The organism is Pseudoalteromonas neustonica (genome assembly GCF_001653135.1).
Taxonomy (GTDB): Bacteria; Pseudomonadota; Gammaproteobacteria; order Enterobacterales; family Alteromonadaceae; genus Pseudoalteromonas; species Pseudoalteromonas neustonica.
On the sequence record NZ_BDDS01000011.1, the window covers coordinates 1 to 93,601 of the forward strand.

At 40.6% G+C, this 93,601-nt stretch carries 77 protein-coding genes, 1 tRNA gene, 1 other RNA gene and 1 pseudogene; 57 read left to right on the top strand and 23 right to left on the bottom strand.

Annotation, left to right across the window (positions count from 1 at the left end):
- Together A7967_RS14975 and efpL are read left to right on the top strand one after the other, a co-directional pair.
- The coding region (locus tag A7967_RS14975) for an Ig-like domain-containing protein (protein WP_157756416.1) at positions 1 to 3,521 on the top strand (3,521 nt) is incomplete at its 5' end.
- A 148-nt stretch (positions 3,522 to 3,669) separates the two neighbouring features.
- A complete protein-coding gene (gene efpL / locus A7967_RS14980; protein ID WP_054206052.1) occupies positions 3,670 to 4,242 on the top strand; it encodes an elongation factor P-like protein EfpL in 573 nt (190 codons plus the stop codon).
- A gap of 695 nt (positions 4,243 to 4,937) precedes the next feature.
- On the opposite strand, the gene A7967_RS14990 is transcribed toward efpL, so the two are convergent.
- Positions 4,938 to 7,175: an EAL domain-containing protein gene (locus A7967_RS14990; RefSeq protein ID WP_054206050.1), complete on the bottom strand. Its 2,238-nt coding sequence runs from the start codon at positions 7,173 to 7,175 to the stop codon at positions 4,938 to 4,940.
- 52 nt (positions 7,176 to 7,227) lie between these two features.
- Positions 7,228 to 9,948 carry an insulinase family protein gene (locus A7967_RS14995; RefSeq protein WP_054206049.1) on the bottom strand — a complete coding sequence of 907 codons (2,721 nt, stop codon included), beginning with the start codon at positions 9,946 to 9,948 and terminating at the stop codon, positions 7,228 to 7,230.
- A gap of 181 nt (positions 9,949 to 10,129) precedes the next feature.
- On the opposite strand from A7967_RS14995, the gene sixA reads away from it, so the two are divergent.
- The 4 genes from sixA to A7967_RS15015 all read left to right on the top strand — a co-directional run bounded on the left by sixA (position 10,130) and on the right by A7967_RS15015 (position 12,371).
- Positions 10,130 to 10,606 (top strand): phosphohistidine phosphatase SixA, encoded by a 477-nt coding sequence (gene sixA / locus A7967_RS15000; protein WP_054206048.1) that lies wholly within the window; start codon positions 10,130 to 10,132, stop codon positions 10,604 to 10,606.
- Between the two features lie 211 nt (positions 10,607 to 10,817).
- On the top strand, positions 10,818 to 11,168 hold the full coding sequence (locus tag A7967_RS15005) for a RidA family protein (RefSeq protein ID WP_054206047.1): 351 nt from the start codon (positions 10,818 to 10,820) through the stop codon (positions 11,166 to 11,168).
- Positions 11,152 to 11,622, top strand: coding sequence for an ASCH domain-containing protein (locus A7967_RS15010; RefSeq protein ID WP_064435831.1), 471 nt, complete (start codon positions 11,152 to 11,154; stop codon positions 11,620 to 11,622). The genes A7967_RS15005 and A7967_RS15010 overlap by 17 nt, the downstream gene beginning before the upstream one ends.
- 11 nt (positions 11,623 to 11,633) lie before the next feature.
- Positions 11,634 to 12,371, top strand: a complete 738-nt coding sequence (locus tag A7967_RS15015) for a glucose 1-dehydrogenase (protein ID WP_054206045.1) — start codon at positions 11,634 to 11,636, stop codon at positions 12,369 to 12,371.
- 4 nt (positions 12,372 to 12,375) lie between these two features.
- On the opposite strand, the gene A7967_RS15020 is transcribed toward A7967_RS15015, so the two are convergent.
- A complete protein-coding gene (locus tag A7967_RS15020) occupies positions 12,376 to 13,299 on the bottom strand; it encodes an AEC family transporter (protein ID WP_054206044.1) in 924 nt (307 codons plus the stop codon).
- Between the two features lie 26 nt (positions 13,300 to 13,325).
- A complete protein-coding gene (smrB, locus tag A7967_RS15025; RefSeq protein WP_054206043.1) occupies positions 13,326 to 13,883 on the bottom strand; it encodes an endonuclease SmrB in 558 nt (185 codons plus the stop codon).
- 128 nt (positions 13,884 to 14,011) lie between these two features.
- Here smrB and prmB point away from each other — a divergent pair, with 128 nt between their 5' ends.
- From prmB to A7967_RS15065, 8 genes are all read left to right on the top strand, one after another.
- Entirely contained in the window at positions 14,012 to 14,947 is a 936-nt protein-coding gene (gene prmB, locus A7967_RS15030; RefSeq protein ID WP_054206042.1) for a 50S ribosomal protein L3 N(5)-glutamine methyltransferase, read from the top strand.
- 65 nt (positions 14,948 to 15,012) lie between these two features.
- Positions 15,013 to 16,110 carry a chorismate synthase gene (aroC, locus tag A7967_RS15035; protein ID WP_054206041.1) on the top strand — a complete coding sequence of 366 codons (1,098 nt, stop codon included), beginning with the start codon at positions 15,013 to 15,015 and terminating at the stop codon, positions 16,108 to 16,110.
- A gap of 131 nt (positions 16,111 to 16,241) precedes the next feature.
- Entirely contained in the window at positions 16,242 to 16,646 is a 405-nt protein-coding gene (locus tag A7967_RS15040; RefSeq protein ID WP_054206040.1) for a DUF4112 domain-containing protein, read from the top strand.
- 84 nt (positions 16,647 to 16,730) lie between these two features.
- The gene (locus A7967_RS15045; RefSeq protein ID WP_054206039.1) at positions 16,731 to 17,378 is read left to right on the top strand and encodes a glutathione S-transferase family protein; all 648 of its coding nucleotides are present in this window, start codon (positions 16,731 to 16,733) and stop codon (positions 17,376 to 17,378) included.
- Positions 17,379 to 17,489: 111 nt separating this feature from the next.
- Positions 17,490 to 18,044 carry an elongation factor P hydroxylase gene (locus A7967_RS15050; RefSeq protein WP_054206038.1) on the top strand — a complete coding sequence of 185 codons (555 nt, stop codon included), beginning with the start codon at positions 17,490 to 17,492 and terminating at the stop codon, positions 18,042 to 18,044.
- Entirely contained in the window at positions 18,034 to 19,155 is a 1,122-nt protein-coding gene (locus A7967_RS15055; RefSeq protein ID WP_054206037.1) for an ATP-NAD kinase family protein, read from the top strand. The genes A7967_RS15050 and A7967_RS15055 overlap by 11 nt, the downstream gene beginning before the upstream one ends.
- A gap of 35 nt (positions 19,156 to 19,190) precedes the next feature.
- A complete protein-coding gene (locus A7967_RS15060) occupies positions 19,191 to 19,466 on the top strand; it encodes a YfcL family protein (protein WP_054206036.1) in 276 nt (91 codons plus the stop codon).
- A gap of 160 nt (positions 19,467 to 19,626) precedes the next feature.
- Positions 19,627 to 21,186, top strand: coding sequence for an AbgT family transporter (locus A7967_RS15065; RefSeq protein ID WP_054455213.1), 1,560 nt, complete (start codon positions 19,627 to 19,629; stop codon positions 21,184 to 21,186).
- 540 nt (positions 21,187 to 21,726) lie between these two features.
- On the opposite strand, the gene A7967_RS15070 is transcribed toward A7967_RS15065, so the two are convergent.
- From A7967_RS15070 to A7967_RS15085, 4 genes are all read right to left on the bottom strand, one after another.
- A complete protein-coding gene (locus A7967_RS15070) occupies positions 21,727 to 23,559 on the bottom strand; it encodes a DEAD/DEAH box helicase (protein ID WP_054206034.1) in 1,833 nt (610 codons plus the stop codon).
- Positions 23,560 to 23,719: 160 nt separating this feature from the next.
- Entirely contained in the window at positions 23,720 to 23,983 is a 264-nt protein-coding gene (locus A7967_RS15075) for a GrxA family glutaredoxin (RefSeq protein WP_054206033.1), read from the bottom strand.
- A 169-nt stretch (positions 23,984 to 24,152) separates the two neighbouring features.
- Entirely contained in the window at positions 24,153 to 26,237 is a 2,085-nt protein-coding gene (locus A7967_RS15080) for a TonB-dependent receptor plug domain-containing protein (protein WP_211842133.1), read from the bottom strand.
- A gap of 127 nt (positions 26,238 to 26,364) precedes the next feature.
- Positions 26,365 to 26,859 (bottom strand): TlpA family protein disulfide reductase, encoded by a 495-nt coding sequence (locus A7967_RS15085; RefSeq protein ID WP_064435832.1) that lies wholly within the window; start codon positions 26,857 to 26,859, stop codon positions 26,365 to 26,367.
- Between the two features lie 280 nt (positions 26,860 to 27,139).
- Here A7967_RS15085 and A7967_RS15090 point away from each other — a divergent pair, with 280 nt between their 5' ends.
- Positions 27,140 to 27,586: an Hsp20 family protein gene (locus tag A7967_RS15090; protein ID WP_054206031.1), complete on the top strand. Its 447-nt coding sequence runs from the start codon at positions 27,140 to 27,142 to the stop codon at positions 27,584 to 27,586.
- A gap of 118 nt (positions 27,587 to 27,704) precedes the next feature.
- On the opposite strand, the gene A7967_RS15095 is transcribed toward A7967_RS15090, so the two are convergent.
- The 4 genes from A7967_RS15095 to A7967_RS15110 all read right to left on the bottom strand — a co-directional run bounded on the left by A7967_RS15095 (position 27,705) and on the right by A7967_RS15110 (position 32,404).
- A complete protein-coding gene (locus A7967_RS15095; RefSeq protein WP_064435833.1) occupies positions 27,705 to 28,244 on the bottom strand; it encodes a hypothetical protein in 540 nt (179 codons plus the stop codon).
- The gene (locus tag A7967_RS15100; protein WP_064435834.1) at positions 28,241 to 29,434 is read right to left on the bottom strand and encodes a peptidylprolyl isomerase; all 1,194 of its coding nucleotides are present in this window, start codon (positions 29,432 to 29,434) and stop codon (positions 28,241 to 28,243) included. Before A7967_RS15100 ends, A7967_RS15095 begins: the two co-directional genes overlap by 4 nt.
- Positions 29,431 to 30,444 carry a phospholipase gene (locus tag A7967_RS15105; RefSeq protein ID WP_054455203.1) on the bottom strand — a complete coding sequence of 338 codons (1,014 nt, stop codon included), beginning with the start codon at positions 30,442 to 30,444 and terminating at the stop codon, positions 29,431 to 29,433. Before A7967_RS15105 ends, A7967_RS15100 begins: the two co-directional genes overlap by 4 nt.
- 406 nt (positions 30,445 to 30,850) lie before the next feature.
- Complete coding sequence (locus A7967_RS15110) at positions 30,851 to 32,404, bottom strand: cryptochrome/photolyase family protein (protein ID WP_064435835.1); 1,554 nt, start codon at positions 32,402 to 32,404, stop codon at positions 30,851 to 30,853.
- A 382-nt stretch (positions 32,405 to 32,786) separates the two neighbouring features.
- Here A7967_RS15110 and A7967_RS15115 point away from each other — a divergent pair, with 382 nt between their 5' ends.
- The 19 genes from A7967_RS15115 (at position 32,787) to A7967_RS15205 (ending at position 53,460) form a co-directional block, all read left to right on the top strand.
- Positions 32,787 to 33,479, top strand: coding sequence for a hypothetical protein (locus A7967_RS15115; protein ID WP_152960629.1), 693 nt, complete (start codon positions 32,787 to 32,789; stop codon positions 33,477 to 33,479).
- Positions 33,480 to 33,755: 276 nt separating this feature from the next.
- Positions 33,756 to 33,832 (top strand) — tRNA-Met (locus tag A7967_RS15120).
- A gap of 268 nt (positions 33,833 to 34,100) precedes the next feature.
- On the top strand, positions 34,101 to 34,556 hold the full coding sequence (gene rimP / locus A7967_RS15125; RefSeq protein ID WP_054206025.1) for a ribosome maturation factor RimP: 456 nt from the start codon (positions 34,101 to 34,103) through the stop codon (positions 34,554 to 34,556).
- 38 nt (positions 34,557 to 34,594) lie between these two features.
- Complete coding sequence (gene nusA, locus A7967_RS15130) at positions 34,595 to 36,094, top strand: transcription termination factor NusA (protein ID WP_054206024.1); 1,500 nt, start codon at positions 34,595 to 34,597, stop codon at positions 36,092 to 36,094.
- A 25-nt stretch (positions 36,095 to 36,119) separates the two neighbouring features.
- A complete protein-coding gene (gene infB / locus A7967_RS15135; protein ID WP_054206023.1) occupies positions 36,120 to 38,777 on the top strand; it encodes a translation initiation factor IF-2 in 2,658 nt (885 codons plus the stop codon).
- A 110-nt stretch (positions 38,778 to 38,887) separates the two neighbouring features.
- Entirely contained in the window at positions 38,888 to 39,349 is a 462-nt protein-coding gene (rbfA, locus tag A7967_RS15140; RefSeq protein WP_054206022.1) for a 30S ribosome-binding factor RbfA, read from the top strand.
- Positions 39,333 to 40,292: a tRNA pseudouridine(55) synthase TruB gene (truB, locus tag A7967_RS15145; protein ID WP_064435836.1), complete on the top strand. Its 960-nt coding sequence runs from the start codon at positions 39,333 to 39,335 to the stop codon at positions 40,290 to 40,292. Before rbfA ends, truB begins: the two co-directional genes overlap by 17 nt.
- Positions 40,293 to 40,444: 152 nt before the next feature.
- Positions 40,445 to 40,714, top strand: coding sequence for a 30S ribosomal protein S15 (gene rpsO, locus A7967_RS15150; RefSeq protein ID WP_016707659.1), 270 nt, complete (start codon positions 40,445 to 40,447; stop codon positions 40,712 to 40,714).
- Between the two features lie 354 nt (positions 40,715 to 41,068).
- Positions 41,069 to 43,195 (top strand): polyribonucleotide nucleotidyltransferase, encoded by a 2,127-nt coding sequence (gene pnp / locus A7967_RS15155; RefSeq protein WP_054206020.1) that lies wholly within the window; start codon positions 41,069 to 41,071, stop codon positions 43,193 to 43,195.
- 139 nt (positions 43,196 to 43,334) lie between these two features.
- Positions 43,335 to 44,213 carry a lipoprotein NlpI gene (nlpI, locus tag A7967_RS15160; RefSeq protein WP_054206019.1) on the top strand — a complete coding sequence of 293 codons (879 nt, stop codon included), beginning with the start codon at positions 43,335 to 43,337 and terminating at the stop codon, positions 44,211 to 44,213.
- A gap of 52 nt (positions 44,214 to 44,265) precedes the next feature.
- A complete protein-coding gene (locus A7967_RS15165; protein ID WP_152960628.1) occupies positions 44,266 to 45,375 on the top strand; it encodes a hypothetical protein in 1,110 nt (369 codons plus the stop codon).
- Between the two features lie 246 nt (positions 45,376 to 45,621).
- Complete coding sequence (locus A7967_RS15170) at positions 45,622 to 48,414, top strand: monovalent cation/H+ antiporter subunit A (protein ID WP_054206017.1); 2,793 nt, start codon at positions 45,622 to 45,624, stop codon at positions 48,412 to 48,414.
- Entirely contained in the window at positions 48,414 to 48,761 is a 348-nt protein-coding gene (locus A7967_RS15175) for a Na+/H+ antiporter subunit C (protein ID WP_054206016.1), read from the top strand. Before A7967_RS15170 ends, A7967_RS15175 begins: the two co-directional genes overlap by 1 nt.
- A complete protein-coding gene (locus A7967_RS15180) occupies positions 48,758 to 50,275 on the top strand; it encodes a monovalent cation/H+ antiporter subunit D (protein WP_054206015.1) in 1,518 nt (505 codons plus the stop codon). The genes A7967_RS15175 and A7967_RS15180 overlap by 4 nt, the downstream gene beginning before the upstream one ends.
- Positions 50,275 to 50,811, top strand: coding sequence for a Na+/H+ antiporter subunit E (locus A7967_RS15185; protein WP_054206014.1), 537 nt, complete (start codon positions 50,275 to 50,277; stop codon positions 50,809 to 50,811). The genes A7967_RS15180 and A7967_RS15185 overlap by 1 nt, the downstream gene beginning before the upstream one ends.
- On the top strand, positions 50,805 to 51,074 hold the full coding sequence (locus A7967_RS15190) for a K+/H+ antiporter subunit F (RefSeq protein WP_016707651.1): 270 nt from the start codon (positions 50,805 to 50,807) through the stop codon (positions 51,072 to 51,074). Before A7967_RS15185 ends, A7967_RS15190 begins: the two co-directional genes overlap by 7 nt.
- A 9-nt stretch (positions 51,075 to 51,083) precedes the next feature.
- The gene (locus tag A7967_RS15195; protein WP_054206013.1) at positions 51,084 to 51,416 is read left to right on the top strand and encodes a Na+/H+ antiporter subunit G; all 333 of its coding nucleotides are present in this window, start codon (positions 51,084 to 51,086) and stop codon (positions 51,414 to 51,416) included.
- A 113-nt stretch (positions 51,417 to 51,529) separates the two neighbouring features.
- The gene (locus tag A7967_RS23025) at positions 51,530 to 52,153 is read left to right on the top strand and encodes a hypothetical protein (RefSeq protein WP_054206012.1); all 624 of its coding nucleotides are present in this window, start codon (positions 51,530 to 51,532) and stop codon (positions 52,151 to 52,153) included.
- A gap of 278 nt (positions 52,154 to 52,431) precedes the next feature.
- Positions 52,432 to 53,460, top strand: coding sequence for a DUF2804 domain-containing protein (locus A7967_RS15205; RefSeq protein WP_054206011.1), 1,029 nt, complete (start codon positions 52,432 to 52,434; stop codon positions 53,458 to 53,460).
- Positions 53,461 to 53,694: 234 nt separating this feature from the next.
- Here A7967_RS15205 and dapD read toward each other — a convergent pair whose 3' ends face one another.
- The 3 genes from dapD to map form a co-directional block, all read right to left on the bottom strand.
- Positions 53,695 to 54,522, bottom strand: a complete 828-nt coding sequence (dapD, locus tag A7967_RS15210; RefSeq protein WP_054206010.1) for a 2,3,4,5-tetrahydropyridine-2,6-dicarboxylate N-succinyltransferase — start codon at positions 54,520 to 54,522, stop codon at positions 53,695 to 53,697.
- 9 nt (positions 54,523 to 54,531) lie between these two features.
- The gene (gene glnD / locus A7967_RS15215; RefSeq protein ID WP_054206009.1) at positions 54,532 to 57,147 is read right to left on the bottom strand and encodes a [protein-PII] uridylyltransferase; all 2,616 of its coding nucleotides are present in this window, start codon (positions 57,145 to 57,147) and stop codon (positions 54,532 to 54,534) included.
- 70 nt (positions 57,148 to 57,217) lie between these two features.
- Positions 57,218 to 58,003, bottom strand: coding sequence for a type I methionyl aminopeptidase (gene map / locus A7967_RS15220; RefSeq protein WP_054206008.1), 786 nt, complete (start codon positions 58,001 to 58,003; stop codon positions 57,218 to 57,220).
- A gap of 273 nt (positions 58,004 to 58,276) precedes the next feature.
- On the opposite strand from map, the gene rpsB reads away from it, so the two are divergent.
- From rpsB to lpxA, 13 genes are all read left to right on the top strand, one after another.
- Complete coding sequence (gene rpsB, locus A7967_RS15225; RefSeq protein WP_054206007.1) at positions 58,277 to 59,005, top strand: 30S ribosomal protein S2; 729 nt, start codon at positions 58,277 to 58,279, stop codon at positions 59,003 to 59,005.
- A 103-nt stretch (positions 59,006 to 59,108) separates the two neighbouring features.
- Positions 59,109 to 59,960 carry a translation elongation factor Ts gene (tsf, locus tag A7967_RS15230; RefSeq protein ID WP_054206006.1) on the top strand — a complete coding sequence of 284 codons (852 nt, stop codon included), beginning with the start codon at positions 59,109 to 59,111 and terminating at the stop codon, positions 59,958 to 59,960.
- A 156-nt stretch (positions 59,961 to 60,116) separates the two neighbouring features.
- The gene (gene pyrH, locus A7967_RS15235) at positions 60,117 to 60,866 is read left to right on the top strand and encodes a UMP kinase (protein WP_016707641.1); all 750 of its coding nucleotides are present in this window, start codon (positions 60,117 to 60,119) and stop codon (positions 60,864 to 60,866) included.
- Between the two features lie 50 nt (positions 60,867 to 60,916).
- The gene (gene frr, locus A7967_RS15240; protein ID WP_211842138.1) at positions 60,917 to 61,438 is read left to right on the top strand and encodes a ribosome recycling factor; all 522 of its coding nucleotides are present in this window, start codon (positions 60,917 to 60,919) and stop codon (positions 61,436 to 61,438) included.
- A gap of 81 nt (positions 61,439 to 61,519) precedes the next feature.
- A complete protein-coding gene (gene uppS, locus A7967_RS15245; protein WP_054206004.1) occupies positions 61,520 to 62,299 on the top strand; it encodes an undecaprenyl pyrophosphate synthase in 780 nt (259 codons plus the stop codon).
- A gap of 16 nt (positions 62,300 to 62,315) precedes the next feature.
- Entirely contained in the window at positions 62,316 to 63,182 is an 867-nt protein-coding gene (locus tag A7967_RS15250; protein ID WP_054206003.1) for a phosphatidate cytidylyltransferase, read from the top strand.
- A complete protein-coding gene (ispC, locus tag A7967_RS15255; RefSeq protein ID WP_054206002.1) occupies positions 63,179 to 64,384 on the top strand; it encodes a 1-deoxy-D-xylulose-5-phosphate reductoisomerase in 1,206 nt (401 codons plus the stop codon). The genes A7967_RS15250 and ispC overlap by 4 nt, the downstream gene beginning before the upstream one ends.
- Before the next feature lies 1 nt (position 64,385).
- Entirely contained in the window at positions 64,386 to 65,738 is a 1,353-nt protein-coding gene (gene rseP / locus A7967_RS15260) for a sigma E protease regulator RseP (RefSeq protein ID WP_054206001.1), read from the top strand.
- Positions 65,739 to 65,842: 104 nt separating this feature from the next.
- Positions 65,843 to 68,314, top strand: a complete 2,472-nt coding sequence (gene bamA / locus A7967_RS15265) for an outer membrane protein assembly factor BamA (RefSeq protein WP_054206054.1) — start codon at positions 65,843 to 65,845, stop codon at positions 68,312 to 68,314.
- 11 nt (positions 68,315 to 68,325) lie between these two features.
- Positions 68,326 to 68,844, top strand: a complete 519-nt coding sequence (locus tag A7967_RS15270; RefSeq protein WP_054206000.1) for an OmpH/Skp family outer membrane protein — start codon at positions 68,326 to 68,328, stop codon at positions 68,842 to 68,844.
- Between the two features lie 9 nt (positions 68,845 to 68,853).
- Positions 68,854 to 69,891: a UDP-3-O-(3-hydroxymyristoyl)glucosamine N-acyltransferase gene (lpxD, locus tag A7967_RS15275; RefSeq protein ID WP_054205999.1), complete on the top strand. Its 1,038-nt coding sequence runs from the start codon at positions 68,854 to 68,856 to the stop codon at positions 69,889 to 69,891.
- Between the two features lie 13 nt (positions 69,892 to 69,904).
- Positions 69,905 to 70,357 (top strand): 3-hydroxyacyl-ACP dehydratase FabZ, encoded by a 453-nt coding sequence (gene fabZ, locus A7967_RS15280; RefSeq protein WP_054205998.1) that lies wholly within the window; start codon positions 69,905 to 69,907, stop codon positions 70,355 to 70,357.
- A gap of 2 nt (positions 70,358 to 70,359) precedes the next feature.
- Entirely contained in the window at positions 70,360 to 71,130 is a 771-nt protein-coding gene (gene lpxA / locus A7967_RS15285; RefSeq protein ID WP_054205997.1) for an acyl-ACP--UDP-N-acetylglucosamine O-acyltransferase, read from the top strand.
- A 101-nt stretch (positions 71,131 to 71,231) separates the two neighbouring features.
- Here lpxA and cydC read toward each other — a convergent pair whose 3' ends face one another.
- From cydC to A7967_RS15310, 5 genes are read right to left on the bottom strand one after another with little or no spacing between them, the layout of a single operon-like run.
- Positions 71,232 to 72,965: a thiol reductant ABC exporter subunit CydC gene (cydC, locus tag A7967_RS15290; RefSeq protein ID WP_054205996.1), complete on the bottom strand. Its 1,734-nt coding sequence runs from the start codon at positions 72,963 to 72,965 to the stop codon at positions 71,232 to 71,234.
- Positions 72,958 to 74,742, bottom strand: a complete 1,785-nt coding sequence (gene cydD / locus A7967_RS15295; RefSeq protein ID WP_054205995.1) for a thiol reductant ABC exporter subunit CydD — start codon at positions 74,740 to 74,742, stop codon at positions 72,958 to 72,960. The genes cydC and cydD overlap by 8 nt, the downstream gene beginning before the upstream one ends.
- Positions 74,732 to 74,884 (bottom strand): cytochrome bd-I oxidase subunit CydX, encoded by a 153-nt coding sequence (gene cydX, locus A7967_RS15300; RefSeq protein WP_054205994.1) that lies wholly within the window; start codon positions 74,882 to 74,884, stop codon positions 74,732 to 74,734. Before cydX ends, cydD begins: the two co-directional genes overlap by 11 nt.
- A gap of 13 nt (positions 74,885 to 74,897) precedes the next feature.
- Positions 74,898 to 76,037: a cytochrome d ubiquinol oxidase subunit II gene (cydB, locus tag A7967_RS15305; RefSeq protein WP_054205993.1), complete on the bottom strand. Its 1,140-nt coding sequence runs from the start codon at positions 76,035 to 76,037 to the stop codon at positions 74,898 to 74,900.
- Positions 76,037 to 77,635, bottom strand: coding sequence for a cytochrome ubiquinol oxidase subunit I (locus A7967_RS15310; RefSeq protein ID WP_054205992.1), 1,599 nt, complete (start codon positions 77,633 to 77,635; stop codon positions 76,037 to 76,039). The genes cydB and A7967_RS15310 overlap by 1 nt, the downstream gene beginning before the upstream one ends.
- 301 nt (positions 77,636 to 77,936) lie before the next feature.
- Between A7967_RS15310 and lpxB the strand changes: the two genes are divergently transcribed.
- The 6 genes from lpxB to A7967_RS15340 all read left to right on the top strand — a co-directional run bounded on the left by lpxB (position 77,937) and on the right by A7967_RS15340 (position 85,925).
- Positions 77,937 to 79,094 carry a lipid-A-disaccharide synthase gene (lpxB, locus tag A7967_RS15315; RefSeq protein ID WP_054205991.1) on the top strand — a complete coding sequence of 386 codons (1,158 nt, stop codon included), beginning with the start codon at positions 77,937 to 77,939 and terminating at the stop codon, positions 79,092 to 79,094.
- Positions 79,084 to 79,680, top strand: a complete 597-nt coding sequence (rnhB, locus tag A7967_RS15320; protein WP_054205990.1) for a ribonuclease HII — start codon at positions 79,084 to 79,086, stop codon at positions 79,678 to 79,680. Before lpxB ends, rnhB begins: the two co-directional genes overlap by 11 nt.
- Positions 79,680 to 83,171: a DNA polymerase III subunit alpha gene (gene dnaE, locus A7967_RS15325; RefSeq protein WP_054205989.1), complete on the top strand. Its 3,492-nt coding sequence runs from the start codon at positions 79,680 to 79,682 to the stop codon at positions 83,169 to 83,171. Before rnhB ends, dnaE begins: the two co-directional genes overlap by 1 nt.
- Before the next feature lie 16 nt (positions 83,172 to 83,187).
- A complete protein-coding gene (gene accA / locus A7967_RS15330) occupies positions 83,188 to 84,144 on the top strand; it encodes an acetyl-CoA carboxylase carboxyl transferase subunit alpha (protein ID WP_054205988.1) in 957 nt (318 codons plus the stop codon).
- Positions 84,145 to 84,279: 135 nt separating this feature from the next.
- Positions 84,280 to 85,590, top strand: coding sequence for a tRNA lysidine(34) synthetase TilS (gene tilS / locus A7967_RS15335; protein WP_064435837.1), 1,311 nt, complete (start codon positions 84,280 to 84,282; stop codon positions 85,588 to 85,590).
- Entirely contained in the window at positions 85,587 to 85,925 is a 339-nt protein-coding gene (locus A7967_RS15340; RefSeq protein WP_054206053.1) for a hypothetical protein, read from the top strand. Before tilS ends, A7967_RS15340 begins: the two co-directional genes overlap by 4 nt.
- 40 nt (positions 85,926 to 85,965) lie before the next feature.
- Here the strand turns inward: A7967_RS15340 and A7967_RS15345 are convergent, their stop codons facing one another.
- Positions 85,966 to 86,862 carry a GGDEF domain-containing protein gene (locus A7967_RS15345; RefSeq protein ID WP_054205986.1) on the bottom strand — a complete coding sequence of 299 codons (897 nt, stop codon included), beginning with the start codon at positions 86,860 to 86,862 and terminating at the stop codon, positions 85,966 to 85,968.
- 143 nt (positions 86,863 to 87,005) lie between these two features.
- Between A7967_RS15345 and A7967_RS15350 the strand changes: the two genes are divergently transcribed.
- Positions 87,006 to 88,982: a monovalent cation:proton antiporter family protein gene (locus A7967_RS15350; RefSeq protein WP_054205985.1), complete on the top strand. Its 1,977-nt coding sequence runs from the start codon at positions 87,006 to 87,008 to the stop codon at positions 88,980 to 88,982.
- A 110-nt stretch (positions 88,983 to 89,092) separates the two neighbouring features.
- Here A7967_RS15350 and A7967_RS15355 read toward each other — a convergent pair whose 3' ends face one another.
- Entirely contained in the window at positions 89,093 to 90,238 is a 1,146-nt protein-coding gene (locus tag A7967_RS15355) for a patatin-like phospholipase family protein (protein WP_054205984.1), read from the bottom strand.
- 176 nt (positions 90,239 to 90,414) lie between these two features.
- On the opposite strand from A7967_RS15355, the gene A7967_RS15360 reads away from it, so the two are divergent.
- Both A7967_RS15360 and ffs read left to right on the top strand, forming a co-directional pair.
- Positions 90,415 to 91,287: a DUF3014 domain-containing protein gene (locus A7967_RS15360; protein ID WP_054205983.1), complete on the top strand. Its 873-nt coding sequence runs from the start codon at positions 90,415 to 90,417 to the stop codon at positions 91,285 to 91,287.
- A 140-nt stretch (positions 91,288 to 91,427) separates the two neighbouring features.
- An RNA gene (ffs, locus tag A7967_RS15365) (signal recognition particle sRNA small type) lies at positions 91,428 to 91,524 on the top strand.
- A gap of 185 nt (positions 91,525 to 91,709) precedes the next feature.
- Here the strand turns inward: ffs and A7967_RS15370 are convergent.
- Positions 91,710 to 92,680 (bottom strand): annotated as a pseudogene (locus A7967_RS15370) (integron integrase).
- Positions 92,681 to 92,985: 305 nt separating this feature from the next.
- Here A7967_RS15370 and A7967_RS15375 point away from each other — a divergent pair.
- Positions 92,986 to 93,601 (top strand): tyrosine-type recombinase/integrase (locus A7967_RS15375; RefSeq protein ID WP_064435838.1); only part of this gene is annotated, 616 nt, incomplete at its 3' end.

Genomic DNA, 93,601 nt, shown 5'->3' on the forward strand with positions numbered 1-93,601 from the left:
GTATCAGTGGGATACCCGCAACGCAAGTGAACGAGGATGAAGCGTATAGCTTTACACCAAGCGCACAAGACATGGACGGTGATACGCTGAGCTTTAGCATCACGAACAAGCCAAGTTGGGCAAACTTCGATGCAGCGACAGGTCAGCTTAGTGGCACTCCAACAAATGATGATGTAGGCACGCAAGCAGGCATTGTGATCAGCGTCAGTGATGCGCAGTTAAGTGCTAGCTTAGTATCGTTTTCAATTACGGTTAATGACACAAATGAAGCGCCAGTTGCGCAAAGTATTTCGCTGAGTTTACTTGAAGATAACGCAATTTCGTTTTCACCAACGATAACAGATGCTGATGGGGATGTATTAACATTAGTTATTATGTCACAGCCGCAGTTTGGTACATTAAGTCAGCAAGGAACGTCGTTTACTTACACGCCAAACCTGAACTACTTTGGTGCTGATGGCTTTACGTATTTAGCAAGTGATGGCGCAGAACAATCTGCAGCCGCTACAGCGAGCTTAAATGTAACCTCGGTGAATGACCTTCCTGTGGCAAATCCTGATGTATTCTCGTTTGATGAAAACGAGCAGAACATTTACACGCTTGATGTGCTGGCAAACGACACGGACGCTGATGAGCAGCAATTAAATATAATAGGAGCAAATGCAAGCGTAGGGTCTGTCACTATTGAAAATGGATTGGTTGTTTATAATGCGCAAGCAAGTACGCAGGGTACTATTCAAATTAATTATTTGATTGAAGACCCTGATAAAGCGCGTAGTAAATCAACGGCTAAGTTAACAATAAATCAACTGGACATAGGTTTGCCAACTATTGAAACACCGGCCGATGTTAATGTTAATGCGAAGGGGTTATTTACTAAAGTGAACTTAGGGGTTCCGCTTGCATCTGACAGTCAAGGTAATCGAATCGGGGTATCATTGGTAAGCCCAAATATACTCTTTGCTCCAGGTAGCCATTTAGTGTATTGGAAAGCAGTTGATGGTAATGGACTTGAGGCAATCGCGACACAAAACATTAATATTAATCCACTGATTTCTTTGAGCAAAGATAGTCAAGTTGCTGAAGATCAGACACACATGTTTAGTGTATTCTTAAATGGTGAATCACCTGTATATCCAGTAACTATACCGTATACAGTTTTAGGAACTGCTGATAGTTCAGATCACAATTTAACATCAGGTGAATTAATCATTGAAAGTGGTGTTCAAGGGCGAGTTAACTTCACTGTATTTGCTGACTCAGAGCTTGAAGGCAATGAAACAATTACAATTTCACTGGCTGATACGCTGAACCTAGGCGCGAGATCAACAGCCACGATTACTATTGTTGAAGATAACGTAGCACCAACAATTACAACATCTGTTCATCAAGGTGGGCAAGGTAGATCGTTGGTGACTATCGGTGAGGAACTTGTCACCATTACAGGGCTTGTCGAGGATGTGAATCCAAACGATAACGTTAGCTTGAGTTGGCTATCTATTGATAATGAGCTTATCAATACCAGTACGAATGAGAGTGAATTTACTTTCTCAACACAGTCTCTTACTGCGGGTGTTTACAAAGTATCAGTAACGGCAGAAGATGATGGTGAACCTCGTTTATCAACAACCAAAGAAGTCTATGTTGAGGTTATTGAGGCTCTTGCAACATTAACAGAGCAAGACTCCGATGGAGATTTAATTCCAGACGATCAAGAAGGTTACAGCGATAGCGATAATGACGGTATTCCTGATTACCTTGATGCCATCAGTGAATGTAATGTTATGCAAGAGCAAGCCAAAGATAGTGATGAGTTCTTGGTTGAAGGTGAACCTGGCGTTTGCATCAGAAAAGGGATCACGGTCTCACAAAATGCAACCGGTGGTGTACAATTGCTCGATAGTGAATTGCCAGCAGATAATGATGCGGTAAATATTGGCGGGTTATTTGACTTTATCGCCTCAGGTTTACCTAATGCAGGCGATACTTACAGTATTGTGCTGCCACAAAGAAACCCAATTTCGCAAAACTCGGTTTATAGAAAGCTAAAAGAAGGCGAGTGGGTTGATTTTGTAACAACAGGCGAGAACCAAATACTCTCGGCGGCAGGCGAGCCAGGTTATTGTCCACCACCACGCAGTAATGAATGGACCACAGGGCTAATTGAAGGGTCATGGTGTGTACAACTACAAATTGTTGATGGCGGCCCAAATGATGATGATGGAAAAGCAAACCGCTCTATTGTTGACCCAGGTGGCGTAGCAGTTGTTCGCTCCACAAACCAATTACCGCAAGCTAATCCAGATGAGGTAACGATCGGTGCAGGTGAATCTATTACAATTGATGTATTAAAAAATGATACAGATTTGGATGGTGATTCACTGTCACTTACTGGTGTAACCGTTGATTTTGGCGAAGTGAGTATTGTTGAAAATCAGTTGCTTTATACTCCGCCTGCAGCGTTTGTTGGTGTTGCAACGATTGAGTACAGTATCAGTGATGGACAAGGTGGTACATCAAATAGCACCGCTAAAGTGAACCTTGTAACTAATAATGCACCAACTGCAGTGTTTGATACGGCATCAACAAACGATCAAGTATCAATAGAAATTGACGTACTTCGTAACGATACAGATATAGATGGCGATGAGTTATTTATTGTAAACGCAAAAGCCATGCAAGGAAGTACAGCAATTAATGTAAACGGTACATTGCAGTACACACCAAAAGTTGGCTTTGAAGGAGTGGATACAATTGATTACACTATTAAAGATAGTAAAGGAGCTAAATCAGCGGCGCAAGTTGAAGTCACTGTTAAAGCAGTTAAGTCAGTTGCCATTAGTAATAAATCATCAGGAGGCAGTATGGGAGGCTTAGGGTTATTATTGATTTCAGTGCTTGTTATTAGCCGTAGAAAGTCACTACTACCAGGTTTTGCAATTATTACCACAAGTTGTTTGTTGAGTACTAGTGCAATGGCTGATACATGGTCGATAGAGGGGACCTTAGGACAAGCTAAAGCAAAAAGTGCATTAGCTAAACCAGATAACGACGTAAATTTAATATCAGTGGATGATACAGATACAAGCTGGTCGCTGGGTGTTTATTATGATCTGACTAAAAATTGGCAGGTTGGTTTAAGATACATTGATTTAGGGCAAGGACGTGTTGAGCTAACGGCAGATACAACTAACCCCGATGGTGTTCACATCGACTATTCACGCTACGTACCAGTTCTTCCTAAAGGGATTGCTACTGAGATTGGCTATCGTTTTGAGCCAGTAGAGTCATTAAGTGCAACGTTATTTTTAGGTGCATACCGCCATCAGTATGAAATACAAAGCGGTATTACTGGAGGTGCGATGTTAGAGCATAAAGAGCATGACACTAAGCCGTACGCAGGTGCTGCATTAGGTTATTCGGTATATAAAAATACCGAGCTACTACTTAAATACACCTATTATAAAGTGACAAAAAATGATGTTGGTGAGTTATCTGCAGGTGTAAAAGTACGCTTTTAAGATTGACTAAACTATAATCAGCGCCGCCATTAGGCGGCGTTTGATTGTTTAATTGCACAAAAACTATCGTTAAGTTGCTTTGTTTCTATTGAAGAATACCCAGTTCGTGGTATGTTCCTGTGGATTTATAAATTATAGGAATACACTAATGCCTAAGGCGAGTGAAGTTAAAAAAGGTACTGCTATAGAGTTTAATAGCCGCGTGCTAGTTGTTAAAGATATTGTTAGATCTGTACCGCAAGGCCGTGCTGGCGGTAGTTTGTATCGTATGCGTTTATACGATGTAGTCACGGGCAGTAAAGTTGATGAAACATTCAAAGATAGCGATATGCTTAAATTGGCAGATTTAATTCGCCGTGAGTCAATGTTCTCTTACATCGATGGTGAAGAGTATGTATTCATGGATAACGAAGATTATACGCCATACAACTTGAATAAAGAGGCTATCAGCGAAGAAATTTTATTCGTGAACGAAGAAACGCAAGGTGTTCACGTTATAGTCATTGATGGCGCACCTGTGGGCTTAGATTTACCATCAAGTGTTGAATTAGTGGTTGAAGAGACTGACCCATCAATTAAAGGTGCATCTGCGAGCGCACGTTCAAAGCCAGCACGTCTATCAACGGGTTTGATCATTCAAGTGCCAGAGCATATTTCTACGGGTGACCGCATTCGTATTAATACCGCAGAACAAAAATTTATGGGCCGTGCTGAAAAGTAAATCAGACATACCAACGTTATTAAAGTGAGAGAGTCAAACCTCACCACTTTAATGAAATAGGTATAGCGTAGTAATTTAAAACCAGCTTTGGCTGGTTTTTTTTCGCCATCATTTTTAGGGCGTGTTGATCTTTCGTGATTAATTTTGCAGCAGACTGTGTGGTATTTAGGCAAGGCAGAGCCTATGTCGTGTGGTTGTTCCCCATAAATAGGCGATAACGTAGTATAAATGCCAAACATGCGCTGCCCAAAGGGTTCTTTCTAGGGGCGATTAACTCTTTGTTGCCTACACGGATGTAGGTAAGGGGCGTGAGCAGGACGCGGAAGCTTTGCTCGGTTTTTACTTAGCCCGCTAGGTTACAAACCTCGCGCCGCGATTAAATCGCCCCTAGATTGAACAAATTTCAATCCACAAAGGTCAACACGCCCTAGCATAACACTTTAAATTTATTTGAGCTTTGGTTAAACTGCCCGCCTGATTTTTGACCTGAATGGTGTTGTTGGTTTGCTTTATTTTTTAATCAGTATTGTGTTTGTTGTTATTATGTATTTAGAAGTGATTAAAAAAGGCATGCCAGTAAAGCGTTGGATAGTCCTTGCAGGGCTGTTAGGCCCTGTAGCGTGGTGTTTATTTAATTTACATTATCGACGTGCTCTTTTACGGTGTAACGGGAGGCAAGCGTGTATTTGGCTGCCTTAAGCTTGATGAACAAGGCTCAGTGCGGATTCACTTTGTTGCTTTTCTAAAAAAACAGTAAACTCAGCTTTAGAGAGCGGCTTAGAGTAATAGTAGCCTTGCATGGTTTCGCAGTTTAACTCTTTTAAAATAGTGATTTGGTCTGCTTGCTCAACGCCTTCAGCAACCACATGGAGATCAAGGTTATGAGCAATCGTTACAATTGAGTCAACCATGTTGCGGCCACGCTCTGTTTTCATGTCGTCTATAAATGCTTTGTCTACTTTTAATGTGTTTAACGGAAATTGTTTTAAATACGCCAGTGATGAATAACCAGTTCCAAAGTCATCCATAGCTAAATGAATTCCCCGTGCGCTAAGTGAGCGCATAATTGAAATGGCATCTTGCGGGTCATCCATTACCGTACCTTCAGTAATTTCGAGCTCTAAAAAGTATGAGGGGAGCTCATTCTTTTGCAATATAACGTCAATGCGGGTGGTTAAATCGGGTAAACTAAATTGCTTAGCTGAGAGGTTAACGGCAACACGACCGTTGAATAAACCAGCATCTAACCATTCTTTTACATCTCTGCATGACTTGTTTAATACTACTTCACCAATCTCAATTATTTGTCCTGTTTCTTCTGCTATTGGAATAAATACACCAGGACTAATTATCCCTTTTTTAGGGGTGATAAAGCGCACTAATGCTTCCATCCCAGTGAACTTTCCAGTACGAATGTTCATTTTTGGTTGATAATACACTTCAAAATGATCTTCTTTTAAACCAAAACGCATAAGGTTTTCGATTTGTAAGCGTTTAACTGCTTGACGATTCATCGTGTCATTAAAAAACAGGTAGCTATTGCCCTTCTTTTTTGCGTGATACATGGCTGTATCGGCATTTTTAAGCAGCAGTTCAGGGGTATTACCGTCTTCAGGAAATAATACAATACCAACACTTGAAGTGATCACGAGTTCATGACCAGCCATTTTAAATGGAGTGGCTATGGCTGCTAAAAATTGTTTTGCCATGCGGGTAATCGTGTGGATATCGTTTGTACCAGACATAACTAAAGCGAATTCATCGCCGCCTAAGCGATAAAAAACATCTTTTTCTCGTGTTAGTTTATTTAAGCGCATTGCTAATTTTGCTAATAAACTGTCGCCAAGTTGATGGCCTAATGAGTCATTAATTTTTTTAAAATCATCTAAATCAAACACAAGTAAAGCATGGTGCTCATTTTGTCTGGCTAACTTTTTTAAGTTAGTAAAAAATAAGTTTCGATTGGGCAGGCCGGTTGTCCGATCGCGGTTTGATAAGTTATGCAATTGTGATTCGGCTTTTTTACGCTCTGTAAGATCAGAGTAAACGATTACGTAATTACATATTTGATTTTGTTCGTTTTTTATTTCATCAATTGAAATTTCAATCGGTAATAATTTGCGCTCGCTATTGCGTAGTTTTACTTCTTGCTGCCAGTGATCTGTTTGTTTTACGGTATTTTTTATTTCATCTATATAGCTTTGTTCGTAGCCATGCAAAGTAAAAGGTTTGTTTAGGTAGTTATCGCGATTTCCCCCAAATTGACTTAAAAAGCTAGGGTTTAAATCAACTAAATTAAAATCTTTGTCATAAATTGCGAGCGCATCAGTAAGCGACTCAACACATTTTGCAAATAAGTTAAGACGTGCTTCTGTGGATTTCAGTTGGGTGATATCACGCACAGTACCAGTCATGCGCAATGGATTTAGGTTGCCATCTTTTTCGATGATCTTTCCTCTATCAAGCACCCAATGCCAACGGTCTAAGCTATCTTTTATACGGTAGCTGGCTTCAAAAAATGCACTTTGTTCAGCAAAGTGCTGCTTTAATAACAGAGCGACATTTGCAACATCATTTGGGTGAATAAGAGTTTTATTAGGAGGGAAATCACTGGTGGCGTTTTTATCCATCATGTATTTATCATTTATTCTCAACACTGAGCCAGATTTTATATTCCAATCCCACAAAGTGTCTCCACTGCCTTCTACAGTGCTTTTTAAACGATGTTCTGACAACCGCAGTTGCTTTCGGGAACGGCGCAGTCTATATATGGTAAATAGCAGGTACGGTAAAACCAGCGCAACAAAGGCGCTTGGTAAATAGACCATTAAGGTTTGTTGATCAAGAGATTGCTCAGCATAGCTTTGTGGGCTATAGCTGAGAATAAATATGATGAACAGTAATGTTTTAAGTATTATTTTTTTTATTATCATTATGCACTTCTTTATTTAGCACTTGATAATTTAAATGAAGCGCCATGAAGTGTCAAAGAGAATGAGAATAAACAGCCTCTTTTGTCTGTTTTTTCATTTTGGGTACACTCAATAGTTCATATCTTGGTCTATTATCATCAAATGTTGAACGAATATAGATGATCATTTGCGCTAAAGTCAGTTCTTTTAGGGCGTTGAGTAATTTTTTCTGCATATGGAAATGGTGATCTTGGTTTCCAATAGCAAGCCAAAGCCGTTGTGATCTAAGACGTAAGTTCTTATCTTTTTCCGCTATGTGAGTTGTTAGCCCGTGCTTTTGCTGCTGCCACTGCTGTTCATCTAATTGGCTCAATGTAGCTAAAAATTTAGCGATAAACTCATTGTGGCGCTCTAATAGTGTCAATGCTGAGTAATCGGGTGATTGTACATAAAAGGCCATACCAGCGCGGGTATTAAATGGTGCGTAACCTGCGCCAACTAAGTAGCCTAATTGTTGGTTTGTCCGTAGCTCGTTAAAGTAATCTTGATTAATAAGGTGGTTTAGAGCCATCATTTTTACTTTTTCAGCGACCTCATCAGTTTGGGCTTGGTAATAAATGACCATGGCATGATCATTACAGTTAAGCTCTAACTGAGTGCGTGTAATTTTATCTATCTCAAATAATGGGCGTGTTAAATCAGCAATCGTGGCTGACTTTGCCAAATGCTGCGCTACTTTCTTTTGAAATTCTATCGCGTCACTTTCTCGCCAGTTGCCATGTAAAAATGACTCCACATGCAGAGCGTTAAAAAACTCCTTTCTAAAGCAATTAAACTGATGAAAGCTGGTGTCTTTAAGTGCAGTTGCTAACTGCTCTGGTTCTGGGTTCCACGGCATAACTTTAGCGCCAAGCACACTGAATAATTCCCCTACAGGTTTATTTTGATTACTGTTTCGCCAATGACGCACCAATTGTTTTTTATATTCAGCAAAGCGCTTTGCACAAATACTGACATTAAATAATGCATTAAGTAATTCGTCGACTAATTCTAATTGACTTGATGATAATCCTGCGGTGTGCAGTGTTAATCCACCTTGATGGGACGTTAAGTGATAGCTAAGCCCTGCAAGCTCTGCGGGGTAAAATTGCTCAGCCACACTGTCCATAAATAAATCGGCAAAAAGACGCGTTAATGCCATGTGTTTTATATCTTTAACGGCAAAGTCAGAGTCCATAGCTAAATAGAAATGACCCTTCGCAACGCGAAATGTATTATCTTGCTTAAACCAAAAGTCAAATCCAGGTTCTTTTACTAATAGTCGAGGGTGCGGCTGTGGTTGATCTAGTTCGTGTAAAGTAACTTCTTTTGTTAAGTATGGGTTTGCAGTTGGCAGTAGCATTTCTGGTAATGGTGTATTTATTTCACATAAGGCTTCAAGCCAGCACGTTGAAATGCTCTCAACACGGTAAGGGGTGTGATACCACTTAGTTTTATGCTCTGGCTCTACATCTGGGTGGATCAACACCAAGCGCATATTATGCGGTGTTAGCCATTGCATCGCCATGTTGTGAGCACTTTCATTAAAGCCCACCATTAAATAATCACCCTGTACGTAATTGGGTTCATCATAATGTTGCATATTGATACTTAAATTACTGACCCAGTCGATTAAACGGGCTTTTTCTTGATTATCAAATGCAATTTGCAAGAGATTTTTTTTATCTTGATATAAACGAGGCAGCTTATCGACATTTTGATTGATTAAGCAAATATACTCAAATATCATTTCAACAATATCTTCATAGTATTCAATGCCTTCATCGGTTAGCGCCACGCTAATATTAAAGTCTTTAAAGTTACTGCCATTAATTCCGCCACCAGCAGAAAGTGCGTTTATCCAGCCTTGTTCTTTTAAGGTTGAATATAATGACCCTTGCCCTTCATACCCTAGTAAGTGAGCAATAAAACTCACTGTTTTATGGCGATAAAAATCATCAATATTAGGCATGGCAAAACTTACTATGAGCTTTTGCATATGTTTATGTGGTTCAATATGCAGCACTTTAGACAAATCTTGCGGGCGATAGAGTGGCGCTTCAATAACTGGCTTTTTAACTGCTTGGCCTTTTATAGCACCAAATAAAGACGTGACCCAATTTTGCATGGTCGCAATATTTGCGCTTGAACATACAACAAGGCTCATCCACTGGGCTTGATAATAGCGTTCAAAAAAACTTTTAAGTTCGTCGCTGATACATAATGTACGATCAGCTAAGGTTTGTTGATTACCAACTGAAAATTTGGAAAAAGGGTGAGCTGGATTAACGGTTTCTTTGTGGGCTTGATAAATGCGTCTGCCATCGTCTTTAATTTTTAGTTTGAATTCTGCATCAATTGCATTGCGCTCTTTTTCAGTTTCAGCAGGGCTTAGTAATGGCGAGATAAAAAAACGGCTAAATTGTTCAAGTGCGTGTTCGAACTCTTGATCGTTAATATCGAAAAAATAGCAAGTATGTTCAGTGCCTGTCCATGCATTGGTATTACCACCAGCTTGAGATACAAAATTACCAAAGCTTCCCGACTCTGGAAACTTATCTGTCCCTAAAAAAAGCATATGTTCTAAAAAGTGCGCCAGCCCTTGTCTATCAAGAGGATCATCAAAATGACCTGCGTTTACAGCCATCGAAGCGGCGGCTTTGGTTGAATCTTTATCTTGCACTAACAGTACTTTTAGACCATTGTCCAGTGTGAGGGAGTGGTATGTTCTGTTATCATTGCGGCTGATATTCAAATGATGCTCCTGAAACTTAGCGTTTACTTGTTAACAACAGATGATATCTTCAGGACAGCAATTATAGAGCTTGGTTATTTCTTCCTGAATATCATAAGCGATAGGTGGGACGTTGTTTTAATATAGCGGACAAACGGGCAAACTGGCTACTGTTTTATATTCTTTAATCGGTTGATTTTTTATGAAAACAATCCTAATAATGCGCCACGGCGAAGCAACACCGATGCAAGCTGACGATGCAAGTAGAAATTTGACTTTGATTGGTCAACAGCAAGCTGAAAAAATGGGTTTATGGTTGCACGCAACACATGAACCAACGGGCTTATTAGTGAGCCCTTATATACGTGCTCAGCAAACGGCGTTAGAGGTTAAAAAGCATAACCGCTTTTTATTTGAAGAAACCTGTGGTGATATTGTTCCTGAAGCAAATCCACAAGTGGCCGCCGATTATCTTGAAACACTCATTGCGATGCACCCTGAGTGTGATTCATGGCTAGTGGTTGCTCATATGCCAATTGTGAGTTATTTAGTCGATCAATTAAGCATTGGTAATATGCCAATTTTTAATACGGGGGCTGTTGCGGTGCTTAGTTATGATGAAAGTCGTCAAAAAAGCGAATATTTAAGCATTCATGCACCGAGTAACGTTGATGTTTAGCTTTTAAACCAACCCTTTGGGCGTTTCACAGACGCTTACTCTCTACGTTGTTACTTCTTAAAAGGGAGTGCCATTCTTGCAAAGTAACGCCTTGATATTAAGCCCCTGTGAAACGCTGAATTCTGCATCTTGAGCTGGTTTGGGGATACATACCTTGTTTTCAGTCCCAAATTTGCTAAATTAGTGCCAAATTAATTTAGCAGAGATCCCCATGACAATTGAACGTCTTCAAACTGGTGCGCGTATGAGCCGCATCGTAAAACACAACGGCACTGTCTATTTATGTGGCCAAGTGTGTGCTGATGCTGAAAAAAACATCACTGAACAAACGCAAACCATGCTTGATAAAGTAGAGTTACTTTTAAATGAAGCTGGTAGCTCAAAAGAGCATATGCTCAGCGCCACAATTTATGTAAAAAGTATGGAATACTTTGCTAATATGAATGCGGTTTGGGATGCATGGGTACCACAAGGGCATGCACCTGCACGTGCATGTGTTGAAGCTAAAATGGCGCGTGATGCCCTGTTAGTTGAGATTTCAGTTGTTGCCGCACTTAAGTAATCAGCATGCTATTGAACGGCTAATTTGTGCTTTTAATAAAGCAACAGGCCGTTCATTGCAAACACTGCCAGCGTGGTATTTTTGCGATAATGAAATTGATGCTAATGACTGCGCTAATTTAGTGCTACAAAATATTAAAACAGCCACCACAACATCACTTTATTGGTTTGAGCATAATAACGAAGCGTTACCTACCGCTGGTGATTTAAATATTTTCACCGATTGGCAAGGCAACCCCCTTGGTATTATCGAAACCACACATGTCGCCATAATACCTTATAATGAAATCACTGCACAGTACGCCGCTTTAGAAGGTGAGGGTGATAAAAGCCTCGCTTATTGGCAAAAAGTCCATTGGGCTTACTACCAGCGTGAACTTGCTGGCACTGATTTTTCACGCAGTGAAACAATGCCGTTAGTGTGTGAGCAATTTAAACGGGTGTTCGTTGTATAAAAGGACTGATAATGAAAGCCAACCCCGTAGTGCTTATAACAGGTGCCAGCAGAGGCATAGGCGCGGCGACTGCACTTTATTTTGCACGCCATGGCTATGATGTATGCATTAATTACAAAGCCAATCAGCAAAGCGCCGAAAAAGTAGCAGAGCAAGTACGCCGCGTGGGAAGGCGCGCAGAATTAGTGCAGGCTGATGTATCAAAAGAAGCAGACGTTGTTGCTATGTTTCAATCGCTGGATAAGCTGTTTGGTAAGCTCACAGTGCTTGTTAATAACGCGGGTATTTTAAAGCCACAAATGCGGTTACTTGATATGGATGCACAACGTATAAATGAGGTATTGACTACTAATGTAACTAGCGCCTTTTTATGTAGTCGTGAAGCTATTAAGCGCATGCCCAATGGCGGCAGCATTGTTAATGTTTCATCGGCTGCATCACGCACTGGCTCTCCAAACGAATACATTGATTATGCTGCATCAAAAGGGGCTATGGATACATTAACCGTTGGCTTAGCTAAAGAGGTTGCGGGACAAAAAATTAGAGTGAATTCAGTTAGACCTGGGCTTATTTACACCGATATGCACCGTGATGGCGGCGAAGTCAATCGCGTAGAACGTCTTAAGGATAAACTGCCGTTGGGTCGAGGTGGGCAACCAGAAGAAGTCGCTGCTGCAATTTATTTTTTAGCGTCTGATCAAGCGTCTTTTACAACAGGTAGTTTTATTGATGTCGCTGGCGGTTTATAAAAAGCTATAATAATACTGATAACCAAAAGCTAAAGCTAAATACACTTAATACCGTTGAAATAACGACGGTACTTGCCAGCGTAGCTTGATGCTGTTTTATTTGGCAAGCAATCAAATACGCATTTACACCCAAAGGTGATGCGCTTAATAATACCAGCACATTTAACAGTGCAGGCTGGAGTTGAAATATTGTTTTACCTATTAAAAATACTAAGCTGGGTAAAATGAATAGCTTTAGTATGGAGGCAATAATGGCGCCGCGCCAATTTTCAGCTACTTTGTAAAATGCTAAATTAGCCCCTAACACAAAAAGCGCACACGGGATTGCTGGCTGAGCTAAAAGCGTTAAACCTGTGTTTAAATTATCAAATAGTGATATGCCAGCTGCATTAACTGCTATGCCACTGCTGATACTTAAGACCACAGGATTGAGTAGCATGTTTTTAGCAAATTTTGACCAAGAAAAAGCGTGCTTACTCCCTTTGGCGCTTATTAAAAAAGTAAAGGTAAACAGCAGCGCACTATGAAAGGTAATGATCATAAAAATGATCCCCATCATTTGATCGCCCATGGCTGCAATAATAATGGGCAACCCGACTAACACGGTATTTGAGTAGCTACTGCCCAAAGCAAACACGCTATGGCGTTCATAATGAGATTGTTTAGATAAATAAAAGCGATCAATTACCAACGCGAGTAAGAAGATAAGTATGACGGGGATATAAAAGCTCAAAAAGCCATACAAGCTCACACTATTTTGTAAATCAGCTTTAGCCATGTTTAAAAATAAAAATGCTGGAACACTAATATAAAAAGTAAATTTACTTAAGCCTTCAACATGCCCTTGCGACAAAAATGTGCTGCGGCTACAAATAAACCCACATAAAACAAGAAAGATCAGTGGAAAGATAATCGAAAAAATATGCACTGACCAGTGGCCTTAATATGGGTTAATTAACGTCTAAACTCATCGCTTTGCGGTAAATTTATTAATATAAGTACTGCGCCTTTACCGCCATACTCAAGAGGTGCTTGGTGCATTGCTATCACATCAGGGTGCTGTACTAAATATTGTGGTACTTTGTGCCTAAGGATATGCCCACCAATGCCATGCACAACGCATGCACAATAATAATGTTTCTTTTTACACTCATGAAGCAGCCCCGCGAGTTCATCTTTGGCTACTTCTTTATTTAATCCGTGCAAGTCGAGTGTGAGATCAGGCACAAAGTCACCTCTGCGTAGCTGTTTAGCTAAAAAGCGATCTTGACCATCTTGAACATAATTAACTGTGCCATTAGTATCAATATCGGGCACATATTCATCAGAGAAGAAAAATTCTGACTGATGTTGCTTTTTTTGCTGGGCAAATTGCTTAGCTTGTGACACTTTAGGTTTATTGGTAAAGCGGTGAGTGTCTTGTTTAAAAACGCGCGCACCACTGATACTTTGACGAAACAAGTCAATGTCATCAGTGCTAATAGGGCTGTTTGAATGGGGATCTTTTTTCATAGCGGCAGTCTAAACAAAAAAACGCAAAAAATCGAGTTAAAAGGCGTTACAATAAGTAGGGCAATCATGAGGCCGATGATGGCCTCGGTTGGATTAATAATTTTGAAAGTAGCAGGCAGATAACACACATGAGCGAATTACTAATAGAAGAAGCAACCTTAGATGAAGCTGTGGCAGAACTTTCAACGTTACACGATTGGTTACGATGGACCACAAGTCAGTTTGCCAGCAGTGGTATCTTTTTTGGACACGGTACAGATAACGCCTGGGATGAAGCGGTCAGTTTATTATTACCAGCATTAAGCTTACCAATAGATGCACCAAAAGAGTTGATGCATGCGCGCTTAACTAGCACCGAAAAAAATCGCTTAGCGGGTCTGATTGCAGAACGCATTAACGACTGTACACCAGTACCTTATCTTACAAATATTGCATGGTTTGCGAATATGCAGTTTTATGTAGATGAGCGTGTATTGATCCCTCGTTCTCCATTTGCAGAGCTTATTAATAACCGCTTTACGCCATGGCTTGAAGAGCCAGAATCAGTCAACCGCATTTTAGACTTATGTACAGGGTCGGGTTGTATCGCTATTGCTTTGGCACAAGCTTTTGAGCAAGCACAAGTAGACGCGGTTGATATCTCTTATGAAGCCCTTGAAGTGGCTGATATCAACATCACAGATTACCAATTAAGTGATCGCGTATTACCGATTCAATCAGATGTATTTAGTGGCGTTCCAGGACAAAAATATGACCTGATCGTTGCAAATCCGCCATACGTTGATGCAGAAGACATGGCTGATTTACCTCGCGAATTTCACCATGAACCAGAGCTAGGCTTGGCATCTGGTCACGATGGTTTAGATGTAACGCGTACTATATTGAGCGATGCAGCAGAGCATCTAACTGATAACGGTTTGTTATTTGTCGAAGTAGGTAACTCTATGGTACATATGGATGCACTTTACCCAGGTGCGCCGTTTGAATGGGTTGAATTTGAACAAGGCGGTCTTGGCGTATTTGTGATCAGTAAAAAACAATTAGTAGCGTATTTTGCTGACTGATCACACTAAAATTAAAGCCGAGCCCTAGGCTCGGTTCTCAGTAGTCATTAGGAATGAGGAAAGCAATGGCAGGTAATAGCATTGGGCAGTTATTTAAAGTGTCCACCTTTGGCGAAAGCCACGGCGTTGCCTTAGGCGGTGTTGTGGATGGTACGCCCGCAGGCCTTGAAATCACAGAGGCCGATTTACAAATCGATTTAGATCGTCGTAAACCAGGACAAAGCCGTTATACAACGCAGCGCCGTGAAGACGATCAGATCAAAATTCTTTCAGGTGTATTTGAGGGTAAAACCACGGGCACTAGCATTGGTTTACTGATTGAAAACACCGATCAACGTTCAAAAGATTACGGAAAAATCAAAGACGTATTTCGCCCAGGTCATGGTGATTACACTTATTGGCATAAATACGGGCTACGTGATTACCGCGGCGGTGGTCGTTCATCGGCACGAGAAACCGCTATTCGCGTTGCAGCCGGTGCAATAGCTAAAAAATACCTAAAACAATTTCATGGTATTGAAGTACGTGCGTGTTTAAGTCAACTTGGGCCAATTAAAGCCGAAAATTACGATTGGGATGAAGTTGAAAATAACCTTTTCTTTTTCCCAGATGCAAGCAAGTTAGACGCACTTGATGAATATATGCGCGACCTTAAAAAGCAAGGTGATTCAGTGGGGGCAAAAGTCAAAGTGGTTGCTAAAAACGTACCGGTTGGCTTAGGCGAACCAGTATTTGACCGCCTAGACGCAGAGCTTGCGCATTCACTAATGAGCATTAACGCAGTCAAAGGCGTTGAAATAGGTGATGGTTTTGATGTGGTAGAGCAAAAAGGTTCGCAGCACCGCGATGAACTTACACCTGAAGGTTTTACATCAAACCATGCCGGTGGCGTACTTGCAGGTATATCTACAGGGCAAGATATCATTGCTTCAATTGCGCTTAAGCCAACATCGAGTATTACTATTCCCGGTAACAGTATTAACACCGAGAACGAAGCGGTTGAGATGATCACTAAAGGCCGCCATGATCCCTGTGTAGGCATTCGTGCAATCCCGATTGCTGAGGCGATGATGGCTATTACTTTAATGGATCATTTGCTACGCCAACGCGGTCAAAACCCACATGTAAACCACGAACATGGGCCAATTAAAGGCTCAGTTTAGGTATTTATAACACAATAAGTATTACTAACTAAAAGCGCGTTAAACGCGCTTTTTTGCTTTTTACAATTTAAATACAGCTTTCAGGATTAGTTCAACTTCACATTTGTATAATTTTTTTGGAGGTTATTACTATGCAAAATTCTACTTATATAAATACAGAGCAAGTTAAGCAAACTAAACAAAAAGCAACACTTGCAAGATTAGAGCGTTTTAGTCAGATAACCGATAGCAGCATCCGAATCCCCTTTACCAATTTTAAATTCGGGGTTGACGCATTAATTGGCCTTGTACCTTTTATTGGAGATGTAGCAGGCTTAATTCTATCGACCTATATATTATTTGAGGCTCAAAAATTAGGCGTAAGCTGGCATATTAAACTACGTATTCTATTCAATATGGCTATAGATTTTATAGGTGGGCTAGTGCCTGTGTTTGGGGATATTTTTGATGCATTTTTCAAGGCCAACACTCGTAATACGCGTTTGTTAAAAAATCATATAACTAAACAGTTAAAAGCAAAGGGGATTGAAAACTAAAATAAGCTTATTAGGATTAAAGTTTTGATGAGTTATTGCACAGTTGTAGGTATATTGAGTTTCATCTACAAACAGGATTTTAAAATGCAATTATTTATCGGTAATAAAAACTATTCTACCTGGTCGCTTAGAGCGTGGTATTTAATGAGTAAATTCAATATGGATTTTACTGAGGAGCAGTTGGTACTCGACACTCCTGAGTTTTATAAAACACTTAGTACTCGATTTGATGTGCAAAAAGTTCCCGCATTAATAGATGGTGGTTTGCACGTATGGGACTCTCTCGCAATTTGTGAATACATCAACGATGCTTATCTAGCTGGTTCAGCCTGGCCGAAAGATATAGCTCAGCGAGCCAAAGCGCGTAGTTTAAGCGCCGAAATGCATTCAGGGTTTATAGCGTTACGTAATGAAATGCCAATGAATATTCGTGCAACTCGTTTTGTTGAGCTATCTGATACTGCTAAAAATGATATAACACGTATAGATGAAATTTTTACGCAACAACAAGCCGATTACCCAAATGCTTGGCTATTCGGTGAATTTAGTATTGTTGATGCTATGTACGCGCCTATTGTACTGCGCTTAAAAACTTATCAAATTAATTTATCCGAAGCGGCAACTCGCTATACTGAGCAAGTGATAAATTGCCCAGTATTACAAAGCTGGATAAAACAAGCACTAACAGAAACAGATATTGTCGAATGTGATGAAGCTGGCGTTGATGTTTAACTTGTTTTGCTAACCTATATGGCTTTTTACTTTCCTTTGAAAAGCCAGTACAATTCGCCACGTTTTTAATTGCATTAGCAGTATTATATCAAGGTGAGTTATCGAGTTTTTATGCATCAAATCGCCGATTTAATTTCTATTTTTGATAGCACTTTTTATCAAAGCCATAATACGCGCTTAGTAAAAGGTGAGCATGAGCCTATTTATACGCCTGCTAACGAGCATACGTCATATCATCAAATCGTATTTGCCCATGGCTTTTACGCCAGTGCTCTGCATGAAATTGCGCATTGGTTAGTCGCGGGTGATAAACGCAGGCTTTTAGAAGACTATGGGTACTGGTATTGCCCAGACGGGCGAGATGCATCTCAACAAGCTGAATTTGAATCTGTTGAAGTTAAACCACAAGCAATAGAGTGGGCACTAAGCGCAGCGGCGGGGTTTGATTTTAATGTCTCTGTTGATAATTTAAATGGTGAGCAAACATGTCGTTTTGATTTTCAAGCACGTGTGCATCAGCAGTTAATCCAGTTTTTAGATGATGGTTTTAATCCGCGTACTAGTGCTCTTTTAAACGCATTAAGTAAATTTTATAACACGCCGTGGCCATTGAGTACGGCGCAGTTTTTATGGCAACATCCACAGGAGCTTTGTAATGGCGTTTAAATTAGGATTAATTGTTAATCCTGTTGCGGGTTTAGGTGGTAGTGTGGCGCTCAAAGGCAGTGATGGTGCTGACACTGCAGCCAAAGCGATTAAGCTTGGGGCGCAACCAAAAGCAAATTTACGAACTCAAGCTGCACTGGAAGTATTAACACCTTATCAGAACCAGCTTACTGTTTATACTGCCAATGGTGCAATGGGCGAGCATACAGCCAAAGAGCTTGGCTTTACCACTGAAGTTATTTATTACAGTGAACATGTTACTACCTCTGTGGACACAGAGCAGGCTGCAAAAGCATTATTAGAATTAGGTGTCGATCTTATTTTATTTGCTGGAGGCGATGGCACCGCCCGTAATATTTGTCATGCGGTTGAAGACAATGTCCCTGTGCTTGGTATTCCTGCAGGATGCAAAATTCATTCAGGTGTGTACGCTATTACGCCAAAAGCAGCAGGGCGTGTAGTTGAAATGCTGGTTAAAGGGGAACTTGTTACTCTTGGTGATGCCGATGTTATGGATATTGACGAAGATGCGTTTCGCCAAGGCACAGTAAAAGCAAAACGTTATGGTGAAATGCAAGTACCGAGTGAAGTGCGTTATGTGCAAGCTGTAAAAAATGGTGGCAAAGAAACCGATGAACTTGTATTGGCTGATATAGCCGCACATGTTGTGAGTGAAATGGAAGAAGACACGCTCTATATTATGGGCAGTGGCTCAACAGTTGAAGCGGTGATGCAAGAGATGGGCCTTGAAAACACGCTATTAGGTGTCGACTTGGTCGAAGATCAGCAGCTGATTGGGCGCGACCTTACTGCACAAAAGCTACTTGAATTAACAAAAAATCGAAAAACCAAGTTAGTGATCACGCTTATCGGTGGTCAAGGTCATATTTTTGGTCGCGGTAACCAACAATTAAGTCCAGCGCTTATTCGCGCGGTTGGTACACACAACATTATAGTGGTGGCAACAAAAACCAAACTACAGGCTTTAAATGGCCGTCCTCTCATTAGCGATACTGGCGATACTGAGTTGGATGATGAATTAAGCGGTTATATTCGTGTTACAAGCGGATTTAACGACCATATTATGTATGCAGTAGGCCACCAAGATTAATGGCTAACACACTGCAAAATCAGGAGAAGTAAGTAATGAGTTTAGTAAGCTATATAGATGCAGCCCAGCAGTATTTTGACGACTTAGTGATCAAAGCCACTGATGATGAGCTTTTTGCCGGTGGTTATTTACGCGGTCACTTTGATTTGGCAGTAGGGTATGCGCAAGTTGAAGAGCTCAACTTAGAAGTGTCAGAACTCAACGAGACGGTCGAAAAAAGCTTAGTAAAAGCGTATCGCAATGGCGAATTAAATGAAGATGACAAAACACTGGTTGTGAGAATTTGGGAAGAAGTAAAAGCGCTCGCATAATTTGTTCTAAGGTAACAGAAATAAAAACGGCAATCTTGCCGTTTTTTTGTGCTTTTTTATAATTCCGTCCCTAAAAACGCATTTTTATGTTTACTTAAAATTTACCTAAAGCGGCATTTACGGTAATGTAGCAAAGTATTAATTCTAGGGAACAAGCGAAATGAATAATAATAATGATGTGGCAATGCCAACAGGTGTTGTTGCTCGATTTTTAAACTTTGTTGAACGGGTGGGTAATAAGCTACCTGATCCGGCAATTATATTTTTGTTTGCCATGTTATTAATTTGGTTTTTATCATGGTGGTTTTCTGGCGTAAGTTTTGACGCCATTGATCCACGTACTGGTGAAGCCATTATAATTAACAACATGCTGGCAAGTGATTCTTTGGCCACTTTTTTATCTTCTATGGTAAAAACGTTTACAGGTTTTGCACCGTTAGGCGTGGTATTAGTGGCTATGCTAGGTGTAGGTGTTGCTGAACATTCAGGTTTCATCAATACTGGCCTTAAGCTAATGCTTAAAGTAACTCCGCAAAAGTTATTAACTCCTTCGATTATCCTAGTTGCTATTGTTAGCCATACAGCAACCGATGCTGGTTATGTATTGGTTATACCATTAGCGGGTGTGATTTTTTACGCTGCAGGACGCCATCCTCTTGCCGGTATTGCAGCCGCATTTGCAGGGGTAAGTGGTGGCTTTGGGGCTAACTTTATTCCATCAGGAATTGATCCACTATTACAAAGCTTTACGCAAAGTGCAGCGCAAATAATTAACCCTACAATGACGGTAAACCCATTAAATAACTGGGCATTTGCATCGGCGTCAAGTTTGTTTATCGTATTAGTAGGCTGGTATATCACTGATAAAATTATCGAACCACGTTTACAAAAAACAAAAGTTGATGGCGCAGAAGAAGACTTACCCGTATTTGAAGATGCGCGCAGTGATGAAAAACGTGCCTTTTTTATTGCAAGTAGCGTGATGATAGCAGGTCTTGCATTGTTAGCGTTTGTTTCAGCACCAGCAGATTCTGCAATGCGCAGCAGTGATGGCTCGCTTACTAATTTTAGTTCGCCTTTAATGCAGTCAATTGTGCCGTTAATCTTTTTACTCTTTTGGATCCCGGGTGCTGTATATGGCTTTACAGTCGGCACGTTTAAAACCACCAAAGACATGATAGATGCTATGAGTAAAGCCATGAATGGCATGGCGTACTATATTGTTATGGCGTTCTTCTGTTCGTTATTTATTGCCGCATTTAGTAAATCAAACTTAGGTGCATTACTGGCTATTGAAGGCGCGCAGCTTTTAAAAGCGATGGAATTACCCAGTGCTGTAACTGTCGTTGGCATCATCTTTTTAACAGGCTTTGTTAACTTATTTGTAGGCTCAAGCTCAGCTAAGTGGGCGCTGCTAGGTCCTGTATTTGTGCCGATGCTAATGCAGTTGGGCATTTCACCCGATCTAACGCAAGCAGCTTATAGGGTTGGAGACTCAAGCTCTAATATCATTACACCGCTTATGCCTTACTTTCCGCTAGTTGTTGTTTACTGCCAAAAGTATGTCAAAGGCACCGGAATCGGCACGCTCATTGCGTTGATGCTGCCATACTCAATCGCCTTTATGATTGGCTGGAGCTTATTTTTACTCGGCTACTGGGCACTTGGTTTACCGCTAGGAATAGACGCAAGTTATGTTTATCCAGCCGTAGCGCCTTAGATATTGGAGTAATCATTTAAAAAATAGCCCCACCATGAGAATGATGGGGCTTTTTTGTTTCATAATTTTAAGATAAGCCATATTCTTCGCTTTTTAATATGGAAAGCGAATGCGTGTCTTTTCTACAATAGTATTAACATTATATAGAGCATGGAGAATAATAAAGAGTGTGACTTGTAAGGTTTTATTTAATTAAGTAGTCACATTAATAAAGGATTAAAATGAATAGGGACGTTAACCTTCATACTAATAAATGAATGGAAGAAATGTTTTTTTGGGGAGAGGGTAAACCCCTTTCTTGGTTTTTAATAAGATACAAGTGAGCAGTGTTGTCCATTAAGTAATATGGAACAACCACAATTTACAATTTACAACTTACCGCTTACCGCTTACCGCTTACCGCTTAAGGCTTAAAACTGACGGTGTAACTTCTCTAAAACTTTATTCTCGCTAACTTCCTTCTACTAACTTTACTTTATTCCAGACACAAAAAAACCTTACCATTTACATGGCAAGGTTTTTTTATTAAAGACGCGTTGCTTATTTAGCTGTGAAGCTTACTGGGCGACGTTCTTTACGAGGGCCGCTGCGTTTATCACCGCGAGGGCCATCAGTGCGCTTTCTGTCACCTGATGGACGCTCAGAGCGTTCGCCACGTGGTTCAGCAGGGCCTTGATCTTGTGTAATTGTTAAGCCCATTGGACGTTTACAAATAAACACTTTTTGGAAATGATCAAGTACATCTTTTGGCATGTTTTGCGGTAATTGAACCGTACTGTGATTATCGTGTAAACGAATATCACCAATAAACTTGCTTGAGATATCAGCTTCGTTAGCGATAGCGCCAACAATGTTCTTAACTTGCACACCATGCTCACGACCTACTTCGATACGGTAAGTATCCATAGGGCCTGCATCACGGCTGTTACGTTCGCGAGGTTTACGCTCAGCGCGTTCACCACCACGCTCGCCGCCACGTTCGTTACGACGTCCGCGGTCACCGCGATCGTTACGTGGGTTGCGGTCGTTACGCTCGTTACGTTCACGAGGTTGAATCTTAACTTCTTCAACTTTAATTGGTGATTGTTGCTGTGCTAAACACAGTAACGCACCCGCTAGGTCTTCAGGAGCAAGTTCAAGTTTTTCAGCCATTTTAATAGCTACTTCATTGAAGAAGGTAATATCTTTGTTTTCAAGTGCGATAGCAAGTTTTGCTTGTAACGCTTCGATACGTTTTTCTTCAACTACTTTAGCTGTAGGCAATTCAACCTGTGCAATATCTGAATTCGTATGACGCATGATATTTTTAAGTAAATAGCGTTCATTGTGTTTTACGAATAAAATTGCTTTACCAGTACGACCAGCACGACCTGTACGACCGATACGGTGAACGTAGGCTTCAGAATCTTGTGGGATATCGTAGTTGATAACAAGGCTTAAACGGTCAACATCTAGACCACGTGCCGCAACGTCTGTTGCGATAACGATGTTCAACATGCCGCTTTTTAAGCGATCTACAGTGCGTTCACGTGCTTGCTGGTTCATATCACCATTAAGCGGAGCTACAGAGAAACCTTCGCGCTCTAATAACTCAGAAAGCTGTACTGTATCGTTACGAGTACGCACGAATACAATAGCGCCTTCATATTGCTCAGCTTCTAAAAAGCGAACAATGGCTTTATTCTTGTGTACGCTTGCATTCCAAAACACTTGCTCAACAGATGATACGGTTGAGTTACGCGCAGAAATATGAACCTGTTCAGGGTTATTCATATATTTGCTGCTGATGTTTTGAATTTGCTTAGGCATAGTCGCAGAGAAAAGACATGTTTGCTTTTCGCGCGGTGTTTTTTCCATGATGTTTTCAACATCATCGATAAAGCCCATACGTAACATTTCATCGGCTTCATCAAGTACCAATGCTTGTAAAGCATCAAACTTGATAGTGCCACGGTTAATATGATCGATTAAGCGACCTGGAGTAGCGACAATAACTTGCGCGCCACGACGAAGTGCACTTAGTTGGATACTGTAGCTCTGGCCACCATAAAGTGCCAATACTTCAATACCACGAACATGTTTAGCATATTGTTCGAATGCCTCAGCTACTTGGATCGCAAGCTCACGGGTTGGTGTGAGTACAAGGATCTGCGGCTGCTTCACAGACGGGTCAATATTATTAAGTAATGGCAGTGCAAATGCTGCGGTTTTACCTGTACCCGTTTGAGCTAGTCCCAGTACGTCCTTTCTTTCTAGCAATAACGGTATACATTGAGCTTGGATTTCAGATGGTGTCTTGTAACCCAACTCTTCAACTGCCTTCAAGATTGCAGGAGAAAGATTTAGAGATTCAAACGTGACTGGTTCTGACATTAATACGCCTCAACGAATTTAAAGAGGCGCGCATTGTATAGGATTTGTGAGGCAAATGCTTGTATAAATTACAACTAATTTATATGTGGTTGATGTTGATTGAAATTTAACCAGTTTGATTTTTAAGCAAGTCAAGCTGGTTAACATATTGGACACACAGTTATTGGTAAAGGCCGAGGTTTTCTTTTGCGTACGCTTCAAATTCTGTAAAGCCCCCAATGTGTTTTTGGTCAACAAATATTTGCGGTACAGTTGGGCAAGGCTTGCCTGCTGATTGCTCTAAGTCAGCTTTGCTAACACCTTCTTTGATTATATCAACATAGCGGTATTTAAAGTCATCGCGCTGGCTTGCTAATTTTTCAGCAACGTCTTTTGCACGAACACAGAATGGGCAGCCTTCACGGCCAAAAATTACAGTTAACATATCGCTCTCCTCGATTTGATTTAAAGTGATACTAATCACTAGATATAAAAATATACAGTGCAAAAAAACGATTGGACAGTTCTATTTTTATGATTTGAGGTTTTATGATTTGAGCAATTATAAGTGAGTCACTCGAGGGCACGCCATGGAGTGACTCACTTATGCTACGTTAAAAGGTTAAGCTAAAACCAATAGACGGGCGCATTTCAAAGTCATCTTCACTTTCTTTTATGATCAAATCATTGGTTGAGGTGATTTTTTGATAATCTAAATCTATGCTGCTGGTGTTTGCTTGGCCGTAGGCGTTCATTAACTCTAAAATTAACACGCCATCTAGGCCCCAGAAGTCCGTTGTGCGCTCAAAGCGTAAATCAAGGCGATGATATACATCAAAACGTTTTGAGAACGGGTCACCGTACTCGGGCAAAAAGCGGCCTTCAAATTCAGGGTTTTCTTTTACACCAATAATAGGGGTGTAAGTTTGACCACTGCGTGCTGTGAAGTTAAAGCCACCTTGCCACTTTTCACTGATTTGATAATTAAACACCATATTGACGACTAAAGGGGTGTCAGCGTAATAGTCTCGGGTGATGTTTTGGCGTTGATCAGTACGCTCACTTTTAGCATAGCTCACAGCGAGCCAGCCATACCATTTATCAGTTTTATTTTTATTAATTAATAAGTCAACACCGTAAGCACGCCCTGTGACATCGTTGCTGTAAAGCGTTGCTGCATCAGGGTAGTTATTTAATGCTAATGGTAAATCGTCCATGGTTTTATAATACCCTTCAACAGACCATGTCCAATCACCCGCAAGTTCTTGTGCAAAACCTAGACTGCCATGTTTTGAGGTTTGCGAACGTAAATTAGGGTTACCATGCTCTGGTAATATGTAGTCAACATCTTGCATACGGTTATAGTGGCCATATTTGGCGTTAATACTGTTACGATCATTAATAAAGTAGGTAAGCGCAAGGCGTGGCATAACAAAATCTTCATCGGTGTAATCATTGCTCTGATACTGTACACCAACTTCACTTTGCCATTGGTCATTGATATCCCAAATATGACTAGCACCAACAAAGTATTTATCAAGCGCGAGGCTGTCTTTCCCCGTGATGCGTTCGCCTTTATTTAAATCACAATCAGGGTCCAGCTCAGTACAAAGATACTGAAAGCCATCGTAACTGTAAGTTGTGTCGTTATCAAAATAAGCAGCATCAAATACAAGTTGCTGAGCTTTATTGATGCGCCAATTTAAGCGGCCTTTATAGGTGATTTGTTTTTCCTGTTCTTCTTCAAAAAAACCATCACTCAAGGTGGCGCGTTTACCGTATTCTAATCGCCCTGAATGATCGAGTGCACCAATACCTAACCGTAAACTAAAGTCTTTATTAAAGTGATCCCACAAAATACTTTGGCTGGTAAATTCGCGAATAAAATCAGCATCTCCTTGATATTCTGGATTTTTTAGTGATAATTCGGCACGCTGATTAAAACCTGCTGCAACTGAATCTTTAGCGCCTGTAAATGATACCGTAAGTGCATTTTTATCATTGATGTCCCAAATCCACTTTCCTTGATAGTCATGATCATCAGGCGCATCGTTGATGGTGACACCACTGAGCTCTCCATCGTCATCTTCAAGCTCTTCACCCTTTGAGAAAAATAGGGGTAAGGTACTTTTTCGCCCTGATAAATAAAATGCGGTGTTTTCTGTTAACTGTCCTTCCATAAAAACACCGGCATTAAACATTGTAAAATCCAGTGTGGTTGTAATCGGTTGGTACTTTGGGTTACGCAGTGTTACGTCAAATACGGCACCAGTGGCATTGCTATAGCTGGAACCGTAGCCTGCAGAGTAAAGCTGGAAATCTTGAATTAAATAACGATTAAAAATAGAGCTGCCAAAATCATGAAAGATATAGCCTGCAGGCATAAAGTCAACTTCAAATAGGTTGTCATCAGGTGATGAACCACGTACAGCTGGCTCACTCATTGAGCCACCCGCAGCAACTACACCTGGTAATGCAAAAACAGCACGTAGCGGGTCGCCCATTGCGCCGGGCATAGTGACTAATTTTTCGGTGTTTTCTGTTATTTCACTGGTGATACTGCTGCGTTTATAGACAACGTCTATATGTTCCATTGTGTCTTTATTTGTTGATGTATTAGTATTTGCCTGCGCTAAAAGTGGCAAACAAAGGGCAAGCGGTGTTAAACGAAAAAGTGTGTGCAGTTGGTTGGCTATCATGTCTCTTCCATGGTTGTGAACAAATGTGATTGCCACGTATGATAGAGATAAAAATCGTATAAATGCTTAGAAAAATGTTGTGAAAATGTACCTAAATGTAGGGAGCTGTTACAAAATGTTTCGTGGTTTATAAAGCATTTATTTTTATGCCAAGTTCACTTGAATACCCCATTGAGCGTGCGGTGATTTGTAACTGTTCGTTGATGATATAATAAGTTGGAAACGCGCTTATTTTATAATTGCTTTGAGTATGGCGATCACCTAATAGAATTGGCATTGTTAAGTTAAGATCTGATACAAAATCAACTACTTCCTGTGGGTTTCTATAATCAAGCGCAATACCAATTGCATTAATATTAGAGTCCTCTGTTACAGATTCTAGATTCGGCATACTGTATCGACAAATAGTACACCATGGTGCAAAGAAATAAACGATGGTGGTTTTGCCTTTTAGCATCGCAATATTGATCCGTTGCTCGCTGTCATTAACTAGGGGTAAATTAAAATACGGGGCAGGGCTGTTGCTTGTCGCGAGTAAATTGCGCTGCTGATATGCTGTAACTGCAAAAAAGACCACAGCAATGATGATTAGGTTGATCATCAAGCTTTTTACTTTTTTCATATTTATCTCTGTGATTAATTTTTCAGTTTATTTTAACCTTGAAAAGTAAACATCGCACCCTTATTAATTTGAGTAGGCAAAAGTAGTTTTGAAAAAATAAAATATTTTTTCAAAATAATCTTGAAAACAATTTTGCCGTCCATATATAGTTTAGTGAGGACGCCTGATGGGTCCCAATTAAACAGAAGTAATTGAAATTTATATTATTAATTAAACTTTGCCTGTGCTTGTTCAATGGAAAAGCACTTGCAAAATATCGCTTAAATATGAGGATATTATTATGCGTACAGTAGATTTATCACCACTTTATCGTTCATTCATCGGCTTTGATCATTTAGCATCTTTAATGGATGCGGCAGCTCGTACTGATAAGCAGCCAAGTTTCCCTCCGTACAATATTGAGGCACTCGATGAAGACAAATATCGTATTACTATGGCCGTTGCTGGTTTTAGTGATAATGAGCTGACTATTGAGTCAGAAAACAACACTTTAAAAGTTGCAGGCATTAAAGACAATAAAGATGAGAGCGCACAGCGCAAGTTTATTCATCAAGGCATTGCTGAGCGTAACTTTGAGCGTAAATTCCAATTGGGTGATCATGTAAAAGTGCTCGGTGCGGACTTAGCTAATGGTTTGTTAAGTATCGACTTACAGCGTGAAATCCCTGAAGCACTTAAGCCTCGTAAGATTGAAATTGGCAGTGGCAACCTGCTAGAAGGTAAATAACCAGCCCTTTGATATTATTTTTCCCCTGATTTAATGTTATTTTTAGCCGCCTCTTTTGAGGCGGTTTTTTGTTTTCTGTGCGTAAAGCTCACCTCCGCGCGCACTTAAGGGTATTAGGTCAGTTGCTACCTTTGCTTTCTAACTTGGCTTGCATATTTTTTAGAACGGCTATTTTATCAATAGCCTCTTTTAACTGCGTTTGTGGGAGTCCATGTTGACGTCCTTTTTCAAGTAGGTTTTCTAGCTTTACTATTTTTTCTTTTGCTGCAATAACAAAACGTTGTTCAAGCCGTGTTTGCTGTTCGTTATGAAAGTCTAAGTAAGCTTGATGATCTAATATGTCACCTTCAAAATTGGCTGCGTTGACGGTTTTCTTTGTTATATTGGGTATATAATGAGGTGTTGTTATAGGCGTTTGTGACTGACGGCTATTGATAGTATTTACTGCCATATGGCTTTTGCTAGTGGAATTTACAACTGTTTGGTTTTTGCTTGGTGCTTTTGAATCAAAACTGATATTTGTGATGGGTAGTGACGGGGTTATATGTGGTGTCGATACAGTAACATCATTGATATATTTATGCTCTGAGAAAAAATTCACGGCTAAAAAAATTAAGCAAATAATGCCACTAATAATAAAAATAATTTTTTTGTTCATAACAGTATTGCATTTTGTTGTTGCCAAGCTAGCCAGTTTTGTTGATAACTGTGCTTTGCTTTTTGTATTGCAATGGCTTTTTTAGCTTGGTATATAACGGTTTCGTCCGCTGAGGTAAAATATTTATAGTGGTGGTTATTGCTCATTATTACCACCCATAAACCGTCAGGTGATCGAATCACGTGGGATAGTTCATCTTCTTTTTGTGTAAAAGCCAACTGTATGACCCAATTACTTTTATTTTTACGGGTTAGCATATTTTGATACTGAGCATAAATATCATGCTGCTTAAAAGATGTTAATGCCTGAGTGAATGAGCTGTTATGTACCGCTTTTCTAAATTTAATCGCATCTTCTCGGCTTGTAAATTCAACTCCGTAAGCAGTAACGTTATTTAGATATTTAAATCTTTTTTTATTTGCTTGGTAGTAAATTTTAATTTCTTCGTCAGATATTTGCTGCTCAAGGCTATCAAGAATAGGGCTTTGTACGTGCATCATGTTTTTAATACCTAGCCAGCTTTGAATTGAAGGGCGTAAAATTTCGCCTTTAGCTAATTCCTGCAAGTGGTCAATATTTATCCGTTTTTTTAAAAGTAGTGGTGTTGCAGCTAAAAGAGCAGCATTAAATTGCCGCTTTTTAAGCACTTCACTTCTAAATAAATTACTATCACCTTGGTGTAGTCTAAAGCGTACTTGCATAGATAGCGGTGTAATAAAATCATAAAGAGTAATAGGGTTTACAAACAGTTTATTTAAACTAGTTCGCTGTAATTTAATTACTTGTTCGGCAGTATATTTACCATCTGCTGGGTAGTTAGCTAATACTTGAATAAGCCATTGGGTAGTGTATTGCGTAAAATTAACCGTTTTTATATTATGCCCAGATAAACTCAGTTGAGAGTTAAATATGTTCATTAAATAGCGCTCAACATGATATTGCGTACTAAAGCCAACCTCTGATTGACGTGCTATCAGTTCAGGCATGTTTTGTTCAGCTTGCTGTAGTAAAAATTGGTTCTCAAATACGCGGGTACGAACCTCTTTGATGCTAATGTTCGTATTATGTTGTTTATATACTTGATGCATAAAGCGAACTTCCGCATTAGTATATTGGTTAAATGATGCCACTGTTAAGGGGCTATAAAGCCCCCCTAATAGTAACAACAAGATTGTAGTCAATCCTTTCATTGGCGAGCTACCATCGCATGATTAAGTAAATGTACGACCATTGCAATAGCATGGGGAATAACCTGTTTTGCTGTATCTAAACGGTCGTAGTGATCTTTTGAATTAAGTACAATACCGCCTTGGGAATAAGAAAATGCTCCTCCTTGTGTTAGTAAAGGTCGAACATCTTGGCTGTTAATATCCAGTGCTGAAAATGTTTGCATTGCTTGTGTGATCAAAGCAGTGTCATTCAGTTTTTCTTGATCGTAGTAGTCTTTTACCCAACTTTCCCAGCTTGAATGATTTAGATCTGATGTTGTCCAGGTATGGTGTGGTTGCAGTAAATCAGTGGTATGGAAAACAAAACCTAATACTTGCGGGTTCCCGCTTTGTAAATAACTTTGATACCAATATTGACCTAAGTTATCAATGGGTTGAAATGGCATTTCTTCAAAATCATCGTACATGCTATAGGTAGAATCGCTGTCGATTCTATAATTGGCTTCAGTCACACCATAGCTATTATATTTTGACGAATCAGCATTAAACCAACCTGTCTCGCCTCCTTTTCCATCGTCAAGGTAGTCACCTTTTAACCACGCTGATGCTAGGTTATCAACAGTGCCCCATACAGTCAGCTTTTGGTAATTATAGCCGCCAAAGTCGTTACCATGTTGATCTGCACCTTGTGTATGATTTTGAAAGTGCCAATAGCTTGTGTATTTAACAATACTTTCAGCTGCTCCCCAGACAGGTGCTTGTACGCATGAACCTGTGACTGCGCCACAAAAAAACGTATCTTCAAAGTCATCTACATCATAGGCGGCTTGACCGAGTACGTCAGCTAGTTGTGTTATGGTCATATTATTTTGCTGAGCATAGCGACTCAACGCCAAAAATTCCGTGCTACTTGGGTGCTGCTGCATATAATTTACGGCATCAATAACAATGCGCTTATGTGTTTCTTGGCTAAACGCTTGAGCTTGGCTAGTACTTAAAAGTAATAGTGCTGTTAAAAGCTGTTTTTTCATCGTGTTCTCATAGTGTTGTGAAGTAATTACTAATATTAAAAAGTAGAGTAGTTACACTATAATGACAAATTAATTAAACATTAAATTAACAACATTACCTATTTTGATACTTTGGTGCTAGGCCTGTTTATCTTTCGAGGTTGAATTTGCAGCAGTGTGTTTGGTTTTTAGGCAAGGCAGAGTCAATGATGTGTGGTTATTCCCCATAGGCGATAACTCAGTATAAATGCCAAACATGCGCTGCCCAAAGGGTTCTTCCTAGGGGTACACGGATGTAGGTAAGGGGCGTGAGCAGGACGCACAAGCTTTGCTCGGTTTTTACTTAGCCCGCTCGATTACAAACCTCGCGCCGCGATTAAATCGCCCCTAGATTGAATAAGTTTCAATCCACAAAGGTCAACAGGCCCTAGAGTTTTTCTATATTAGTTAAGCACCACTGCGCTCTTTTTAAAGTTGCCGATTGTTGAGTTTCGTTTTGCTTTTGCCAATTTTTATAGACCATACCTATGCGTGGGTTACGCGATAAGCGGGCTTCGTGGGTATGCATAAATAGCCAATATAAACTATTAAACGGGCAGGCCGTTTCTTCACTTTTTTGTTTGACGTTATAATGACAACCTTTACAGTAATCACTCATTTTGTTTATGTAGTTTCCGCTCGAAGCATACGGTTTTGTTGCAATTAGCCCACCATCAGCAAACTGGCTCATTCCTCGTGTGTTAGGCATTTCTACCCATTCAATGGCGTCGATATAAATTCCTAAATACCAGTTATCTACGTCATCAGGCTTGATGCCGGTCAATAAACAGAAGTTGCCTGTGATCATCAATCGTTGAATGTGATGCGCATATGCCGTGTCTAAACTTTGATCGATTGCCTGCTTCATGCAGTTCATTTTTGTGTTACCGTGCCAAAAATAATCGGGCAATGCCCGTCTTGCATTTAGTTCGTTTTTAGTCGCGTAGTCTGGCATATTTTGCCAATAAACACCCCTTACGTATTCTCGCCAACCTAAAATCTGCCTAATAAACCCCTCAACTTGCGCCAAGTTAATTTCATTTTTTCGCTTATCAAATTCACTCAACACTTGGTTAATAACGTGCATTGGATGCAACATTTTTGTGTTAAGGGCAAAAGCGATACGACTGTGATAAAGGCTCCATTTGTGTGATGTTTGACACGTCATGGCATCTTGAAACTGACCAAAATGAGGTAAAAGGTGGGTGCAAAAGTAATCTAGTAGTTGTTTTGCTTGATTGCGACTCGTAGGCCATAAAAGAGTTGAAGAGCAATGACCTAGTGTACTTATTTTATGATTATTAATTCGCCGTAAAATAATTTCAATATCATTACTGAATACTTTAGGTTCAGGGATTGTTGCTAAGTCGGCTTTCTTTAATTTATTACGATTGTCTTGATCAAAGTTCCATTGTCCGCCTTGTGGTGCGCCATCTTTCATTAAGATATTAAAGCGTTTGCGCATCATGCGGTAAAAGAACTCCATTTTCACATGTTTATCTTTTTTAAAGTGGGCGCTAATATCACTGTAAGGTAATAGAAAATGTTCGCTATCACAGGCGCTTATTTTCAAAGATATGTGTGATTCTAACTGCTGCATTTGCTGATATAGCCGATATTCATCTGGATACTGATACTGGATTTCCTGGCATTGGTATTGCTCAGCTAAACGCTTTAAAAGAGTTGTAATGGACTCATCATGTTGGGTGTCATCAAGGGTTAAATGCAACACATTTAATTGTGATTTTTTAAGGGCACTGGCAAAGTTTTCCATAGCTGAAAAAAATGCTGCGACTTTTTGTATATGATGCTTTACATAATTAGTCTCTTGTTTTAATTCAGCAATGACATAAAGGTATTGCGCTTGGTTTTCTTCTTTATACCAAGTGTGATTTGCATTGAGCTGGTCGCCAAAAATAAATCGTAATATTTTATATGCCATAAACTTAACCTAAAACACTTTTATACGATTGACCTCTAAAATTGGATCTCATTATGTAAGGCGTGCTGGCCAAAGCGTTCTTCCTAGTCTTTGTTGCTCGGTTTTTACTTAGCCCGCTAGGTTACAAACTTTGCGCCGCGATTAAATCGCCCCCATATCTACGCAGATTGGTATTAACCCCCTGTGAAACGCTGAAGTTTGCATCTTGAGGTTGTTTGTATATAAATGTGGTATAAAAAGAAATTCAAACAAAGGAATGTAATCTGTGATTAATCGTCAGTACCATAGTGAAATATTAAAAATTGCTTTATCTTGCCTGATTACCCTTTGTTACGTGGGGCCTTTACATGCCAACGTTTATAAATGTGAGAACAAAGGGGTCGTGGAATTTAGTCAATTTCCATGCGGGGAAAATGCTGAGTTTATTGTTGTAAAAGAACAAAAAAGCGTACCTACACCAAAAGTTATACTGGAGGCAACGGGGGAATCTGATATTGATAGCTATATTCGTTTGAAACAGATTGACGCGCAGATCCAACAACATCAAGATAAGATCGATACACTTAGCGTTAAAATGAATAAAATAATTGCAGCGTTAGTAAATCAATCTGATGCGCAGCTTAATAACTTATCGGGTGCAAAAAAGGATATTGCAATAGCAAATCAAATGACTAACGCTTCACAACGATTTACTGTGTTAATTGAACGTGAACAGCATGACATTGATCGTTTAGTCAGTGAAAAAAAACATTTAAAAGAAAACCAAAACAGTGATGTTAAAAGTACACAAACGCCACAGAGTAAAGGTATAGATTCATTTATTCGTTTACAGACAATTAAGCGAGAGATGCAAAGGCATCAGGCAAAAATAAATACATATCAAATCAACATGAACCAGCAAATATCAGCGCTTGAGGATGAGGTAAGTGAACAGCCAACGAATATCACGGATGCGACTTATGATGATTCATTATCCAGAAGGATGGAGGCGGTAACATCTAAGTATCATACATTAATAGACGTAGAGCAGCGTCAGATCGATAGACTTCATTCTGAAATGATTAGCTTACAGTAATCACACGGCATCAATTGGTTCGTCATATATATTGCTCAACGCTGTGATGATATTTGCTTTTTAATTGTTTATTGAGAGATACGATACTGGGTTTGATTATTGCAATGCTATGCAATAATTGTTGTTTATCGTGAGTGTTTATCCCATGGATTTCGATTGTGTTTTCTTTACTAGTTTTTGGTTGCTAATTACAGCAACCCTCTTTATAATAGGCGCTATTGTTTAGCTTAGCTTACTTTTGCTAAATATGTATCAAGGACACTTGATGCTAGTTGTCGCGGGATGGAGCAGTCTGGTAGCTCGTCGGGCTCATAACCCGAAGGTCGTCGGTTCAAATCCGGCTCCCGCAACCACAACTTTGAGTAGCGATTTTTTGTTACTGATTTGAAATCGCGCATTCTATGTAATGCGCGTTTTGCGTTTAAGCAGTTGTGCTTATTCAGGTGGCCTTTAGCTACCCGCAACCAAGCTTGGCCCATGGCCACACAGTTTTATGCTTTAGGTGTGACGCCCCGCTTGGTTCGGGGCGTTGTTGTATCTGCACCACTTGGTTTTATACCAAGGAATAAGTTAAGTATTTTAGGGCTATAAGCCCTTTTTTTGTTTGTATGGAGGATTTTCGTGACAAAACTTGAGCAAGATTTATTAACCATGCTTTCACCGTCAGTAGAGATGTTAGGCTTTGAATTACATGGTCTTGAGTTTGTGCAAGCCGGTCGCCATTCTACGCTTAGAGTCTACATTGATCATGAAGCGGGGATTTCAGTCGATAATTGTGCTGACGCAAGTCGTCAAATTAGCGCAATTTTAGACGTCGAAGACCCAATTACAAACGAATATGATTTGGAAGTGTCGTCTCCGGGTGTTGATCGTCTATTATTCAAACAAGACCATTACGAGAAGGCGCAAGGAGAGGAAGTACGCGTACGTACTAAACTTCCACAGGATGGTCGTCGTAATTTTAAAGGCGACTTAGTATCAGTTAGCAGTGATATGATCACACTATCAAGTGATGGTGCTGAGCATCTAATCATGCTGAGCAACGTTGAACGTGCGAACATCATCGCAAAGTTTTAATACGAGTGCGAAGGAATAGGGCAAGCGAGGCATTACCCATGGCAAAAGAGATATTATTGGTTGCTGAAGCCGTTTCCAATGAGAAAGCGGTTCCAAAAGAAAAGATTTTCGAAGCGTTAGAGTTCGCATTAGCGACAGCGACTAAGAAAAAACATATTGGCGAAATTGAAGTTCGTGTAGCAATTGACCGTAAAACGGGTGACTACGACACATTTCGTCGTTGGCAGATTGCTCCAGTACTTGAAGATGGTTCACTTGAAAACCCATACAGCGAAATTACATTAGAAGCTGCACAAGTTGAAGATGAAAATCTACAAATGGGTGACTTTGTTGAAGAGCAAATTGAATCAATCAAGTTTGATCGAATCACAACACAAATGGCCAAACAGGTAATCGTACAAAAAGTACGTGAAGCTGAACGCGCATTAGTAGTTGAAGCATATAAAGATCAAGAAGGCGAGTTAGTAACGGGTGTTGTAAAAAAAGCAACGCGTGATGCAATCGTGCTTGATTTAGGTAATAATGCAGAAGCGGTAATTTACCGTGATGACATGTTACCTCGTGAAAACTTCCGTCCAGGCGATCGTATTCGTGGTCTACTTTACGAAGTAAAACCAGAAGCACGCGGCGCACAGTTATTTGTAACGCGCTCTAAGCCTGAAATGCTGATGGAGTTGTTCCGCATTGAGGTGCCAGAAATTGGCGAAGAGATGATTGAATTACGTGCCGCTGCACGTGATCCAGGTTCACGTGCTAAAATCGCTGTAAAATCTAACGACAAACGTATTGATCCAATTGGTGCGTGTGTTGGTATGCGTGGCGCACGTGTACAAGCTGTGTCTACAGAGCTTGGTGGTGAACGTGTTGATATCGTACTATATGACGATAATCCAGCACAGTTTGTTATCAATGCAATGTCACCGGCTGAAGTTGCATCTATCGTAATGGATGAAGATACGCATTCTATGGATATCGCTGTTGAAGCTGATAACCTAGCACAAGCAATTGGTCGTAACGGTCAAAACGTTCGTCTTGCTAGCCAGTTAACTGGTTGGGAATTAAACGTAATGACAGTTGAAGACATGCGTACTAAGAACGAAGCTGAGTCAGACAAGCTAATTAACTTATTTACACAAAACCTTGATATCGATGATGATTTTGCGTCATTGCTTATTAATGAAGGTTTCTCAACACTTGAAGAAGTAGCCTATGTACCAGCTGCTGAGTTTTTAGAAATTGATGGTTTAGATGAAGAAATGGTTGATTTACTTCGTTCGCGTGCAAAAGATGCATTAACAACGAAAGCATTGAAAACAGAAGAAAGCCTTGAAGGTGCAGAGCCTGCTGAAGATTTATTAGCACTTGAAGGGTTAGAACGTCACCTAGCGTTTGTTATGGCAAGCAAAGGGGTTGTTACGTTAGAAGATTTAGCAGAGCAAGGTATTGACGAATTAGTAGATATTACAGAGCTTTCTTCTGAGAAAGCGGGTGAGCTAATTATGGCTGCACGTAATATTTGTTGGTTCGCAGACGAGTAATTTATTAACGGAGGTATTAGAGACTATGGCAGAAGTAAATGTTGAAAAACTAGCCGGGGATATTGGTACAACTGTTGATAAATTACTTCAACAACTATCGCAAGCCGGTATCACTAAGCAAGCAGGTGATAATGTAACTGAAGCTGAAAAAGCAACGTTACTTGATCACTTAAGCAAGCAACATGGCGGCACAGGCTCAGATGGCCCTGCACGTATGACTTTACAACGTAAGAGCAAAAGCACACTGAGTGTAACTGGCTCTACAGGTCAAGCAAAGTCTGTACAGGTTGAGGTTCGCAAAACCCGTACTTACGTGAAGAAAAGCGCTATTGAGCAAGAGCAAGAACAAGCACGTATAGCAGCTGAAGAAGCCGCTCGTCGTGAAGTTGAGCAAAAGGCAGCGCAAGAAGCTGCTGAGCTTAAAGCAAAACAAGATGCAGAGCGTAAAGCCAAAGAAGAGGCTGACCGTAAAGCAAAAGAGGAAGCTAAACGTAAAGCAGATGCTGAACGTGCAGCAAAACAGAAGCAGATGACCCCAGAGCAAAGCGCTAAGTCAGAGAAAGATCGCGTTGAAGCTGAGCGTCTGCAAAAAGAAGCAGAAGAGGCCGCATTGAAGAAAGCTGAAGAAGAAGCGAAACGTCAAGCAGAAGAAGCAAGAAAGCTAGCTGAAGAAAACTCAGCACGCTGGAAGAAAGAAGAAGAAGAACGTAAGAAACGCGAAGAGACAGCGGATCACCATCTTACGACTTCAACTTACGCACGTGAAGCAGAAGATGTTGCCGATGCTCGTGATGAGCAAGGTACACGCCGTGCGAAGAAAAAGAAAAAAGCCCCAGCGAAAGAGAAGTTTTCTCCTTCGAGAGGCAAAAAAGGTAAGCTAAAAGCACCAGCATCATTACAGCACGGTTTCCAAAAACCAACTGTTGATGTTAAAAACGAAGTGCGTATTAGTGAAACAATTACAGTCGCTGAGCTTGCATCACGCATGGCAGTTAAAGGCGCTGAAGTTGTTAAAACAATGATGAAAATGGGTGACATGGTTACCATTAACCAAGTGATTGACCAAGAAGCTGCACAGTTAGTTGCAGAAGAAATGGGTCACAAGGTTATCATTGTTAAAGAAAATGAATTAGAGCAAACAGTACTAAATGACCGCCATGAAGATGGTAAGTCTGAGCCTCGTGCTCCAGTAGTAACTGTAATGGGTCATGTTGACCATGGTAAAACATCAACACTTGATTACATTCGCTCAGCGAAAGTGGCATCAGGTGAAGCGGGTGGTATCACACAGCATATTGGTGCTTATCATGTTGATGTTAATGGCAACATGATCACGTTCTTAGATACTCCAGGTCACGCGGCGTTTACATCAATGCGTGCTCGTGGTGCTAAAGCGACTGATATTGTAATCTTAGTGGTAGCAGCAGATGATGGTGTAATGCCACAGACTAAAGAAGCAGTACAGCATGCGCGTGCAGCTGGCGTTCCTTTAATCATTGCTGTTAACAAAATGGATAAAGAAGGCGTAGACCCAGATCGCGTTAAGAATGAGCTTGCTCAACTAGACGTTATTCCTGAAGAGTGGGGCGGTGATACACAGTACGTGCATATTTCTGCTAAAACTGGTTTAGGTATTGATGAGCTTCTAGAAGCGGTATTAAACCAATCTGAACTACTTGAGCTTACAGCCCCAAGTGTTGGTATGGCGGCTGGTGTTGTTATTGAATCTCGTCTTGATAAAGGCCGTGGTCCAGTTGCATCTGTACTTGTTCAATCAGGTACGCTTAATCAAGGTGACATTGTATTATGTGGTCTTGAGTATGGTCGTGTTCGTGCAATGCGCGATGAGAACGGTAAAGACATTCGCTCTGCAGGTCCTTCTATCCCAGTTGAAATCCTAGGTTTATCAGGCATTCCAGCTGCTGGTGATGAAGCAACTGTTGTTAAAGATGAGCGTAAAGCGCGTGAAGTTGCACTTTACCGTCAAGGTAAATTCCGTGATGTTAAGTTAGCGCGTCAGCAAAAAGCGAAGCTTGAAAACATGTTTACTAACATGACTGAAGGCGATGTGTCTGAAGTTAATGTAGTACTTAAAGCAGACGTTCAGGGTTCTATCGAAGCGATTTCTGATTCATTGACTAGATTGTCAACAGATGAAGTTAAAGTGAAGATTGTTGGTTCTGGTGTTGGTGGTATCACTGAGACAGATGCAACACTTGCTGCAGCATCTAACGCAATCGTGGTTGGCTTTAACGTTCGTGCTGATGCATCTGCTCGTAAAGTGATTGAGACTGAAAACTTAGATTTACGTTATTACAGCGTGATCTACAGCTTGATTGACGAAGTTAAACAAGCCATGTCTGGCATGTTAGCACCTGAGTTCAAGCAAGAGATCATTGGTCTTGCTCAAGTACGTGACGTATTTAAGTCACCAAAAATTGGCGCTATCGCTGGTTGTATGGTTACTGAAGGTACGATTAAGCGTAGCGCGCCAATTCGTGTATTACGTGAAAACGTGGTTATCTACGAAGGTGAGCTTGAGTCACTGCGTCGCTTTAAAGACGATGTTGCTGATGTTCGTAACGGCATGGAATGTGGTATCGGCGTTAAGAACTACAACGACGTTCGCGTTGGTGACCAAATCGAAGTATTCGAGACAGTTGAAGTACAACGTACTCTTTAATTGCTCGTAAGCTAAGATTATAAATGGGGGCTTAGCCCCCATTTGTGTATCCATTATTTAAATAACTTATTTATATTTCTCAATGAGTTATAATTTTAGAGTAAAGTATAATGAGAGAATTTTCTCGTACTGATCGTGTTGCTCAGCAAATTCAAAAAGAAATTGCTGTTATATTGCAACGTGAAATAAAAGATCCACGCTTAGGCATGGTGACAGTGTCGGCTGTAGAAGTATCACGCGACTTGTCTTACGCTAAAGTATTCATTACTGTTTTTAATATAGAAGATGAAAATGCAGCGAAGCAAAGTGCTAACGTATTAAACGAAGCAACAGGATACATCCGCTCATTATTGGGTAAACGTATTCGCGCCCGTATTATGCCGGAGCTGAAGTTTGTAGTTGATAACTCACTGATGGAAGGCATGCGCATTTCTAACTTAGTGGATTCAATCATTCGTGAAGACAATGCTAAGCATGTAGATGACGAAGCTGATAGCGTTGATGACGTTAATCAAGTAGATGACGAAACAGATAGCGAAGAAGGCACAAATACAGATGGCAAAGCGCAGTAAAGGCCGTCCTGTTGACGGTATCTTGTTGTTAAACAAACCACACGGTATTTCATCAAATAAAGCATTACAGCAAGCTAAGGGTGCTTATTTTGCACAAAAAGCGGGGCACACAGGTGCTCTTGACCCGCTTGCAACGGGTATGCTGCCGATCTGCTTTGGTGAGGCTACCAAGTTCACGCAGTTTTTACTTGATACTGACAAAACCTATGTTGTGCGCGCCAAATTAGGCGAGCGTACTACAACGTCTGATTCTGATGGTGAAATTGTCAGTACCAAAGATGTCAATGTGACGCTTGAGCAACTGATAAAAGAAATTGCCGCATTTGTTGGCGAGTCTGATCAATACCCGTCAATGTACTCAGCACTTAAGTATCAAGGGCGACCTTTATATAAGTATGCGCGTGAAGGGATTGAAGTACCTCGTAAATGCAGAAAAATAAATGTGTTTAGCTTAACGTTCGATGAATTTGATGAACAGCGCAATGAAATTCAAATGACGGCCCACGTCTCAAAAGGGACGTATATTCGTACCATCGTAGACGATCTAGGTGAAAATTTAGGCTGTGGAGCACATGTTATTATGCTACACAGAACCGCTGTTGGTCAGTACCCGGCAGATAAAATGGTCTCCTTGGATGAAGTTGAAGCGCTACTTGCAAAAGCGAAAAGTGAAGAAATTGTTCTTTCAACTTATTTAGATGCGTTGCTATTACCAATTGATACTGCGTTAGTTGATTTACCGGTTGTTGAAATAACGAAAGCGCAAGGCTCTGTGTTTAGTCACGGGCAGGCGGTCGAATTACCAATAGCGTTACCTGATGGTTCAATTAAGGTATTGGCTGATGGTGTTTTCATCGGTACAGGCGAAGCGAATGCTAATGGTCACTTAAAAGTGAAGCGTGGACTTGCCAGTCAGCAAGATGATTACGTAAAACCTGAATAGCTAAAGTTGTTATTTAAAGCTGGCTATTAGCCATAGATGGGGATAATTAACTTGTAGTTATCCCCATACTTGGTAGAATACGCCCGCTTAATCGTTTTGGCTGAATTAGTGATCGGCTAAGACACCTTTTAAATTTTATTTTTGGAGTTATTATGTCACTAAGTAATCAAGAAAAGATCGATATCATTGCAAAATTCGCACGCGCTGAAGGCGACACTGGTTCACCTGAAGTACAAGTTGCACTTTTAACTTTTGATATCAACAAGCTTCAAGGTCACTTTGCTGATCACAAGCATGACTTCCACTCACGTCGTGGTCTGCTTCGTAAAGTAAGCACTCGCCGTAAACTGCTTGATTACCTTAAAGGTAAAGACATTGCACGTTATACTGCGTTAATCCAAGAACTTGGCCTACGTCGCTAAGAACTAGATTACATAGAAAGGAGCTTTTTAGCTCCTTTTTTTGTGCCTAAAATTTGTCAAATATTTTGCTGCTTTTATCCTAAAACGCTTGAAAAGTAAGTTGAAATCCCCATCATAACTTCTGGACTATACGTGTAAGTAAAGTGACATCAAGAGTCTGTATTATCTAGTCGCTAGACTCGCATTTTTATGTGGCTTTGGTATATACTACGCGCGTAGATAAAAAGGTTTGTCTACGCTTATTCGCATCATTGCCAATTGTAGTACTTAATTGATTTCCAACTGAATACAATTATGTACTGTAATTGGTACTTTGATGAAAACTTATTAGAACACATTTAAGGAACATTTTAAGTGCAAGCAATTATTAAAGAATTCCAACTAGGTCAGCACACAGTGACCATCGAAACAGGTGCTATCGCACGTCAAGCTGACGGCGCAGTACTAGCAAGCATTGGTGATACATCAGTTTTAGTAACTGTTGTTGGTAAGCGTGAAGCGCAACCTGGCCAAGACTTTTTCCCGCTAACAGTTAACTACCAAGAGCGTATGTACGCTGCTGGTCGTATCCCTGGTGGTTTCTTAAAGCGTGAAGGTCGTCCTAACGACGGTGAAACACTTATTGCACGTCTTATTGACCGTCCAATTCGTCCACTTTTCCCAAGCGGTTTCGTAAACGAAGTACAAGTTATTGCTACTGTTGTTTCTGTTAACCCTGAAATCCAACCTGATATGGTTGCGATGATTGGTACTTCAGCGGCGTTAGCTATTTCAGGTATCCCATTCAGTGGTCCAATTGGTGCTGCTCGCGTTGGTTATATCAACGGTGAATATGTACTTAACCCTACATTAAAAGAGCTTGAAGAAAGCCAACTTGATTTAGTGGTAGCAGGTACTGATAAAGCGGTACTTATGGTTGAGTCAGAAGCTAACGTACTTGCAGAAGACGTAATGCTTGGTGCTGTTGTATATGGTCATGAGCAATCTCAAGCGATCATTACTGCAATTGAAGAGTTTAAAGCACAAGCAGGTAAGCCTACATGGGATTGGACTGCACCTGCGAAAAACGTAGCGCTTGAAGATAAAGTAGCCGCTATTGCAGCTGAGAAAGTAGGCGAAGCTTACCGCATCACTGATAAAGTTGCTCGTAAAGAAGCACTTGGCGTAGCTAAAGATGAAGTTGTTGCAGTATTAACAGCTGAACTTGCTGAAGGCGAGTCTCTAGACAAGCAAGAAGTTGGTAAAGTATTCGGTTCATTAGAGAAGAAAATCGTTCGTGGCCGTATCGCTTCTGGCGAGAAACGTATTGATGGTCGTGAACCAGATATGATCCGTGCACTAGACGTAATGACTGGCGTATTGCCACGTACTCACGGCTCTGCAATCTTTACGCGCGGTGAAACTCAAGCACTTGTTACAGCTACACTTGGTACAGAGCGTGATTCACAGTTAATCGACGATTTAACTGGCACGCACAAAAACCACTTTATGCTTAACTATAACTTCCCTCCGTTCTGCGTAGGTGAAACTGGTTTTGTTGGTTCTCCTAAGCGTCGCGAAATCGGCCATGGTAACCTAGCTAAGCGTGGTATTGCAGCTGTAATGCCAACATTGACTGAGTTCCCTTACTCAATCCGTGTTGTATCTGAGATCACTGAATCAAATGGTTCATCTTCAATGGCCTCTGTATGTGGTACTTCACTTGCACTTATGAATGCAGGTGTACCAATCAAAGCTTCTGTTGCGGGTATCGCGATGGGCCTAGTTAAAGAAGATGAGAAGTTCGTTGTTCTTTCTGACATCTTAGGTGATGAAGATCACTTAGGTGACATGGACTTTAAAGTGGCGGGTACTGCTGCAGGTATCACTGCACTACAGATGGATATCAAAATTGAAGGTATCACACAAGAAATCATGCAAATTGCGCTTAAACAAGCAAAAGCTGCACGTTTACACATTCTAGGTGTGATGGACGAAGCAATCTCTGCACCGTCTGAAGAACTTTCAATGTTTGCTCCACGTATCTACACAATGAAGATACCACAGAAGAAAATTGCTGAAGTTATCGGTAAAGGCGGCGCAACTATTCGTCAACTTACTGAAGAAACAGGTACTACGATTGAAATCGGTGATGATGGCACAATCAAAATTGCAGCAACTGACGGCGAAAGCGCAGCAAATGCAATTAGCCGCATTGAGCAATTAACAGCTGAGCTTGAAGTAGGTACTATCTACGAAGGTAAAGTTGTACGTATCGTTGATTTCGGTGCGTTCGTAAACATTCTTCCTGGTAAAGATGGTCTAGTACATATTTCTCAAATTAGTACTGAGCGCGTAAATAACGTTGCTGATCACCTTTCTGAGGGTCAAGAAGTTAAAGTTAAAGTACTAGAAGTAGATCGCCAAGGTCGCGTACGTCTAAGTATCAAAGAAGCAATGGAATCAGCAGCACCTGCAGCTGACGCACCTACTGACGCTTAATTGTTGATATTTAATCCAGATATTCTCTGGATAGCATAAAAAAGGGGCTGTATAGCCTCTTTTTTTATGCTTTAATGAAACCTCTTTGGATAGCACTTGTCTTATCTGTTTGCTACTTATCTAGGTATTAAGGATTTTAATGATACTTAAACACATCGCTTTAGCATCGTTTGCTGTTTTGTCTTTAAGCGCTTGTCAGTCAACGTCTCAAGCTGAACCAACGCCAATTGTAAACGTCCCTTTTACAGCTCCTTTAGCGTCTGATTTTCGTAGTGAAATAGCGATAGCGCGTTACTCAGAGCTATTAAATCGTACTGATTTAGAGCCAGAACAACAAGCTAAGTTATATTACGACCGTGGAGTATTATTCGATAGCTTAGGGATGCCGACGCTGGCACGTATTGATTTTAATCGCGCTGTACAATTAAAGCCCAACTTGGCTGAGGTGTATAACTTTTTAGGTATTCACCACACCTTGATGCAGCAATATGAAAAAGCTTACGAACTTTTTGATTCTGCACTAGAGCTCAATGAACAGCATGAATATGCATATTTGAATCGTGGTATTGCGCTCTATTATGGAAACAGACCTGTATTAGCATCGGCTGATCTGTCTGAGTTTTTAGCCCGTGCACCAAGTGACCCATATCGTGTTTTATGGCTTTATCTTGCGCAAGCTGATGATGAACCAATAAAAGCTCTTGCAAATCTAAAAGCAAATGCACAAGGACTAGACGATAGCCAGTGGGCTTATGGGCTAATTTCATTGTATTTAGGTGATATGAGCGAACATTCTTTTTTGGCAACCATCAGCGAAGGTGTAAAGTCAGAGCAAGAATATGCTCAACGTTTATGTGAGGCTTATTTTTATCTTGCAAAAATGTATCAAGCAGAAGGGCTTAATTATCAAGCAGCAGACTTTTTTAGGTTAACACTTGCAACTAATGTCCATGAATTTGTTGAATATAAATATGCACGTTTAGAGCTTGAGTTAATGGCTGGTGATAACGCTAGTTAAATGGCTAATCAGCGTTGTTGTTATACTGAGCTTTGGAGGGTTACCTAGCTCGGTGAATCAGCATCACGCTCTTGCTTTTTGGCATGTAAAACATACCCCGACTTCGATTTTTATAAACTATTACCGCTTTGCTGATGATTTTAAATCCCTGTTGAGTTCTTTGCCCGATCCTACATTATATTTATTAGCTTTGAGCGGTGAAGCTGATGCACAGTTTGTTTGGGCATTACGCTTATTAAAAAATGGTAAGGGGCAATCTGCCTTACCTTTTTGGCGAGCGAGCGCTGCCCAACAAAATGCTGATAAACGCCGTAAACTCAGTGCGTTATTGCTGAAATTAGAGCGTTGGGACGATTTAACCGCATTATCACAGCTGCAGTTGTTGCCTGAAAGCGATGCAGCAGAGCAATTAAAATTACAATATAGTGCGGCGCCAGCGAGTATTGATCAACGCTTTGCAAGCCATGAGGGTTTTTTATTATCTTTTGCACAGCAACAAGCACAATCGCATTGTGAGTTTAATGTGCTGATGATGACAGATCATCGCCAAGGCTTAGCACAACTCAATATATTTAAAACCCGCTATCAAATAGAACCTCAACCAAGAGCAGGAAGCTTTTGTTTTAGTAAACCCATTTACTTAGGGGACTCAATAAACTGTCAACAACATCCAGAGCATGCAGCACGATGCGATTGGCGGCCGCTTGTTAACAATAAAGTATGGCCAACTGGATTTGACTTTATTGTGATGATGACACGCAGTGGTTTAGGTAACGTCAGTGGTGGAATCATGCACCTAAATTCAGCGAGTCACTACGGATTATTTTTACATGAGCTCATGCATTTCAGTGGTTTTGAAGATGAGTACGTTTTACCAGCAACTAAGCAAGCATGGTTATGCCAGCAAAAAGGCTTTGTAGCGCCAAACTTATTTATTGCAAATGGAGTGGCGCCGCCTATTGGTTGGCAACAAAGTGATAGTTGTCAGACAGCAATAAAAGCGTATAAACCCAGCGAAAATTGGTCAATAATGCAATATCAACAGATCCCACTCTCGCAACAATATCAGCAATTATGGTTAAAGCAAATAGCAAACCCAGCAGAGCAACCGATACGTTTTGGTGATTATTTCACGCAGCTTGAAGAGAAAATTTCTTTTTAGATAAAATGATAAATAAAACGAATAGGCATAAAAGTTGTAAATAATATAAAATCGACGTTAAATTTGTTCAAAATAACGGCGGGTAGGTGCCCTCACTATAGACAAAATGATCCCTGATCAGTATAACTATACCCACTATAATTGTTTTAATAAGCAAAAATAAATAACCATTCACAATGACCAGTACACAACTAAAATTAACTAGCGACGTATTGATATTCTTATGACTTTAAAAGGTTTCTCACTATGACTTTGCTCTGGATACCCTTGCTATCCTTAATTGGCAGTGTTATTTCTTCATGCACCGGCAAATTGACTCGTAACCAATCTACGAGCCTTACTATGATGGCGCCACTGTGCGCTTTAGCAATTGCGATTTATCATACGCCCGCCGTTTTGGCTGGTGAGACGATTCGCTTTACCGCGCAGTGGATCCCCGCTCTTGGCATGGAAATAGCCTTTCGTTTAGATGGTTTAAGCTTACTGTTCATTTTTATGATTCTAGGTATTGGCTTACTCGTTATTTTTTATACCCGTTATTACTTAAGTAGTAATGATTCAATGCCTAAGCTATACAGCTATTTAATGCTGTTTATGACGGCAATGCTGGGTATTGTTATGTCAAATAACGTCATCCAGCTCTGGTTATTTTGGGAATTGACCAGTATCAGCTCATTTTTATTAATTAGTTACTGGTGGCATAAATCTGAAGCGCGAAAAGGTGCTCGTATGGCACTGGCCGTTACAGGTGCAGGTGGCTTAGCGTTACTTGGTGGCTTGTTATTGCTAGGTGATATAGTTGGTAGCTATAATTTAGATGTTATTTTAGCTAGCAAAGCGTTGATCCAATCGCATGATTTATATGAGCTTGCATTAGTACTTGTATTGTTGGGCGCCTTCACTAAATCTGCACAGTTTCCGTTTCATTTTTGGCTGCCACATGCAATGGCTGCGCCGACGCCAGTTAGTGCATATTTACATTCGGCAACAATGGTTAAGGCCGGTATCTTTTTATTAGCACGATTTTACCCTGCACTGGCGGGCACTGATACCTGGTTTATCTTGGTCGCCATGACTGGCTTAGCAACGTTATTAGTCGGTGCTTATATCGCTTTATTTAAGCATGACTTAAAAGGGCTATTGGCGTACTCAACGATTAGTCACTTAGGTTTAATAACACTGTTACTTGGTTTGGATACTGAGCTTGCCACTGTCGCGGCGATATTTCATATCATTAACCATGCGACCTTTAAAGCGTCATTATTTATGGCCACGGGTATTATCGATCACGAAACTGGCACGCGTGATATGCGCAGGCTCAACGGAATGTGGCGTTTTATGCCTTATACCGCCACTCTTGCGATGGTTGCAGCCGCTGCAATGGCAGGAGTACCGTTATTAAATGGTTTCTTGTCAAAAGAAATGTTTTTTGCAGAAACGCTACACCAACAGATATTAGGCTCAATGTCGTGGCTTATCCCTGTGTTAGCAACGCTAGCGGCTGCTTTCTCTGTGGCTTATTCTGCACGCTTTATTCACGATGTGTTTTTTAATGGTGACCCAATTAATTTACCTAAAACACCGCACGAACCACCGCGTTATATGCGTGTACCAATCGAAATTCTGGTTGTGTTGTGTTTATTGGTCGGTATGTTTCCACACTTTGTGGTTGACGGTATTTTATCAGCGGCGTCATTAGCGGTGCTTGGAGAGGCTACACCAGAGTTTAAATTATCAATTTGGCATGGCTTTAATTTACCATTACTTATGAGCGCGATGGCTGTAGTGGGTGGCGTGTTTATTTATATTCAGCGTAAACATTTGTTTAAATTCCAGGCGTCATTGCCGCCATTAAATGCCAAGAAAACTTTTGAACGTTTTGTTTATAACATTATTAAATGGAGTCGAGATAAAGTACGCAGTGTAGAGAATGGCTCATTACAACGCTACATTGTTGTAATGTTAGGCGTGGTGTTATTGTGCGCGGGTTGGCCATTATTCGAAATGGAAGCACTGGCAGGCACAGCGCCGCGTACTCCGATCGATTTTCATAATGCAATTGGCGCTGGGCTGTTGATTATAGGTGCAATTAGCACCGTAATTTGGCATCGCTCACGCGTGGTATCTTTATTAATGTTGTCAATTGTTGGGTTGATGGTGTCAGTGGCGTTTACACGTTTCTCAGCACCTGATTTAGCACTAACACAGCTAACAGTCGAAGTAGTTACGGTGATTCTGCTGATGCTAGCATTGTTCTTTTTACCACAGCGTACACCAAAAGAATCAAGCTCATTACGTGTAATACGTGATTTAAGTATTGCTTCTGCAATGGGAGTTGTTGTAGCGAGTATTTGTTATGCGTTATTAACAAGGCCGCTTGAGTCAATATCAGACTTTTTTATTGCTAATGCTAAAACTGGCGGTGGTGGTACAAACGTAGTGAACGTAATTCTTGTCGATTTTAGGGGGTTTGATACGCTCGGTGAAATCACGGTATTAGGTATTGCTGCATTAGGTATTTATAAAGTACTTACTAACTTACCTTTATTTATGCCAGCAAGTGATAGCGAAGGTCGCCCATGGGCACGTGAGCGCCACCCACTATTATTAGCAAGTATTTCACAAAGCTTATTACCATTAGCCCTATTAGTGTCAGCATATATCTTTTTACGTGGTCATAACTTACCTGGTGGTGGATTTATCGCAGGCTTGGTAACCGCTATTGCATTTATTTTGCAATATATGGCTCACGGCTCTATTTGGATCACTGAACGCTTTGATGTTAATTACCGTAAAATTATCGCCTCAGGTATTGCTATCGCAATGTTTACTGGATTGGGTAGTTGGGCATTTGATAGGCCTTTTCTAACAACATGGTTTGATTATTTTGACTTCCCATTTGTGGGCAAAACAGAATTGGCAAGTGCCATTATATTTGATTTAGGTGTGTATTTGACTGTTGTGGGCGCGACATTAATGATTCTCGCCAGTTTAGGTAAATTAACAGCCGATACTCCAAAAAATGAGGTAAATATTTAATGGAATTGTTATACGCATCATGCGTTGGTGTATTAGTCGCTTGTGGGGTCTATTTGATCCTACGAGCACGGACTTTTCCGGTTGTATTAGGGCTTACAATGCTTTCATATGCAGTGAACTTGTTTTTATTCTCGTCAGGGCGTTTAACTATTAATAAAGCAGTAGTATTAGGTACCGGTGCTGATTATGCAGATCCGCTGCCACAAGCTCTGGTATTAACAGCAATAGTAATAGGTTTTGCAATGACCGCATTTGTTGTGATACTTGCAATTCGTGGCCGTGCAGATTTAGGCAATGATCATGTTGATGGTCACTTAGGAAAAATTGAACATAAGGAGCACAAATGATTCAGCACATTGCTTCTTGGCCCATTTTATTACCTATGTTGGCTGGGGTTATTTTACTGCTACCACCGTGTGGAAAAAGTATTCCAATTCGTCGTGTAGCTTCTGTATTTATGGCTTTTCTAAGTACGTTAGTGAGTGCGTTCTTATTATGGGAAGTGTTGCATTCAGGCATCATTGTTTATGCCATTGGTGATTGGCAAGCGCCATTTGGTATTGTACTTGTTGCTGATTTAGTCTCTGTGTTATTAGTGTGTCTTACTTCACTCTTAGGCTTGGTTGTTACTTTATATAGCTGTGTAGGTGATGACGAGAAAGGAGGCTTTTTTCACCCATTAGTACATTTCCTTGTACTGGGTGTTAATGGCGCTTTCTTAACAGGTGACTTATTTAATCTATTTGTATTTTTTGAAGTACTATTAATTGCCTCATATTCATTATTGATGCATGACGGTGATAAACATAAGACCCGTTCAGCCATTCAGTACGTTAGCTTAAATCTAATTGGCTCTAGTGTTTTTTTGATTGCACTTGGTATTTTATACGGTGTACTGGGAACATTAAATATTGCCGATATGGCGCAAAAAATGTCTCAGTTGCAAGGTGATGATGTCTACCTAGCCAAGATAGGTGGCTTATTACTACTTGTTGTTTTTGCACTCAAAGGCGCGTTATTGCCATTGCATTTATGGTTACCTAATACTTACGCTAGTGCAATGCCCGTAGTGGCTGCGTTATTTGCGATAATGACGAAAGTAGGCGTGTATACAATGTTACGCGTATATACGGTTATTTTTGGCGATGAAGCAGGGCAACTTGCCCACATGGCACAACCTTGGTTGTGGGGATTAGCTGTGGCAACAATTATTGCGGGTGCAATCGGTGTTATTGCAGCTCAAGATTTGCGTAAACTCACCGCTAACTTGGTGATCGTATCGGTTGGTACGTTGGTGGCTTTAGTGGCAATTCAAAATATTAATGCTACTGCTGCATTATTGTATTACCTAGTACATTCAACGTTAGTGTGTGCGGCATTATTTTTAATCGCTGATTTAATTTCTCATCAACGCGGAAAAGTCGCAGATCGTTTTGCAGCAGGGCGAGCGGTAGGACAACCTCTATTGCTAGGTGCTTGTTTTATTATTGCCGCTTTGAGTGTGATCGGCATGCCGCCACTTTCAGGGTTTGTAGGTAAAGTGTGGATTTTAAAAACAGCATTAGATAGTGAAAAAGCACTGTTGTTTTGGCCTGTTTACTTAATTGCCAGTTTTGCGCTGTTGGTGGCATTATCACGTGCTGGGACTAGTCTGTTTTGGGAACGTAAACACCAAGATAGTGAGTTAACTGAAGGCGTAAAAGCCCAGCCACTACAAATCATTGCGGTAATCGGTTTATTAATATGTTCGCCTTTATTAGTTATATTTGGTGGTCCAGTGAGTGAATATATGATCGCTGCTGCTACGCAGCTACATGATATAACCGGTGGTATTAACACTGTACTTGGGGGAGGTTCATAATGCGTTTAGAATCACGTTTTAGTTGGTTGCCAACGCCTTTTCGTAGTGGTCTATTGTTTGTGGTATGGCTGTTACTTAATAATAGTGTATCTGCTGGGCACTTAGTATTGGCTACGGTTTTTGCTATTTTAATTCCATTGGCGACATTTCCATTTCGTGTCCCACAGCCACTGATCATTAAGCCAGGGTTAGCCCTAAAGCAGCTAATTATTGTGTTATATGACATTATTACTGCTAATCTACAGGTGGCATTACTGATACTAGGGCCGACTAAAAAATTACGTCCTGCGTTTGTTAAAGTTCCTTTAGATTTAAGCCACTCAATGCCTATTACTATTTTGGCAAGCACTGTATCGCTAACCCCGGGAACAGTAAGTGCGGAAGTGTATCCAATTCCAGAATCACTGCCAAAAGGTGAGAAGCCAAAGCAACGTTATTTACTAATACATGTATTAGATTTGAATGACGAACAAGAGCTTATCAATACAATTAAAAAACGTTATGAAGCGCCACTGAAGGAGATATTTCAATGTTAGAAACGGTGTTCTTAATCGTCTTTGCAATGATTGGCCTATCGCTATTACTCAATTTATGGCGTTTGGTTGTTGGTCCGTCAGTACCAGATAGAATTTTAGCGCTTGATACTATGTATATAAATACCATAGCACTGATCATTTTATATGGTATGAGCATGGGTACTGGGCTTTACTTTGAAGCAGCGCTATTGATAGCAATGCTCGGCTTTGTAAGCACCGTAGCGGTATGTAAATATTTGTTACGTGGCGACATCATCGAATAAGGAAAACGTATGTACAGTGAATGGGTAGTGTCTATTTTATTACTTATTGGTGGCGCATTTATTTTAATAGGCTCAATTGGCCTTATTAAAATGCCTGATTTTTTTATGCGTCTACATGGCCCAACAAAAGCGACCACACTCGGTATGGCTGGAGTACTCATTGGAGCTATGGTGTTTTTTAGCAACACTCAAGATGGTATAAGTGTTAAAGAACTGTTGATCACGATATTTTTATTGATCACAGCGCCTATCAGTGGGTATATGCTTATAAAATCCGCGATACATCATAAGCTTAAAGCTAAAGAAGGGACTAAGGGATTAGACAACATTGAAGACGATTAATTACTTATACTAATTGTTATAATAAAAAGCCCGCAAGGTTTAACTTAGCGGGCTTTTTATTGGCTGTTTTTATTTGTACACTCAATAACATGATTTATTACCAACGCTTATAAATGATTAAAGATAAAAAACGCATTATCGCGTATTTACTGATATTAGCTCCTTTAATTGATAGTTTACTTATACCTACCGCCTTTGGCCTGCAATGGCATAGCGCAAAAAGTATGTATTTATTTAGTGCGTATTTAATACCTATCAAGTTAGCCCTTGTGATTATGGGCGGCTTTTTTCTTATACATCATACCCGCTGTCAAATTTATATAGATGCGCCGCGTTCGTGGTTTTTAAAAGTAGTTGATGTCGGTATATTTATTTTGGCAGGTATTCAGTTTATTTTATTTACTGTGATTAGTGTATTGTATGTAGTAGTAGGAACTCAGGCCGACGACTATAAACAACAAGGAAACATTAGTGTTTATACGTCCGATGTAGGCGCGTTTGGCAAAGCGACTCATTACTTTTCATATCAATGTACCGATTCAACCGGTTTTTATACACTTCAACCTATCGTGACGCTCGACTGGCTTGGCACTTTTACATTTAAAGAAAAAGCAAATACGTTGATCATCACGTATAACGGCCAAAGTGATAAAGGTGAGAAAATTAAACAAATTGATCTGAGTGGGTTTGGTTGTATACCCAAACCACCTCAATATACAAGTTTCAGTTGGAATTAAAAGCGATTTAGGCAAGGCATTGATTGCAAGTAATAGTGGTTCTATTGTTAAAATCATTAACGCCGTATAAATCGCTTTTAAACCAACCCTTTGGGCGTTTCACAGGCACTGACTCTCATCGTTGTTACTTCTTAAAATGGACTACCATTCTCGCAAAGTAACGCCTTGATATTAAGTCCCTGTGAAACGCTGAATTCTGCATCTTGAGGTGGTTTGGGTATAATGCGCAAGCTTTAAGCGAATGATTGTATTTTTAGATACTAAAGGAAGCTTTCTACATGGCTAAAAAAGAGTTGATTAATCAACATGGACAAGCCCACTTTGGTATTTTTCCAGATGGAGTGGATAATATCAATTATATGGATTTTGACCTTCGTAGCGCAATGGGTAAACCCAGTAATACACTTTTTAAAAAGTTAAGATTTAATCAATTTCAGTTTATTAGTTTTACCAGTGGTCAGTTAATTATTGGTTTAGCAATTGTTGACTTAAAAATAGCCAGCAATTGCTTTGTATACATATATGACCCAAACACCCAAGAGTTTGATGAATATAGCTTTATAAACCTATTCTCTTTAAATACGTGTATAGATCCGACACCAAATACAGGGCAAGCTACCTTTCAAAAAGGGCGTAACAGCGTAGTGATTCAGACAACGAATGATCCGCGCATACGCAATGTGAAAGTTGATTTAAAATCAGGGCTTAAAATTAATGCCAACATAGATGAGTCAGCTAATTACAATTCGCTTGCCGTATGTGTTCGCGCGGGTTTTACAGGGTTTCATTTTACTCAGAAAAGCGCAGCGCTTCCATGTGATGGAACCGTGAAGTGGCGTGGTCGTTTATTTGATCTTCAAACGCATAACTCACTCGCAAGTGTAGATTGGAGCGCAGGTTACATGCGCCGAGAAACATTTTGGAACTGGGGGAGTTTAGCCTGCATATTAACCGATGGCCGCCGTTTAGGTTTAAATTTAAGTGCAGGGGTTATTGAAACAGGTTTTACCGAAAACGCCTTGTGGCTCGATGGCACGCTTTATAAAATTGATATGGTCGATTTTCAATTTGAGCGTTATGGTAATGCTAAAGCAACGAGTAAATGGCGGCTACGCTCAAACGACGGTATTATAAATCTAACCTTTGAACCCGCTGGTAAACGCCAAGATAAAACCAACTTACTCATCATCGCCAGCAACTTTACTCAACACTTCGGCCGTTACTATGGTGAAATAATCCTCCCAGACGAAGTTATCACACTCAATGGCGAATGGGGCTTTACCGAAGATCACTATGCGAAGTGGTAGAGAGGAGCTTTAAGTTTTAAGCGGTAAGTTATAAGTGGTGTTAATTTTGAAAAGAGTGATTAGTAGCGAATATAAATAAAGCCCTAAACAGCAATACTTAGGGCTTTTTAATACAAATAAAGTTCAGTTGATATTCTAAACTTAAGATAATCTGTGAGCGGGTGTTACTTCATACCAACTTACGATTAACTCAAATCAGCTGATCGCTGACGGCTGAAAGCTTACAGCTATGATTTATTCGTCTATCGAACGAAGCAGGGCGTTGATACCTACTTTTTCACGGGTTTGTTGATCTACTTTTTTCACGATGATTGCAGCGTACAAGCTGTGACTACCATCTTTTGATGGTAATGCACCTGGTACAACAACTGCGCCTGCTGGAACACGGCCATAGTGGATTTCGCCAGTTTCGCGGTCGTAAATACGCGTGCTTTGGCTGATGTAAACGCCCATTGAGATAACAGCGCCTTCTTCAACAACAACGCCTTCTACGATTTCAGAACGTGCACCAATAAAGCAGTTGTCTTCAATGATGGTCGGGTTAGCTTGTAACGGCTCTAAAACGCCGCCTATACCAACACCACCAGATAAGTGTACGTTCTTACCAATTTGTGCACACGAGCCTACAGTAGCCCATGTATCAACCATGGTGCCGTCATCAACGTATGCGCCAATGTTTACGTATGATGGCATAAGCACTACATTTTTACCTACAAAACTACCTTTACGCGCGACTGCATTTGGTACTACGCGCATGCCACCTTGTTGAAACTGCTCTGGCGTGTAGTCACTAAATTTAAGCGGTACTTTGTCGTAAAACTGGTTTACGCCGTCATGCATTGGTTGGTTATCGCGAATACGGAACGACAGTAACACGGCTTTTTTCAACCATTGGTGGACAACCCACTCACCACTGATTTTTTCAGCAACGCGTGCAGCGCCGCTATCAAGCAGCTCAAGTGCATCAATAATGGCTTGTTTAACTTCATTTGATACTGTGCTTGGGCTGATGTTATCGCGGTTATCCCAGGCGTTTTCAATCATGGTTTTTAAATCTGACATAAGGTCCTCTTATTCTGTTTCTGCGTTGAGTTTTTTACGCAATGCTTGATGAATTTTTGCTTGTTCTTCGTCCGTAAGGGCTTGGTATTCGTTGTTTGATACTACGAAGAAATCTTCTGCACGCTCACCCACAGTGGTGATCCGTGCGGCGTGTATGTGTAATAAATGTGCTTGAAATACTTCAGCAATTTTGGTCAATAAACCAGGTATATCTACGGCTTGAATTTCAATTAAACTGCGATCTTTACGCGGATGAGGACGTAAAATTATCTTTGGTTTAATATTAAAATCTTTAAAGCGTTGCGAGCGATTCTTTTTAAAACGAATTTTCTTTCTTGGATCAGCAAGTGCCAAATCTAGACCGCGTTTAATTGATTGCGCACGGCCGCTGGCAATGGGCTCACCGCTTACTTCAAGTACTACAAAGCTAAACAAGACATAACCATCGCGGGTGGTAAGTACTTGTGCATGTTGGATCTGTGCCTTTTTTGAGCCAATCACACTCACTAAACGGGCAAATAAACCACCCGAGTAGGGGCTGTAAACAAATACTTGTGTGCCACCATGCATGGCTTCATTAGATACCACAACACTGGGTTGGCTTAAATCAGCTTTTAACAAATGCTCACTGTGCCATGAGATTTGTTGCTCACTGAATGCGGTAAAGTAGTTTGCTTTAAAGCGGGCCCAAATTAAATCTATTTGTTCTTCGCCAAAGCCATGATTAAGTAGGCGTTGTTTTGCTTGATGCTTTTTATCGCGAATTTGGTCGCGCTGATCCATTGGGTTTTCAAGCCCTAATCGCAATGCGCGTTGCGTGTGTAAGTAAAGCTCACGTAGTAGCGTATTTTTCCAGTCATTCCATAAGTTGTCATTGGTCGCGCGAATATCAGCCACGGTTAGGCAATAAAGGTAATCAAGTTGACGTTCGTTTTTTATCCGTGTGGCAAATTCTTTTATCACATCAGGATCATTTATATCTTTACGTTGCGCAGTAACTGACATAAGTAAGTGGTTACTTACTAGCCATGCTATTAACTTACCATCTGAGTTTGTGAAGTTATGCAACTTAGCAAAAGCAATGGCATCAACAGCGCCAAGTTCAGAATGATCGCCACCGCGACCTTTGGCAATGTCATGAAAAATCCCTGCGAGATATAACAGCTCGGGTTTATCCATACGTGTGACAATTTCACAACAAATTGGAAATTTGTTGGCACTTGATTTATCAAAATACTGATAAATATTATTGATAAGTTTATGCGTGTGTTCGTCTACGGTATAAGCGTGGAATAAATCAAACTGCATTTGTCCAAATATGTTACGCCACTGCGGGAGATAAGCCGCTAACATGCCATGTTTGTGCATTAACGTAAAAGCACGACCCATGCCATTGGGATGTTTAACAAGGCGCAGAAAGGCTTCTCTACAGGCCGCGTAATCTTGTAAGTCACCTAATAGACGACGACGCACTTGGCGAATTGTTCTTATGGTACTTGGATAAATGTGCGTCATTGTTGGGTTATCGGCAATATGCTCAAATAAGACGAAGAGCTGATCGCGGCGAAAAAATACTGATGGGTTTTTAACTCTTATTTGATGACCAATGCGCTCAAAGTTGCGGTCAAGTTCAATAACCGGTTGCTCGCTTGATTCCGGTAAAATGCTTTGCTCAAAGTACGACAATAGCATTTGATTTAACTCACGAACACGGCTCATTATTCTAAATAAGCGCTTCATCATTCGCTCAACAGACGCTTTGCCATCACTACCAAAACCGAGTAAATCAGCAGCCAGTGGTTGGTGGTCAAATAATAAGCGGTTTTCTGATCGCCCTGCAGCTAAATGCAGTGCAAAACGAATATTCCATAAGTTTTCTAAGCACTCAAGTAGCTCTTGGTATTCTTCGTGAGTCAGGTAACCGTGACTAATAAGCTCTTGTAAGGTTTCAGCCCTAAAGTGCTTTTTTGCAACCCAAATGATAGTTTGTAAATCACGTAAACCACCGGGGTTTTCTTTAATGTTTGGCTCTAGGTTATACGCTGTGCCATGGCATTTTTTATGGCGTAGTTGTTGTTCTTGTACTTTAGCCAAAAAGAATTCATCAGAGTGCCAAACAGGGGTGTCGAGGATATGATTTTTAAGTTTTTCATACTCTATATGATTGCCAAACAATAGCCGGCTTTCAAGCAAGCTTGTGGCAAACGTAACATCTTCACGTTTTTGTTCAATAGCTTGTTCTATGGTACGTACACTGTGGCCAATTTCTAAATTAAGGTCCCACAGCATAGTGACAAACTGACCAATTTTTTCACAAATTGCTTCACTAGGTTGTTGTGTAACAAGTAATAAAAAGTCGATATCAGAATAGGGGTGTAATTCACCGCGGCCATACCCACCAACGGCAATCAGGGCTAAATCTGGCTCATGGGCTAAATCATAAACATGAAAAAGCTTTATTAGTAACCGATCGATAAACTCAGCCCGGGCATTAATTAAATTACCGACTGGTTGTTTTGAAAACTCGTTTTGTAACCATTTATAAAAATAATTAGAGCAGTCTTTGTAATCGGTGAGCAACTCAGCATCGCTGAGTAGCTTTTTAACTTTATTAGGTAATGCCACGTGGGCTGGCTCCTTAGAATACTAATTCGTCCAATTAATTGGGCGAATTAGTATTTATACCAAATTGGTATTAATGCTCAATGATTCTATCGATAGTATCATCTGATCTAAGCGTTAAAATTTCAACACCATTTTCAGTAACTAACAATGTATGTTCCCACTGCGCAGATAAACTACGGTCTTTAGTAACAACCGTCCATTCATCTTTAAGCAGTTTACATTGGCGTTTACCAGCGTTAACCATTGGCTCAATTGTTAAACACATACCCGCTTTTAGGGCTTCACCAGTGCCAGCACGACCATAGTGCATAATTTGTGGCTCTTCGTGAAACTCAGCACCAATGCCATGGCCGCAATATTCGCGCACGATTGAATATTTATGGCTTTCAGCGTATTTTTGAATCGCTTCGCCAATATCACCTAAACGTACACCTGGTTTTACCATTTTAATAGCAAGGTATAAGCTTTGTTGAGTTATCTCAGCAAGGCGTTTGCCTTGAATATCAGGTGTACCAACATGAAACATTTTAGACGTGTCGCCATGGTAACCATCTTTGATGACAGTGATGTCAATATTGACACTGTCGCCATCTTTTAATGCTTTGTCGTTAGGAATACCATGACAAATTACATGGTTTACTGAGGTGCAAATTGATTTAGGGAAGCCATGATAATTTAATGGAGCCGGAATGGCTTTTTGCACATCGACAATATAATTATGACAAATTGTATTTAATTCATCAGTGGTCACACCAGGGACTACATGCGGCTCTATCATTTCTAGAACTTCTGCCGCTAAGCGCCCGGCTACACGCATTTTCTCTATTTCTTCAGGGGTCTTTATCACAGCACTCATGGAGGCTCCATTGTCGAGTTTTAACACATTTATTGTCGCACAAATTTTGCACGCGACGTTGAGTATTTGTTTTTAATATGGTATAAAGCGCGCCGTCTTTTTACAAATAAATTCTTAAATGATTTTTTGTATTTTAAGGCAAACACAATTTTATTTTAACACACACACGTATCGTCACATACACTTGGGTGCATTTCAGTTTCATTTAACTGCGGTGTTGGTGCTATGGGATATGTGGAGGCCTAACCCTAAACTAAACAGAGGAAATACAAAATGGCAAACGTTTCAATGCGCGATATGCTTCAAGCTGGTGTTCACTTCGGTCACCAAGCACGTTACTGGAATCCTAAGATGAAGCCTTTCATCTTCGGCGCACGTAACCGTGTTCATATCATCAACCTTGAGCAAACAGTTCCAATGTTCAACAACGCACTTAAGTTTTTAACTGGTGCTGCGTCAAACAAAGGTAAAGTTCTTTTCGTTGGTACTAAGCGCGCAGCAAGCGAGTCGGTTAAAGAAGCCGCTATCGCAAGTGACCAGTATTACGTAAATCACCGTTGGTTAGGTGGTATGTTGACTAACTGGAAAACAGTTCGTCAATCAATCAAGCGTCTTAAAGACCTTGAAATCCAAAGCCAAGACGGTACTTTCGAGAAATTAACTAAGAAAGAAACGTTAATGCTTAACCGCGAAATGGACAAGCTTGAGAAGAGCCTTGGTGGTATCAAGAACATGGGTGGTCTTCCAGACGCACTTTTCGTTATCGATGCTGACCATGAGCATATCGCTATCCGTGAAGCTAACAACCTAGGTATTCCAGTTGTTGCGATCGTTGATACTAACTCTAACCCAGACGGTGTTGATTTCATCGTACCTGGTAACGATGATGCGATCCGTGCAATCAACCTTTACACTGGTGCAGTTGCAGCAGCTATCACTGAAGGTCGTGAGAGCAATATCGTTGCTCAAGCTGAGAAAGACGACTTCGTTGAAGCTGAGTAATTAGCTGTCATCAAGTCTTCATCTAATTTTAGGTGAAGACTTGCTATTCTTGTAGAGCGGGAACCCGCTTATCTAACCAGATTTCAGATTTGAGGATTTACTAATGGCTGTAACTACTGCCCTAGTTAAAGAATTACGCGAGCGTACAGGCGCTGGCATGATGGATTGTAAAAAAGCGTTGACTGAGACTGATGGTGACATCGAGTTAGCGATTGAAAACATGCGTAAAAGTGGCGCTGCTAAAGCTGCTAAAAAAGCAGGCAACATTGCTGCTGAAGGTACTATCATCATCAAGCAAAATGCCGGTGTTGCTGTACTAGTAGAAGTTAACTGTCAAACAGACTTCGTTGCAAAAGATGTAAGCTTTTTAGCATTTGCTAATAAAGTTGCTGACGCTGCAATTGCTGACACAATGTCTATCGAAGACTTACAAGCTAAGTTTGAAGAAGACCGTGTTGAGCTAGTTACTAAAATTGGCGAAAACATCAACGTACGTCGCCTGCAGTACATCACAGGTGAAAACCTAGTTGAGTACCGCCATGGTGACCGTATTGGTGTTGTTGTTGCGGGTGTTGCTGATGAAGAAACACTTAAGCACGTTGCAATGCACGTTGCTGCTTCACGTCCAGAATACTTATCGCCTTCTGACGTACCAGCTGACGTTGTTGAAAAAGAAAAGCAAGTACAAATCGAAATCGCGATGAATGAAGGCAAGCCTGCTGAAATCGCTGAGAAGATGGTTGTTGGTCGCATGAAGAAGTTCACTGGTGAGGTTTCTCTTACTGGTCAAGCTTTCATCATGGAACCTAAAAAATCTGTTGGCGATATTCTTAAAGAGAAAAACGCAACAGTTACTAGCTTCGTACGTGTAGAAGTTGGTGAAGGTATTGAGAAGAAAGAAGAAGATTTTGCTGCTGAAGTAGCTGCGCAAATTGCTGCAGCTAAAGGTCAGTAAGATTAACTATCTGTGATGAATGAAGTAATTATATGCAATTAATATGCTATTTGCTTTTGCGTCACGGCTAGAAATTCTTTAAAATAACCGCGCTCTTTATGTTTATCATAAGCGCGGTTATTTTTTATCCTTTTTTTAAAAGTTGGCCCAAATACTATGACTATCAATCGTAAACCTATTTTTAGACGCGTTCTTCTCAAATTAAGTGGTGAAGCACTGATGGGAGACGAAGGCTTCGGCATCGACCCAAAAGTACTCGACCGTATGGCGCAAGAAATTAAAGAGCTTGTAGAACTCGACGTAGAAGTGGGTTTAGTTATCGGTGGCGGTAACTTCTTACGCGGTGGTTCGTTAGCTGAAGCAGGTATGAATCGCGTTGTAGGCGATCATATGGGAATGCTCGCGACTGTAATGAATGGCCTTGCAATGAGAGATGCGTTGCATCGTGCATTTGTTAACTGTCGTTTAATGTCAGCTATCCCACTTAACGGCGTGTGTGATGCATACAACTGGGCTGAAGCAATTAGCTTATTAAAAACAGGTCGCGTTGTTATTTTTGCAGCGGGTACAGGTAATCCTTTCTTCACAACTGATTCCGCAGCGTGTTTACGTGGTATCGAAATTGAAGCAGATACCGTTATTAAAGCGACGAAAGTAGACGGTGTTTACAGTGATGATCCTGTTAAAAATCCGGAAGCGACACTTTATCGTCACTTAAGCTACAATGAAATTATTGAAAAAGAATTAAAAGTAATGGATCTTGCGGCATTTACACTTGCGCGAGATCACAATATGCCATTGAGCGTATTTAATATGAATAAGTCAGGCGCATTAAAGCGCGTTATTATGGGCGAAGAAGAAGGCACACTTATCTCTTCACAAGCCTCAGATGAAGTTATTAACTAGATTAGGATTGAACCGTGATTAACGATATTCAAAAAGATGCTGCAGAACGTATGCAGAAAAGTGTAACGGCACTTGGCAGTCAACTATCTAAAATTCGTACTGGCCGTGCTCATCCGGCACTTTTAGATGGCATTATGGTGTCATATTACGGTGCACCAACGCCGTTAAATCAAGTTGCTAATGTGTCGATTGAAGACGCCCGCACACTGGCGATCAGTGTGTTTGATAAATCACTTGCACAAGCAGTAGAAAAAGCAATTATGGCATCTGACTTGGGTTTAAATCCAATGTCAGCAGGTACGGTTATTCGTGTTCCACTTCCTCCACTAACAGAAGAACGTCGTAAAGACTTAATCAAGATCGTTCGTGGTGAAGTTGAAGGCGGTCGTGTTGCTGTTCGTAATATTCGTCGTGATGCAAATGGTGATGTTAAAAGCTTATTGAAAGATAAAGATATTTCTGAAGATGAAGCACGCCAATCTGATGATGCAATTCAAAAGCTTACTGACAAATTTATCAAAGAAATGGATACACTGTTAGCAGCAAAAGAAACTGAATTGATGGAAATCTAAGCAGTTAAATAACCTGAATTTGGGTTATGAAATTTATTAGTTTTGGGACGCCGTCTAGGGTATACTAGGCGGCGTTTTTTTATGGAATACTCGATATTTATGGTTCTTAACGCTGATAAAATTTCACAGCAATGTTTACCCAAGCATGTCGCTATAATCATGGATGGAAATGGTCGTTGGGCACAGGCGAAGAATAAGCCTCGTGTGTACGGTCATAAGAAAGGCGTTGATGCAGTTCGTCAGTCGGTGCAATTTTGCGCTAAGTTAGGTGTACAATCGTTGACTTTATTCGCTTTTAGTAGTGAAAATTGGCGACGCCCTGATGATGAAGTTAGTACCTTAATGGAATTGTTTTTATTTGTACTGAGCAAGGAAGTTAAAAAACTTCATAAAAATAATGTTAAATTAACTATTATTGGCGACTTATCTCGGTTTTCAGATACGTTGCGAAAAAAAGTCGATGCAGCACATCAATTGACCGTGGATAATACAGGGCTGCAACTTAATATTGCAGCAAATTATGGCGGACGATGGGATATAGCTAATGCGGCTAAGCAGCTTGGAAAACAAGTCGCTGCTGGAGAGTTAGATCCCAATGATATTACAGAAGAGCACTTAGCCTCGCAGATGAGTATGCAGGATCAGGTTGAACCTGACTTGTTGATCCGCACCGGGGGCGACTTACGCATTAGTAACTTTTTATTATGGCAAGTTGCTTATGCCGAACTTTATTTTACCGATACGCTTTGGCCTGACTTTAATGAAGCTGCTTTTGCTGATGCGATCGCTTGTTACGTTGCCAGAGAGCGACGATTTGGTTGTACTGGCGAACAAATAAAACAATTACTCGCCGAAACCTAATTAAAAGGGTAATACTTTGCTAAAACAACGAATTTTAACCTCTTTAGTGCTAGCCCCTTTAGCATTACTTTTGGTTTTTTATACACCACTTACATTATTTAGTTATATTGCTGGCGCGATAGTTTTATTAAGTGCGTGGGAATGGTCTGCATTTATGGGCCTATGTGACAAATTAAAGCGTTTTTCATTTGTCGTATTTATTGCGCTGCTACTGGTACTGCTTAACTGGCATTGGCCAATTGAGAGCTTGTGGTTTGACGGCCAATTAGTGGGGGATGCAAATTATATATTTACTCTGTCATTTTCTTGGTGGATTGTTGCTACCTACTTAGTGTGGCGTTACCCAGCCATGGCAAAAGCATGGAATGAAGGCATAGTAATGCGTGCCATTGCAGGTATTTTGACGTTAGTGCCATTGTGGCTTGCGTTGAATACATTACGAAGCGCAAATTATGGTGAGTCAACGCACTTTGGTTCTATGCTTATTTTAGTGGTATTAGGTATCGTATGGAGCGCAGACATTGGTGCGTACTTTACGGGCAAAAACTTTGGTAAACATAAGTTAATGCCAAAAGTGAGCCCCAACAAAACGATTGAAGGTTTAGCTGGGGGTGTAGTCGCTGCGGTAATATTTGTTTTGGCTTTTTGTCATTTTACCAATGTTGATATGTCAGTTTGGCCAATTTATGCTGTTATGACTGTATTTATTGCATTATTTTCAGCGATAGGTGACTTACTCGAAAGTATGTTTAAACGTGAGGCTGGTCTCAAAGACAGTGGATCATGTTTACCTGGGCATGGCGGTATTTTAGATCGCCTTGATAGCTTAACCGCTGCAGCGCCTATTTTCGTTTTATGCTATGCGTGGACGCTTAGTCTATGAGTTGTAAACAGCAACTAGTGATTCTTGGTGCGACGGGGTCAATCGGTTTAAGTACCTTAGATGTTGTCGCTCGAAATCAAGAGCAGTTTTGCGTATTTGCACTTACGGCAGGTAAAAATGCAAAAAAAATGGCGCAGTTATGCGTCGCTCATCGCCCTCGCTTTGCTGTTATGGCGGATGAGCATGCTGCGCAGCAGTTAATTCAGTACTTATCTGGTTCAGAATCTAAAACGATTGTGCTCAGCGGTATTGCTGCAATGAGTGAGCTTGCTGCACACCCAGATGTTGATGCTGTTATGTCGGCGATAGTTGGTGCCGCGGGGCTCATTCCTACACTCAGCGCGGTTGAAGCGGGTAAAAAGGTTTTATTGGCAAATAAAGAATCCTTAGTGATGTCAGGCCAGTTGTTTATCGATAAAGTAAAACAACATAAAGCCACATTGTTGCCAATTGATAGTGAGCATAATGCAATATTCCAATGCCTGCCAAGTGCTCTGCAAGGTTCAAAAACAAACGCACAATTGCATGAGCATGGTGTTAGTAAAATCTTACTGACAGGCTCTGGCGGACCTTTTTTAACTCGTGATATTGACACTTTAAATACTGTCACGGTGCAAGAGGCCGTTACTCACCCTAATTGGTCAATGGGGCAAAAGATTTCAGTCGATTCGGCTACGATGATGAATAAAGGCTTAGAGTTTATTGAGGCTAAATGGCTATTCAACTGCCAGGCAACAGATATTGAAGTGGTTATTCATCCGCAAAGTATTATTCATTCAATGGTGCAGTATCAAGATGGCTCAGTACTAGCACAAATGGGTAATCCCGATATGCGCACACCCATTGCGCATGCTTTAGCATACCCGCAGCGCATTGATGCGGGGGTTACGCCACTTGATTTTTCACAACTCGCCGATTTTACTTTCACTAAACCTGATTTTACTCGTTACCCAAATTTACAGTTAGCAATTGCCGCTTGTAATACAGGGCAGGGGGCAACCACTACGGTTAATGCAGCTAATGAAGTTGCCGTTAATGCATTTTTGCAAGGGGTGATTGGCTTTACGGATATTTACCGTATTAATGCACAAACATTAGAAGCAACGGTTGATGTAAACGTGCATACATTGGATGAAATTCTTGAATGTGACCGTTTAGCTCGACTTCAAGCGACGCAACTCATTGCAAAGGTAGTACGCTAATATGTTCGATTTTCTGTGGAATTTAGGGTCTTTTATTTTAGCGCTGGGTATTTTAGTTACAGTGCATGAATATGGGCATTTTTGGGTAGCTCGCAAAGCAGGCGTTAAAGTTCTGCGTTTTTCAATTGGTTTTGGTAAGCCATTGTTAACATGGCGCGATAAGCTCGATACAGAATATGTAATAGCTGCTATTCCACTTGGCGGTTATGTAAAGATGCTCGATGAGCGTGTCGATGATGTACCGTCAGAACAACGTCATTTGTCGTTTAATGCCAAGTCAGTGCAAGCGCGTATTGCGATTGTAGCTGCAGGACCTATGGCAAATTTCATTTTTGCTATTTTTGCACTAGCTGCAATGTATATGATTGGTGTGCAATCAGTTAAGCCAGTTGTTGGTACTATCAATGAGGGGAGTCGCGCTGAACAAGCCGGTATATTACCCAATCAACATATACTCAAAATTGGCGATGAAGATATAGGTACATGGCAAGATGCTACATTTGCATTAATGGCAAACCTTGGCAATAAAAGCGTCGCTGTTACTGTGCGTAATGAGCAATACCAAGAACAAATTAAAACCATAAATATAGATGGCTGGAAACTAGATCAACAAGATGTACCGCCTTTAGCATCTTTAGGCATTGTGCCTTTTCGTCCACAAGCGACATTAACTATCGCAGCAATTACCGTAAACTCAGCTGCGGCTGAGGCTAAATTACAAGTTGGAGATACAATCTTCGCAGTAAATGGTGAAACAATAAGCAGTTGGCAGCAATTAGTTAATGTTATTGAGCAATCCGCTAACAAATCATTACAATTTAGTGTAAAAAGACAAGATAGTATGGAGTTGCTAACAGTGACTCCTAAAGGGCGTGCTGGCAACGAAGGGCAGCTTCAAGGGTTTTTAGGTGTTGCACCGGTTGTTGAAAAATGGCCCGATGGTTATATTGAAACTAGACATTATGGCCCACTCGATAGTATTGTGCGTGGCGTAAATGAAACATGGCGCTTGATTGCCTTAAGTTTCGATATGATTGGTAATTTAATTACAGGCCAAGTGTCAGTAAAGAATTTAAGTGGTCCAGTAGGCATTGCCGTTGGGGCAGGAACTAGCGTAAGCTATGGCTTAGTCGCCTTTTTAGGCTTTTTGGCTTTGATCAGTGTGAACTTGGGTGTATTTAACTTATTACCCTTGCCAGTGCTTGATGGCGGTCACTTAATGTATTACATAATTGAACTTTTTCGTAAAAAGCCGGTCTCTGAAAAGACACAAGAGTTTGGTTTTAAAGTGGGAGCTCTGCTACTCATTTTTCTAACATGTTTCGCTTTGTTCAATGATGTATCGCGATTATAACAATCCCGACAGTCTCGAATTAAAAACACGATTGTAAGACACTGCTAAATTATAATTTTATGGTGTTGAGCGGTAATACAGTTGTAAAGGATAAAGATAATAAAATGGCTATAAAAAAACATTTGGCAGTAACAAGTTTATTAGGCGCCAGCTTTGCAGCCCTAGGCCAAACCTCCTTTATTGTTGAAGATTTAAAAGTTGAAGGCTTACAGCGAGTTGCACTAGGTGCTGCGCTCACACACATCCCAATAAATGTGGGTGACGATGTTGATGAATATACAATTTCAAAAACAATTAAGTCACTGTACAGCTCAGGTCACTTTGACAATATCAAAGCATTACGCGATGGTAACAACGTTATTTTTAAAGTAACTGAGCGCCCGACGATTAGTTTTATCGAATTTGATGGTAACAAAGACATCAAAGATGAGCAGCTAACGCAGTCACTTGATCAACAAGATATTCGCCAAGGCGAGCCGCTTGATAAAACCGTGATTGATAACATTGAAAAAGGCTTAATTGAGTTTTTTCATAGTATTGGTAAATACAATGCAAAAATCGATGTTAGCATCACTAAATTACCGCGTAACCGCGTTAAGTTAAAACTTGAATTTGATGAAGGTGATGCAGCATCTATTCGTCAAATCAACTTAGTTGGTAACGAATTATATTCAGATGAAGAGCTGTTAGCGCTTGCAGAATCACAACAAGATTTATCTTGGTGGCAGTTTATGGGTAGCGATCGCTATCAGAAACAAACCATTGAAGGTGACCTTGAGAAAATTCGTAGTTTTTATTTAGATCGTGGTTACTTACGCTTTAATATTGATTCAACTCAAGTATCAGTGAGCCCAGAACGTGAATCTGTGTATGTAACAGCGAACATCAATGAAGGTGTTAAATACAAAGTTAAAGGCTTTGACTTTATTGGTGATTTACTCGGTCGCGAAGAATTAATTAAAAGTGTGATACCGCTGCGTGCTGGTGAACTTTATAACGGTTCAGTGGTTACTTCATCAGAAGAGTTTATTAAAAGCTATTTAGCGCGTTTTGGTTATGCAAACGCTGAAGTGCGTACAATCCCTGAGATTGATGATGAAACCAAAGAAGTACAGTTAACGCTATCAGTTAAACCTGGGCAACGTGTCTATGTTCGTCGTATTATTGTTGGTGGCAACCAAAATACGGCAGATGAAGTACTGCGCCGTGAAATGACACAGCTTGAAGGTGCATGGTTATCAAATCAAAATCTTGAACGTTCAAAATTACAAATCCAACGCTTACCATATATGGAAAAAGTGGATTTTAACGTTATACCTGTACCAGGCGTTGATGATCAGGTTGATGTAGATTTTACAGTTAAAGAACAGTCAGCTGGTAGCTTTAACGCAGGCCTTGCTTATGGTTCGTACCTAGGTTTACAGTTTAACATTGGTGTAACTGAATCTAACTTTTTGGGTACTGGTAATCAGATTGGTCTGAATATCAATACTTCACGTGGTTCAGAGCGTGTTAGTTTATCGTACACTGACCCTTACTTTACGCCAGATGGTGTGTCACAAGGTAGCAGTATTTTTTACAGTAATTATGATGCTAGTAAATTTAGCCTTATTGATTATAAATCAAAAAGCTATGGTATAGGCACCAACATAGGCTTCCCAATCGATGCAGTGAACCGTATTAATTTTGGGGCACGTTGGATTGAAGAAGAACTATCTGATATCGCTGTTTACGAACAAACACGTGTATTACGTGAGACATTTTTAGATCCTGCTCATCCAGATGCAGGTTATAACTTTACTAAATATGAACTAAGCGTTGGTTGGTCACGTGTTACTGTAAACCGAGGTTTATTCCCAACAGCAGGTTCTCGTCAAACGTTAAACTTAACTGGTACTACGCCAAATTCAGATTTGACTTACTTTAAGTTAAATTATGACTCGCGTTTTTACTGGCCAATTAGTGATGATCATCGTTGGGTATTTTCAACGCGTGCAGCATTGGGGTACGGTAATGGTTATGGTAATACAAATGGATATGATCAAACCCTCCCATTTCAAGAGTATTTTCGGATAACTGAAATGGAACTGCGTGGTTTTGATCGTAACACTATTTTGCCTAATGCTATTTCACGTGACTCTTCAAATGTAGGTGGTACTCCAGAAAAAGACGGAAAGATCAACGGTGTTATTGGCGGTGATCCAGTCTTTGATCAGTTAATTCCTGCTGGGCGCATTGGTGGTAATGCAAAAGCGGTTGCAGGTATGGAATTAATCGTTCCTACACCGTTTTTAGATGAAGATAATACCAGTTCTGTGCGTACCAGCTTTTTTGTTGATGCAGCAAACGTGTGGGATACTGAGTTTAACGTAGAGCGCTATCAAAGCTTAAGTGATAACGATCGTGCATTACTTGACGATTATTCAGATCCGATGCGTTTTAGAGTCTCAACGGGTTTATCATTACAATGGATCTCTCCAATGGGTCCAATGTTGATTAGTTTTGCGTATCCATTGCAACAAGAAGAAAATGACGATACGAAGACTATCAGCTTTAATATTAGTAATACTTTCTAAAGGAGTTTTTTGTGAAAAAATCAATTAAATCATCGGCGATTGCCATTTTAGCAACACTTATGATGGGTACATCTGCGAGTGCTTTTGCACATAAAGTCGGTATTGTAGACATGCAAGAAATCTACAAACAAATCCCACAAATGGCATCTGTTGAATTAGCATTGCAAACAGAGTTTGCTGAGCGCCGCCAAGAGCTTGAAAAGCTTCAAGGTGACATTCGTTTTGAAGCTGAAAAATTTAAACGTGAAAGCACAACAATGAGCCAAGCTCAAAAAGATGCGCTGCGTACAAAAGTTGAAGGTATGCAAAAAACACTTGCTGAAAAGGGTCGTCCTTTAGAGCAAGAAATTAAAACTCGTCAAAATCAAGAGCTAGCTAAAGTACAAGCACTGATCATAAAAGCAATTGAAGACGTTGCTAAAGATGGTAATTTTGATGAAGTTAAAGTAAAAGATACTACAATTTACTTTAACCCTAAAAAAGTATCTGACTTATCAAGCAAAGTTGTTGATAAAGTAAGTAAGCAATAGAACGAATATATGCAAAATTATACGCTTTCGCAGATAGCGGAACTTCTAGGCGCTGAGCTTCATGGTGATGGCGCCTTAGAAATATCAAAAATTGCTACACTTGCAAATGCCCGCTCTGGGCATATTGCATTTTTAGCGAATAAGAAATATCGCCCGCAACTCGATAATACGAACGCCAGTGCTGTAATTTTATCTGCCGCAGACGCACAGTATTATTCGGGTAACAAGTTGATTGCAGCTAACCCTTATAATAGTTATGCACAATTAGCACAAATAATGGACACCACACCGGCATCTGCTGCTAAAGGTATCCACGTAAGTGCTGTTGTTCACCCTGAAGCTTGTATTGCTAATACGGCCTCTATTGCAGCTAATGCAGTTATTGAAGCGGGCGCTACGATTGGTGAAAACACACAAATTGGTGCAAATTGCTTTGTTGGTCAAAATGCTAGCATTGGTGATAATACTAAGCTTTGGTCTAATGTTAGTGTGTATCACAGTGTTGAAATTGGGTGTGATTGTTTAGTTCAAGCTAACGCTATTATCGGCAGCGACGGGTTTGGTTACGCAAATGATAAAGGTCAGTGGATTAAAATTCCACAATTAGGCTCAGTGATCATTGGCGATAAAGTTGAAATTGGCGCAGGTGCAACTATTGACCGTGGCGCAATTGACGACACTATTATTCACAGCAATGTAATTATCGATAACCAAGTTCATATTGCCCATAATGTTGAGATTGGTTCTGGTACTGCTATCGCAGGCTGTACGGTAATTGCAGGTAGCACAACCATAGGTAGGAATTGTCAGATTGCTGGACTTGTTGGTATAAATGGTCACATAGAAATATGTGATGGTGTTATACTAACGGGCATGAGTATGGTGACAAAAGCGATTAAGGAAGCCGGTGTTTATTCATCAGGGCTCCCACACTCTTCAAATAAAGAGTGGCGTCGCAATATTGCCCATTTCCGTAATTTGCCAGAGATGAAAGATCGCCTAAAAGCGCTAGAGACTCTGACTAAGTCATTAAACCTTGATAATTAATAAGGATGCTATTTTGGCAAACGAATTAAATAGCCTTGATATACAAGAAATTTTAAGCTTACTACCACACCGTTACCCAATGCTATTGGTGGACCGTGTACTTGATTACACGCCAGGTGAATCATTACATGCAATTAAAAATGTAACATTTAATGAACCTATTTTTACAGGCCACTTTCCTAATCAGCCAATTTTCCCTGGTGTGCTTATTTTAGAAGCTATGGCACAGGCAACGGGTTTATTAGGTTTCAAAACTGTTGAAAACCGCAGTGAGAATGAACTGTATTTGTTTGCAGCCGTTGATAACGCACGTTTTAAGCAGCCTGTGGTACCTGGTGATACTATGCATTTGCATGTACAGTTTTTAAAAGAGCGCCGCAATATATGGAAGTTTGCAGCAGAAGCTAAAGTTGATGGCAAAGTTGTTTGTGCTGCCGAAATCATGTGTGCGAGAAGAGAGCTTTAATTGTGATCCATCCTACAGCGATAATCGAATCAGGTGCAAAGCTAGGTAATAATGTATCGGTTGGTCCATATAGCTACATTGGTGACAATGTGGTTATTGGTGATGATTGTATTATTGAATCTCACGTTGTGGTCAAAGGGCCATCAACAATAGGTTCTGGCAATCATATATTTCAGTTTGCGTCAGTAGGTGAAGCCTGCCAAGACAAAAAATATAATAATGAGCCAACCACGCTAATTATTGGTGATAACAACATTATTCGTGAATGTGCCACTATTCACCGCGGTACGATTCAAGATCAAGGCGTGACTAAGATTGGTAGCAATAACTTATTTATGGCTTACACTCATGTTGCCCATGATGCAGTAATTGGCGACAACGTTATTTTTGCTAATAATGCATCGGTTGCAGGGCATGTACACATTGGTGATTGGGTTATCTTAGCAGGCAATTCAGGTATTCATCAGTTTTGTAAAGTAGGTGCACATGCGTTTGTTGGCATGTATTCAGGTGTAAATAAAGATGTTCCACCGTTTGTAACAACGATTGGCACCCCTGCAGGCCCTGTAGCGATTAATACCGAGGGTATGAAACGCCGTGGCTTTGAAAGTGATGAAGTAATGGCAACGCGCCGTGCCTATAAAACACTGTATCGTAAGAGTTTAGGTGTTGATGAAGCGCTTGTTGCACTTGCAGATGACGCTGCTAAGTACCCTGCAGTACAGTTGATGGTTGATTTTGTTAAAAATTCAGAGCGTGGTATTGTTCGTTAATAGTTCGCTTTATAAAAAAAGCCACCGATTATGAGTAATAGTCGGTGGCTTTTTCGTATTAACTTACCTTGAGTTCAAGCTGTTTCAATTAGTGAAAATGATTAAAACCGTGAGATCAAGTTTACGTACTCTGGTTGCGCTATTAATAGTTGCTGATGAGTTGCAATCGCTTTTACACAGCCTTGCTCTAACCAAATTACCTGATCCATATTGGATAGCAAAGCAGGATCGTGAGTAATACTCAGCACGGTACATTGCTGCATGCTGGTCAATATTGCATCCATCACGTGATGCTTAGATTGATTGTCTAGACCTTCTGTAGGTTCATCAAGGATTAAAATAGCCGGTGCGCGCAGTAATGCTTGTGCCAAAGCTAAACGTCGAGATTGCCCGCGAGATAAACTTCTACCACCTGTGCCTAAGCGAGTATTTAACCCTAACTTTAACTCACAGAGCCAGTCTGCTAATTGCACTTGTTGGCAAGCGTTGATCATTTGCTCTTTCGTCGCCGCAGGTGCTGCGTAGCGTAAGTTTTCCGCAATTGTGCCATCAAAAATATGATGTTGTTGTGCGACGATACTTATAAGTTCGCAGCGGTTTTGTTGGCTGGTCATATTAATAGGCATCGTTTTGTGTGCAAATGTTAAGTTTATTTCACCGCTTTGCTGTGGCCATAAGCCACTGAGTAAATTAACCAGGGTACTTTTCCCGCTGCCACTTTGGCCCACAATGGCTACTTTTTGTAGTGGCTCAATTACAAAGCTTAAGTTGTTAAGCGCAAAAGTATCGCTGAGATAACAGTAGCTAACGTCTTTAAATTCAAGTCCTAAAGGCTGTACAGGCAATGACTCGTGAGCATTTTTAGCAACAGGGCGTAGTTTGTCTTCTAAATCGAAAATACGGTTTGCAGCGCTTAATGCGACTGGTAGTTGGATGAATGCATTGGGTAGCGTGAGTACCGTTTCAAAACTGGCAAGTACGAATAAACTGAGCATGGCCAATTCAACATTAGCCATTGTACCGTTATAAACCAATGGGGTGATAACTATAATGGCACCTAACATACTTAGTTGTACTATCAGCAGTGATAAGCCATTACTACGTGCCTGTGCACTATGGCGTACAAACAGCTGCTGATTATAATGTTCGCTGGCATCACGGCATTGTTTAACTTGCTGCTCGGTAGCTTGATAAATAGCCAGCTCTCTCAAGCCATTTAGGGTATCAGATAATTCAGCGCGTAAAGTGGCAGAGTACTGCGTTTCGAGGTCTGCAGTGTTCTGTAGTTGCCTGCTCAGTATTAAAGGTAGGGCAACACCCACGAATAACAGCGCAATAAAGCACAGCAGTGCCACATCAGCGTTGTATGCAGCCATAATCGCAATCACAATTGGCACACTTATTATCGCAACAATCATGGGTAATAATACATTTAAGTAGAATTTATCGAGGGCTTCAACATCATTTTGCATACGATTGAATAGATCGGCACTGCGGCTCATGGCCAAATCAACATTACTCAATTGGCTTAGCGTATTAAAAACACTGACGCGAATTTCACTTAACAGTAAAAATGTGGCGTTGTGAGTGACTAGACGTTCACCATAACGAGACGCTGTTCTCACTATTGCTAAAAAGCGTATGACGCCAGCGGGCGTAAAGTAGTTCATTTGTGTATTAGCTAGACCTGCAGCAGCCATTGCGGCTAAAAACCAGCCAGAAACAGCCAACAAGCCTACATTTGCAAGTACCGTTAATGTAGCTAAAAATGCCCCTAGTAACATTGCCCCAAGGTGTGGCTTGCACAGCTTTAATAAGCGTAAAAAGTTAGTCATGCTGTTGACTCCTTGCATGCACTAAATCAAATAGCGCGCCTTTAGCAGCTATGAGGGTGTTAAAGTTACCCAGCTCAATAACAGCACCGTCTTTCATTACAATAACTTGCTTAGCGTGTTCAATGGTATTTAAGCGATGGGCGATCACTATAACTAAATGCTTTTTTGCATAATCATTAATAGCTGTTTGGACAAGTTGCTCGGTTTGACTATCAAGGTGAGCGGTTGGCTCATCAAGAACTAAAATGGGAGCTTCTTTTAAAAAAGCCCGTGCTAACGCGATGCGCTGTTTTTGTCCGCCGGAAAGTCCTTCGCCTTGCTCGCCAATAGGGGTGTCAAAACCTTGAGGTAAAGCAAGAATAAACTCAAGCGCACCCGCTTGCGCTGCAGCATTTTCGAGTTCTTGCATACTGGCATCTGGTTTTGCTAATAGTAAATTGGCTTTTATGCTATTAAATAGCAAGGTGGGTTGCTGTGGGATCCAAGCAATATGCTGTTGCCACTGTTTAATTTGCGAGACTGATAATGAGCGTTGATTGACCGCGATGGAGTTTATCACTTGTGGATGAAAGCCCAATAGACAGTCAAGTAGGGTACTTTTCCCCGCGCCACTTTGGCCAACAATGGCATACATACCAGAGCTTGAAAATGTCAGGTTTATATTGCTAACGCCTTCATTACTATTTGGATAGTGAAAACTTAAATTACCAATACTGAGCTGCTTTATGTTCGGCACGTCTAATCTACTTTGAATATTTGTTTTTGTGCTTATAAGGCTCTCATCTGGTAATGGTTCATTTAATATCTTGAGCATATCAGCAGCAGCACTTATGCCTTCTAATCGTGCATGATAATGACTACCAAGTTGACGCAGCGGTAAATAAAACTCTGGTGCGAGCAATAACACTACAAAGCCGGTCGAGAAATCTAAGGTACCAAAAAATAACCGAAAACCGATTATTACGGCGACTAATGCGACGCTAAGAGTTGCAAAAAACTCTAATGCAAAAGAGGATAAAAATGCTATTTTTAATACGCTTAAAGTGGCATGGCGAAAATCATCTGAAATTTTGGCAATTTGTTTTAACTCACGTGCTGTGGCGTTAAACAATTTAAGTTGAGTGAGTCCTTGTAAACGGTCAAAAAAGTAATTACCTAACACTGCTAATTGTTGCCAGCGTTGCTGGTTTAGCCGTTCGGCTTTGTGACCAACTAAAATCATAAATAAAGGAATTAAAGGCGCTGTAAATAAAAAAATCAATCCCGCTTTCCAGTCAGTAGGAAAAATCACCATCAGAATCGCTAAAGGGATAAGTGCGCTATACGCCACACTGGGTAAGTAATTAGCATAATAGTCGTGCAGTGCTTCAACACCATTATGCAAGGTATTTAAAGTTGCACCATGGCCTTGTTGTTCAATATAACTTGGGCCAAGGAGTGTCAGTTTTTCAAGTAAAGTTTGGCGCATCGCAGTTTTAATTTTTAGTGCCGCTTGCGCGCTAATACGTTCAGATAAACTCAGTAATAGGCCGCGCCCTAAAATCAATATAGATAATGGCCAAAGTAAAGGAGTAACTGTTGCTAAATCAGCATGTTCAAACATTACTAGATGAATTGAACGTGCTACCAAATAAGCACTAGCAATCATGAGTATTGCATTTAAAGTACCTAACGCAATACTCAGTTTTAGCAGACTACCAGCGTGGTTGGAGTGTATTTTTAAGAACGCGCGCAGGGTAGTTTGCTGCGCGCGATCTGGTCGGGGGTTAGTCGTCATTTTGGCGATTAAGCCTATCGTGAAGATCTTTTTCGTCGTCAGCAATACTGTCTTTATTTTGTTGAAATTCGTACCACATAACGTTGATAACTCCTAGCGTACAGGCTAAAAGCACACCGAGTATCCAAGCAAAATACCACATAGTTTATGTCTCCTTAGTAGCTGCCATGGCTGTTATTTTCAATTTCTTCAACGGTTACCTTGCGCCACATTTTCACATAACACCATGTTGTGTAAGTTAAAATAAGTGGTACAAAAATAACAACCGCAATAAACATGACATTTAGCGTCATATGACTTGATACTGCATCCCATAATGTGAGGCTAATGTTCATGTTATTACTCGATGGCATCACAAATGGAAACAGTGAAATACCTGCGGTCATTATTACGCCAATTAACATCAAGCTTGTGCATATTAAAGCAAGGCCTGATTTATTCACTTTTGATAGCACCCATGCAAGCGCAGCCATAACAAACGCTAAAGTAGGAAAAATAACGGTCCATGGCATTAACGTATAGTTATTCAGCCATGCGCCAGCTGAGGTTGTCACTACTTTACCAAGAGGGTTAGCAAAACTTTGTTTGTCAGGCATCGACACAATTTGGTAGCCATCAATATTAGCAACCCAAAACCCAGCTATAGCAAATAGCACAATAAAAACTAATAATGCGTAGCGGCCATACTGCGCTGATCTTCGAGCAACATGGCTATCGGTTCTAAGTTGCAGCCACATGCCAGCATGTGCAATCAGCATAATGACACTTATCAAACCTGTTAATAATGCAAATGGGTTGAGTAGGGCAAAAAATGAACCTTGATAGCTCGCTCTTAAATACTCATCTAAATTAAAAGGCACACCTAAGAATAAGTTACCAAATGCCACACCAAACACCAATGCGGGGATCACACTGCCACCAAATAATGCCCAATCCCAATTGTTACGCCAGCGCTTAGAATCAATCTTAGAACGATAATCAAAACCAAGCGGCCTAAAAAACAAGGCGAATAACACGAGCATCATAGCGAAATAAAAGCCTGAAAACGCAGCCGCATACACCATCGGCCATGCTGCAAATAAAGCGCCACCAGCAGTAATAAACCACACTTGATTGCCATCCCAATGCGGGCCTACAGTATTAATTACAACGCGGCGTTCAGAATCTGTTTTACCAACAAGGCGTAATAATATCGCTACGCCCATGTCCATGCCGTCAGTGATTGCAAAGCCGATAAATAACACACCGATGATCACCCACCACAATAGCTTTAATGTTTCATAATCAAAAATCATCAGTTTGCTCCTCGGTCATCACTTAATTGTTCATTATGCGAGTTGTCATTTTGGTGTTCAAAATGATATTTACCTGTGTGTAATGAGCTTGGACCAATTTTAATAAATCGGAGCAATAACCAGCCCTCTACAATAGCTAAGCCAATATAGAACAAGATAAACCCAGTTAAACTTATTAAAATATCATTCACAGTCAGTGACGAGGTAGCTAAAAAAGTCGGCAATATTTCTGATATAGCCCAAGGTTGGCGGCCATATTCTGCAACAATCCAGCCAAATTCAATAGCAATCCATGGTAGAGGAATACTCCATACGGCAGCCCATAACAGCCAGCGTTTTTGCTCAATTACACGCTGTGCATTGTAGTAAAAGGCTAATATAAACACGATAAGCATGATCATGCCGCAGCCAACCATAATCCTAAATGACCAAAACATCGGGCCCACTTTGGGAAATGAGTCTTTTACTGCTTTTTGAATTTGCTCCTCAGTCGCATCCACCACATTTGGGGTGTAACGTTTTAGTAATAAGCCATAGCCTAAATCGTCTTTTAAGGTATCAAATTTTGCTATGTTTTCGGGTGTGTCCTGACCATTTCTTAGTTTTTCTAGGTATTGGTAAGCAATCATACCGTTACGAATTCGCACTTCATGCTGTTTTTCTAAATCATTAATACCTGTAACTTGCTCATCAATAGAACGAGTAGCAATTAAGCCTAAAGCGTAAGGGATCTTAACTGCGCCGTAGGTAACTTGCTTCTGTGAGTCAGGTATGCCGACTAACGTAAATGCAGCAGGTGCTTCTTCGGTATGCCATTCAGCTTCAATGGTGGCGAGTTTTACTTTTTGTACTTCACCCACTTCATACCCTGATTCATCACCTAGCAAAATAACACACAGTATTGACGCTAAACCAAAGCCACTGGCAACAGAGAAAGATCGTTTAGCAAAGGCTAAATCGCGGCCTTTTAGAATGTACCAACTGCTGATCCCCAGTACGAACATCGATGCGGCTACATAACCGGCAGAGACGGTATGAATAAATTTAACCTGCGCAACAGGATTAAATACCAGCTCGGCAAAACTGGTCATTTCCATACGCATTGTTTGGTAGTTAAATTCAGCGCCAACAGGATTTTGCATCCACGCGTTAGCAATCAAAATCCATAATGCAGACATGCTAGTACCAAAGGCCATTAGAAAAGTAACGGCTAAGTGTTGGCGTTTGGTTAGTCGTTCCCACCCTAAAAAGAACATACCCACAAAGGTAGACTCTAAAAAGAATGCCATTAAGCCTTCAATAGCAAGGGGAGCGCCAAACACATCGCCCACATAATGAGAGTAATAAGACCAGTTAGTACCAAATTCAAACTCCATGGTCAGGCCTGTAGCCACACCAATAGCGAAGTTGATACCAAATAATTTTCCCCAAAACTTGGTCATATCTCGGTATATCTCACGACCAGTCATAACGTAGACCGATTCCATGATCACCAAAATCCAAGTCATACCTAGGGTCAGTGGTACAAATAAAAAGTGAAATAGGGCGGTGACAGCAAACTGTAATCGCGATAGATCCACAAAGGTTTCATCTATCATTTTTTATAGCTCCTAGTATGTGATGACGAATCACACAACAGATTAAAGTAGCAAACATTTAACGCACGAAGTTTCAGTAATTACTGAAACTTCGTACATTATTTACTTTTGATGAAATATTGTCAATGTATATTAGAAAAACATAATATATACAATAAATGCTACATTAGAATTATGAAGATGCAAATCAGGTGGGCTATTTATATTATAAAAAATGAGATCTCTTAAACGTTTATAGAAACCTTAAAACACGGTAAACTACTCTTTTTATACACTCGAGTTATTTGCGAAATAAATTCATATGAATAAACATAAACAGCCACTGCGTATAGCGATTGTCGTTGGGGAACTCTCTGGTGATATTTTAGGCGAAGGCTTAATAAAAGCACTTAAAAAGCGCTACCCTAATGCCACTTTTGAAGGCATAGCAGGGCCTAAAATGCAGGCGCAAGGCTGCAAAAGCTTATTTGATATGGAAGAATTAGCCGTTATGGGCTTAGTTGAAGTGCTAGGTAGATTACCGCGGTTATTAAAAATTCGTAAGCAACTGGTACAGCATTTCATTGATAATAAACCGGATGTTTATATTGGTATTGATGCTCCTGACTTTAACCTTCGAGTTGAAAAACCGCTTAAAGACGCCGGCATTAAAACAATTCAATATGTGAGCCCATCAGTATGGGCGTGGCGTGAAAAACGCATTCATAAAATTAGCGCAGCAACTAACATGGTGTTGGCTTTATTACCGTTTGAAAAAGCGTTTTATGATAAACATAACGTCCCCTGTACTTTTGTTGGGCATACACTTGCTGATGATATCGCTCTTGAGCATGATGATAGCGCAGCACGTCAGCAGTTAGGTTTAAACCTCGATGATAAAGTATTGGCATTATTGCCCGGTAGTCGAGGCTCAGAAGTGGGCTTGCTTAGCGAAACGTATATAAAAACAGCTGTAGGGCTACAAGCAAAAAACCCGCTTTTAAAAGTTGTAGTGCCATTAGTGAACCCGCAACGTAAAGCGCAGTTTTCTACTATTTTAGCCGCCACAGCACCTAACTTAAACGTACAAATGCTCGATGGTCAATCTGATCTTGCTATGCAGGCAGCAGATGTAATACTCATAGCCTCTGGTACAGCAACCCTTGAGGGCATGTTGTATAAAAAGCCGATGGTTGTTGGGTATAAAATAAAAGCGATGAGTTACTGGATTTTTAAAACGCTGTTTACCTTCAATATCAAATATTTTTCCTTACCAAATTTACTCGCTGATGAAGCACTTGTGCCTGAGTTTATGCAACAAGACTGCACCATTGAAAACTTAACTAACGCGCTAGAGCCGATGCTAAACAGTGGCAATAGCGAACTCAAAGCACGCTTTTTAGCCATTCATCAACAAATACGCTTAAACGCCAGTGAGCAAGCTGCCACGGCTGTTGCGGAGATTATAAATGCAAATTGAACGACCAAATCTAGCGCTTATCGCGGGCGTTGATGAAGTAGGGCGCGGCCCATTGGTAGGAGATGTAGTCACTGCAGCGGTGATCCTCGATCCGACTAAACCGATTGCAGGTTTAGCTGATTCAAAAAAATTAACGGATAAGAAACGCCAAGCGCTTGCTATTGAGATTAAAGAAAAAGCGTTGTGTTGGTCAATTGGCCGTTGCAGTCCCACAGAGATTGACGAATTGAATATTCTCCAAGCCACGATGCTTGCCATGACGCGTGCGGTAGAGGGGTTAAGCACCGCACCTGAATTTGTGTTTGTTGATGGTAATCGCCTGCCAGCATTGGCTATGCCAGCGCAAGCGGTTGTCAAAGGAGATAGTTTAGTTGCCGAGATTTCCGCGGCGTCTATCATCGCTAAAGTAGCGCGCGATGACGAAATGATAGCGCTCGATAAACGCCACCCAGAGTATGGTTTTGCGGGGCATAAAGGCTATCCAACCAAGGCACACTTTGCCGCGCTTGAGCAATACGGTGCAATTGAAGAGCACCGAAAAAGTTTTAAACCAGTGCAACGTGTACTGGCAATGCAGGAGAAATAATGGCCGCTCCAGATTTTGTGCATTTACGGGTTCACTCAGACTTTTCGATGGTTGATGGTTTAGCCAAAACCAAACCAATTGTCGCCAAAGCGCAAGAGTTGCAACTACCCGCGTTGGCAATAACTGATCAAATGAACTTGTGTGGCTTAGTGCGTTTTTATGAAACATCGCACAACGCAGGCATTAAGCCCATCGTCGGTGCTGATTTTTGGCTACATAGCCCAGAGTTCCCTGAAGGGCCGTGTCGGTTGGTTATCTTAGCGAAAGATAATACCGGCTATAAAAACTTAACCTTATTAATATCTAAAGCGTATCAGCGCGGGCATTTATTTCACCGTCCAGTGATTGACCGTGACTGGCTTATTGAACACAAAGAAGGGCTTATATTACTTTCAGGTGCTAAAGATGGTGATTTAGGTAAGGCGCTATTAAAGGGCAACCCTACGATTGTAGAGTCAGTAGTGAGCTTTTATAAGCAGCATTTTAGTGATAACTATTACATTGAATTAGTGCGCACCAAGCGCGCACAAGAGGAAGAGTACCTCCATTTAGCGGTTGAGCTTGCCAGCATTGAGCAATTACCTGTTGTTGCTACTAACGAGGTGGTCTTTCTAAAGCCTGAAAACTTTGAAGCGCACGAAATACGCGTGGCCATTTTTGATGGCTATACGCTGGATGATAAACGCAGGCCAAAGCGCTTCTCCGAAGAGCAGTATTTAAAAACACCTGAACAAATGGCTGAGATTTTTAGCGATATTCCAGAAGCACTACAAAATACGGTAGAAATTGCAAAACGTTGCAATGTAACAGTACAACTAGGCACGTATTTCTTACCTGATTACCCAACAGGTTCACTGAAAATTGACGAGTTCTTAGTTAAAGTATCGCAAGATGGCCTAGAAGAACGGCTACTGTTTTTATTTCCTGATGAAGCAGAACGCGAAGAAAAACGCGTTGAATACGACGAGCGTTTGCAAATCGAACTCGATGTAATCAACCAAATGGGGTTCCCAGGCTACTTCTTGATCGTAATGGAATTCATCCAGTGGAGTAAAGATAATAACATCCCTGTAGGCCCAGGGCGTGGTTCAGGTGCCGGTTCATTAGTGGCCTACGCACTAAAAATCACTGATCTTGATCCACTCGAATTTGACTTGCTATTCGAGCGATTCTTAAATCCAGAACGTATTTCAATGCCGGATTTCGACGTCGATTTCTGTATGGATAGACGAGATGAAGTAATCGATCACGTATCAGCCTTATATGGGCGCGATGCGGTATCGCAAATTATTACTTTTGGCACCATGGCGGCCAAAGCGGTTATACGCGACGTTGGACGTGTGCTCGGTCATCCATATGGTTTTGTTGACCGTATATCGAAAATGATCCCAGGTGATCCAGGGATGACGCTCGCTAAAGCGTTTGATGTCGAGCCACGTTTACAAGAAGCCTACGATGGTGACTCTGAGGTAAAAGATCTCATTGATATGTGTCGCATCCTTGAAGGCTGTACACGTAACGCCGGTAAGCATGCCGGTGGTGTTGTTATATCACCAACCACCATTACCGACTTTGCTGCACTGTATTGTGATGACGAAGGTAAGTTTCCGGTTACTCAGTTTGATAAAAATGACGTAGAAACCGCAGGCTTGGTAAAATTTGACTTCTTAGGCCTTCGTACGCTCACCATTTTGCAATGGGCGGTTGATATGACCAATGTGCGCTTAGCCCGAGAGGGCAAAGAGCCAATAGATATCAACACCATAGAACTCAATGATAAAAAGAGCATTGAGTTATTGCTAAGAGCTGAAACGACCGCAGTATTCCAGCTTGAATCACGCGGTATGAAAGACTTAGTTAGGCGTTTAAAACCAGATTGCTTTGAAGATATGATAGCCTTGGTGGCTTTATTCCGCCCAGGGCCATTGCAATCGGGCATGGTAGATAACTTTATCGACCGAAAGCTCGGACGCGAAGAAATATCTTACCCTGATGCGCAATATCAGCACGAAAGTTTAAAGCCTATTTTGGAGCCAACTTACGGCATTATCTTGTATCAAGAACAAGTTATGCAAATTGCACAGGTATTGGCAGGTTACACCCTTGGTGGCGCCGATATGTTACGTCGTGCAATGGGTAAGAAAAAACCCGAAGAGATGGCCAAGCAGCGTTCAACCTTTGAAGATGGTGCACGAAATAACGGCATTGACGGCGAACTAGCAATTAAAATCTTCGATCTGGTAGAAAAATTCGCAGGTTATGGCTTCAATAAATCTCACTCTGCAGCTTATGCACTCGTGTCGTATCAAACGCTTTGGATGAAAACCCATTACCCAGCTGAATTTATGGCAGCGGTTATGTCAGCGGATATGGACAACACTGAAAAAATTGTCACCTTGGTGGATGAGTGTGAGAACATGAAACTCACTTTATTACCGCCAGATGTTAATGCAGGCGAATACAAATTTACGGTTAACCTCAAAGGGGAAATTGTTTATGGTATCGGTGCGATTAAAGGAGTGGGCGAGGCGCCAGTTGATGCGATATTAGAAGCGCGCGCTGAAGGCGGTCCATTTAAAGATCTTTTTGATTTTTGCGCACGTGTAGATTTAAAGCGTATAAATAAGCGTGTTACTGAAAAACTTATTTATGCTGGCGCTTTGGATCAACTTGGCCCGGAGAAAACACAGCCAGCACGCGCCACTTTATTAGCCAGCTTAAAAGACGCTATGCGCGCTGCTGATCAGCACAATAAAGCGGAGTCGTTAGGGCAAACTGATTTATTTGGCCTGCTAGCCACAGAGCCTGATGAAGTGGAACAAGCGTTTATAAAAGCGATACCACTGACTGATAATCAGTGGCTTGATGGAGAAAAGGAAACTCTAGGGCTTTATTTAACGGGTCATCCGATTAATCAGTACCGTAAAGAGCTAAAATACTACACCAGTGGGCGATTAGTAGACTTACAACCAACAAATCGAGACGTGCAATCAACCGCCGCAGGCCTAGTGATTGCAGCAAGAGTACTGGTAAATAAAAAGGGAAATCGCTGGGGACTTATAACTTTAGATGACAAGAGTGCCCGTATTGATGTACGCTTATTCCCAGAACAGTTTGAAATGTACCAAGATATGCTGCAAATCAACAATATCTTGGTAATATCCGGACAGGTCAGCTTTGATAACTTCTCCGGTGGCATTACAATGACCGCTAGAGATATATGCACGATAGCGCAAGCGCGAGAAAAACGTATAAAAGCGATTAAAATGACGCTGAATATGGTGCAAATCGACGCAAACTTTTTCGATAAGTTACAAAAAGTACTCGAACCTTATAAGTTTGGTACTTGTCCGATTAAGGTTTTCTATCAGCGTCCAGATGCGTTGGCCCAGTTAACCCTCGGGACAGAATGGTGTGTTACGCCAAGTGATGACTTAATTCATAAGTTATCGTTAATGGCGGCGCAAGATGTAGAACTAGAATTTAACTAATTAGGTAGTTTAGAGCATGAGCCTCAATTATCTTGATTTTGAGCTTCCAATTGCAGAATTAGAAGCAAAAATTGAAGAGTTACAAAATATAAGCCGCGCTGGCGAATTAAACCTTGAGTTAGAAGAGGAAGTCAGCCGATTAAAAGAGAAAAGTGCCCAGCAAAAAGAGGAAATATTCTCTAAGTTAGGTGCTTGGCAGGTTTCTCAGTTAGCCCGTCATCCGTTGCGTCCTTATACTCGTGATTATATCGAGCGTATTTTCACGGAATTTGATGAGTTTTCTGGCGATCGCACTTTTGCTAATGATCCCGCTATTCTTGGTGGTATTGCGCGTTTTGAAGGCCAACCAGTCATGGTTATTGGTCAACAAAAAGGACGAGATACTGCAGAGAAAATAAAGCGCAACTTTGGCATGCCAAAGCCTGAAGGTTACCGTAAAGCATTACGCTTAATGGAAATGGCTGAGCGTTTTAAAATGCCAATCATGACTTTCATTGATACGCCAGGCGCATACCCAGGTGTAGGCGCTGAAGAGCGTGGTCAATCAGAAGCAATTGCACGTAACCTTAAAGTAATGGCAGCATTAAAAGTGCCTACTATTTGTACGGTTATAGGTGAAGGCGGCTCAGGTGGTGCACTGGCAATTGGTGTTGGCGATCGTGTTAACATGTTGCAGTACAGCACTTACTCGGTTATTTCACCAGAGGGCTGCGCATCAATTCTATGGAAAAGTGCCGATAAAGCACCTCTTGCTGCAGAAGCGATGGGTGTAACCGCTGCACGTGTTAAAGAGCTTGATTTAATTAATAGTGTGGTAGATGAACCTCTTGGTGGTGCACATCGTAACTATGAAGCGATGGCTCGTAACCTTAAAGCTCAGCTTAAGCGTGATTTAAGTGATTTACAGGCATTGAGCCTTGATGAAATGCTTGATCAACGTTACAAACGTTTAATGTCATTTGGTTATTGTTAATTAATACCAAATTACTGAAAAAAGCCGCTTTTGCGGCTTTTTTGTTTTAAAATGTTTATCAGCTATCAGCTATCAGCTATCAGCTATCAGCTATCAGTAGCAAAGTAATCATTCACTTAGGCAGCGGTTTAATTCATGCATTCAACGTCTTTATATCAACAAGTAAAAAACGTCATAACACCTTATGTAGTTGAGCATAAAATCTCATTTACGGTGGCACTTTCTGGTGGCGTGGATTCAGTGGTATTACTGCATGTAATGAATGCGCTGAAAGCTGAAGTACCGCAATTGCAATTAAATGCCGTATATGTAAATCATGGTTTAAGTGAGTATGCTAATAACTGGCAGTCTTTCTGTAAAAAATTATGTGCAACACTGAATATTACTTTTTATCCAGCGCAAGTAAATATCGAAAACAAAGCCCGCACTAGTTTAGAAGAGCTCGCGCGTGATGCTCGCTATAAAGCACTTGATCACCATAGTCCCACAGGCAGTATTATTTTACTTGGGCAACATTTAAATGATCAACTAGAGACGTTCTTACTAAGATTAAAACGCGGCTCAGGGTTACAAGGTTTAGCCTCTATGCGACAAACTAGAACGCTTAATTCTGGTCGCATGTGCTTACGACCCTTGTTAAATGTTACGCGCCAGAATATTGAGCAATTTGCAGATGATTTTAACCTATCACACATTACAGATGACTCAAATTCAGATGAACGCTTCGATCGAAATTTTTTAAGAGGGAAAGTTGTACCCGTTTTATCGGAAAAATTTACAGGATTTGAAAAAAGCGCATCTCGTAGTATTTCGCTTTTGCAGCAACAGCAAGATGTGTTAGATGAATATACCCAATTAGATTTAGCACAATCTCAAAATGAGCATCGAGGATTAAGCTGTGAAAAGATGGGTGTATTTAGCCTGCCTCGTCAAGCGAACGTATTACGGTGTTGGCTTGGGCAGTTCACCCGTTTAATGCCTTCGCAAAAACAAACCCAGCAAATATTATTACAAGGTTTAACGGCGCAACGCGATGCGCAGCTATTGATTCAACTTGCAGAAGGTCAAGTACGTCGTCATCAAGGCTATTTGTACTTTGTTAATGAAAGTGTAACGGCCCAAAAAGAACAGTCAGTCACGAGTGATAATCAAAAGTTGTCTGACGGGTGTTATTTAATGTCATTTCGCGGAGAGGGAGTGAGATCACCATTTGCAGATGAGCAAGTAACTGTACGTTTTAATTGTCCGCAAGCGCGTATTAAGCCATTAAAAAAACCGGGCCATAATACGCTTAAGCATTGGTTTAAAGATGCTAAAGTTGCCCCTTGGTTACGTGCAAATATACCGCTTATTTTTTATAATGAACAATTAGTTTTTGTAGTAGGGCACTTTGTAAGTGCAGAACACTATGAACAAGAAGGTATATTTTGGAAGATAAAAATATGACGACACAACAGCCACACGTTGGCTTATCGTTAGTAAATAAAGCGCCGTTAGGACTTATAGTAACAGCAGTGATTGCAATTATTGCTACAGTTATGTTTGAACTAGACATCATAACGTTGGCTTACTCTATTGCTGGTGGCTTGATCTGCGCAATGATTTTAATTGCCTATTGGTTGGGGAAAGGCGGGTTATTCTTTATTGCGGGAGTGAGTATACCTTTGTTAATGGTGATAGTTATACCACTGACAACGATGGCCGCACTATTATATTTAATTAGTGGTTTCTTTTTTGGTTTTTGCTTAGCGTTATTAGGCTACAAAATATTCACTAAATAGTAAATTAAAGCCTAGAGGGGGAAGCTAGGCTTTTGGTTAGTTAATAGGCTTTAGCGCAATTTCGACCAGATGCTTTCGCTTTGTATAAGCCCTTATCTGCGCGTGCAAAAATTTCATTTTCGCAGTCTTGGCTATTGGCTAAAGTGAAACCAATACTGGTTGTTACTTCATATTGCTTCATTAAATTTGACTCAGTGACTAGGCGCATTACTCGCTGGGCAATGACTTTGTTGGTCGTAAACTCAGGGTCATCAATTAAAACTGCAAATTCATCGCCGCCAAAACGAAATACGCAATCAGTACCACGAATACTACTGCATAATACGCTAGAAAATTCTTGTAGCACATCGTCACCGGTTTTATGACCAAAATTATCATTTACTTGTTTAAAGTTATCTAAATCAAGCAACATTAAACTAAATGGGCGATGGTGACGGCGACAACGCTCTAACTTTTGCGCCAAAACATCATTAAATTGGCTGCGATTATTTAACCCTGTCAATGCATCTTTTGTTGCTAGCTTTAGTACGCGGTTATACATCAATGCATTACGTAAAGGATAAATTAATACGCTGTGTAAGCCTGCGAGTTTTTTTTCAATATTGCCAGTGAGTGGATATTGGCAAAAGTAAATTAACTGGCCTAAATGTTCGTTGTTAATATCTAAATCAAACGAATAAGGCGGTTTGCTATTATCACTGCTAGCGATTTGAGCAACCCCAAGAGAGGATTGAAACTGTAAGCCCGAAAAATTGATAATTTGCTTAGCGTAGTTTGCATAAATCGTCAAAAGCTCTTCTACATTTAGAGTCGTTTGTAATTTCTCTAGTAAACTGTGTAGAGCCGCGGGTTCATTTTTACGGTAGTGCTCTGCCGAAAACGGCAAAAACTCGCCCCGCGCTGAGACTCGTTGTGTCAAAATATGGACGTTTTCCATTGAATTCTCCCCCCAGGAGTTAGTTACTCACTTAACTAAGCTATTTTTGTGCCACAATTTCAAACTGGCTGAAAAACAGATAGTTGCTATAGTTAGAATAAGAACTGATGGATTTTTGACAGCAGCATCGCGAGGAGGCCTCATTGCAAACAGTATTAGCCCAAATATTTGGTTTGCTCCTTGGCGCTGTGGTGCTGGTTTGGCTATTTAAACGCGTAGGTTTACCGCCAATATTAGCTTATCTCGCTACGGGCGTGCTTGCAGGCAGTCATGGCATTGGCTGGATGGCACAAAGCCATGAGATCCACTTTATTGCAGAGCTTGGTATTGTTTTTTTATTATTTAGTTTAGGTCTAGAATTTTCACTGGGCCGATTAATGGCAATGCGTAATATTGTATTTGGTCTAGGGACCTTACAAGTTATTGTGACAAGCATTGTTCTGATGCTTGTTTTACTCTTACTGAATCTTTCGCTACTCACCAGTTTTACCATCGCGACATTAATGGCGCTTTCATCAACAGCTGTTGTTGTTAAGTTATTAAAAGAATCTGGCGATTTAAAAGAGCGGCGCGGGCAGCTTGCAATCGGTATGTTATTGTTTCAAGACATAGCCGTAGTCCCCCTTTTAATTATTTTACCTCTTTTGGCGCAAAGCAGTGGCTCAGAAGGCATTGCATTTGCGCTGATCATCGCACTTACTAAAGGAGCTTTTGTATGTGCATTATTATGGGCCATAGGCAAATGGATATTACCTAAGGTATTTAATGAAGTCGCTTTAATGCGTACGGACGAGCTATTTGTATTAACCACACTCGTGGTCGCTTTATTTGCTGCAGGGCTAACCTACCTATTTGGTTTATCGATGGCTTTAGGAGCATTTTTAGCAGGTATGATGCTGGGTGAAAGCCAATATCGACATCAATTAGAAGCCGATATTCGACCATTTCGCGATATTTTAATGGGATTGTTTTTTGTTACCGTGGGCATGCAGCTTGATATTTTATTTGTGCTTGGCGTGTGGTATTGGATCATTGCAGCATTGGCTTTAATGTTAGTGCTAAAAATAGGGGTGATCACATTACTTGCCCAACTAATGGGGGAGCGCAAACAAGATGCAATAGCCGCTGGCATTATGCTTTGGCAAATGGGGGAGTTTGGCTTTGTATTAATTGCACTGGCTACTAAGCATCAATTATTAGCTTTGGAGCATGCCTCATTTTTAATCGCAATAGCAGTGATGTCGATGGGTTTAACCCCGTATTTAATAGAACGTACACCATGGTTATTAAAGCAATTTGGTTTCTTAAAAATGCCTCGTAATAAATGGCAGCAAGAGCCGACGAGTAGTATTTTATATCGTAATCACGTAGTTATTTGCGGGTTTTCTCGGGTTGGCCAAACAATAGCACGATTTTTAAAGCCTGAAGCGATCGAATATGTTGCCATCGAACGCAACCCAATACTCGTACAAGAAACTAAAGTAGCAGGCGAACCAATTATATTTGGCCATGTAAAACAAAAAGATATTTTAAAATCAGCAGGAGTAGAGCATGCACGTTTAGTGATTATAACATTCACTGATTTTGAACAAACCCAAGTGGTTATTGATGCGATTAAACAAATAGCGCCTACGGTAAAAATTTTAGTCCGCATGCGAGATGACAGCCAGCTAGAGGCACTTAAAGAGCTAGGTGTAACAGAAGTTGTGCCCGAAACGCTCGAAGCCAGCTTAATGTTAGTATCGCATGTTTTGTACATGTCAGGTGTGCCGATGACACGAATTGTGCGCCGAGTGAGTAAAGAACGACGTAATCGTTATCAGTTTTTACATGGTTTTTTTGCAGGTGATAAATTTGATAGCGAAGAAACTAATGCAGATCGCTTAGAATACCTACATGTTATCGCGTTACCTGAAAACGCCTTTGCGGTAGATAAAAACATCAGCGAACTTAATCTCGAAAAGCGCAAAGTGTCGGTACGTGCATTACGCCGTCAAGACCGAGAAATAGACACGCCATCAGTAAAAACGATTTTACTCGCAGGCGATATATTAGTGTTACAAGGCAAGCCACGCAGGGTAGAACGAGTTGAACGTTATATTCTAGACGGCAGTGAGTAGCTAAGCGTATAGAGCAGCTATAATACCCAAATATTAAGCCCCGCGAACGCTGAGTCCTGCATCATGAGGTGACTTGGGTATAAGTTGTAGCCTGAATAGAGAGTCGTGGGCTAATCTAATTCTAAAAACTCACGTATTTGTGGTAACTTTTCTAAACCGTCTTTATAACCAATATCAATTAAGTGTTGGGTATAGCGTTTTTCAAAAAGTAAGTAGCTGGTTAAACTCGATTGTGAACGTTTTTTAACCCCAATCATACGCAATAAAATCTTAATAGGCAGTGGCATATCGTCATAATATTGCGCTGCAATCGCATTAAAGTTTTCTGATGGATTGATCACGTAAGAATCAATTTGTTTTAGTTCTTGATGTTTATCACGCCCGGGTAAAAGCCCCAAAGTACGATTGATCCGTTCAAGTCGCTCAAGGTCCGATTGCAATGTATCGGTAAATACACTATCGAGTAAGTGGCCAGCAATAGACGACAACCCCGGATAGTGTGGTAAATAACCCGGAGGGTGCAACTCTTTCGGTTGATCAACACCAATAATAAATATTTTTTCAGCGCCAAGGTGTACGCATGGACTCAGAGGTGAAAGCTGGTGGATAGAGCCATCACCAAAGTAATGGTTTTGTACATTTACACTCGGGAACACCATAGGTATAGCACTCGACGCCATTAAATGCTCAACATTAATACGCGTAGCTTTACCTTCACGCTTAGCACGTTGCCAAGGTAATTGCGTATTAGATTGAAAAAATGCAACAGAATCGCCCGTTGTATAACTTGATGCTGTAATAGATAAAGCATCTAAATAATTGCGGTGTAAGTTACGTTCAATACGGTTTAAATCTAAAATATCGTTAAGTAAATTACGTAAAGGCTGACTGTTTAATAAGCTCGCAGGGGGATGATTTATATGCTCAGACTGAAAACTAGTGAGCATGTTGCGTGTTATATGCCCAAAAACACTGATAAAGTCACTTTTATACACCATAGAAGTAGAAAAGTTTTTCCATACAGAATCAAGCTTTCGTACCGCCAAGTGTGCACATGAAGCATAACTAGCTAAAGCTGCAGAATTAATAGCCCCTGCGGAGGTGCCATTTATAATCGTAAAAGGTAAAGGCGCTGTACGAGGCATGCTTTGCGCGAGCGCTTTAAGCACGCCCACTTGGTACGCTGCGCGTGCGCCACCACCGGTTAATAATAGTGCGATTTTAGGTTTATCTTTATTGACTTGCTTGATTCTCATAATTGCAATTAAACTGTTGACCGTCTTTACTTTATTTATTAACTGTAAGTCTTTAAGCTAGAAGAATCAAAGGATACCTTAGTGATAGTAAATTTTTTATCATTAAGTTGTGAATTATAATCACTTAGGTAACTCTAAGTGAGATAAACGTGCATTTTAATTTTTATGGAGTTCGTATGTCAGATCAATCAACACCGCCAGATATCGAAAAACGTCCACCAAACAACAACTTACTCTTTGCTGCTGTAATACTGGTTATTATTTTATGCGCCGGAGCATTTGTATTATTGAGCTCTGATGAGCAGCCTCAACCCATTGTAGAAGTCACTCCCACAGCACAGCCTATACAAGAATATCAAACAGTTGAGGAACCACAGCCTCAAATTGAACAAATTGAACCGCCAGCAGCTCAGCCGCAGGTAGAGCGTCCACCAACACGTAATGTTGAACCCGCGCCAGTAGTAGCACCTCTTCCATCATTAAATGAAAGTGACGCTGTAGTGGTTGCGCGCATAGATGATTACTTAAGTGATCAAGCAATGGGCTTACTACTAACAGACGATGTAATACGTCGTGCTGTTGTATTTATAGATAACTTAGCAAAAGGCAAAGTAGCGGTTAAACATGCGCCAGTAGAGCGTCCACAAGATGGTTTTAGCGTGATGGAAGGTGACATTCTCACTATCGACCCAAACAGTTACGAGCGATACACGCCGTATGTAAAAGTATTTACCAGTATGAGCGCGGCACAAATTGTGCGTTTGTATGATGAATATAAACCACTCATTAATGACGCGTACACCGAAATTGGCTATTCAGGTGATGCATTTAATCAAACACTTCAAGAAGCCATTGATTTATTACTAGATACACCAGAGCCAAAAGGTGACATGCCGTTACTGAGAAATTCAGTAACGTACCAGTACGCTTACTCTGAATGGGAACGTTTACCCGCAGCGCAAAAGCAATTATTGCGCATGGGCCCTGAAAACATGAAAAAGGTAAAAGCAGTATTACGTAACGTTCAAAAAGAGCTAGATAACCAGTAAGCTTGATAAAGTAGCTTAAAAAACAGTGCGATTGTATGTTTAACACGCAATCGCACTTTCTTTTTGTGTTTACCCTTGAATAACACAGCAAAAGTAGCGATAATCTCTCCCGCGCCAACCAAGGCCCTCAATGGTAGTCTTATTGGTCCTCTCGCAACACTAGCAGGCGAACCTGGTCAGGCCCGGAAGGGAGCAGCCACAGTTTGTGACGTGTGTGCCGAGATGTGGCTGGTAAGACTGCCACCCAAATTCCTCATTTGGGTGTTGTAAATTTCCTTTTTCATACTATCTAAAATTACCAATACTATTTTCTCATATTGCGCTTTTGGTAAATCCTCGTCAAAATTGTAATGGCATCATTTTTAATCAAATAGGCGTGCTTTTTCATCATACCTTTGCCGTGAAGTGAACATTGATAAAGTTTAAAATATTTTACTTAATGGACTAATTACACCGTTCGCTCCTTGCTGTAAAACATGGGTATATATTTGCGTTGTTTTGACATCTGAATAGCCAAGCTGAGCTTGAACTGTTCTGATATCGGCACCACTTTGCAATAGATGCGTTGCAAATGAATGGCGTAAGGTATGCGGTGTTATTATTTTTGTTAATCCCGATTTTTGAACGGCTTTTTTTATTTCTTTTCTTATACACGAATGATGAAAATGATGTCGTCTTATTTCACCACTTTGAGGATCTGTGCTTAATATATGTGAGGGAAATAAATACTGCCACGCAAGTGATTTTGAGGCAGAAGGATATTTTTTTGTTAAGGCATAAGGCATCCATACGCCAGTATATTCCGTATTATTTAAATCAAGTTTTAGATAGTCATCAACCTGCAGAATTTGATTTCTCAGCATAGGAATTAGCTCGGTGGCCAATGTTACAATACGGTGTTTATTACCTTTGCCATTCCATACTTGAATACACTTGTAATCAAAATCAATATCTTTCACTCTTAATTGTACCGCTTCCATTACTCTTAAACCACTCCCGTACATAAGGCTTGCAATAAGGTAATAACGCTTATTTAAATGAGTCATAAGCAGCTTAACTTCTTCTGGCGTCATAACTACAGGTAGTTTTGCTTGTTTTTTACTGCGAGCAAAATTTAAGTTTAACGACAGCTCTTTTTTATTATGTGCTTGTATAGAAATGACAATGAATTGAGTGCCGTGGCTTGCGTTCGTGGTGCAACGTTTTGTTTTAACACTAAGTGTTCTAGATAGCGTTCGACTTCATTGTCTCCCATTGAGGCGGGGTGGCGCTTATCATGAAAATGGATATAAGATGCAATCCATCTCAGGTAGGTGTCCACGGTACGTAATGAATACTGACGTACCAACATATAATCAGCGATATAATTTAAAAATGGAGAGCGCGTTTTCATGTCATCACCAATATCGATTGCTGTATAAATATACAGTCTGGTGTTTTGCTCCCATATTCAAGAAAAAGAGCGTCGAGCGTATTTTCTTTTTCTGATTATATTTAGTACCAAGAAATAATTATAGCTAGCAATGGGTTAAGTTATTTGTTAAAAAAGACTTATTAAATACATGAGCGTGACTTCGGCAGAAATATGCGCGACGCGCGCACTATAAAATTGTTGAACTAAGCCGCTACGCGGAGATCCTATTCTGACCATTTGAGCCACACTTACCTTGGGGTTATCCCATAACTTGGAGGTAAGTCATGAATACACTCATTGAACAAGTCAAAACAGAAATAACCTTTCGAGGTTATTCACAAAGTACATGTAAAAGCTACTGTGAACATTTACTAAAACTCAGTTATTATTTTAATAAACCGCTCGATTCGATTACTGATGACGAGCTTAACGCCTTTTTTAACGATCCCGCTATTCGTAAACTTTCTAGAGCAAGCCAAAAAGTACAGATAAACAGCATTTGGTTCTTGTTTAAGAATATTTTACATCGCCCACTGAACTTAGATATTGCACTGCCAAAAGCGAAATTGCGCGCACCCACGTATTTATCGCGTGATGATATGCAGCGACTTATAGAAAGCTGCACTGACATGCGATTGAAAACGTTAATAGCGGTGTGTTATGGCTGTGGTTTACGTATTAACGAACTGCTGCGCATCAAAGTGCAAGACATCGATGGACAGCGTAAAACCATTTTAATTGAACATGGTAAAGGAGATAAATCGCGTTACGTAGTTGTATCAGATAGTGTACTGAATCAATTACGTTGTTACTGGAAAATGTATCACCCAACGGGTTGGATGTTTTACTCGCGATTGTTAATGGATAAACCTATGTCAGCATCGACCTTCAGGAAGCCAT

Coding starts and splice junctions, on each gene's coding strand:
- A7967_RS23025 (WP_054206012.1), top strand. CDS start 51,530: ATGATTAAAGATAAAAAACGCATTATCGCGTATTTACTGATATTAGCT.
- map (WP_054206008.1), bottom strand. CDS start 58,003: ATGAGTGCTGTGATAAAGACCCCTGAAGAAATAGAGAAAATGCGTGTA.
- tsf (WP_054206006.1), top strand. CDS start 59,109: ATGGCTGTAACTACTGCCCTAGTTAAAGAATTACGCGAGCGTACAGGC.
- aroC (WP_054206041.1), top strand. CDS start 15,013: ATGGCAGGTAATAGCATTGGGCAGTTATTTAAAGTGTCCACCTTTGGC.
- truB (WP_064435836.1), top strand. CDS start 39,333: ATGGCAAAGCGCAGTAAAGGCCGTCCTGTTGACGGTATCTTGTTGTTA.
- smrB (WP_054206043.1), bottom strand. CDS start 13,883: ATGAAAAAAGATCCCCATTCAAACAGCCCTATTAGCACTGATGACATT.
- A7967_RS15310 (WP_054205992.1), bottom strand. CDS start 77,635: ATGATAGATGAAACCTTTGTGGATCTATCGCGATTACAGTTTGCTGTC.
- cydD (WP_054205995.1), bottom strand. CDS start 74,742: ATGACGACTAACCCCCGACCAGATCGCGCGCAGCAAACTACCCTGCGC.
- A7967_RS15095 (WP_064435833.1), bottom strand. CDS start 28,244: ATGAACAAAAAAATTATTTTTATTATTAGTGGCATTATTTGCTTAATT.
- bamA (WP_054206054.1), top strand. CDS start 65,843: ATGGCTATAAAAAAACATTTGGCAGTAACAAGTTTATTAGGCGCCAGC.
- pyrH (WP_016707641.1), top strand. CDS start 60,117: ATGACTATCAATCGTAAACCTATTTTTAGACGCGTTCTTCTCAAATTA.
- cydX (WP_054205994.1), bottom strand. CDS start 74,884: ATGTGGTATTTTGCTTGGATACTCGGTGTGCTTTTAGCCTGTACGCTA.
- A7967_RS15070 (WP_054206034.1), bottom strand. CDS start 23,559: ATGTCAGAACCAGTCACGTTTGAATCTCTAAATCTTTCTCCTGCAATC.
- nlpI (WP_054206019.1), top strand. CDS start 43,335: ATGATACTTAAACACATCGCTTTAGCATCGTTTGCTGTTTTGTCTTTA.
- A7967_RS15340 (WP_054206053.1), top strand. CDS start 85,587: ATGACGACACAACAGCCACACGTTGGCTTATCGTTAGTAAATAAAGCG.
- A7967_RS15050 (WP_054206038.1), top strand. CDS start 17,490: ATGCATCAAATCGCCGATTTAATTTCTATTTTTGATAGCACTTTTTAT.
- dapD (WP_054206010.1), bottom strand. CDS start 54,522: ATGTCAGATTTAAAAACCATGATTGAAAACGCCTGGGATAACCGCGAT.
- A7967_RS15170 (WP_054206017.1), top strand. CDS start 45,622: ATGACTTTGCTCTGGATACCCTTGCTATCCTTAATTGGCAGTGTTATT.
- rnhB (WP_054205990.1), top strand. CDS start 79,084: ATGCAAATTGAACGACCAAATCTAGCGCTTATCGCGGGCGTTGATGAA.
- lpxB (WP_054205991.1), top strand. CDS start 77,937: ATGAATAAACATAAACAGCCACTGCGTATAGCGATTGTCGTTGGGGAA.
- rpsB (WP_054206007.1), top strand. CDS start 58,277: ATGGCAAACGTTTCAATGCGCGATATGCTTCAAGCTGGTGTTCACTTC.
- A7967_RS14990 (WP_054206050.1), bottom strand. CDS start 7,175: ATGATAATAAAAAAAATAATACTTAAAACATTACTGTTCATCATATTT.
- A7967_RS15085 (WP_064435832.1), bottom strand. CDS start 26,859: ATGAAAAAAGTAAAAAGCTTGATGATCAACCTAATCATCATTGCTGTG.
- A7967_RS15360 (WP_054205983.1), top strand. CDS start 90,415: ATGTCAGATCAATCAACACCGCCAGATATCGAAAAACGTCCACCAAAC.
- A7967_RS15355 (WP_054205984.1), bottom strand. CDS start 90,238: ATGAGAATCAAGCAAGTCAATAAAGATAAACCTAAAATCGCACTATTA.
- A7967_RS15090 (WP_054206031.1), top strand. CDS start 27,140: ATGCGTACAGTAGATTTATCACCACTTTATCGTTCATTCATCGGCTTT.
- A7967_RS15185 (WP_054206014.1), top strand. CDS start 50,275: ATGCGTTTAGAATCACGTTTTAGTTGGTTGCCAACGCCTTTTCGTAGT.
- tilS (WP_064435837.1), top strand. CDS start 84,280: ATGCATTCAACGTCTTTATATCAACAAGTAAAAAACGTCATAACACCT.
- A7967_RS15110 (WP_064435835.1), bottom strand. CDS start 32,404: ATGGCATATAAAATATTACGATTTATTTTTGGCGACCAGCTCAATGCA.
- efpL (WP_054206052.1), top strand. CDS start 3,670: ATGCCTAAGGCGAGTGAAGTTAAAAAAGGTACTGCTATAGAGTTTAAT.
- A7967_RS15040 (WP_054206040.1), top strand. CDS start 16,242: ATGCAAAATTCTACTTATATAAATACAGAGCAAGTTAAGCAAACTAAA.
- rbfA (WP_054206022.1), top strand. CDS start 38,888: ATGAGAGAATTTTCTCGTACTGATCGTGTTGCTCAGCAAATTCAAAAA.
- uppS (WP_054206004.1), top strand. CDS start 61,520: ATGGAATACTCGATATTTATGGTTCTTAACGCTGATAAAATTTCACAG.
- frr (WP_211842138.1), top strand. CDS start 60,917: ATGCAGAAAAGTGTAACGGCACTTGGCAGTCAACTATCTAAAATTCGT.
- A7967_RS15180 (WP_054206015.1), top strand. CDS start 48,758: ATGATTCAGCACATTGCTTCTTGGCCCATTTTATTACCTATGTTGGCT.
- A7967_RS15075 (WP_054206033.1), bottom strand. CDS start 23,983: ATGTTAACTGTAATTTTTGGCCGTGAAGGCTGCCCATTCTGTGTTCGT.
- A7967_RS15345 (WP_054205986.1), bottom strand. CDS start 86,862: ATGGAAAACGTCCATATTTTGACACAACGAGTCTCAGCGCGGGGCGAG.
- A7967_RS15195 (WP_054206013.1), top strand. CDS start 51,084: ATGTACAGTGAATGGGTAGTGTCTATTTTATTACTTATTGGTGGCGCA.
- dnaE (WP_054205989.1), top strand. CDS start 79,680: ATGGCCGCTCCAGATTTTGTGCATTTACGGGTTCACTCAGACTTTTCG.
- A7967_RS15175 (WP_054206016.1), top strand. CDS start 48,414: ATGGAATTGTTATACGCATCATGCGTTGGTGTATTAGTCGCTTGTGGG.
- A7967_RS15060 (WP_054206036.1), top strand. CDS start 19,191: ATGAGTTTAGTAAGCTATATAGATGCAGCCCAGCAGTATTTTGACGAC.
- prmB (WP_054206042.1), top strand. CDS start 14,012: ATGAGCGAATTACTAATAGAAGAAGCAACCTTAGATGAAGCTGTGGCA.
- infB (WP_054206023.1), top strand. CDS start 36,120: ATGGCAGAAGTAAATGTTGAAAAACTAGCCGGGGATATTGGTACAACT.
- A7967_RS15190 (WP_016707651.1), top strand. CDS start 50,805: ATGTTAGAAACGGTGTTCTTAATCGTCTTTGCAATGATTGGCCTATCG.
- A7967_RS15005 (WP_054206047.1), top strand. CDS start 10,818: ATGACAATTGAACGTCTTCAAACTGGTGCGCGTATGAGCCGCATCGTA.
- ispC (WP_054206002.1), top strand. CDS start 63,179: ATGAGTTGTAAACAGCAACTAGTGATTCTTGGTGCGACGGGGTCAATC.
- A7967_RS15055 (WP_054206037.1), top strand. CDS start 18,034: ATGGCGTTTAAATTAGGATTAATTGTTAATCCTGTTGCGGGTTTAGGT.
- A7967_RS15100 (WP_064435834.1), bottom strand. CDS start 29,434: ATGAAAGGATTGACTACAATCTTGTTGTTACTATTAGGGGGGCTTTAT.
- cydC (WP_054205996.1), bottom strand. CDS start 72,965: ATGACTAACTTTTTACGCTTATTAAAGCTGTGCAAGCCACACCTTGGG.
- rseP (WP_054206001.1), top strand. CDS start 64,386: ATGTTCGATTTTCTGTGGAATTTAGGGTCTTTTATTTTAGCGCTGGGT.
- A7967_RS15065 (WP_054455213.1), top strand. CDS start 19,627: ATGAATAATAATAATGATGTGGCAATGCCAACAGGTGTTGTTGCTCGA.
- A7967_RS15205 (WP_054206011.1), top strand. CDS start 52,432: ATGGCTAAAAAAGAGTTGATTAATCAACATGGACAAGCCCACTTTGGT.
- accA (WP_054205988.1), top strand. CDS start 83,188: ATGAGCCTCAATTATCTTGATTTTGAGCTTCCAATTGCAGAATTAGAA.
- nusA (WP_054206024.1), top strand. CDS start 34,595: ATGGCAAAAGAGATATTATTGGTTGCTGAAGCCGTTTCCAATGAGAAA.
- A7967_RS15015 (WP_054206045.1), top strand. CDS start 11,634: ATGAAAGCCAACCCCGTAGTGCTTATAACAGGTGCCAGCAGAGGCATA.
- lpxD (WP_054205999.1), top strand. CDS start 68,854: ATGCAAAATTATACGCTTTCGCAGATAGCGGAACTTCTAGGCGCTGAG.
- sixA (WP_054206048.1), top strand. CDS start 10,130: ATGAAAACAATCCTAATAATGCGCCACGGCGAAGCAACACCGATGCAA.
- cydB (WP_054205993.1), bottom strand. CDS start 76,037: ATGATTTTTGATTATGAAACATTAAAGCTATTGTGGTGGGTGATCATC.
- A7967_RS15105 (WP_054455203.1), bottom strand. CDS start 30,444: ATGAAAAAACAGCTTTTAACAGCACTATTACTTTTAAGTACTAGCCAA.
- rpsO (WP_016707659.1), top strand. CDS start 40,445: ATGTCACTAAGTAATCAAGAAAAGATCGATATCATTGCAAAATTCGCA.
- A7967_RS15080 (WP_211842133.1), bottom strand. CDS start 26,237: ATGATAGCCAACCAACTGCACACACTTTTTCGTTTAACACCGCTTGCC.
- A7967_RS15045 (WP_054206039.1), top strand. CDS start 16,731: ATGCAATTATTTATCGGTAATAAAAACTATTCTACCTGGTCGCTTAGA.